103 protein-coding genes and 1 pseudogene (1 of these 104 cut by a window edge) are annotated in these 114,603 nt (G+C 66.5%); 42 read left to right on the top strand and 62 right to left on the bottom strand.

Annotation, left to right across the window (positions count from 1 at the left end; all coding sequences use genetic code 11):
• Positions 1-106 precede the first annotated feature (106 nt).
• The 5 genes from GXY47_02020 to GXY47_02000 form a co-directional block, all read right to left on the bottom strand.
• Complete coding sequence (locus GXY47_02020) at positions 107-520, bottom strand: hypothetical protein (protein NLV29906.1); 414 nt, start codon at positions 518-520, stop codon at positions 107-109.
• On the bottom strand, positions 517-1,386 hold the full coding sequence (locus GXY47_02015) for an RHS repeat-associated core domain-containing protein (GenBank protein NLV29905.1): 870 nt from the start codon (positions 1,384-1,386) through the stop codon (positions 517-519). The genes GXY47_02020 and GXY47_02015 overlap by 4 nt, the downstream gene beginning before the upstream one ends.
• 57 nt (positions 1,387-1,443) lie before the next feature.
• On the bottom strand, positions 1,444-1,902 hold the full coding sequence (locus tag GXY47_02010; GenBank protein NLV29904.1) for a barstar family protein: 459 nt from the start codon (positions 1,900-1,902) through the stop codon (positions 1,444-1,446).
• Between the two features lie 4 nt (positions 1,903-1,906).
• The gene (locus GXY47_02005; protein ID NLV29903.1) at positions 1,907-2,299 is read right to left on the bottom strand and encodes a ribonuclease N1; all 393 of its coding nucleotides are present in this window, start codon (positions 2,297-2,299) and stop codon (positions 1,907-1,909) included.
• A gap of 68 nt (positions 2,300-2,367) precedes the next feature.
• Positions 2,368-3,627 (bottom strand): HAMP domain-containing histidine kinase, encoded by a 1,260-nt coding sequence (locus GXY47_02000; GenBank protein ID NLV29902.1) that lies wholly within the window; start codon positions 3,625-3,627, stop codon positions 2,368-2,370.
• Positions 3,628-3,828: 201 nt separating this feature from the next.
• Between GXY47_02000 and GXY47_01995 the strand changes: the two genes are divergently transcribed.
• Positions 3,829-4,500, top strand: coding sequence for a hypothetical protein (locus GXY47_01995; GenBank protein ID NLV29901.1), 672 nt, complete (start codon positions 3,829-3,831; stop codon positions 4,498-4,500).
• 3 nt (positions 4,501-4,503) lie between these two features.
• Here the strand turns inward: GXY47_01995 and tsaA are convergent, their stop codons facing one another.
• The 3 genes from tsaA to GXY47_01980 all read right to left on the bottom strand — a co-directional run bounded on the left by tsaA (position 4,504) and on the right by GXY47_01980 (position 7,204).
• Positions 4,504-4,998, bottom strand: a complete 495-nt coding sequence (gene tsaA, locus GXY47_01990) for a tRNA (N6-threonylcarbamoyladenosine(37)-N6)-methyltransferase TrmO (protein NLV29900.1) — start codon at positions 4,996-4,998, stop codon at positions 4,504-4,506.
• A 35-nt stretch (positions 4,999-5,033) separates the two neighbouring features.
• Positions 5,034-6,395: a sigma 54-interacting transcriptional regulator gene (locus GXY47_01985; protein ID NLV29899.1), complete on the bottom strand. Its 1,362-nt coding sequence runs from the start codon at positions 6,393-6,395 to the stop codon at positions 5,034-5,036.
• A gap of 62 nt (positions 6,396-6,457) precedes the next feature.
• The gene (locus tag GXY47_01980) at positions 6,458-7,204 is read right to left on the bottom strand and encodes a DUF364 domain-containing protein (protein ID NLV29898.1); all 747 of its coding nucleotides are present in this window, start codon (positions 7,202-7,204) and stop codon (positions 6,458-6,460) included.
• Positions 7,205-7,403: 199 nt separating this feature from the next.
• Between GXY47_01980 and GXY47_01975 the strand changes: the two genes are divergently transcribed.
• The 4 genes from GXY47_01975 (at position 7,404) to GXY47_01960 (ending at position 9,940) form a co-directional block, all read left to right on the top strand.
• A complete protein-coding gene (locus GXY47_01975) occupies positions 7,404-7,778 on the top strand; it encodes a diguanylate cyclase (GenBank protein NLV29897.1) in 375 nt (124 codons plus the stop codon).
• Positions 7,779-7,811: 33 nt separating this feature from the next.
• The gene (locus GXY47_01970; GenBank protein ID NLV29896.1) at positions 7,812-8,240 is read left to right on the top strand and encodes a PaaI family thioesterase; all 429 of its coding nucleotides are present in this window, start codon (positions 7,812-7,814) and stop codon (positions 8,238-8,240) included.
• A 105-nt stretch (positions 8,241-8,345) separates the two neighbouring features.
• Complete coding sequence (locus tag GXY47_01965) at positions 8,346-8,774, top strand: iron-sulfur cluster assembly scaffold protein (GenBank protein ID NLV29895.1); 429 nt, start codon at positions 8,346-8,348, stop codon at positions 8,772-8,774.
• Entirely contained in the window at positions 8,771-9,940 is a 1,170-nt protein-coding gene (locus GXY47_01960; protein NLV29894.1) for a cysteine desulfurase, read from the top strand. The genes GXY47_01965 and GXY47_01960 overlap by 4 nt, the downstream gene beginning before the upstream one ends.
• On the opposite strand, the gene GXY47_01955 is transcribed toward GXY47_01960, so the two are convergent.
• Together GXY47_01955 and GXY47_01950 are read right to left on the bottom strand one after the other, a co-directional pair.
• Positions 9,921-10,769 carry a DUF169 domain-containing protein gene (locus tag GXY47_01955; protein ID NLV29893.1) on the bottom strand — a complete coding sequence of 283 codons (849 nt, stop codon included), beginning with the start codon at positions 10,767-10,769 and terminating at the stop codon, positions 9,921-9,923. The two genes, GXY47_01960 and GXY47_01955, sit on opposite strands and share 20 nt — an antisense overlap.
• Before the next feature lie 70 nt (positions 10,770-10,839).
• A complete protein-coding gene (locus tag GXY47_01950) occupies positions 10,840-11,790 on the bottom strand; it encodes an MBL fold metallo-hydrolase (GenBank protein NLV29892.1) in 951 nt (316 codons plus the stop codon).
• A 177-nt stretch (positions 11,791-11,967) separates the two neighbouring features.
• Between GXY47_01950 and GXY47_01945 the strand changes: the two genes are divergently transcribed.
• On the top strand, positions 11,968-13,335 hold the full coding sequence (locus GXY47_01945) for a metallophosphoesterase family protein (protein NLV29891.1): 1,368 nt from the start codon (positions 11,968-11,970) through the stop codon (positions 13,333-13,335).
• A gap of 50 nt (positions 13,336-13,385) precedes the next feature.
• Here the strand turns inward: GXY47_01945 and GXY47_01940 are convergent, their stop codons facing one another.
• From GXY47_01940 to GXY47_01930, 3 genes are read right to left on the bottom strand one after another with little or no spacing between them, the layout of a single operon-like run.
• Positions 13,386-15,074, bottom strand: coding sequence for an FAD-dependent oxidoreductase (locus GXY47_01940; protein NLV29890.1), 1,689 nt, complete (start codon positions 15,072-15,074; stop codon positions 13,386-13,388).
• A gap of 49 nt (positions 15,075-15,123) precedes the next feature.
• Complete coding sequence (locus tag GXY47_01935; protein ID NLV29889.1) at positions 15,124-16,092, bottom strand: radical SAM protein; 969 nt, start codon at positions 16,090-16,092, stop codon at positions 15,124-15,126.
• The gene (locus tag GXY47_01930) at positions 16,089-16,484 is read right to left on the bottom strand and encodes a hypothetical protein (protein ID NLV29888.1); all 396 of its coding nucleotides are present in this window, start codon (positions 16,482-16,484) and stop codon (positions 16,089-16,091) included. Before GXY47_01930 ends, GXY47_01935 begins: the two co-directional genes overlap by 4 nt.
• 280 nt (positions 16,485-16,764) lie before the next feature.
• Between GXY47_01930 and GXY47_01925 the strand changes: the two genes are divergently transcribed.
• The 4 genes from GXY47_01925 to GXY47_01910 are packed head-to-tail and all read left to right on the top strand — an operon-like array spanning position 16,765 to position 20,311.
• A complete protein-coding gene (locus GXY47_01925) occupies positions 16,765-17,130 on the top strand; it encodes a dinitrogenase iron-molybdenum cofactor biosynthesis protein (protein NLV29887.1) in 366 nt (121 codons plus the stop codon).
• A complete protein-coding gene (locus tag GXY47_01920) occupies positions 17,127-18,014 on the top strand; it encodes a P-loop NTPase (protein NLV29886.1) in 888 nt (295 codons plus the stop codon). Before GXY47_01925 ends, GXY47_01920 begins: the two co-directional genes overlap by 4 nt.
• Entirely contained in the window at positions 18,011-18,922 is a 912-nt protein-coding gene (locus GXY47_01915; GenBank protein ID NLV29885.1) for a 4Fe-4S dicluster domain-containing protein, read from the top strand. The genes GXY47_01920 and GXY47_01915 overlap by 4 nt, the downstream gene beginning before the upstream one ends.
• A 6-nt stretch (positions 18,923-18,928) precedes the next feature.
• Complete coding sequence (locus GXY47_01910) at positions 18,929-20,311, top strand: sigma 54-interacting transcriptional regulator (protein NLV29884.1); 1,383 nt, start codon at positions 18,929-18,931, stop codon at positions 20,309-20,311.
• A 19-nt stretch (positions 20,312-20,330) separates the two neighbouring features.
• Here the strand turns inward: GXY47_01910 and GXY47_01905 are convergent, their stop codons facing one another.
• Positions 20,331-20,969 carry a C_GCAxxG_C_C family protein gene (locus GXY47_01905; protein ID NLV29883.1) on the bottom strand — a complete coding sequence of 213 codons (639 nt, stop codon included), beginning with the start codon at positions 20,967-20,969 and terminating at the stop codon, positions 20,331-20,333.
• 205 nt (positions 20,970-21,174) lie between these two features.
• Between GXY47_01905 and GXY47_01900 the strand changes: the two genes are divergently transcribed.
• A complete protein-coding gene (locus tag GXY47_01900; GenBank protein NLV29882.1) occupies positions 21,175-22,893 on the top strand; it encodes a sulfatase-like hydrolase/transferase in 1,719 nt (572 codons plus the stop codon).
• A 144-nt stretch (positions 22,894-23,037) separates the two neighbouring features.
• Here GXY47_01900 and GXY47_01895 read toward each other — a convergent pair whose 3' ends face one another.
• Complete coding sequence (locus GXY47_01895) at positions 23,038-24,288, bottom strand: carboxypeptidase regulatory-like domain-containing protein (protein NLV29881.1); 1,251 nt, start codon at positions 24,286-24,288, stop codon at positions 23,038-23,040.
• 159 nt (positions 24,289-24,447) lie between these two features.
• The gene (locus GXY47_01890) at positions 24,448-26,895 is read right to left on the bottom strand and encodes a hypothetical protein (protein ID NLV29880.1); all 2,448 of its coding nucleotides are present in this window, start codon (positions 26,893-26,895) and stop codon (positions 24,448-24,450) included.
• 174 nt (positions 26,896-27,069) lie between these two features.
• Between GXY47_01890 and GXY47_01885 the strand changes: the two genes are divergently transcribed.
• From GXY47_01885 to GXY47_01875, 3 genes are all read left to right on the top strand, one after another.
• Positions 27,070-27,288, top strand: a complete 219-nt coding sequence (locus tag GXY47_01885; GenBank protein ID NLV29879.1) for a type II toxin-antitoxin system VapB family antitoxin — start codon at positions 27,070-27,072, stop codon at positions 27,286-27,288.
• A gap of 313 nt (positions 27,289-27,601) precedes the next feature.
• Positions 27,602-29,575 carry a prolyl oligopeptidase family serine peptidase gene (locus GXY47_01880; GenBank protein ID NLV29878.1) on the top strand — a complete coding sequence of 658 codons (1,974 nt, stop codon included), beginning with the start codon at positions 27,602-27,604 and terminating at the stop codon, positions 29,573-29,575.
• A 34-nt stretch (positions 29,576-29,609) separates the two neighbouring features.
• A complete protein-coding gene (locus GXY47_01875) occupies positions 29,610-30,857 on the top strand; it encodes a PLP-dependent transferase (protein ID NLV29877.1) in 1,248 nt (415 codons plus the stop codon).
• Between the two features lie 54 nt (positions 30,858-30,911).
• Here GXY47_01875 and GXY47_01870 read toward each other — a convergent pair whose 3' ends face one another.
• The 6 genes from GXY47_01870 to GXY47_01845 all read right to left on the bottom strand — a co-directional run bounded on the left by GXY47_01870 (position 30,912) and on the right by GXY47_01845 (position 37,575).
• Entirely contained in the window at positions 30,912-31,496 is a 585-nt protein-coding gene (locus GXY47_01870; protein NLV29876.1) for a nucleotidyltransferase family protein, read from the bottom strand.
• Positions 31,497-31,821: 325 nt separating this feature from the next.
• Positions 31,822-32,778: an NAD(P)H-binding protein gene (locus tag GXY47_01865; GenBank protein ID NLV29875.1), complete on the bottom strand. Its 957-nt coding sequence runs from the start codon at positions 32,776-32,778 to the stop codon at positions 31,822-31,824.
• A 116-nt stretch (positions 32,779-32,894) separates the two neighbouring features.
• Complete coding sequence (locus GXY47_01860; GenBank protein NLV29874.1) at positions 32,895-33,434, bottom strand: 2Fe-2S iron-sulfur cluster binding domain-containing protein; 540 nt, start codon at positions 33,432-33,434, stop codon at positions 32,895-32,897.
• A gap of 11 nt (positions 33,435-33,445) precedes the next feature.
• Complete coding sequence (locus GXY47_01855) at positions 33,446-35,365, bottom strand: 4Fe-4S binding protein (GenBank protein ID NLV29873.1); 1,920 nt, start codon at positions 35,363-35,365, stop codon at positions 33,446-33,448.
• Positions 35,362-36,438, bottom strand: a complete 1,077-nt coding sequence (locus GXY47_01850; protein ID NLV29872.1) for a response regulator — start codon at positions 36,436-36,438, stop codon at positions 35,362-35,364. Before GXY47_01850 ends, GXY47_01855 begins: the two co-directional genes overlap by 4 nt.
• A 639-nt stretch (positions 36,439-37,077) precedes the next feature.
• On the bottom strand, positions 37,078-37,575 hold the full coding sequence (locus GXY47_01845) for a hypothetical protein (GenBank protein NLV29871.1): 498 nt from the start codon (positions 37,573-37,575) through the stop codon (positions 37,078-37,080).
• A 197-nt stretch (positions 37,576-37,772) separates the two neighbouring features.
• Between GXY47_01845 and GXY47_01840 the strand changes: the two genes are divergently transcribed.
• Entirely contained in the window at positions 37,773-39,665 is a 1,893-nt protein-coding gene (locus GXY47_01840) for a prolyl oligopeptidase family serine peptidase (protein NLV29870.1), read from the top strand.
• A 93-nt stretch (positions 39,666-39,758) separates the two neighbouring features.
• Complete coding sequence (locus tag GXY47_01835) at positions 39,759-40,253, top strand: DUF3237 domain-containing protein (GenBank protein ID NLV29869.1); 495 nt, start codon at positions 39,759-39,761, stop codon at positions 40,251-40,253.
• Positions 40,254-40,284: 31 nt separating this feature from the next.
• Here GXY47_01835 and GXY47_01830 read toward each other — a convergent pair whose 3' ends face one another.
• Positions 40,285-42,060 (bottom strand): SLC13 family permease, encoded by a 1,776-nt coding sequence (locus GXY47_01830; protein NLV29868.1) that lies wholly within the window; start codon positions 42,058-42,060, stop codon positions 40,285-40,287.
• A 355-nt stretch (positions 42,061-42,415) separates the two neighbouring features.
• Between GXY47_01830 and GXY47_01825 the strand changes: the two genes are divergently transcribed.
• From GXY47_01825 to GXY47_01805, 5 genes are all read left to right on the top strand, one after another.
• Entirely contained in the window at positions 42,416-43,498 is a 1,083-nt protein-coding gene (locus tag GXY47_01825; protein ID NLV29867.1) for a hypothetical protein, read from the top strand.
• 28 nt (positions 43,499-43,526) lie between these two features.
• Positions 43,527-45,362: a LamG domain-containing protein gene (locus tag GXY47_01820; GenBank protein NLV29866.1), complete on the top strand. Its 1,836-nt coding sequence runs from the start codon at positions 43,527-43,529 to the stop codon at positions 45,360-45,362.
• A gap of 208 nt (positions 45,363-45,570) precedes the next feature.
• Complete coding sequence (locus tag GXY47_01815) at positions 45,571-46,113, top strand: hypothetical protein (protein NLV29865.1); 543 nt, start codon at positions 45,571-45,573, stop codon at positions 46,111-46,113.
• 83 nt (positions 46,114-46,196) lie between these two features.
• Positions 46,197-46,757, top strand: coding sequence for a hypothetical protein (locus GXY47_01810; protein NLV29864.1), 561 nt, complete (start codon positions 46,197-46,199; stop codon positions 46,755-46,757).
• A 312-nt stretch (positions 46,758-47,069) separates the two neighbouring features.
• A complete protein-coding gene (locus GXY47_01805) occupies positions 47,070-48,845 on the top strand; it encodes a CocE/NonD family hydrolase (GenBank protein ID NLV29863.1) in 1,776 nt (591 codons plus the stop codon).
• A gap of 86 nt (positions 48,846-48,931) precedes the next feature.
• Here the strand turns inward: GXY47_01805 and GXY47_01800 are convergent, their stop codons facing one another.
• Positions 48,932-50,095: a family 43 glycosylhydrolase gene (locus GXY47_01800; protein ID NLV29862.1), complete on the bottom strand. Its 1,164-nt coding sequence runs from the start codon at positions 50,093-50,095 to the stop codon at positions 48,932-48,934.
• A gap of 241 nt (positions 50,096-50,336) precedes the next feature.
• Between GXY47_01800 and GXY47_01795 the strand changes: the two genes are divergently transcribed.
• The 4 genes from GXY47_01795 to GXY47_01780 all read left to right on the top strand — a co-directional run bounded on the left by GXY47_01795 (position 50,337) and on the right by GXY47_01780 (position 55,539).
• On the top strand, positions 50,337-51,452 hold the full coding sequence (locus GXY47_01795; GenBank protein NLV29861.1) for a nuclear transport factor 2 family protein: 1,116 nt from the start codon (positions 50,337-50,339) through the stop codon (positions 51,450-51,452).
• Between the two features lie 97 nt (positions 51,453-51,549).
• Positions 51,550-52,374 (top strand): alpha/beta hydrolase, encoded by an 825-nt coding sequence (locus GXY47_01790; protein NLV29860.1) that lies wholly within the window; start codon positions 51,550-51,552, stop codon positions 52,372-52,374.
• A gap of 81 nt (positions 52,375-52,455) precedes the next feature.
• Positions 52,456-54,099, top strand: coding sequence for a tannase/feruloyl esterase family alpha/beta hydrolase (locus tag GXY47_01785; protein ID NLV29859.1), 1,644 nt, complete (start codon positions 52,456-52,458; stop codon positions 54,097-54,099).
• An 87-nt stretch (positions 54,100-54,186) separates the two neighbouring features.
• Positions 54,187-55,539, top strand: coding sequence for a hypothetical protein (locus tag GXY47_01780; protein ID NLV29858.1), 1,353 nt, complete (start codon positions 54,187-54,189; stop codon positions 55,537-55,539).
• A 34-nt stretch (positions 55,540-55,573) separates the two neighbouring features.
• On the opposite strand, the gene GXY47_01775 is transcribed toward GXY47_01780, so the two are convergent.
• On the bottom strand, positions 55,574-56,434 hold the full coding sequence (locus GXY47_01775; protein NLV29857.1) for a hypothetical protein: 861 nt from the start codon (positions 56,432-56,434) through the stop codon (positions 55,574-55,576).
• Between the two features lie 157 nt (positions 56,435-56,591).
• Complete coding sequence (locus GXY47_01770; protein NLV29856.1) at positions 56,592-58,187, bottom strand: carboxylesterase family protein; 1,596 nt, start codon at positions 58,185-58,187, stop codon at positions 56,592-56,594.
• Positions 58,188-58,508: 321 nt separating this feature from the next.
• Here GXY47_01770 and GXY47_01765 point away from each other — a divergent pair, with 321 nt between their 5' ends.
• The gene (locus GXY47_01765; protein NLV29855.1) at positions 58,509-58,979 is read left to right on the top strand and encodes an HAD family hydrolase; all 471 of its coding nucleotides are present in this window, start codon (positions 58,509-58,511) and stop codon (positions 58,977-58,979) included.
• A gap of 14 nt (positions 58,980-58,993) precedes the next feature.
• Here GXY47_01765 and GXY47_01760 read toward each other — a convergent pair whose 3' ends face one another.
• Positions 58,994-61,540 carry an HD domain-containing protein gene (locus tag GXY47_01760; protein NLV29854.1) on the bottom strand — a complete coding sequence of 849 codons (2,547 nt, stop codon included), beginning with the start codon at positions 61,538-61,540 and terminating at the stop codon, positions 58,994-58,996.
• Between the two features lie 15 nt (positions 61,541-61,555).
• A complete protein-coding gene (locus tag GXY47_01755; GenBank protein NLV29853.1) occupies positions 61,556-61,894 on the bottom strand; it encodes a P-II family nitrogen regulator in 339 nt (112 codons plus the stop codon).
• 235 nt (positions 61,895-62,129) lie between these two features.
• Here GXY47_01755 and GXY47_01750 point away from each other — a divergent pair, with 235 nt between their 5' ends.
• Entirely contained in the window at positions 62,130-63,101 is a 972-nt protein-coding gene (locus GXY47_01750; protein ID NLV29852.1) for a hypothetical protein, read from the top strand.
• 36 nt (positions 63,102-63,137) lie between these two features.
• Here GXY47_01750 and GXY47_01745 read toward each other — a convergent pair whose 3' ends face one another.
• A complete protein-coding gene (locus GXY47_01745; protein ID NLV29851.1) occupies positions 63,138-63,929 on the bottom strand; it encodes an FHA domain-containing protein in 792 nt (263 codons plus the stop codon).
• 183 nt (positions 63,930-64,112) lie between these two features.
• Between GXY47_01745 and GXY47_01740 the strand changes: the two genes are divergently transcribed.
• Complete coding sequence (locus GXY47_01740; GenBank protein ID NLV29850.1) at positions 64,113-64,454, top strand: aspartate 1-decarboxylase; 342 nt, start codon at positions 64,113-64,115, stop codon at positions 64,452-64,454.
• A gap of 6 nt (positions 64,455-64,460) precedes the next feature.
• Here the strand turns inward: GXY47_01740 and arfB are convergent, their stop codons facing one another.
• Both arfB and GXY47_01730 read right to left on the bottom strand, forming a co-directional pair.
• A complete protein-coding gene (arfB, locus tag GXY47_01735) occupies positions 64,461-64,871 on the bottom strand; it encodes an aminoacyl-tRNA hydrolase (GenBank protein ID NLV29849.1) in 411 nt (136 codons plus the stop codon).
• Positions 64,868-65,842, bottom strand: a complete 975-nt coding sequence (locus tag GXY47_01730) for a hypothetical protein (GenBank protein ID NLV29848.1) — start codon at positions 65,840-65,842, stop codon at positions 64,868-64,870. Before GXY47_01730 ends, arfB begins: the two co-directional genes overlap by 4 nt.
• 184 nt (positions 65,843-66,026) lie before the next feature.
• Here GXY47_01730 and GXY47_01725 point away from each other — a divergent pair, with 184 nt between their 5' ends.
• On the top strand, positions 66,027-66,470 hold the full coding sequence (locus GXY47_01725) for a hypothetical protein (protein NLV29847.1): 444 nt from the start codon (positions 66,027-66,029) through the stop codon (positions 66,468-66,470).
• On the opposite strand, the gene GXY47_01720 is transcribed toward GXY47_01725, so the two are convergent.
• On the bottom strand, positions 66,467-66,775 hold the full coding sequence (locus GXY47_01720) for a hypothetical protein (protein ID NLV29846.1): 309 nt from the start codon (positions 66,773-66,775) through the stop codon (positions 66,467-66,469). The genes GXY47_01725 and GXY47_01720 overlap by 4 nt on opposite strands.
• 141 nt (positions 66,776-66,916) lie before the next feature.
• Between GXY47_01720 and GXY47_01715 the strand changes: the two genes are divergently transcribed.
• Positions 66,917-67,507 carry a gamma carbonic anhydrase family protein gene (locus GXY47_01715; GenBank protein NLV29845.1) on the top strand — a complete coding sequence of 197 codons (591 nt, stop codon included), beginning with the start codon at positions 66,917-66,919 and terminating at the stop codon, positions 67,505-67,507.
• The gene (locus GXY47_01710; GenBank protein NLV29844.1) at positions 67,504-67,755 is read left to right on the top strand and encodes a GlsB/YeaQ/YmgE family stress response membrane protein; all 252 of its coding nucleotides are present in this window, start codon (positions 67,504-67,506) and stop codon (positions 67,753-67,755) included. The genes GXY47_01715 and GXY47_01710 overlap by 4 nt, the downstream gene beginning before the upstream one ends.
• Before the next feature lie 68 nt (positions 67,756-67,823).
• On the opposite strand, the gene GXY47_01705 is transcribed toward GXY47_01710, so the two are convergent.
• Positions 67,824-68,375 carry a DUF937 domain-containing protein gene (locus GXY47_01705; protein ID NLV29843.1) on the bottom strand — a complete coding sequence of 184 codons (552 nt, stop codon included), beginning with the start codon at positions 68,373-68,375 and terminating at the stop codon, positions 67,824-67,826.
• 146 nt (positions 68,376-68,521) lie between these two features.
• Here GXY47_01705 and GXY47_01700 point away from each other — a divergent pair.
• Positions 68,522-68,719: pseudogene (locus GXY47_01700) on the top strand (hypothetical protein).
• Positions 68,720-68,721: 2 nt separating this feature from the next.
• Here GXY47_01700 and GXY47_01695 read toward each other — a convergent pair.
• From GXY47_01695 to GXY47_01680, 4 genes are read right to left on the bottom strand one after another with little or no spacing between them, the layout of a single operon-like run.
• Positions 68,722-69,783, bottom strand: a complete 1,062-nt coding sequence (locus GXY47_01695; protein ID NLV29842.1) for a hypothetical protein — start codon at positions 69,781-69,783, stop codon at positions 68,722-68,724.
• A 6-nt stretch (positions 69,784-69,789) separates the two neighbouring features.
• Positions 69,790-70,338, bottom strand: coding sequence for a DUF4126 domain-containing protein (locus tag GXY47_01690; GenBank protein ID NLV29841.1), 549 nt, complete (start codon positions 70,336-70,338; stop codon positions 69,790-69,792).
• Between the two features lie 57 nt (positions 70,339-70,395).
• A complete protein-coding gene (locus GXY47_01685; protein NLV29840.1) occupies positions 70,396-71,082 on the bottom strand; it encodes a hypothetical protein in 687 nt (228 codons plus the stop codon).
• Positions 71,079-71,894: a class I SAM-dependent methyltransferase gene (locus GXY47_01680; protein ID NLV29839.1), complete on the bottom strand. Its 816-nt coding sequence runs from the start codon at positions 71,892-71,894 to the stop codon at positions 71,079-71,081. The genes GXY47_01685 and GXY47_01680 overlap by 4 nt, the downstream gene beginning before the upstream one ends.
• 233 nt (positions 71,895-72,127) lie before the next feature.
• On the opposite strand from GXY47_01680, the gene GXY47_01675 reads away from it, so the two are divergent.
• Entirely contained in the window at positions 72,128-73,594 is a 1,467-nt protein-coding gene (locus tag GXY47_01675; GenBank protein NLV29838.1) for a tannase/feruloyl esterase family alpha/beta hydrolase, read from the top strand.
• Positions 73,595-73,607: 13 nt separating this feature from the next.
• On the opposite strand, the gene GXY47_01670 is transcribed toward GXY47_01675, so the two are convergent.
• Positions 73,608-74,177: a flavodoxin family protein gene (locus GXY47_01670; GenBank protein NLV29837.1), complete on the bottom strand. Its 570-nt coding sequence runs from the start codon at positions 74,175-74,177 to the stop codon at positions 73,608-73,610.
• A gap of 120 nt (positions 74,178-74,297) precedes the next feature.
• On the opposite strand from GXY47_01670, the gene GXY47_01665 reads away from it, so the two are divergent.
• Positions 74,298-76,106: a DNA mismatch repair protein MutS gene (locus GXY47_01665; GenBank protein NLV29836.1), complete on the top strand. Its 1,809-nt coding sequence runs from the start codon at positions 74,298-74,300 to the stop codon at positions 76,104-76,106.
• Between the two features lie 49 nt (positions 76,107-76,155).
• On the opposite strand, the gene GXY47_01660 is transcribed toward GXY47_01665, so the two are convergent.
• Positions 76,156-77,247, bottom strand: a complete 1,092-nt coding sequence (locus GXY47_01660; GenBank protein NLV29835.1) for a nuclear transport factor 2 family protein — start codon at positions 77,245-77,247, stop codon at positions 76,156-76,158.
• A gap of 296 nt (positions 77,248-77,543) precedes the next feature.
• Between GXY47_01660 and GXY47_01655 the strand changes: the two genes are divergently transcribed.
• Positions 77,544-78,077: a peptidylprolyl isomerase gene (locus GXY47_01655; protein NLV29834.1), complete on the top strand. Its 534-nt coding sequence runs from the start codon at positions 77,544-77,546 to the stop codon at positions 78,075-78,077.
• Between the two features lie 82 nt (positions 78,078-78,159).
• Here GXY47_01655 and GXY47_01650 read toward each other — a convergent pair whose 3' ends face one another.
• Positions 78,160-78,603, bottom strand: a complete 444-nt coding sequence (locus GXY47_01650; protein ID NLV29833.1) for a hypothetical protein — start codon at positions 78,601-78,603, stop codon at positions 78,160-78,162.
• 208 nt (positions 78,604-78,811) lie between these two features.
• On the opposite strand from GXY47_01650, the gene GXY47_01645 reads away from it, so the two are divergent.
• The gene (locus tag GXY47_01645; GenBank protein NLV29832.1) at positions 78,812-80,236 is read left to right on the top strand and encodes a S1 RNA-binding domain-containing protein; all 1,425 of its coding nucleotides are present in this window, start codon (positions 78,812-78,814) and stop codon (positions 80,234-80,236) included.
• Positions 80,237-80,297: 61 nt separating this feature from the next.
• On the opposite strand, the gene GXY47_01640 is transcribed toward GXY47_01645, so the two are convergent.
• Genes GXY47_01640 through GXY47_01615 form a run of 6 tightly spaced genes read right to left on the bottom strand, consistent with a single transcriptional unit; the run spans position 80,298 to position 86,151 of the window.
• Positions 80,298-80,984 carry a glycosyltransferase family 2 protein gene (locus GXY47_01640; protein NLV29831.1) on the bottom strand — a complete coding sequence of 229 codons (687 nt, stop codon included), beginning with the start codon at positions 80,982-80,984 and terminating at the stop codon, positions 80,298-80,300.
• Positions 80,968-81,384: a PqqD family protein gene (locus GXY47_01635; protein NLV29830.1), complete on the bottom strand. Its 417-nt coding sequence runs from the start codon at positions 81,382-81,384 to the stop codon at positions 80,968-80,970. The genes GXY47_01640 and GXY47_01635 overlap by 17 nt, the downstream gene beginning before the upstream one ends.
• Positions 81,345-82,580 (bottom strand): nucleotidyltransferase family protein, encoded by a 1,236-nt coding sequence (locus GXY47_01630; GenBank protein NLV29829.1) that lies wholly within the window; start codon positions 82,578-82,580, stop codon positions 81,345-81,347. Before GXY47_01630 ends, GXY47_01635 begins: the two co-directional genes overlap by 40 nt.
• Positions 82,580-83,608: a hypothetical protein gene (locus GXY47_01625; GenBank protein NLV29828.1), complete on the bottom strand. Its 1,029-nt coding sequence runs from the start codon at positions 83,606-83,608 to the stop codon at positions 82,580-82,582. Before GXY47_01625 ends, GXY47_01630 begins: the two co-directional genes overlap by 1 nt.
• 18 nt (positions 83,609-83,626) lie before the next feature.
• Complete coding sequence (locus GXY47_01620; protein NLV29827.1) at positions 83,627-84,475, bottom strand: ATP-binding protein; 849 nt, start codon at positions 84,473-84,475, stop codon at positions 83,627-83,629.
• Between the two features lie 2 nt (positions 84,476-84,477).
• Entirely contained in the window at positions 84,478-86,151 is a 1,674-nt protein-coding gene (locus GXY47_01615) for a hypothetical protein (GenBank protein NLV29826.1), read from the bottom strand.
• Between the two features lie 186 nt (positions 86,152-86,337).
• Here GXY47_01615 and GXY47_01610 point away from each other — a divergent pair, with 186 nt between their 5' ends.
• Entirely contained in the window at positions 86,338-87,657 is a 1,320-nt protein-coding gene (locus GXY47_01610) for a hypothetical protein (GenBank protein ID NLV29825.1), read from the top strand.
• Here GXY47_01610 and GXY47_01605 read toward each other — a convergent pair.
• The 12 genes from GXY47_01605 to GXY47_01550 form a co-directional block, all read right to left on the bottom strand.
• Positions 87,654-88,322 carry a hypothetical protein gene (locus GXY47_01605; GenBank protein NLV29824.1) on the bottom strand — a complete coding sequence of 223 codons (669 nt, stop codon included), beginning with the start codon at positions 88,320-88,322 and terminating at the stop codon, positions 87,654-87,656. The two genes, GXY47_01610 and GXY47_01605, sit on opposite strands and share 4 nt — an antisense overlap.
• The gene (locus tag GXY47_01600) at positions 88,319-88,807 is read right to left on the bottom strand and encodes a hydrogenase iron-sulfur subunit (GenBank protein NLV29823.1); all 489 of its coding nucleotides are present in this window, start codon (positions 88,805-88,807) and stop codon (positions 88,319-88,321) included. The genes GXY47_01605 and GXY47_01600 overlap by 4 nt, the downstream gene beginning before the upstream one ends.
• A complete protein-coding gene (locus tag GXY47_01595; GenBank protein ID NLV29822.1) occupies positions 88,807-92,241 on the bottom strand; it encodes an FAD-dependent oxidoreductase in 3,435 nt (1,144 codons plus the stop codon). The genes GXY47_01600 and GXY47_01595 overlap by 1 nt, the downstream gene beginning before the upstream one ends.
• 29 nt (positions 92,242-92,270) lie before the next feature.
• Complete coding sequence (locus tag GXY47_01590; protein NLV29821.1) at positions 92,271-94,880, bottom strand: glutamate synthase; 2,610 nt, start codon at positions 94,878-94,880, stop codon at positions 92,271-92,273.
• Positions 94,881-94,930: 50 nt separating this feature from the next.
• The gene (locus tag GXY47_01585) at positions 94,931-96,523 is read right to left on the bottom strand and encodes an FMN-binding glutamate synthase family protein (GenBank protein ID NLV29820.1); all 1,593 of its coding nucleotides are present in this window, start codon (positions 96,521-96,523) and stop codon (positions 94,931-94,933) included.
• A 315-nt stretch (positions 96,524-96,838) separates the two neighbouring features.
• The gene (locus tag GXY47_01580; GenBank protein NLV29819.1) at positions 96,839-98,293 is read right to left on the bottom strand and encodes a hypothetical protein; all 1,455 of its coding nucleotides are present in this window, start codon (positions 98,291-98,293) and stop codon (positions 96,839-96,841) included.
• Positions 98,294-98,304: 11 nt separating this feature from the next.
• Positions 98,305-99,219: a methylenetetrahydrofolate reductase gene (locus GXY47_01575; GenBank protein NLV29818.1), complete on the bottom strand. Its 915-nt coding sequence runs from the start codon at positions 99,217-99,219 to the stop codon at positions 98,305-98,307.
• Positions 99,212-99,781, bottom strand: a complete 570-nt coding sequence (locus GXY47_01570) for a hydrogenase iron-sulfur subunit (protein ID NLV29817.1) — start codon at positions 99,779-99,781, stop codon at positions 99,212-99,214. Before GXY47_01570 ends, GXY47_01575 begins: the two co-directional genes overlap by 8 nt.
• Positions 99,782-99,803: 22 nt before the next feature.
• Positions 99,804-100,136 carry a hypothetical protein gene (locus tag GXY47_01565; GenBank protein ID NLV29816.1) on the bottom strand — a complete coding sequence of 111 codons (333 nt, stop codon included), beginning with the start codon at positions 100,134-100,136 and terminating at the stop codon, positions 99,804-99,806.
• A 290-nt stretch (positions 100,137-100,426) separates the two neighbouring features.
• Positions 100,427-101,788: a sigma-54-dependent Fis family transcriptional regulator gene (locus tag GXY47_01560; GenBank protein ID NLV29815.1), complete on the bottom strand. Its 1,362-nt coding sequence runs from the start codon at positions 101,786-101,788 to the stop codon at positions 100,427-100,429.
• A gap of 567 nt (positions 101,789-102,355) precedes the next feature.
• Positions 102,356-103,768 (bottom strand): ammonium transporter, encoded by a 1,413-nt coding sequence (locus tag GXY47_01555; GenBank protein ID NLV29814.1) that lies wholly within the window; start codon positions 103,766-103,768, stop codon positions 102,356-102,358.
• A 379-nt stretch (positions 103,769-104,147) separates the two neighbouring features.
• Positions 104,148-105,425, bottom strand: coding sequence for a tyrosine--tRNA ligase (locus tag GXY47_01550; protein NLV29813.1), 1,278 nt, complete (start codon positions 105,423-105,425; stop codon positions 104,148-104,150).
• 113 nt (positions 105,426-105,538) lie between these two features.
• On the opposite strand from GXY47_01550, the gene GXY47_01545 reads away from it, so the two are divergent.
• The gene (locus tag GXY47_01545) at positions 105,539-106,417 is read left to right on the top strand and encodes an MBL fold metallo-hydrolase (protein ID NLV29812.1); all 879 of its coding nucleotides are present in this window, start codon (positions 105,539-105,541) and stop codon (positions 106,415-106,417) included.
• Here the strand turns inward: GXY47_01545 and GXY47_01540 are convergent, their stop codons facing one another.
• A complete protein-coding gene (locus GXY47_01540; protein ID NLV29811.1) occupies positions 106,418-107,200 on the bottom strand; it encodes a hypothetical protein in 783 nt (260 codons plus the stop codon). It lies immediately after the preceding gene.
• 188 nt (positions 107,201-107,388) lie between these two features.
• Here GXY47_01540 and GXY47_01535 point away from each other — a divergent pair, with 188 nt between their 5' ends.
• Together GXY47_01535 and GXY47_01530 are read left to right on the top strand one after the other, a co-directional pair.
• Positions 107,389-108,405, top strand: coding sequence for a methyltransferase domain-containing protein (locus GXY47_01535; protein NLV29810.1), 1,017 nt, complete (start codon positions 107,389-107,391; stop codon positions 108,403-108,405).
• 23 nt (positions 108,406-108,428) lie between these two features.
• Complete coding sequence (locus GXY47_01530) at positions 108,429-110,525, top strand: S9 family peptidase (protein ID NLV29809.1); 2,097 nt, start codon at positions 108,429-108,431, stop codon at positions 110,523-110,525.
• Between the two features lie 25 nt (positions 110,526-110,550).
• Here GXY47_01530 and GXY47_01525 read toward each other — a convergent pair whose 3' ends face one another.
• Positions 110,551-111,108, bottom strand: a complete 558-nt coding sequence (locus GXY47_01525; protein ID NLV29808.1) for a C_GCAxxG_C_C family protein — start codon at positions 111,106-111,108, stop codon at positions 110,551-110,553.
• 196 nt (positions 111,109-111,304) lie between these two features.
• On the opposite strand from GXY47_01525, the gene GXY47_01520 reads away from it, so the two are divergent.
• Positions 111,305-112,624 carry a methyltransferase domain-containing protein gene (locus GXY47_01520; GenBank protein NLV29807.1) on the top strand — a complete coding sequence of 440 codons (1,320 nt, stop codon included), beginning with the start codon at positions 111,305-111,307 and terminating at the stop codon, positions 112,622-112,624.
• Between the two features lie 70 nt (positions 112,625-112,694).
• Positions 112,695-113,516: a zinc metalloprotease HtpX gene (gene htpX, locus GXY47_01515; GenBank protein NLV29806.1), complete on the top strand. Its 822-nt coding sequence runs from the start codon at positions 112,695-112,697 to the stop codon at positions 113,514-113,516.
• A 56-nt stretch (positions 113,517-113,572) separates the two neighbouring features.
• On the opposite strand, the gene GXY47_01510 is transcribed toward htpX, so the two are convergent.
• Positions 113,573-114,439: a DUF169 domain-containing protein gene (locus tag GXY47_01510; protein NLV29805.1), complete on the bottom strand. Its 867-nt coding sequence runs from the start codon at positions 114,437-114,439 to the stop codon at positions 113,573-113,575.
• A 147-nt stretch (positions 114,440-114,586) separates the two neighbouring features.
• Positions 114,587-114,603, bottom strand: the 3' portion of a protein-coding gene (locus GXY47_01505) for an aldehyde ferredoxin oxidoreductase (GenBank protein NLV29804.1). 1,696 nt of this gene lie beyond the right edge of the window; 17 of the gene's 1,713 nt are visible here — the last part of the coding sequence; its start codon lies beyond the right edge, outside the window — the gene reads right to left on this strand; the stop codon is at positions 114,587-114,589.

The following is a 114,603-nucleotide window of genomic DNA, read 5'->3' as shown; positions in this document are numbered from 1 at the left end:
CGCGGGATGATTCGGGAAAGAACCTCGCCCCGAAGTAATCCAACCCCGTTTCGGCATCCCGTTCTTTGCCGGTGAATATTTTGGCAACGTCATAAGCCTAGATGTACTATTTAAGCCTACTAGCAGCACTTCCCTTATGGAAACGATACTCAACTACAATACGCCCGCAACACCATGTTGGGATCCCGTTAATCTTAGCCGGTTTGAACCGCCACCTATCAATAGATTCCATCATCGCTGAAACGCCAATAGGATTTCCCGATAATATCCGAATACACTCGGCCTTACCTTGGGGATCATACCGCACCTCCATTTCAATTACCCCCGAGATGTTTAATTTTCTATCCAAGCCCGGTGGATAGAGTGGCTCAAAATATTCCACATGAGTGCGCATATCTTCGGCACTAAAAAAAATCATCGCAGAGGTTTTCTCAAGGTTCCGCTGATATTCACAGCAGGAGCCTCCGTTAGGCTGCATGAAAAGGAACGGCAAGAGAAGAAACAACAAAGCGCCCATCATTTCACCCTCTGATTTTTTATGGCTTCCTTTTCCGCCTCTTCCGTTTGTTGGTCAACAATCCCAGTCCCATGTCTGCCATGCGGAGCAATACGCCCAAAATCGCCAAGTAGCACATGCCGAAGTTCGTGATGTATCGTGACGGAAATGCCATCCAGGGACATAGAGTTTACTACAACGTTGGTAAAATTGCCCGTTGACCAAGGCCCCGGAACACCCTTTCCATATGGGAAAAACGTGTACCCCAGGAAACTGTTGCTGTTTGAGTCGTTAGGATTTCCGGGGGTCATGGTTGTAGGAGCAAGATCTGTATTGCCCGTCCTCGCATCCCAATGAGTAGCACTCAACACGCTAAATTGATCGTCAGGATTTAATACATCAATCTTTGCAGTTGCCGAATGATCGCCTGCCAACTTCTGTAGCGTTTGCATGTTGCCCGATTCGCTCGAATAATCGGTATCAACTTCAACTCCATATTCACCTTTTGCAAAACCATTCTTGCCGTCACCTTTGATCAGGCGTACATGCGATCTATCTTCCTTATTGAGCCCTGTGAGCATTTCATTGAAGCAGTCCTGAATTGATCCAATCCCGCATTGGCCCATGACAATATCCATTCCATCTGGATCTATGTACTTTAGAGGATTGTTTCGACCATATGCATAGAGATTAAGTCGCTGCGGGTCAGCGAGCCGTTCTTTTGTAATCCATATCGGATCGACGCTGGTGAATCGCCCCTGAGCTGCTGATAGGTACCTTGCCCCAAAGTAATCCAGTCCCGTCTCCGCATCCCGTTCTTTGCCGGTGAACCGGGGCACGAAAGCCGGACGCTGCGCTGTTGTGCAAAAACCGGAGTGCGTCATAACCATAGGCTGCCAATCGTAACCATATTGTCTCCGTCACTGGGGCAGCACAAAATGACCACGCTATTCATCATCCTCCTCCTGGCTTTCCTTGTCCTCGCAATCCTTTTTGTCCCGGGGTGCCGAAACTATGCCCACGAAGAAGCGGACCCCCTGCTCATTCCAGAATGCGGCGGCGGCATCGAGGATGTCGCGCGCGGTCGCCAACTCCTCCGGGGCGTTTTCCCGGAAGGAGTCGGGGTTTTCGACGAGCAGGACGTAGCCTTCCGTTTCGAGCCAGGAAAGGTCGGTGAGGCACTCCTCGAAGGCGTCCCAGTTGGAGCCGAAGTAGGGGGGGAAGCGGAGCAGATCGGCGGCGGCGCAAAGAAAGGCGGTCTTGTCGTCGATGCCGGCGAGGTCGAGGTGAAAGAGCTCGAGGCCGGAGCGGGCGGCGGCGCGGCGGAATTCGGGCACGGCCGCAGGCAGGAGGTCGTAGACGCCCGAACGGCGGGGGTCGGCGAATAGGTGGTCCCACTGTGTCATCGGTTCACTCCCGGATACGCCTGAAGCTGTCGTAATGGTCGTCGGTGTAATAGTACTCGCCGCCGGCGCCGGCGACGATGCGGCGCGCGCCCCGGTCGCGCGACCCCGGGGTGACGACGGTGTATTCGCGGTAGTAGCCGCGCGCTTTTGTCGGGAGCAGCCGCTCCCGGTTGCCGAAAACGGTCCCGTCCCTGCCGTAGGGGAAGGGGCCGCCCGTGCGGATCAGGTCCAGGGTGCGGCGCGCCTCGCGCGGGAGATCCCCGAGAGCGATTTCGGGGAGGCCCTCCTCCGCCGTTTGGACCGGGGGGGCGATTTCGAGCCGGGCGGCTTCGGGTGCGGTGGTCTGCCCGCAGGCCGAAAGCCCCAGGAGAGCGAGCGCGAGCAGGATTACGGCCATCAGGAGCGGCGGGGCGAAGGCTCGAAGGTTTCTCTTCTTGTTATTCATCCTGTCCCCTGGTTCCTGGTTCATGGGCGCGGGCCGGGGTCGGGGAGGCGCAGGGTGCAGCGGGCGCCGCCGCCGGGGTTCGGGCCCAGGGTGAGGGAGCCGCCGAGGCGCTCCATGATCTGGCTCGATACGGCCAGGCCGAGTCCCGTCCCGCGGGTTTTCCCGGTGACGAAGGGGCGCACGAGCTCCTCGGGGTCGCGGCCGCCGAAACCGGGGCCCGCGTCGTCGACCCCGATTTCGAGCAATCCCCCCTCCCGGGCGAGGGTCACCCCGATCGCGCCCCCGGGGGGAGAGGCCTCCAGGGCGTTCAGGAGGACGTTCAGGAGCACCTGGCGCATCCCGGCCGGGTCGGAACGGAGGGTGACGGGGCCGTCGGGGAGATCGAGGGTGATGCCCGCGGCGGCGAGCTTCGGCTGGAGCATCGACCGGAGGTCGCCCAGCAGCGGGACCAGGTCGAACTCGCGGATCTCGGGCTCGCGGGGGCGGGCGAAGTCGAGCAGGTCGCTGACCAGCCGCTCCAGCCGCTCCGCCTCCCCCACCACCGTCCGGAGCCGCTCCTGGGCCGGGTGCCCCGGAGCGAGATCCTCCTGGGCCAGCTGCGTCAGCCCCTTCATCGCCCCCAGCGGGTTGCGGATCTCGTGGGCCAGGGAGGCGGACATGACCCCGAGAGCCCGCAGCTGCGCCTCCTCCCCCTCCCGCGCCTTCAGTTTCAGGAAGCGGTCGAGGGTGCGCAGGAGGAAGAAGGTGAGCCCGAGGATGATGAGGACCGCCATCGCGGAGATTGCCAGCTGAAACAGGGCCAGGCGCCGGATGAAGTCGGCGGAGGAGGTGTAGAGCCCGATCCGCATCTTCCAGTCGTTCATCCCGGGGGACGCCTCCCGGCGCCCCCGGCGGGGATGCCCGAGCGCGTCCTCGAAGAGGAAGAGGTCGGGCCCGGGATCGGCTAGGGCGCCGGCGTCCCCGGCCGAAGCGAGGATGCGGCCTTCCGGACCGACGACGGCGAGGAAGGCGGCGCTGCCCGAGTAGACCTCGTAGTGCGTGTCGAGCAGCGATTGCCAGTACTCGGGGTTGTTCCGCCTGCCGGCCCCCCGCGCCTGGGTGTCGAGGGCCGCGGCGATTTCGTACCCGCGGTTGTCGAGATACTGCGAGCGCAGGCGCGTAAGCGTGAGGCAGGTGTAGACGGCGTTGGCCAGGAGCCCGAAACTGACCAGCATGGCGACGGCCAGGACCCAGCGCCGGGGGAAGGTGGCTTTTGCGCGCGTTCGGGTGGTGTCTTTCATCGGGAGCCCCTTTGGCGCCTATTATGCACAAATCGCGGGCGGGAGCGATACCGGAAAGGAGCGGGGGTCCGCCCGGCGGAACTTTTCACGCGCCCGGTTGTTTATAAGGGGTGTAGCCATCAGAATCGCCGATCGACCGACGGCGCGACGGGGACGCAAACGGAGCGGCATCGGCTTTGCCAGGAAAAAGGAGAAACGGTTATGTTGAAGAAAACTTTGATCATGGGTTCCATCCTGACGCTCGCGCTCGCAACCGGCTATGCCCAGGGGCGGGGCGGAGGCGGCGGTCAGCGGGGAGGGGGCGGCGGAATGAGCCAGGGATCCGGCCAGGGGGGTTTCGGCGCCGCCCGCGGACAGGGCCAGCCCCAGGGACAGAACCGCGGAGTGGGCCGTGACGAGAACCGGGGCCAGGGGCAGATGCAGCGCAGCCCCCGGGCCGACCAGGCCCAGGCCGAACACAAGCGGGTGAAAACGACCAGCCGGCAGCGCAAGCAGATCCGCGACTGCGACCAGGCGGCCGAAAATGTGGGGAAGCAGGCGCGCAAGATGGCCCAGAACAGCGGCGACAAGTACGACGCCCGGGAAGCGGCCAAACAGCGCAAGGCGCTGGGGGAACAGGTCCGGAAGATGGATCAGCAGCACGAGCGCCTGATGACGGGGCTCGACGACGCCCAGAAGGAAGCCTGGAGAAACCAGATCCGCAATATGGAGGAGACGCGGCAGCAGCTGCGCACCCATATCGCCGAGATGCAGGCGGAGCAGCGGGCCGATCCCGACGGGGCCCGGAACGCCGAGCGCGCGCGTGAGATCGAGCAGATCATGAACCGCTGGAGGACCGATTACGGGACGCTCGCGGCCGAGGCGGAGGAGTAGGCGTCATTCCTTCCGGCCGCCGTGGAACCGGCCGTCGGCCTGGCGCCGGTCCACGGCGGCCGAATCAAACCAGCCCGCCCGGGAAACCGGGCGGGCGTCGAATTCGGGGACATAGGGCTTGAGGTCGAGCAGGGGCGTGCGGTCGAGCACGTCGATATCGGCCACGTAAAGGGTGCACCCCTCCCTGGCCAGAAGCCGCACCAGGCTCATCCCGATCGGGTTCGGACGCGTGGGGGAGCGCGTGGCGAACAGCCCGTGCTCCCGGTTGTCCCGGTAGGGCGTCACCTTCGGCCGAAACGGCCCGACCCGGTCCATCCAGTAGAGGAGCCAGAGGCGCTCGAACTCCTCGATATCGTCCAGGGCCCGCTCGTAGGCAGGCTCCAGGACCACCCGCCCCTCGGCCCCCCCGGCATAGGCGCTCTGAATGGGGGTTCCCGCAGCCGTTTCGTATGGGGAATAGAGGGTCCCGATCGCCTTGATGTCCTGCAGCAAATGCATCCTTCCTCTCCGCTTCCGCCCCGTTCCAGGGGCTTTCAGAATTCGATTTTCAGGCTTTTCAGCTTCCGGTACAGGGTGCTGGGGTCGATCCCCAGCTGCGCCGCCGCCCGGCGCCGGTTCCCGCGGTGGCGCCGCAGCGCCTCGCCGATCAGCAGCTTCTCCATCGCCTCGAGCGACATGGGATTGCCGCCGGCCGGGGCCGCGGGCCGGAGTTCGGCCGGCAGGTGGTGCAGCTCGATCATGCGGCCGCGGCAGAGGACGAACGCCTGCTCGAGGATGTTCTCCAGCTCCCGCACGTTCCCCGGGTATTCGTACTCCATCAGCCGGGCCATGACCTCTTCGGACACCCCCTCGATCTCCCTCCCCTGGAGCCGGTTGAACTTCCCCAGCAGGTGATCCACGAGCAGGGGGATATCCTCGCGCCGCTGGCTGAGGCCGGGGAGACGCAGGCTGACCACGCGCACCCGGTAATAGAGGTCCTCGCGGAAGGCCCCCTCCCGGACCAGCCGGCCGAGGTCCCGGTTGGTGGCGGCCACCACGCGCACGTCGACCTTTACCGGTTCCACGGAGCCCAGGGGCTCGATCATGCGCTCCTGCAGCACGCGCAGCAGCCGCACCTGCATCGCCGGGGAAACGTCGCCGATCTCGTCCAGGAAGAGGGTGCCGCCGCTCGCCAGGGCGAAGCGTCCCGGCTTGTCGCGCCGGGCGTCGGTAAAGGCCCCCGCCTTGTGGCCGAACAGCTCGCTTTCGAGGAGCGTGTCGGGGAGCGCGCCGCAATTGACGGCGACAAAGGGCCGGTTCCTGCGCGGCGACAGGCCGTGAATCGCGCGGGCGAACAGCTCCTTCCCCGTCCCGCTGGGGCCCTCGATCAGCACGGTGCTGGAGCTCGCCGCGATCTGCGGCATGATTTCGAAAAGCTTCAGCATCGGCGCGCTGTGCCCGACGATGTCCTCGAAGGTGTAGCGCGCCTTGAGCTCCTTCTGGAGCTGCTCGATGGGACTGAGGTCCTGGAAGGTCTCCACCCCCCCGATCACCTCCCCGTCGTTGTCCCTGAGCAGGGCCGTGGAAATGCGGATGGGAATGCGCTCCCCGCTGCGGCTGATGATGTGGGCGGTGGCGTTCAGGACCGGCTTGCGGCTCGACATCGTCCTGCGGAGGGCGCAGGCGTTCTCGCAGATGCTGGCGCGGAAGACGTCCGAGCAGCGCCGCCCCAAAGCTTCGGCCCGGGGAACCTTCGTGATCTCCTCCGCCGCCCGGTTGAAGGCCGTGATGCGCCACTGCAGATCAACGGTGAAGACCCCCTCGTTGATGGAATCCAGGATGGTCTGTTCCCTTTCGTCCTGCTGCCGGCTCACAATTCCCCCAAAACAATGCAAAATGCAAGATAAACATACCATGTTGTTTGCATTATGCAACTCCCGAAGTGGGAAAAAGAGGCAGGCGGCGGAGCGACGGGGGGCTACTCCCGCAACCGCAGCGACAGTTTGCGGACCGCGCGGCCGAACTGGCGTGTCCCGCCCCCCTCGCTCACGATCTGGAGGATCCGGGCGGGGTCCACGACCTCGAGACCCGACAGGAGCGTGACCCCGCGCGGGCGGAAGACCTCGGGGACGAGGGGGGTGGAAGGTCCGAGCACCGCGATTTCGCGCGCGTTCCCGCACAGTTCCAGGAGCCGGTCCATCGTCCGATTCAGGAGCGCGGAAGCCGTGAGGATGACCACGTCGCAGTCCGGGAGATAGGCGCCCGCCTCCGTATCGGGCAGGATGTCGAGCGCGGGGTTCGTTTTCCGCTCGAAGATACGGAGCGAACCGGCGCGTTCCCTCATGGGGCCGACCAGGGGCCCGAAATACCCCACCATGCCGACCGCGTCCCCCGCCCGGACCGGGAGGACGTCGGCGATATCCGCGTCCACCGCCTCCGGAGGAGCGGGAACGAGGGCGTTGAGCGCCGCCAGGCCCACGGCCGCCGCCGTCACGTCCGGGTTCTGCAGCCACCCGACCAGTTCCGAAGCCGAGCGCCCGGCCACCCGGCCGGCCTCGGCCACCACGCAGCACGACTCGTACTCCCCCTCGTGAAGGGTGTAGGCGAGGCCGCAGCCCGCGTCCTCGACCCGGACGGCCGTATAGCCCAGCCCGATCCTGACATCGGCCGCCTTCCGGCCCGCGCCCCGTTCTTTCACGTAATCCACCAGTTGGTTCGCCAGCATCCGCATCCTCCCTTTCCTCTGTCGCGTTCGCCCGTCCGGGGCGCCGCCCCTTTCCGGAGCATGCAATCGGCATTCCCGCCGCGGCGCCGTCGCTTGCGGCCCCCAAATTGCATCGGTCCCGGGGTATGAAAGTATCACGGATGGGCCTATACTTTCGTGCCGGTTGATGAAAACCCGGTAACAGACAAGGAGAGAACAGATGAAGGTAGGTTTCCCCATAGAGGCAGACAACGGGCTGGACAGCCAGGTATGCGGACATTTCGGCTCCGCCCCGGCATTTCTCATCGTCGACACGGAGCTCGACCAGGTCGATGCCATCAGCGGCTCCGGCGAACACAAGGAACATGGCGCCTGTAACCCGGTCCGGACGCTCGGCGGCAACCTCCCCGACGCCCTGGTGGTCGGCGGGATCGGGATGGGGGCCATCATGCGCCTGGGCGAGATGGGCGTGAAGATCTACCGGGCGGCCGCGCCCACCGTGGGCGAAAACCTGGCCCTGCTCCGGGAAAACGGGCTGCGGGAATTCTCCTCCGACGACACCTGCCAGGGACACGGAGGGGGCTGCGCCCATTAGCCCGGGCTCCCCGCCCGATCCGGAAAACGTTATATGCCTACCCCCACGCAACAGCATCTCGAAAAGTGCAGGGAACGGGAGCACCCGGGCTGCGTCGCCTGCAGCCCGGGTAAAATCCCCGGCCTCGGGCTGGAGTTCGCCGTCTGCGACGACGGCGGGGTACAGGCGGCGTTTCAGTGCGCCCGCATCTACCAGGGCTATCCCGGCCTGCTCCACGGCGGCGTCAGCTCCATGCTCCTGGACGCGGCGATGGCCAACTGCCTTTTCGCCCACGATATCAGCGCCCTGACGGCCCGGATGATCCTCCGCTACCAGCTCCCGGTCGAAATCGATCAGGCGGCGACGGTCAGGGCGTGGCTGCGCGAATACGAACCCCCCCTCTATGTTCTCGAGGCGGAACTCGAGCAGAACGGCCGGGTGCTGGTACGGGCCTCCGGGAAGTTCATCGACCGGGAGCAATAGCGGTTTTTGCCCCGATCGCGGTTGCATTTTGCACGGATTCCCGCCAGAATTCCGAGTTCACAGGCGATCAAGGGAGACGATTTCATGGACAACCCTGACGAAGGGATGGAACAGCCCGATTTCGCGGGACCCATCCTTTTTTACAACGAAGAGGTGATCGAGCATTTCACCAACCCGCGCAACGTGGGGGAACTCCCCGAGGCGGAGACGGACGGCTACGGCCTGGTCGGAGACCCTTCCTGCGGGGACCAGATGAAGCTCTGGATCCAGGTCCGGGAGGGCCGGATCGAGAAGATCGCCTTCAAGTCCTTCGGCTGCCCCGGCGCCATCGCCACCAGCAGCATGCTGACCGAACTGGCCCGGGGAAAATCGATCGAGGAGGCGCGCCGGATCACCGACGACGACGTGGTGGAAGCCCTCGGCGGCATCCCCGAAAGGAAGAAGCACTGCTCCCTGCTGGGAGTGATGGCGCTGCAGGCGGCGATCCAGGACTGGGAAAGCCGGACACCGGAGAACGGGGGGGCGCGGCCGTGATTTACCTCGATCACAACGCCACCACCCCGCTCGACCGCCGGGTGTTCGAGATCATGACCCCCTACATGACCGAACGGTGGGGCAACAGCTCGAGCCCCTACCGCTTCGGCAACCAGGCGCGGATCGCCATGGAAAAGGGGCGGGCGCGGGTCGCAGAGTGCATCGGCGCCGAAACCGGCGAGATCGTCTTCTGCGCGAGCGGGACGGAAGCGGACAACCTCGCCGTCCGCGGGGCCGCGGCCGCGCTCCGCGCCCGCGGCAACCACATCGTCACCACCTCCGTGGAGCACCATGCCGTGCTCTACACCTGCCGCGCGCTCGAGGCCGAAGGGTATCGCGTCACCTATCTCCCGGTCGACGGCGACGGCCTGGTCCGGCTGGAGGAACTGGAGAAGAGCCTCACGGAGGAAACCATCCTCGTCACCGTCATGCACGCCAACAACGAAACGGGCGTGCTCCAGCCGGTCGGGGAGATCGCCCGGATCGCCCGGGAGCGGGGAATCGTGTTCCATTCCGACGCGGTCCAGACGGCGGGGAAACTGCCGGAAAAATTGTGCGGAACCGGCGCCGACCTCCTCTCCTTTTCGGCGCACAAGTTCTACGGCCCCAAGGGGGTCGGCGCGCTCTACGTCCGCAAGGGGACCCCGATCTCTCCCCGGATCACCGGCGGCCCCCATGAACACGGCCTGCGCGCCGGGACGGAAAACGTGCCCGGCATCGTCGGCCTGGCCACGGCCCTTTCCCTGGCCGTGGAATCGGCCGCGGCGGAAACCGAAAGGCTGGCCGGCATGAGGGACCGGTTCGAGATCCGGGTCCTCGAGACCATTCCGGGCTCGCGCGTCAACGGGCGCGGGGCGCCGCGCGTGCCCAACACTTCGAACCTGAGCTTCGACGCCGTCGACGGGGAGTCGATCGTGCTGGGACTCGACCTGGGCGGGATCTGCATCTCGACCGGCTCGGCCTGCTCCACCGGGGACCCGGAGCCCTCCCACGTCCTTCTGGCCATGGGGCTTTCCCCGAAGGAGGCGCAGGGCTCCGTCCGGGTTTCGCTCGGCCGGCATACGGAGGAGAAGGAGCTCGAAGCCGCCGTGGACGCCCTGGGCAGGACGGTCGCCCGCCTGCGCGCCATCTCGTCGATCCAGCGGCCTACAGCCCCCAGCTCTTGAACAGGTCCTTGTAAAACTGCGGCTGTTCGAAATCGGGGAGCATGACCATGTTGTGCCCCTTGTAGGAGAACATCCCCCCCGCTTCGAGCCCCGCGACGAGGCCCGGCATCCGGTCCCGGGGGACGGAGAAGATGATCTCGTCCTCGGCCGTCAGCGCCCGCTGGTACTCCCCCGGGTCGGGGAGCACCACCCACGATTTCCCGGTCTTGATCGGGTCCACGACCGAGTAGCCGCAGGAGGGGGGGAAGAAGTGGCCCCGGACCTCGGGCACCTCCTCGACCTTCATCGACAGGAGCAGCGCCCGGAGCTGGGCGTTGTTCATGTAGGCGACGACCAGGTCGGGCACGAAGGAGGCGCTCTTGAGCGGGGCGGAGAGGACCCCGATATACTTCCCCCGCTCGAAGGAGTCGTAGGGGTGGGTCCAGGCAGAGATCGAATCGGGTTTCTCCACCATCCCGTAAGCCATCAGCGCGGTCGGGCACCAGTGGTCCTCCTTGAGCATCGCCACGGTCTTCCCTTCACGCCGCGACAGGGCGAAAGCCTGGCACTGGGCGATGTGGCACTTGCCGTCCCTGGAGGGGCGGAAGGCGCCGGGCGGAATCTCCGATTCGGTCTCCAGCATTTTCAGGGCAATGGGGGATGTCCTCAGGATCAGGGTGTGTTCCAGTTTTTCCCCGTACGTATTGAAGTCCTTCACTGCGGGCATGCGCTCCTCCTTGGTAACGGTTTTCGGGGTTTGGGCCGCGGAAGTCAAAGTCGCGGAAGCTCCCAGCGCGACGGCGCCCAACCCCAGTTCCAGCGCCTCACGTCGAGTGTATCTGTTTTTCATGCGGTCTCCTCCGATGATCCGATGCGCGAGCCGGGGATTTCCGTGGATGTCCCCTTATAGGCCTCTCCATCTAGCGGGTCAAGGCGGAAAACCGGTACCGGGTCGCCGCCGTATTGAGTTCGAAAACTACGGGCATCTCCCGGCTGAAGGCGGCGAGAGCCTCGAAGCCGGTGCAGTGGGCCGGGACCAGGTGCCGGGGCTCCAGTTCCCGGATCGCCTCGAGCGTCCTCCGGATCCTGTCGGAGGGGGCGTTGATCAGGTGGAAACCGCCGATGACGGCATGGACCTCCCGGACGCCCGAAACCTTCTGCGCGTGCCGGACGGTGTTGACGATTCCCGCATGGGCGCAGCCGGAAACCACCACCAGCCCCTTCCCCTTCAACACGAAGAAGAGGGCCAGCTCCCCCCGGAAATCGTCCGGCTCCATCCGCCCCCCCCGCCGCACCAGCAGGGCGGGATTCGGAGTTTCGTAATCGGTCTCCCGCCCGATCTTTCCCGTCACCCCGATTCCGGGGAGGATCCAGGCCGGCTCCCGGACCTCGACCAGGCGCACCCCCAGGGCCTCGATCCCGCCTCTTTCCAGCTTGCCGATATCCTGCACCTCCGTGGTGCCGGGGCGCAACGACCCCCGGCGGAGAAACGCCTCCTCCCCGACATAAAAGGGGAGGCTCCCGGGGCTCCCGATCCGCCGGAGGATCTCCTCCGCCCCCGACCAGTGGTCGAAATGCCCGTGGCTCAGGACAAAAGCCTCGCTCTTCCCGAGGTCCAGGCCCAGGAGCCGCGCGTTGTCCAGGATCCTTTCCCCGTCGAGGCCGAAATCGAACATGCAGCGGCTCGTCCCCGCGCCCGTGGCCACCTCGATGTAGTAGGAAAGCCCATGCTCGGCGTGGACACATTCGCCCGCGCCCACGCGGTAGTGGGTCGACACCTCCGAATCGGGCCTCAGCGAGTCGTAGTAGTTGTCCGTGAGAACCCAGACGCGGACCTCGTCCGCTTCCACCATCCGGTCAGATTGCACCATAATTCCCCCTGGTTGTGAAACAAAGGAATCCAAGCAAGAATCCGGCCAGACGCCCGACCGCGCTCTTTATCGTTGACAGCGGCTCCCCGGTGGGCTCCAATCTCGTAACGCGGCGGCCCGAAAGGACGCCTGCGGCGGAGGATGTCCATGTTCCACCCTGAACGAAGAGGTTGTGCGATGAAGATTTCCGGCATCAGGATCCTGGCGGCGGCGGCCCTGGCGGTCGGCCTATCCCTGGCGGTGACGGCCCAGACCCCGGGGACGGGGGCCACGGCGACGCCCGAGGCCCCAACGACGGGGGCCACGGCGACGGCCGAGGCCCCGACTACAGGGGCCTCGGCGACGCCCGATCATGTCACCCTCACCTGGACGGGAGACCCGGCCACGACGATGACGGTCACCTGGAGAACGGACGGCACGGTCGGGGAGAGCTTCGTCGAGTACGGGCAGGGGCCCACCCTCACGGGCAAAGCGCTCCGGGCGCCGGGGACGGCGCATGACTTCACCTCCGACCTGGGAACGGCCCGCGTCTTTTCCGCCACCCTGACGGGGCTCACCCCGGGCAAGCGCTACGCCTACCGGGTCGGCGGCGGCGAACGGTGGAGCGATACCTCGAGTTTCGAGACCGCCCGGAAGAAGGTCGACCGGTTCAAATTCCTCCTTTTCGGCGACAGCCAGGCCCCGATCACCGGGGACGCCCCCTTCGGCCTCTGGCGCCGCACGGCGCTCCGGGCGATCGGCGAGAACCCGGACGCCCGCTTCATGGTCATCAACGGCGACCTGACCGACTGGGGGCTGATGCAGGCCCACTGGAACGCCTGGTTTGCCGCCTCCCGGGGCATCATCGACCGGCTCCCCCTCATGCCGGTATCGGGGAACCACGAGCATTACGGGTCCAGGAAGGTCTCGAGGCAGGATTACTACCTCGCGCAGTTCACCCTGCCCGGGAACGGGCCCGAGGGACTCCGGGGCCAGGCCTATTCCTACGATTACGGCCCGGTGCATTTCGTGGTGCTCGACAGCCAGCAGGTGGAGCAGCGCCAGCAGGGGGACATCCTCACGGCCCAGAAGGCGTGGCTCGAGCGGGACCTGGCGGCGAGTGCGGCCCCCTGGAAGATCGCCTTCTTCCACCGCCCCCCCTACGGAACCAAGATGAACCGGGACGAGGCCGAAATCCGGGACGCCTTCTGCCCCATCCTGGAGCGTCACGGCGTCGACCTGGTTTTCAGCGCCCACGACCACGGGATCGCCCGCACCCCCCCCATGAAGGGGGGCGTCGCGATGAAAAAGGCCTCGGAGGGGACGATCTACCTCGTCGTGGGGCAGAGCGGGGGCAAGACCTACAAGGACAACGTGAAGAAGGAGTTCCACGGCTTCTTCTACAACCCCCTCGACCAGCCCAACTACTGGGTGCTGGAGGTCTCGAAAAAGAAGCTCGCGGTGAGGGTGCTGAAACTGGACGGGACGACCATCGACTCCTTCGAGATCGACCGGAAGGGAAACTTCAAACAGAAAGAGCAGCTGCAGGAAAAGAAGGCGGCCTAGCCCGGCCGACCGGCGGGGGGGAGCGGGACACTCCGCACCCCCCCGCCGGCTCAGGAGCCCATTTCCTTCTCAAACGGCCACATGGCCAGCCCGCCGTCGAGAACCTTCACGTTGCCGAATCCCGCCCCGGCCAGGACGCGCGACGCTTCGTATCCCCGGAGCGAAATGGCGCAATAGCAGACGACCTCCTTGTCGCGCGGGATCTCCGCCAGCCTCCGGCGCAGGGCGCCGAGCGGGACCAGGGTGGATTTAGGGAGCCGCACCTCCGCGTACTCCTCCGGGGAGCGGGCATCGAGCAGGAAGAAGTCCTCGCTTGCCTGGAGTTTGCGCTGGAGTTCCTCGGCCGTGATCCCGACCATGAAACCGTCGCGCTTGTTGCGCACGACGTTGGCCGCCGTGATGAGGTTGTCCATCGCGGAGGCGTAGGGGGGGGCGTAGCTGAGATCCAGCCCGGCGACGTCGTCGATCGTCATCCCCGCCGTGACCGCGGTGGCCGCCACGTCGATCCGCTTGGCCCCTTCCCCGGGCCCCGTGATCTGCACCCCCAGCAGCCTCCCGGTCTTCCGGTCGGCCACCATCTTCACCAGGAGCGGTTTGGACTCGGACATGTAATGGGCCCTGTCTGAACCCGGGACCATCGCGCTGATCACCTCGTACCCCGCGCTTGCAGCCGCCCGTTCCGTCAACCCGGTCCGCCCGGCGCAATAATCGAAGACCTTGCAGATCGAGCTCCCGACGATGCCCGGAAAGGCCTCGTCGCCGCCGCAGATGTTGACGGCGACCACGCGCCCCTGCTTGTTGGCCGTGGAACCGAGCGGCACGAAGCACGCCTCCCCCGTGATCCGGTCGACGCACTCGACGCAATCCCCCGCGGCGTAGATGTCGGGGTCCGAGGTCTGGAGGTGGTCGTTGACGCGGATGGCGCGGGTCTTGTCCCCGATCTCGAGCCCCGCCTGCCGGGCGAGCGCCACGTTGGGCCGCACCCCGATGGCGAGGATGACCATGTCGGCGGGTATCTCCCCCTTGTCCGTCTTCACGTGGGTGACATTCCCCCCGCCGCCACGGTCCTCGAGCGCCATCGCCCGGGTGTCGGTCAGGACGCGTACCCCCTTCGATTCCATGTAGTTTTCGACCAGGCGCGCCATCTCCCAGTCGAGCATGCCGAGGATCTGCGGCATCATCTCCACGATGGTGACCCGGCAGCCGTGCGTCACCAGGGCTTCGGTGGCCTCCACCCCGATCAGGCCGCCGCCGACGACGACCACGTCCTTGGCCGTGCGCTCGGCGAGCACGCTCTTGATCCCCTCGGCGTCGTGGACGCCGTGAAGCGTGAAGACGTTCCCCTTGTCCACCCCGGGGATCGGGGGGATCACGGGGGTCGCCCCGGTGGCCAGCACCAGCTTGTCGTATTCGAGCGTCGACTCCTGCCGCGTGGCCAGGTCCTTGATGCGGACGCGCCGGGCGGCGCGGTCGATCTCGAGCGCCTCGGTGCCGCTCCGGACCTCGAGGTTTTTCACGTTCCGGAAGAACGCGGTGTCCCGGATCACGCCGGCCGAGGTCTCCATCAGTTCCCGCTGTTCCTTGATCTCGCCCGACACGTAATAGGGGAGGCCGCATCCCGCGTAGGAGAGGAACGACCCCTTTTCGATGATGGTGACATGGGCGTCCGGCACCATGCGGATGATCTTCGACGCGGCTTTGGGGCCCGCGGCCACCCCCCCGATGATGACGACTTTCACGCTCTCTCCTTTCCCGGCGGCGCGCCGGATCGACCGAAACCGGCCATGATTATAATCGCTTATGCCCCGGGACGGCGTAGAAAGTCCGTCCCCCGGTCGAAACGGTTTCGACCCTGCCGGCCGCCTTCAGGGCCTCGAGCAGCTTCAGCGCCTCCATCGGATGCATGCCGAGGCCGCGGGCGATGTCCCCGGGTGTCGCGGGGCGCCGCTCGAGCAGCGCCATTACCGCATCCCCGGAGGGGACGGAGCCGTACGGGGCCCCCGGGCCGGGAGGCCCGTCCTCATCCGCTGCGGGGGGGGCGATGATCTCGGACCTGCCCGCAAAGATTTCCTGCAGGCGGCTCAACTGCTCCCGGGTTACCGGCCGGGCGAACCCTTCGGCGGGAGGGCGCGCCACCGTGCTCAGCTGAATCCGGTCGACGCGGCAGCGAGAGAGATGGCGCGCGATCTTTTCGACCTCGCCCCGGATCCCGGTAACACCTCCGAGAAGCAGGACTTCCATCCATACCCGACCGCGGAATCCCCGGGTGAACGCCTCGAGCCCTTCGACCATCCGCTCGAAGGTGACCTCCTCGTGCGGGCGGTTCACGTAATGGAAGAGGTCCCCGTCCCCGGCGTCCAGCGACGGGAGCACGAGATCGGCCCCCGCGAGCGCCTCCCGGACTTCCGGCTTCCACAAAAGGGAACCATTGGTGAACACGGCCAGCGGGATATCGGACATTTCCTTGATCCTGCGGATCAACTCCCCCATTCCGCTGTGGAGCGTCGGCTCCCCCGACCCCGCAAGACTGACGTAATCGGCCTCCTTCCCCTCGGCCAGCTTTCGCCTCAACTCCTCGAGAAGATCGGCGACGGGGACATACTCCCTCCGCTCGACGGTCTTGTCGGTGGTCCTGCCCAGGTGGCAGTAGACACAGTCGTAGCTGCAGGTCTTGTAGGGCACGAGGTCGAGGCCCAGGGACCGCCCCAGGCGGCGCGACGGGACAGGCCCGTAGATGTAACGGCAACGCTCCATCATTCGACTCCGCGCGTCTTTTCCCGCGCCGAACGGCAGCGCCGGCGCCGGACGCGATCACCGCCGCACCCGGGCATCAGCAGGGCGCCGCTTTCGATTCTCCCGTCGAGGACCGCGCCGATCACCTCGTCCATCGAACCGCAGATGTGGGGAATGATCCGGATGCCGGCGGAGGAGAGGGCCGCCCGCTGGGTCTGGGATATCATGCCGCAGACCAGGACCTCCACCCCCAACCGGGGGAACAACTCGGCCCGCTCGAACGGGTTGTGCGCCACGAGCGCCTCTTCCCGCCGATGCCGCTCCCGCCCCTGCTCGACATCCACGAGCAGGATCCTGCTGGCCTCGTCGAAAACCGGGGAAACCCGTCCTTCCCACAGGGGGATTGCGACTCTCATGCCTTCGGCGTTGCAAATGGCGTGCCAGACCCTCCAGCCGTCTTTGCGGCCTTTTTCCCCATGGGGGCCCGATACCCATGCAATATAACCGAATCCAACCGCGCCACTGCGGGCATTTTGCAATGGCCGCCCCCCCCTCCGGCATCCGGCGGGTCGAAATCCCCCGTTTTTGGCCCCGGCGGGGGTCTCGGGCTTCTGGCACGACTCCTGCATTGACATTCGGGGTGGCGCCGGGGTACGGCGCCGCGCAACGGTCTTTATCCAAGGAGGTCTTAACCGAATGAAAATCACCATCAGCTCCCAGGGGAACACCCTCGATTCCATGGTGGACCCCCGCTTCGGACGGGCGGCGCAGTTCATTCTCTATGATACGGAAACGAAAAAGTTCGAGGTGGTCTCCAACGAGCAGAGCCTCAACGCGGCGCAGGGCGCGGGCATCAAGGCCGCCGAGACCCTCTCGAGCCTGGGGTCCGGGGCATTGATCACGGGCCACTGCGGCCCCAACGCCTTCCAGACCCTCTCCGCCGCCGGGATCGCGATCTACACCGGCGCCGACGGGCTCACGGTAGGTCAGGCCATCGAAAAGTTCCAGGCCGGCCAGCTCCGGACGGCCGCCGCCTCCGACGTCAGGGGCCACTGGAAATGATCATCGCCATCGCTTCCGGGAAAGGGGGGACCGGGAAAACGACCATTGCGGCCAATCTTGCCATGTGCCTGCAGAAGCCCGTGCGGCTGCTGGATTGCGATGTCGAGGAACCCAACTGCCACATCTTCCTGAAACCCGATGCTGACGGCGGCGAACGGGCCACGCTTCCGGTGCCCGTCATCAACGAAGAACTGTGCAACAACTGCGGCGAATGCGGCCGCATCTGCCAGTTCAACGCCATCGTTTCGCTGAAGACGAAACCCCTGGTGTTCCCCTCCCTCTGCCATGGGTGCGGCGGGTGCCTCAGGGTCTGCCCCACCGGGGCCATCACCGAGGCCGAGCGCGAGATCGGCACCGTCGAAACGGGGACGAGCGGCCACGTGCAGTTCGTCCAGGGCCGTCTCGACGTGGGGGAGGCGCAGAGTCCTCCCCTGATCCGGGCCGTCAAACAGCACATCGCGGAGGAAGGGGTGACCATCATCGACTGTCCCCCGGGGACCTCCTGCCCGGTGATCGCCGCGGTGAAGGGGTGCGATTACGCCGTCCTCGTCACCGAATCGACCCCTTTCGGGCTGCACGACCTGAAGCTGGCCGTGGCCACCATGCGCCTGCTCCACCTCGATTTCGGGGTCGTGATCAACCGGACGACCTCGCGCGACGCCATGGTCCGGGAGTTCTGCAGGAAGGAGCACATCCCGGTCCTGCTCGAAATCCCCGACGATCGCAGGGTGGCCGAGGCCTACTCCCGCGGCAGGCTGATCGTCGAGGCGGTGCCCGAACTCAGGGAATCCTTCGAGCGGCTCTGTTCCTCGGTCATCTCCAGGATCCAGAACCGCGCTGCGGCTCCGCCCCCCTGCGGCGGGTCCGCCCCGGGGGTGTCATGAAAGAACTGGTCGTGATCAGCGGCAAGGGGGGGACCGGCAAGACCAGCCTGACCGCCTCCTTCGCCGCCCTGGCCGGGGACGCCGTGATCGCCGACTGCGATGTCGACGCCTCGGACCTCCACCTGGTGTTGTCGCCCAAAGTCCTCGACACCCGGGAGTTCCGGAGCGGCCACGAAGCCTCCATCCGGTCCGGCGATTGCATCGCCTGCGGCATCTGCCGCGACGTGTGCCGCTACGACGCCGTCCGCCCGGTCTTCAAAAACGGGCGCAAGGCCCACTATGCCGTGGACGCCGTCGCCTGCGAGGGGTGCGGCGTCTGCGTCCGGTTCTGCCCCGAGCAGGCCATCGATTTCCCGCAGCGGGTGTGCGGGGAATACCGCACGGGCGAAACCCGCTTCGGCCCGATGATCTACGCGCAGCTGGGGATCGGGGCGGAAAATTCCGGGAAGCTGGTGTCGACCGTCCGCAAGGAGGCCCGCAGGATCGCCGAGGCCCGCGGGGCGCGATGGATCCTGGTGGACGGGCCGCCCGGGATCGCCTGTCCCGTCATCGCCTCCATCACCGGCAGTTCGCTCGCCCTCATCGCGGTGGAGCCCACCCTTTCGGGCATCCACGACATGCAAAGGGTGCTCGACCTGACCCGGCACTTCGCCGTCCCGGCCTTCGTCTGCGTCAATAAATGGGAGCTCAACCCGCAGATGACCGAACAGATCGAGGCCGCCGCGCAAGCGTCCGGCGTCTCGCTGGCAGGCAGGATCCGCTACGACCGGGCCGTCACCGACGCCCAGGTCCGGGGGATTACGGTCGTGGAGTACGGGGGGGGGGCGGCCGAGGACATCCGTGCCGTCTGGAGCACCCTGGCCGAAGTGCAGGACAGCCGTGCGGCCCCCGCAATCATGGAAGTCTGACAAGCCATGGCACCCGGAAAGCCGGATGGCGACGGGACGGCCTCGACCACCGAGGCGATCCTGGAAAGCATCTCCGACGGGGTATTCACCGTCGACGCCGGGTGGCGCGTCACCAGTTTCAACCGGGCGGCGGAGAAGATCACCGGGGTCCGCCGCGCCGACGCCGTCGGCCGCCGCTGCAGCGACGTCTTCCGCTCGAGCCTCTGCGGGCGGGAGTGCGCTCTCGGCAAGACGCTGAAAACGGGGAAACCCGTCATCAGCCGCTCCGCCTACATCATCAACGCCGCCGGCGACCGGATCCCCGTCAGCCTGTCGACGGCCGTGCTGCGGGACGCATCCGGCCGCGTCATCGGCGGGGCGGAGACCTTCCGCGACCTCTCCGAAATCGAGGCCCTGCGCCGGGAACTCGAGGGGAACGTCCATGTCGGCGACCTCTCGAGCCGCAGCCCCCTCATGCGGCGCGTTCTCGAGGTCCTGCCCGCCGTCGCCGCGAGCCCCAGCACCGTCCTCATCCTGGGGGAGACCGGGACCGGCAAGGAGGTGGTGGCCCGGACGATCCACTCGCATAGCGCCCGCTCGGGCGGCCCCTTCGTCGCGGTCAATTGCGGCGCCCTCCCCGAGACCCTGCTCGAATCGGAACTGTTCGGGTACCGCGCGGGGGCCTTCACCGGCGCGGCCAGGGACCGCCCGGGTCGCTTCGCCCTGGCGCGCGGGGGGACTTTGTTTCTCGACGAGATCGCCGAAATCCCCCCGGCGATGCAGGTCAAGCTGCTGCGCGTGCTCCAGGAGCGGACGTACGAGCCTCTGGGGTCGTCGCGGGAGGAAAGCACCGACGCCCGCATCGTCGCGGCTACCAACCGGGACCCCGCCCAGCAGGTACGCCGGGGACTGTTCCGCGAGGACCTCTACTACCGCATCAACGTGGTGCGCATCGAACTCCCCCCCCTGCGGCGGCGCAAGGAGGACATCCCGCTCCTGGCCGGGGAGTTCATCAGCCGCTTCAACCGGCTGCAGGGCAAGCAAGTGACCGGGATCGCGCCCGACTCCCTCCCCCTGCTCATGGCCCACGACTGGCCCGGCAACATCCGCGAATTGGAAAACGTGATCGAGAGGGCCTTCATCCTCTGCAGCGAGGGACCGATCGAGCGAAGGCATCTCCCGGAGGAGATCGCGGGGGGGGAGGCGCGGGCGGGCGCCGGGGGGCGCATGCGGTCGGCCCACGATATCCTGGAAGCCCAGACCATCCGCAGCGCCCTCGAGCAGGCCGGCTTCAACCGGCTGCGCGCCGCGCGGGAACTGGGCATCCACAAGACCACCCTCTTCCGGAAGATCAAAAAGCTGGGGATCGTGCTCCCCGACAGGGACGGCCGCGCCCGGGATGGGACGTAGCCCAGGGCGGTCCGGGCCGTCAGCCGTTTTCGACGACGTCCTCGAGAATGATCTCCGTCGCGATCCTCGCCCCGATCCCCGGGAGCAGGCCGCACTTTTCAAACCCCTTCTCCCGCTCGAACCTCGCCATGTTTTCCGGGCTGGCGCCCGGGTCCATGTACCGGCCGAAGACGACGTCCTCCTGGATCTTGGGGCAGGTGTAGGCGCCCACCGTCTCCCCGAACCGCTCCATGAACCGCTTCGCCAGCCTCATGGTAGCCCCCACGGCCTCCCGGTCCCCCAGGTCGTCGCTCCCCCGGTAGAGCCCGATGGCGACGAGGCCCCCCGTGACCCCCCCGCACATCCAGCCGGTGCTTCCGAAGCCGGGGAACGGGGAGAGGGCGCGCAGGACCTCGACGCTCCCCAGTCCGAATTCCTCCATCACGGCCAGCGCCGTGCTGCGCGCGCAGTTCCTTGCGAAGCAGTTGTACTCCTCGGCCCGCAGCTCGACCCGGGCTAGGATCCGCTCCCGCTCGCGCACGGCCTCATCCGGGCGGGGGAGCCTCCGGCGGAATCCCGCCGCGACGGCCTCCCGGCACCGGGCCTCGATCGCGGTCATGTCCCATTCCCGCCCGGCCAGCTCCCTCAGTTTCGCCTGCAGCGCCTCGTAATCCGCCATGAAATCTCACCCCCTCCGACCAGCCGTGGCGCCAGGGACCGTCCCCTCACGGCCACGGCGCCATTGTAGCCGAAGGCCTTGGGGATCCGTACCGGTTTTCGCTCCGCCCCGGAGGATGGCCAATCGGGGATTGACAACAAAACGGGTAGGATGCCACAGTATCCCAATACCCATAGGCTCACCACCATACGGAGGGAAGGACACGGTGACACTTCAAACCTTCAGTACGACCCTGCGCGGTCTGGCCCTGCTGGCGGCGCTGACGATGGCTTCCGCGCCCCCGGGCGCGGCGCAGAACCGGGACGGAGCGCGTCCGCGCCCCAACATCCTGCTCATCATCAGCGACGACATCGGCGTGGACGCGAGCAGCGACATGTATCCCGGGTTGATCGACGGCCTGGTCAGGCAGTACGGGCCCTCGGGACACAATCACGCCGACTACAAGATGATCCAGGGGCGCCCCGCGTCCACCCCGGCCCTCAACTCCCTGGCGCAGTCGGGCATGCGGTTCTCCCAGGCATGGGTGAACACCTTCTGCTCCCCCACGCGCACGTCGATGATCACCGGGCTCTATTCCGTCAAGACCGGCGTGCTGGATTACATGGGCTACCTGTCCAAGACCCATCACTCCTTCGTCCGGGACCTGAAGGAAAAGGGGGGCTACGCCACGGCCGCGTTCGGCAAGTGGCACATCGCCGGCCTGGGGCAATACCCCGGCATGAAACCGAAGGAAGCGGGTTTCGACCTCTACCGCGGCAACCTCCATGGCGGCGTCCAGACCTATCATGAATGGGACTACCACATCCAGGACGGCACCGACGCTCCCGACCAGTACCGGACGGAAAAGGCGCCGGTCCGGTCCCTGCCCGGGATCGCGCCGACCACCTTCGCCCCGGTCGTGAAGACGGCCGACGCCGTCGACTGGATCACGCGCCAGGAAAAAACGGATCCCGACAAGCCGTGGTTCGTCTGGTTCGCGTTCAACCTGTCGCATATCACGGGCCAGCAGATGCCCAATCCGATGGTCATCCCCAACGCCGACACCATGGATGAAATTTCGCGCAAGGAGATGGAGGGATGCATGGGCCCCGACGGGAAGTTCGGCACGGCCCAGGTCGGGTCCTGCTCCTCGGAAGCCCTCATGCGGGCGATGACCAACTCGATGGACTCCATGGTCCGCATCCTGCTCGACACCGTGGACCGGGTGGACAAGAACACCTACGTCATCTACATCGGCGACAACGGCACCTGGATGTTCGGCGAAAAGCGGGAGTTCATCGACAACATGTACATCACCCGGCGCGGGCGCAGCAAGGGGACGGCGTACGAGAGCGGCGTCCGCGTTTCGATGGCCGTGAGGGGACCCGGCATCAAGGCCGGCTCCCGGAGCGACGAATGGGTCAACGGGGTGGACCTGTTCTCCACCATCCTGGAACTGGGCGGCCTCGAGGTGCCCAAGGCGGTCCCCGACCGGACGGGCAGGGGAACGGTGCCGCTCGACTCGGTCTCGCTCACCCCGGTCCTGTTCAAGGGGGCCAAAGACCTGCGCGATCCCAATCGCGGCTACATGCTCGCGGAAACCGTGAACCCCGTGAGCACCGTGAAGCCGAACCTCAAGCAGGCGGCCGCCCGGAACAAGACCTACAAGGTCATCTGCGACGAGAACCCGGAGACCGCCAGCTGCACCTTCTACAACCTGGCGGACGACCCGCTCGAGGAATATCCCCTCGAGAAGCCGCAGAGCTGCGCCGATTACGCGAACGGGAAATGGACGACGGCCGACGCGTCGTGGCACTTCTGCCGCCTGCAGGACGTCATCGCCACCGAATCGTTCCTGGGGCAGCCCGACTACGAGAAGCAGACGGTACCCCAGCAGCCGATGGCCAAGAAGCCCTTCCCCAAGCGGCCGGCCCAGGCCCAGTAACCTTCCGACGGCCGAAGCGGCCGGGCTCCCGCCCGGCCGCTTCCTGCCGCCTTGACGCCTCTTCCCCCTGATCCAAACCTCACGATCCCCCCCGCCATCTCCCTCTCATCGTGTCTACCTCAACATGCAGGAGCTCGAAATCATTTATGGGCGAGGGGTCAGCTCCAATACCAAATGCGATATTTCGCCAGCCTTGAGGCTAACCTTCCTCCTTACACCGGTCCAGGAAGCAGAGTAGGATATGCTCCCGCTCGCATGAACTTCATATGTACCTTCGGGAACAAAAAACAAGACTCCGGCTCCATCGAGCTCCGTACGCGAATGTATCGAAGCCGAACTCCCCGGCAAATCAATGCGCCGTATGTCCACATGAGATTCAATGAATTTGCCCGTAACACCATCTCTTACTTGAACCTCCAATTTTGCGCCTTGCCTCCGTAATTGAATGGCCACGGGCTCCGGGTCGTTCGGCGGATCATATTTCACCGTGGTATTCACTGTTTCGTCTACAGGCACAAAAAGATGGTCGCTGGTTTTCAACCAGAACGTATCGCGCTTTTCAGCTGCGAACTCAAAGGAGTCACAACCCGGCCGGGTTTCTCTCATCCTTATCTGGAACCTGCCGTCCGCGTCTGTCTTTGATCGATAGGACATTCCATAGAATTCGCATTGTAATGTAGCGGTAACATCGGCGGCTTCCGCAGGAGCCCCATCGGGATAGGTCACCAATCCTCGTATGGTTGTATTCACCGGAATAGTGCGGTCCTTCACTGGACGCTTCAATCTGCATTGATCGGGATTTGCTTTGCGGCACAGGTCGGAAAGGTAATCCGTCATATGCGACCTGTGAACCCAGCGCGGATTCATCGGATGCAGGGTATCCACATCGTCACCGGGGTAAGTTTTTAGCTTTTTCGGGAGAAGTATCTGTTCGGGATACAGCCTGATGGCGTCATCGCAAGGAGTTCCCTTATTGTCTTCAAAGATGCATTCATAGCCCGATTCCATCTTGCCGTAGCCTTCATACATCACTAGATAATATGGAGCTTCCGGATTGAAAACGGGGCTGTCAGCGGGAACACCCTCGTTCCGGAGAGATTGAAGCTTTTCTCCTGTCCGTTTCATGAAAACAAGATATTCCCCCCCTATCTCGCTCCCCTGGTAGGGACCAAAATATATGAAACGCGATTCAACCATGCCTTTAAAGACCTGCAGCATTTCAGCTTTATATATCGTGGAGCTGTGATTCTGCGACTCGCCTGCAACCACCTTCACCATCCCGACAAGGTCTGCCTCTTTGAACAGATCGTCGAGTTTTGCCGGACGCAGCGAATTCGCATAATCGTAAACGGAAGTGCCCGCCAAAAAGAAAATAAGAACAGCCAGACGCTTCATGGATGGTCTCCCAAAATGTGCTTTTGTCTTAAATATCGGAATCGCACCATTTCGTCGCAACCGGCAGGGCACCCGGAGGACCGAGAAATTCGGGCTCACCCCCCCGCCAGGATTGACTGAACCGACACTTCCCGCAACACGGAGCCATCCGGCGCCGCCTCAGATCCGGTTCTCGTGCCGGGAGATGAGGTCGTTCTGGCAGTCGCGCGTCAGCTCCACGAAATAGGCGGAGTACCCGGCGATGCGCACCACCAGGTTGCGGTACTCGTCGGGCGTCTCCTGCGCCTTGTGCAGCGTCTCGGTCGACACCACGTTGAACTGGGCCTCCGCGCCGCCGCTGTGCATGTACGCCCTGACCATGTCGCGCAGCTTGGCGATCCCGTCGTCGCGGCCGAGCGCGGTGGGGTGCAGCCGGATGTTCAGGCAGACGCCGTCCATGAATTTGCCGTGGTCGTAGCAGAGGGAGGAGAGAAACACGGCGGTGGGGCCGTTGGCGTCGCGCCCCTGGACCGGGGAAGCGGCGTCGGCGATCGGGGTCCCCGCTTTCCGGCCGTCGGGCGTCGCCCAGGTGGTGTACCCCTGCCCCACGTGGTCCGCCGCCCCGTACAGCCCGGCCTTGAAGGTCCCGGTGCGGGTGCTGTAGCACTCCTTGCAGGTGTCGTAATAGGTGTCGACCACCCAGGCCATCTGCTCGTCGGCATAGGGGTCGGCATTCCCGAAATGGGGCGCCTCGTTGATGATCCGCTGCCTCAGGCCCTCGTACCCCTCCCAGTCGGCCATCACCGCGTCGTACAGCTCCCGGGCCGTGCAGAGCTTCCGGTCGAACACCATGTACCTGATGGCGGTCAGGGAGTCCGCCACCGTGGCCAGTCCGGTCGCGGTCCCGCCGTAGGAGTTGTACTTGGCCCCGCCCCAGGTGCAGTCCTTGCCCGACTCCATGCAGCCGTCGAGCGACAGGGACAGCATCGGGTGCGGCGTGTGGTACTGGACCAGGTACTCGAGGTAATTGTTGAGGCTCACCTGGGCCTTGAGGAAGTAGCGGGCCAGGGTGCGCCAGGCTTCCCGGACCTCCTCGAACGACTTCATGTCGTACAGGTAGCCGGTATGGATCGAGCACTGCTCGCCGTTTCGGGGATTCCGGCCGTCGTTGATCGCCATGGCCATCAACTTGCTGTAGTGGATGGAAGCGTGCGGGGGGGCCACGCCGTTGGCCGCGGCGTAATCGTTCCCCGAGCCGGTGATCTCCTGGCAGCCGATGATGGCGTAGTCCCGGGCGTCCTCGAGGGTAAAGCCGAGTTCCTTGACGATGCCGGGGATGATGATGTCGTCGTTCTGGAACAGCGGCAGCCCGCCCACCTTGGTCGAGGTCTCCAGGGCCAGGGCCCACAGCGCGTCCGGGGTGCCCTTGTGGACCCGCAAGGAGATCGTGGGGTCGTGGAGGCTCAACCGGGCCAGGCTCTCCAGCACCATGGAGGTGACGGGGTTGCTGGCGTCCCCGCCGGTCGCGGGATCCACCCCGCCGATGGTGGTGTGGAGATAGGTGTTGCCGATGCCGATGATCTTGACCAGTTCGCCGGTGCCCCCGCCGTACATGGAGTTGATCTTCATGAAGAAGCAGTCGACGATCTCCTGCGCCTCTTCAAAACCGAGCCGGCCCTCTTCCAGGTCTTTTTTCAGGTACGGCCAGGTGTACTGGTCGAAGCGACCGAAGGAGCCGACATCGCCGATGAAGCTCAGGCGCAGGATGTACTGGTAGGTGATCGCCGCCTGGCACGCCTCTCGGAAGGTGCGGCAGGGGTTTTCCGAGATCCACTCCAGGCTGTCCGCCATCGACTCCAGTTCGGCCTTCCGCTTCGGGTCGGTGCAGGAAGCGGCCTTTTCCAGGCACTTCTCCGCGTAGCGCCTCAGGAGAATCGACGCGGCGTCGCAGGAGATGACGACGCCGGTGTAGAACAGGCTGCGCTGGACATCCTCGCCCATGAGGTCGTTGACGTGGGCGTCCAGCCAGTCCTGGGCCTGCCGGCGGATGGCGCCGTAACCCGTGTCGATGATCTTCCGGAAGCCCGGGGTCAGGTGGCCGGAGGGCATCATCAGCAGGGGCGCGCCCCTGACCGTGGCGGAGACCTCCAGGCGGCAAAGCTCCTCGTACCCCTTCGGCTGCCAGGCGGCCGCGATATCGTTGTAGGTACGCCCCTTCCAGTAGTCGCGGATCGACGCCAGGTCCCGGTAATCCCCGGGAGCGATCGACATGCGCAGTTCCTCCCCGTCGGGGTTGTGATAGAGGCCGTCCTCCCTGAGGGTCCAGACCCCGTTTTCGATCATGGCCGGAATCCAGCCGCTGTTGCCCCAGTCGGGCGCGTACCCGGTGCCGCAGAAATTCCGGCCGCTGTTGCCGACGATCATTTCGAAGTCCTCGACGCGTACCGTCATCTGCTCGCAGATCGCCTTCAGCACCGTGGGCCGGCGCAGGCAGGGGATGAGATTCTCGTTCTCCTGGAAGCAACGCGTCGTGATCACGGCGCTTTCCGAGTCGCTCTGGATGACACGATCCCGGATCAACTGATGCATGAGCTGCATGCGCCCGCTCACGGGCTTGAATGCGTACATGTCGGCCTCCCCTTGTTTCCCCGTCCATTATAGCAGCGGGAGGGGGGAAAAGGTGACGGGGCTGCGCGGAATCGGCCGGCGCGTCGCTCCCCGGGTCCCTAGAGAGGCGTCTTCCGGTCCCCCGGTCCCCGCTTGACAGTAGCGTTCCCTGTTGATGAGTTGCATACTATGGAAATGAAACGTAGGCATCCTGTGCTGGATGAAGATCTGCTGGAAGAAGCCGTCCGGGTGTCCGGCTCGAAAACCTATTCCAAGGCCGTCGACAGGGCGCTCCGGGATTTTGTCCGCCGCGCCAGGGCCCGGCGCATCCTCGAACTTGCCGGTTCGGGCCTCTGGGAAGGGGATCTCGCCGCCATGCGGAAGGATCAGCCCCGTCGCGGGAGCGACCGGTGAGCGCGTTGATCCTGGTGGACACCTCTGTCTGGATTGAGGCCTTCCGCGCCCGCGACTACGCTCAATTGGCACAGGTATCGGCGCTTCAGCAGCGCGGGGTCTGAGCCCTATCAACGCGAGAGCCAGGGTTTCCCGGACCCTTGCATCGGGGGGCGGCACCGACCGGCATACCGCGGAAGTCGGCGGAGTGTTCCCGGGTTTGCTTCGGCCCGGAGAGGGATGATGCAAAAAACATGAACTTGAATATGAGGAGATCCCCGGCATGTTGATGAAGAATGCGCGTCTGTTTCCGTTGGTCTTGGCAGCCACGGCTATGGCAGCCATGACCATGGCCGCCGCGGCCTTTGCGCTCGATTACTCCGGCAGGCAAAAGAACCCGGCGACCTTCGAAACCCTCGAGGAGGCACGCGTAAGCGGTCCCGTCGCCGTCGCGTCCCTCGAGGGGAACGCCGGGGGGACCTTCAAATCCCACCCGGTCCTTGACGGTTACCCGGCCGACACCACCTACATCTACCGGTCGCCGAACCTGTACGGTGGACGCGCCGCGGCCCGGCTCAACACGGACATCCTCGTGTTCGCGGAGAAATCCTTTCCCGGCAAGGACGCGGCCCGGCGGTACCTCGAAGACCTCGGGTTGATACGCATCATCGACGAGGCGATCGGCAGCGTCATCCTGGTCACCCCGGCCGACGGAAAAGAGTTCGGCCCCAACGACCAGAAATACTACTACGCCCTCCAGACGGCCATCTTCGCCCAGAAGGCGGGGGAAAGCTCCGGGCCGCCCTTCGGCCGCGCTCCCGGAGCGGGAGCCAAACCCGCCCTGGGCGCCCCCCCCGCGCCCGCAGGCAAGCCCGGCCCCGGGGCCGGCCCGGGGCCCGGGATGTTCGGGGCGCGGGGACCCAGGTATTCCGACGCCGAATATTTCGGCGGCTTCGGCTATACCTACGTCATCGGGATCGACGGCGGAGCCGCCTACCTGAACAATCACGTCGCGGGGACGCTGGACTACGTCAGCAGGATCGCCGGGATGCTGCTGATCGGCGGGAGCATGGAAACCGGTCGCGATGTCGCCGCTCTCGTCCCCGTATACCTGGTGAACGCGCCCGACCGGGTGGTGGAAGCGTATAAAAAGGCCAACGACACGGACGCCTATGAAAAAAACGGGGATGTGGAGGCGTTCTTCGACCAGTCCCTCCCGCTGAAGAGGGTGGTTGTGGCCCGGGACCGGAATCCGGACCTCGCCCGGTATATCCGAAACGCCTACTATGACCTGTTCATCAAGGCGATGCGCGTGCCGGTGGGCCGGCCGGGTCTTCACAGCGCGTCCACCCCTTACCAGGGTTACAGCATGGACCAGGCCCCGTTATCCCTCTGCGAACGCAACGCCGTCATCGACGGCGCCACCCGGGACGGCATTCGCGTCATCGGCCGCAGCCAGGACAGGTTCAGCCACATCAAGACCCCAAGCGGCGAATACCTGCAGACCTGGTTCGAGTACCTGCCCGAAGAAGTGCTCCGAAACACCGCCCCGCCCGGAACGGTGCCCCTGGTCCTTGCCAACCACGGAGGCGGGGACGACCCCCGCCAGTTCATCGAAGAAATCGGCCTGCTGCCGCTGGCCGGCAGCGAGCGCTTCGCCATGGTCGCACCGGAACACCAGAGCATCGGCCAGATCCTTTCGGAATCCCTCCCCGCGCTGGTGGAGTACATGCTCGCCACCTATCCCGCGCTCGACCCGGCGCGCGTGTACGTCACGGGTTACTCCATGGGCGGGGCCGCGACTCTGAGGGCCGTCAACGGAAAACCGTCCCTGTTCGCCGCGGCGGTCCCGATGGCGGCGGCCCCGTACACCGGGACCCCGGAGGAGGTGGCGCAGTTCCAGAAGGCCCGCCTGCCGGTCCTGTTCACCACTTCCTCCTTCGACCTGGGGGGCGCGTTCGATCAGGCCCGGGGCACCATCGCCGGCGGATACCAGGCGCAACTCAACCTGTTCCTCGGCTACAACGGGATGGAGAAGATAGCGGCGTACGATTTCGAGGCGTACCCGGTGAACGGGTTCAAGGCCGACCGGATGGTGCGGGTGCGGCTCAACGGAGAATACGACAGCTGCCTCTGGTATCTCAACGACGCCGCCGGCGTCCCCATGGTCGCGCTCTCCTATACCACGAACCTCCAGCATGCGCTCTACCCGGAATACGGCAGGATCGCGTGGGAGTTCTTCAAGCGCTACTCCCGCGACCCGCAGACCGGCAAAATCCGCTACAACCCGCACGGCGGCGGATTTTAGGCGAAGGCCCGTGCGGGCTGAAGGGAGCCCAGCCATGAAAACCAGGAAACCGACGTATGTAGTCCGTCCACCCACGGCAGTGCTGACGCGCGGATTCGATCCGGCCCTTTCGGTCGGATCGGCGCGCCCGGCGGTGTTCCGCTCCTCCACCTATGTGTTCTCCTCCCCGGAATCGGCCGAAAGGGCGTTTGCCGTCGCCCTGGGCCAGGCGCAGCCGGAGGCGGGGGAGAACATCGACCTGATCTACGCCCGCCTGTCGCATCCCAACGCCGAGATCCTGGAAGACCAGGTGGTGCCGCTGGAACCCTCGGCCGGGGCGGCGGCGGTGTTCAATTCCGGCATGGCGGCCATATCGACCCTGTTCTTCACCTTCTGTCCGCAGGGGAGCAGCTTCCTCTATACGACGCCGTTGTACGGCGGCACGTACCACCTGATCCACCACATCCTGCAGCCGCTGGGCTTTCGCGGCATCCCGGTGCGTGCCGGGGACACCGCCGGCATGCGCCGGGCCATCCGCGGGGCCTCGGGGCTGAAGCTGATCTTCATCGAGACCCCGGCCAATCCCGTTCTGACCATGACCGACATCGCGGCCGCCTCCGGGGAGGCGAAACAGCATCCCGACGCCCCCCTCGTGGCGGTCGACAACACCTTTTTGGGTCCGGCGTTTCAGCATCCGCTCCTGCACGGCGCCGACCTGGTGGTGTACTCTGCCACCAAGTACCTGTCGGGTTTCAGCGATCTGCTCGGGGGCGTGGTGCTGGCGCGCGAACCCTATCTCGTCGCGCACCTGCACGGTGTCCGGGCCATCCTGGGCAATATCCTGCAGCCGGATGAATGCTGGATGCTCAACGGCCGGCTGCCGACCGTGGCGCTGCGCATGAACAAGCAGAGCAAGAGCGCGCAGAGGATCGCCGAAACGCTGGCCGCGCACGACAAGATTGCCGCGGTGCACTACCCCGCGCAGTTCGGCGACCCGGACCAGGTCCGCATCCGCGACGCCCAGTGCCGTTTCCCGGGCGCCATGGTCGCCTTCGAACTGAAGGGGGGCAAGCGGGCGGCCTTCGATTTCCTGCGCCGTCTCCGGATCGCGCGCAACGCCGTGAGCCTCGGGGGGGTGGAAACGCTGGTCTGCCATCCGGCCACGACGACCCATTCGGAGCTGAGCCCCGAAGACCGGCAGGCTTACGGCATCACCGATGCGCTGGTCCGGATCTCCGTCGGCATCGAAGACTGGCGCGACCTGCTGCACGACTTTCACCAGGCGCTGGACGAGGTTCCGTAGGGGCGGACGGGAGACCGCCGGGATTCGGGCCAAGCGCGTGCCATGGCGCAGGGACTAGTGCGGCCGCCTGTTGTCCGGAGAGTCAAGCGCCTGGATCACACGATCCCAGATTTCGATAACCCCCAGTTGGATGGCCCAATCATGGATGTAGGACCTGTCGATTTCGGCCCCGCTGATCTTCAATATGCCGGCGATATCCCGCAAGTGCTTGTCGGATCCTCCCTCCTTGTAGTAACGCATCTTCATGATGATGATATCTTCCGGAGAAGCGAAGTTCGCCTCATAGCCTTCTCCGGGTTTGATTCTGCGGATTCGACGGAATCGGCTCTCATTAAAAGGACACTGATCCCGAATCACGATGTCCATCTTCAGCCCTGACGCCGGGTGGATGATGTTAAACTGCGTCCGGCGCCGGATCGCGTCCCGAATCATGTCCTCACTGACATAGAACTGATCGCATGGAAGTTCCGCCAGAAATCCACAAATGTGGGCAGCCTCCATTCCGGTCACGATATCGATGTCGTTGGTGAGCCGGGGTTCGCCATAGGCCATCGCGGCGACGGACCCGGTTACAAAATAGGGGATCCGCAGCTTCTCGAAGATTCTCACCATCACTTCCAGTAATTCATAGGGTCCCATGGAGAAATCTCCTGGACACTTCCATTTCGGTTTGCCGCTGAGACCATTCCGGGTGAATATGACGAATGTGGGCGGAAAGCATCCGTCGCGCCGACAACCACATCTCAAAGCCAATGCGCAGCCTTTCGCCCGGGGTCTTCTTTCTCAGAATCTCCGCGACAAGATCGTCGACGGCTTCGATTTGCCTGATAGGCCTCATGTCTGCTCGTTTCATTCCAATGTCTCCGCCACGCCGATCGACCTCTTAACCCGCATTATGATCATACCGCAAGCCCGGAATTGTGGGAAATTGCAGTCGGACACTTCGGCGAGGGGGTAACCCGGATCATGGGGTCCGGAGGAGGTGGGAGCAGCTTTCCGGGCACCGCCGGAGGTATTCCGCCAGCGATTCCGCCGGGCGGCCCGTCAACCTGCGCACCGCGTCGCTGACGCGGGCCAGGTCCCCCGCCGCGATCTGCAGAAAGTGGGTGACGAACACCTCCACCTCGTAGGCGTCCAGGCCGCGCCCGGTCAGGCGTCTGCGTTCGGCCTCGAAGCCTTCCAACCGGCTGGTGCGGCGCGTGGCCCTGGCCTCTTCGGGGGTCTGCGCCTGGTAGGTGATCGCCCGTCCGACGGCGGCCGAAAGCCGCTGGGCGGTCTCACCGAGGGTCAGGGCTTCCGGGCCCGTCAGGTCGTAGCTCCGCCCCTCGTGGCCGGGCGAAGTCATCACCGCCGCCGCGGCCGCCGCGATGTCGTCCCGCGTCACCCAGGCGGCGCGCCCTTCCCCCGCCGGCGCCCGCACGACGTCGTCCGCGGAGACGCACAGCGGCACGTTGTCCGTGTACAGGCTCGCCCTCAGGAACGTATATTCCATGCCGGAGGCGCGTATCCGCTCCTCGGTGTGAAAATGATCGTGGGCGAGGATGAAAACGGCGTCCGGCGCTGCGCGAACGACGGAGAGGTAGACGATGCGCCGCACGCCGGCGGCCCCGGCCGCATCCACGGCCGCCCGCTGCTGCTCGAGCCGGTCGTAGCGGGGCGCGGGCACGCCGTTTCTGGCGCTCTGGTGCGCGACCCCGAACCGGTCCCGGGCGGAAACGAGGAAGAGGGTGTCGACGCCGTACAGGGCCCGGCGCATCGCCGGCGCATCGTCATAGGAGGAAGCCGCCGCAATTTCGGCGCCCGGCAGAAGCGGGGCCCGCGCAGGATCGCGCACGACGAGCCGCTGCGCCAACCCGAGCGCGGCTATCCGCGCCGCAACCCTGCGCCCGACCTGCCCGGTAGCTCCCGTTACCGCCAGCATTGGCTTGACCCCGTGGTGTTTCCGGACCCGGCAGCCGCCCCGACGGGCGGCAGGCCGATCTTACCGCAGAACCCGCGGGTGTCGACATTCTTTCTGCACCTTCGATCCGGCGCGCGTCAGCAGCGCGAGGCAATCCAGCCGCTGTTGCACAGGGTGAAGCATTCGCCGCACGACCGGCAGGAAAGCTCCGCCCCTTCGAGCAGCGCCGGCCGGCGATCGATGCCGCGGCCCTTGAAGTAGATCCTGTTCTCCTTTTTGATCTCCGCGCAGTAGCGGAGGCAGCGCCCGCAAAGGCTGCAGTCCGTCATGCCGGTCCTGAAGCGCGAGGCGGTGACCCCGTATTCCTCCGCGTACGTCTGCCAGGAAGGCCAGAGGAGTTCGATGATCATCTTGCGGATCTTGACCACCATCTCCGTCTTTGTCCGCACACGGAGACCTTCCTCTATGGGGTAGACGCAGGACGCCACCAGTTTTTTGCGGCCCCCGCCGGTTTCGATCTCGACCATGCACATCCGGCAGGCGCCGAAGGACTCCAGCCGGTCGTCATGACACAGGGTGGGTATTTCAATGCCGGCGGACCTCGCGGCCTGCAGAACGGTGGTTCCCGGCGCGCCCTCTACGGCACGACCATCAATTTCCAATCGGACAGTATCCATGGCGCTCCCCGCTACTCTCTAGTTCCGGCCAAAGCAAACTCCTCGGCGGCTTCGTGCCGGATCGCGTCCGCCGGGACCTTGACGACGGCGCCGAATTTCTCGGGGCATGCCCTGAAACAGGCGCCGCACTTGATGCACTTCTCCTGGACGATGGTAAAAACGTCCGTCTCCGATTTGTGGACGGCTCCAGCCGGGCAGCTGCGCTGGCAGGCGCCGCAGGACCGGCATTTTTCCTGGCTGATATCGTAGGCGATCAGCGCCGTGCAAACGCCGGCGCGGCATCGCCCCTGCCGGATATGCTCTTCGTATTCCCCGCGGAAATACTTCAGGGTGCTGACGACCGGGTTGGGCGCCGATTGGCCCAGCGCGCAGAGGGACGCGACCTGCATGAATTCCGCCAGTTCCTCCAGTATTTCGAGATCGCCTTCCCGGCCTTTCCCCGAAGCGATGTCGTCGAGGATGCGGAGCATCTGGCGCGTGCCTTCGCGGCAGGGAACGCACTTGCCGCACGATTCGTGCGCAAGGAAGTTCGTGTAGTACCGCGCGGTATCCACCATGCAGGTGTTTTCGTCCATGACGATCATGCCGCCCGAACCCATCATGGAACCCGCCCTGGTGAGCTCGTCAAAATCCACCGGGAGATCGAGCAGGGTTTCCGGGATGACCCCGCCGGAGGGTCCGCCGGTCTGCACCGCCTTGAAGGATTTCCCGTCGGGAACCCCGCCGCCGATTTTAAAGATGATGTCGCGGAGCGGGGTCCCCATCGGAACTTCGACCAGTCCCGTGTTTTTGACCTTGCCTACCAGCGAGAAGATCTTGGTGCCCTTGCTCCCCTCCGTTCCCAGGCCGCGGAACCAATCCGCGCCCTTTTGGATGATGCGGGGAACGGTGGCCCAGGTTTCGACGTTGTTCAGGCAGGAGGGTTTGCCCCAGACCCCCTTCTCGGAGGTATGCACGTATTTGGGTCGCGGTTCGCCGACGTGCCCTTCGATGGCGCTCATCAGGGCGCTGGATTCCCCGGAGACGAAGGCCCCGGCCCCGCGGTGGATGGTGACGTCGAAGGAGAACCCGGACCCGAGGATGTTCCTGCCGAGCAGCCCGTATTCGCGCGCCTGCTCGATGGCGATCCTGGCGCTCCTGAGCGCCAGCGGATATTCCTGGCGCACGTACAGGAACCCTTCCGCGGCTCCGATCGCATAGGCGCCCAGGATCAGTCCCTCCAGGACGCTGTGCGGATTTCCCTGGAGCAGGCTGCCGTCCATGAAGGCGCCCGGATCCCCTTCGTCGGCGTTGACAATGACGTATTTCGGCTCGCCGGGGGCGTTGCGCGTGGTTTCCCATTTCCGGCCGGCCGGAAAGCCGCCGCCCCCCCGGCCGCGCAGTTTGGCCGCTTTCACTTCCTGGAGCACGGATTCGGGCGTCATCCCGGAAAGAGCCTTTGCCAGCGCGCCGTAACCGCCGATGGCGATGTAGTCCATGATGCTGGTGGCATCGATCCGGACGTTGTCTTCCAGGAGGACGCGTTCCTGGTGCTTGTAGAAAGGTATCTCCTGCAGACGTGCGATGCGCCCGCCGGTTTCTTCGTCGAGATACAGGAGGTCGGTGACCGGCCCCTCCCCCGCGCCGAGCCTGTCGATGATGGCCGCCGCGTCCTTCGGCTGCACTTTGAGACAGCAGGCATCCGAAGGCTGGATCACCACCAGCGGGGCGCCTTCGCAGAAGCCGTGGCACCCGGTCCGGCGGACTCCGATGGTGTCTCCAAGTCGGCGCTTTTCGATCTCGCCATCCAGGGCGTCCGCCAACGCTTCGGCGCCGCAGGCACGACAGCCCGATCCCGTACACACCTCCAGCCAGGCCTCCCTGGCGTCGCGCCCGGCAACAGCCTGTGTTCTCAGGTTCTCAAGATCCGCAACGGTTTTCACGCGTTTCATGCCTGCGTCTCCTTCTGCATCGTTTTAATGATTGTGTCGAGCCGGCTCCGGTCAGGATCGCGATAATACTCGCTGTCGACCTGGATCACCGGCGCCAGGGCGCAGCATCCGAGGCAATGGACGGTCTCCAGCGTGTAGGTGAGGCGGCTGTCCGTCTGTCCCGGTTGAAGGCCCAGCGCGGCGGAGACCCGGGTCAGCAGTTCGGAGGCTCCCCGCACGTGGCAAGCCGTCCCCGTGCAGACCTGGAACGAATGCCGGCCCCGCGGTTCCAGGCTGAACGCTTCATAGAAGTTGGCGATTCCGTGGATCTCGCGGAGCGGGATGTGGAGTCTGCCGGATACCCAGCCGAGGATATGGCGTGGAAGCCAGTGAAACGTCTCCTGGATGTCCAGGAGCGTCTGAATGAGCGCATCCTTCCGAAAGCCGTACTTGCGCATGATGGCGTCGGCTTTGAGGAGATCCTCGCGGATGCCGGCGATAGCGCGTTCCTTCCCCCCGGTCCGGCCGAGGCCGTCCGCGCGGTGCTTCGCCTCTTTCTCGAGAGAGGCCAGTTCGTCGAGCAGCTGGCGCTTTTCCATGCCCAGGGAGTAGGCTTCACCAAGGAAATCAAGCCCCTGAAGCAACAGATCCTGTTTCGCCCTGGGCGCATCGGCCTGCCTGCGCAGCGTGCTGAGATCCACCCCGCGCCGCACCGAATCCAGGAGCTTTTCGGGATCGACGGGCTTCATCAGAAAATCGTGGGCGCCCAGCCGCATGCATTCCACCGCGCAGTCCACCGTCCCGTCTCCGGTCATGACAATCGGTATCGTCGCGGATCCGGGCTCGGCCAGCCGGGCCAGCGCCTCGAATCCTGTCACACCCGGAATCCCGAGATCCAGAAGTACGACGCTCGGGCCGTCCGACTCCGCCGCCTGAAGACCCTGCCGCCCGTCGCCGGCAACGGCGACGCAATACCCGTCCTCTTCCAGGGTCCGGCGACAAGCCGCTGCCGATGCAGCGTCGTCATCCATAATAAGCACGTCCAGCGGGGGCGACGCCCCCGGGCCGATGGTCGTCATCTTGCGGGTATCCATAGTCAACCTCTTTAATTGGTGACACTTACGATAATGCTGCATTCATCGCCCCCGGCGATGTTCCTCCGCCGTCGGAGATTTCCGGGCCTTGGCCCGAGGCCTCAATGAAGGTCTCCTGAGGGCCGAAAGGGTATCGTTCGCGGGGGTTGAACTGCCGGTATCCGGGAGGCTCGGGCTGTGCTTCTCGAGTATCTTATGCAGTGTTTACGGATGAATACGGTGTTTGCGGCAGATCCGGCGTTTATCCTCGCGTTCCACCAGAATCGGCCGATGCTATTTCCATGCAGTCCGGTTTCATTCGACGATTGGCGCTGCTTCCAGGCACGTTGCCAACCACTGGTGATTGTCCATCATGTGGTCGAGCAAACAAGGCATGCAGCGTTTCGGCGACGGCTTCCTCCTTTCCAGAACCGGGCATTGTATAGCCGCGCGAGGGAAAAACCAAGCAAGACTATGAAACGGCCGTCGGGAACGACCGCCGCCCCCGCCAGACAAGAGCGGGGTCCGGGACTATGGCAGGCGGTCGGGGGAGCTTCCATTTCGATAGGGGAGAAAGAACGCCGCCGGCGGAGAAGGGATTTTCTGCCCATCCCCGCCGGCGGCGCTGTTACATCGGCAACCGGGTGTTATTGCAGCCGGCTACTTGACTTTCTTGACGGTCAGTTCCATGGGAGGCATGCCGCCGCCGGGGCCGCCGCCGCCCGGAGGAGGTCCCCCCATTCCCCCGCCGCCGGGACCGCCGCCGGGACCGCCGCCCGGACCGCCGCCCATGGCGCTGAAATCGACTCCGCTCATGTCCATTTCCATCGTCAGCTTCATCTCATCGCCAGCGACGGCGCCCTTGTAATTGATCTTCAGTCCGGCCATCATGCCGCCTTCCATCACGACCGTGAAGGAAACGTCATTGCCGTCGATTTTCCCCTCGGTGATCTTGTTTTCGCCCCCCTGGCGGCCCGGACTCGTTCCGGTGAATTTGGTGGGATCGGCTTGATCGGGGACGAAGGTGAAGCTCACCTCCATGGATTGGCCCATCATCTCCCTGGTGCCTTTCCACGTTCCAGCAATATCCGCGCCCAAAGCCGACGAAAGCATCACGCTCAGGGCAAAGACAGTCAAAACAAGGATTTTGATCCGCATAGAATGTTCACCTCTCTGCAAAGTTGGCAAATTCGCGCAGGCCTTTATTCCTAAAGAGCTATGGTCATACATACGCCTGGACCAGGGCCGATGTTACCGATTCCTTTCCCCGCCCGCTCGCGCCTGTTGTATCATCGGAGGTGTTCCATCATGAACAATGGGGCCGACGATCACGTCGGAAAGAAAAGGAGGGACCCGTGCCGAAGAACCTGCCGCCCTTGCTTCTTACGCTCGCCCTCACCGCGGGCCTGACTTTCACCTCCGGCGCCCTCGCTCTCGACTACTCCAACCGACAGGGGAACCCGGCCACTTTCGAGACGCTGGAGGAAACCCGCGTGAGCAGCCCTGCTGCCGCCGCCTCGCAGGACTCCGGCAAGGGGGCCTTCAAGTCCCACCCCGTGCTCGACGGCTATCCTGAAGGAACCACGTACGTATACCGGTCGGCGAACCTCTGGGGCGGGCGCGCCCTCCGCTCCAACACCAACATCCTGGTCTTTGCCGAGAAGTCCTTCCCGAACAAGGATGCCGCGCTCACCTACCTGAAAAATCTCGGCATGACCGACATCATCGATGCGGCGATCGGGAGCGTGGTGCTCGTCACGCCGTCCGACCCCAAGGCCGGCTTCGCCGCCGCCGACCAGAAGCACTATTACGCCCTCCAGACGGCGATGCTGTCACTGGGCGGATCGGAAAGATCCGGCGACATCGTCACGACCTGGTCCGACGGCGCCTACTTCGGCGGCTTCGGCTTCCTTTATGCCATCGGGATCGACGGCGGTGCGACCTTCTTCAACAACTACATCGCCAGCACCTTCGACTACGCGAGCCGCATTGCCGGCGCCCTGCTGATCAACGGCAGGATGGAGGAGGTCCGCAAGGTGGCCGCCGTTCTGCCCGCCTATCTCGTGAACCCCACCGAGGCCGTCGCGGCCGGGTACAAGGCCGCGAACGAAACCGACGCCGCAAGGGGGGACGGCGGGACCACCACCTGCTTCAACCAGGCCCTGCCGCTTCAGCAGGTGACCGTCCACAGGGAACCCAAGCCGGACGCGGCCGCCATCATAAAGAGGGTGTACGACGAAATGTTCTCCCGGACGATGCGCGTCCCCGTCGTCAAACAGGGATTGCACAGCGCCGGCACGCCCTTCCAGGGATATACGTTCGATCAGGCGCCCTATTCCCTGGCCGCGCGGAACATCGTCACCAACGGCGTGACGCGCGACGGCGTTTCCGTGTTTCCGCACCAGGAAGACAGGTTCTCGGGCATCCGAACCCCGGCCGGCGAGTACCTGCAGACCTGGTACGAGTATGTACCCGGCGAGGTTCTCCAAAACGGGGTCGCGGCTGGCACCGTTCCGCTCGTCATCGCCCTCCATGGCGGCGGCGATGATCCGCAGGCCTTCGTGGAGGAGGTCGGCTGGCTGGAGATGGTGTGTCAGGAGCGGTTTATCCTGGTGGCCCCGGAGCACCAGGGTCTCTCTTCCGATCAGCCGGTTCTCGGGGAATCGCTGGCCGCGCTGGCCGCCTACATGATGAAGACCTATCCCGCGATCGATGCTTCACGCGTCTATGCGTCCGGCTATTCGATGGGCGGAGGGGCCACCCTCGCCATCGCGACCAGCCACCCGCGGATGCTGGCGGCCGTTGTCGACATGGCCGGCGCGATGTTCACGTTCACGGACGCCATGGAGGAGCGGTTTGAGGAAACGGACCTGCCGTTCATGTACCTGACCAGCGCCTATGACCTGTCGCCCAATATAAACCCCGAAGACGGAAGTCTTTCGGACAATTCCCAGGTGCTGTTGAATGCATTCCTGCTTTTCAACGGGATGGACCGGGTCCGCTATGACTTCGAAGCCCACCCGAAGTGCGGGTTTCAGGCCGACGCCTGGTCGGAAACCGTGTTGAACGGCGAACACAGGAACTTCATCTGGTATCTGAATGACAGGCAGGGCGTTCCCATGGTGGCCCTCAGCTATACGGCCGACCTGGTTCATGCTCTGTACCCGCAATACGCCGGAATCGCGTGGGACTACCTGGCCCGGTTCTCGCGCAATCGGAAGACGGGCGCCGTCCAATACCATCCTTGACCCGGAATCTTCATGAAGCGCATCGTCGCAATCGAAGGAGACTATCCCATGAGAAAGATCTGCCTGACACTCTTCACCCTGTCGCTGTTTGCCATGACCGCAGGGAACCCTCTCGCGGACGATCTGTTGCCCAGGCCGGAACTGGAGTTCCTGTTCGAACTGACGGCCACATTGGAGCCGCCGCAGGAACTGGGCAAGACCAAATACGGCACCCGTCGCATCATCAATATCTCGGGCGGGACCTTCTCGGGACCCAAAATCAAGGGGACCGTGCTGCGCGGCGGCGCGGACTGGCAGACCGTGCGCGAAGACGGCACCGCCGACCTGGTGGCCAGGTACAGCCTGAAGACCGATGACGGCCTGATCATCTTCGTCGAAAACACGGGCATCCGGACCGCACCCAGGGCGGTTCTCGACCGCCTCGCCAGGGGTGAAGAGGTGCCCCCTTCCGAGTACTACATGCGTACCGGCGCCAGGATGGAGGTCGAGGCCGGCAGCAAGTACGATTGGCTCAACAAATCGGTCATCATATCCACGGGAATGCGCAGGGCGAACAGCGTGGTCATCCATTTCTACAGGGTGTTGTAGCCGGGCCTCCGCCATGCGCATCCGGCGGGGGTCACAGGGGCCAGAGCCGGGGGGCCAGAAAGATCGCCACGAGATAGACGACCACCGTGAGAAGACCGCCCACCTTGAGAAAATCGCTGAAGCGGTAGCGGCCCGGCCCGTAGACCATCAGGCAGGCGGGCTCCAGGGGGGTCAAATACGAGGTGCTGGCCGCGATCGTTATCATCATGGCGAAGGTGCGCGGGTTCAGGCCCAGCTGCAGGGCGGTCTGCACCGCGACCGGGACGACGACGGCCGCAGCCGCCTGGTTGGACATCGGCTGGGTCAGGGCCACCGTGAGGAAGAAGAACCCGCTCAGCAGCCAGAGCGGGTTCCACCCCCCCACCAGCGCGGTCAGCCGGTCGGCCAGAAACGCCGCCGTGCCGGTGGACTGCATCGCCACCCCCAGGCCCAGCATGCTGCCGATCAGGATCAGCACCTTCCAATCCACCTGGCGATAGGCCTCTTCGGGTGAGATGCAGCGCGTCACGAAGACCAGCAGGGCGCCGGAAAGCATGGCGGCCGGCAGGGGGAGGAGGTTCATCGAGCCGGCGATGAACGCGCCGATGAAGATCGCCGTCACCAGCAACGCCTGCCTGGGACGGAACCGCCGGGTCTCCATGATGCCCAGTACGTCGAAAGCGTTCTCCGCCTCGAGCGCCGCGATCTGGTTGTGCTTTCCCTGCACGAGCAGCACATCCCCCAGCCCCAGGCGGGTGTCGGCGAGCCTCGACCGGATCACCCCCGTGCGGCGGTTGATGGCCAGGACCTGGATCCGGTAGCGCTCCCGCATCTTCAGGCCCTTGGCCGTGCGCCCGAGGAAGGGCGAGCCGGGCAGCAGCACCACCTCCGCCAGGCCCAGCCCCTCGGCCTCCAGGTCCGCGTCCGAGACCGTGGCATCCTCCTGCGCGTCGAGGCCCGGGACGTCCTTGACCTTCAGGATCGCCTCGGAGGACCCCTCCACCAGCAGGGTGTCTCCCGTCCGCAACAGGGTGTCGGCGGACGGGTCGAGCGTGCGCTTCCCGTCGCGGATGATGGCCAGTACCGTCAGGTCGTAATTCCGCCCCAGGCCGGAGTCCGCCAGCGTGTTGCCGTCAAGGGAGGATCGCTCCAGGATGCGCAGCTCGGCCAGGTAGGGGCGCAGGCCGAAGGTGTCGGTCAGGGTCGGCTCGGCCGGGCGCTCGGGGATCAGCCGCCTGCCGAAGAACCCCATGTAGAGCAGGCCGGCCGCCAGCACGGAAACCCCGACCGGCGTCAACTCCAGCATGCCGATCGCCGGCATGCCGAACTGGGTCATCAGGCCGCTCACCACCACGTTGGTCGAGGTACTCACCAGGGTCACCGAACTGGCCAGGATCGCCGCGAAAGCCATGGGCATCAGGAGACGCGAGGCGCTCATCCCCGTTCTCTGGCTGATGCCCAGGATCACCGGGAGGAAGAACGCCGCGGCGGCCGTGTTGTTGATGAAGGAACTGAACAACGCCACGGCCAGCATGGTCGCGGGCAGCAGGGCTCCGGGATGTTTGCCCGTAATTTCCAGTAAACGGCGGCTCACGACCTCCACCGCTCCCGTGCGCATCAGGGCCGCGGTCATGATCAAAAGGCCGAGGAGGAGCATGACCGTGTCGCTCCCGAAACCGGAGAACGCCCGGTCCAGGGGGATCAAATCCAGGACGATCAGGGCGAGCAGCACCCCCAGCGCGGTCACGTCCGGAGGCACCCACTCGAACCAGAAGAGGACGAGCGCTACGGCGAGGATGATCAACAGCGACAGGATCGAAAGGGTCATGGCGCGTGGCTCCAGGTTCACTCCCCCGCTGCCGGCGTCGGGGAGCCGCGCCCCCGGCGGCACCGACCAGCCGGCCGTACTCCACCTTCCATCATCAGGGCCCCGGTCTTCAAGCGAAATCCCGCCATGGCACGCTGGATTGTGCTCCTCGAACCAGGTGCCATGGTTTCGGGAAGAGCGGATTCTTCTTTTTGACTTTGACATTCGCCTTCATAGACGCCATATGTAAATAAGTACGGGGATTCGTCCCCAGGCTGTCATCCCCCCCCGAACGAGTAAAGAAGACCTGGACACTCGACCGTTTGCATCTGAATCCAGGGGTACCTGGATTCAATACCTTTGGGGGGTTGCCGTCATGCCGAGATTTCTCATCGTCGCGTCACTGTTTATGTTTTCCACCCTGCCTGGCCCTGCCCTGGCCGAAGACGCGCAGGCCATTCTGCAGAAAGTGGAGGAACTTCAACGCCAGCGCCTCGCCGGAATAACCCGTTATACCGTCGATGCGACCATCATGGGTCAGCGCCAGGTCACCACCTACGAGCGCGCGTCGCTCACGGTCGACGGCGGGACGGTCGAAGTGTTTCGCCCGGTCTCCCCGGGCAGGGACGGACAGGCCGCCGGCGGTCCGGGCCAGGCGATGACGCCCGATCAACTGGAGGCCTTTGCCGGCGCCCAGGCGATGACGGGGGACGCGCTGAGTGAAGAAATGGACCGCGGCATGCAGCAGGCGGGCCTGCCCAGGGGCCTGCTGGGGGCTTTGGGCGCCGGGTCGGCCGATCGGCCGTGGGCTTCGGCCGATCCGCGGGTCCTCATGGGGGGCAACGCCGGCTTCCTGCGGGCGGCCGCCGACGCCGGCCGTGCGAATGCCGCGGAAGCCGCCTCACCTGAAACCGACACGGGGCTTGCCGCGTTCGCGCAGCGGGCCAGGCTCGTCGGCACCGAAAAGATCGACGGCATCGCGGCCTTCCATCTCGCAGCCGACAACCTCGACCGGCGGCAACCTCTCGAGGACGGCGGCGAGCTGACGATCGACACCGTGAGCCTGTGGATTGACAAGAAGATGTACGTGCCGCTCAAACTGACCATGCAGGGGACGCTGTCGGCCCAGGGGCAGACACGCAGGATCGAGATCGAGAAGATTCATTCCGATTATCGCGCGGTCGCGGGGTCCCCGATGTACGAGTCCTATCGCCAGGTGGTGCGCATGGGAGGCGTCATGGCCGAAAAGGACCGGAAGGAAATGCAGAAAGCCCAGGGGGAGCTCGCCAGGCTCGAGAAACAGATCTCCGCGATGCCTCCATCACAGCGGGCAATGATGAAAAAAATGATGGGATCGCAGCTCGACACCGTCCGAAAACTGGCGGCGGACGGCGGCATGGAAGTCGTGACCGAGGTGAACGCCATACACGTCGACACCCGCCTGCCCGCCGCGGACTAGAATCCGGGCAGACGGAAAGGAGGGAAAAGTGATCGGGAAGCTGCTCCTCATCCTCGCCGCCGCGCTGTCCTGCCCGGCATCGGCGATCGCACTTGCGGCCCCCTGCGAGGCCCTATTCCACTTCGACGGGGATCTCTCCGATTCGAGCGGCAACGGCCACGACGGCCGGATGCTGGCGCCCGAAGGCATGGAGGCGACTCCTCAATTCGTCCCGGGACGGTCGGGACAGGCGCTGCGCCTGGACGGCGAGTCGGCCATGCGCGCATTCATCGACCTTCATCCGGACACCTGCCCCCAGGTGACCTTCAGCGCCTGGATCAACGTTGAATCGGTAGCCTCGAAACGGATCCAGAACGTGATTTCGACCGGCAATGGAATCAGTCCCGGCCTGCGCCTCTCCGGCAACCATCTGGTGATGGCCGGGAGGGCCAACGGGATTTACGCCCGTGACGTCAACCTGGCGGGCGCCGGCTGGACGTTCGTGAGCATGGTCTATGATTATACCAACGCGGAGTACCGATTGTACTGGCGCGCCCGGGAGGAGGTGAAGCCCCTGGGGGGCGGCCCGGTCACGCCGGGGGAGGCGGTCTGGATCGGAGCCTTCAACGACAGGATATCGGATACGGCCCGCGACATCCTGATCGACGATCTCCGCATCTTCGGCCGGGCCCTCGATGCCCGGGAAATTGCCGCGCTGCGCACCGCCCCCGCCGGATCGGACGGCGCGGTCGCCTCCTCCAAAGGAGCCGCGGGCGGCAGCTGTTCGGCCGGCGCCGCGTGCCCGGCGGGATCCTATTGTGCCATCGACGGCACCTGCCACCCGGAGAGCCACCGGCCGATGCCGGGCACCGGGACTGGACCGGGCGTAGCGGGCCTCCAGGAACGGCTCGCCGCACGGAACGCGGAGGGCGCCGGAGATCTCGATTTCGATTACGATTCACCGACGGGAATGCTCGACGGCGCAAGTTCGGGAGAAGGGACCCTCGACGGACTTCAGGAGCGGCTCGCCCGCCAGAGTGCAGGGCGAACCGGTGACATCGGCGGCGATTTCCGGGCCACCACCCCTCCCTCCCTCGACAGCGCCGATTCGAGCCCGGGCGCGACGGAAACCGGTGCCGTCCAGGAGGCCTCCGGTCCTGTCGGGGGCAAAGGATCGATGACCGCCGGGCAATTTCTGCGGCAAAGCAGCTACCGGAAAGAGGCCACGGGAAATGTCAGGGACTGCACGGCGTTTTCGGAGGTCATCGGCGACCTTGCCACCGGGTTCCGCGACGCGGTCCTGGAATTGTCCGTTGAGAGCGCCTGCGGATTTCTCACCACCCCCGTGCACCTGACCCGGGCGGCCGCGGATGTCCCGGACGCCTCGGGATACGAGACGATGGCGTTCCGCGAGGCCATTCTGGAGGAAGCCTACCGGAGCTGCGTTGCCTCGACTTCGGCCGTCGCCCGATTGCCCGACAAAATGGTGGCCTTCTGGAATTCCATCACCGGGAGCGACACCTGGGCCACCATCGGACCGAGAAAACTGGAGTTCGGAAGGGTTCAATCGGGCAACCTGATAGCACCGGGGGACCGGAAATTCATCTCCACCTCCCCGGCCATGAGCCGCAGTCGGGTCTTTCTGAACCTGCGGGAGCTTGAAGGGAAGGCGCGGGTGACGGCTCGCGTGTGCAGGGTCTCGCTCGGCAACCATTACGAGAAACTGCATACCCTGACCGTCAACGAGACGCCCGAAGAGCGCGCCGACGAGAAGCAGTGGATCCTCCAGGACCTTGGAGATCTTCACCGGCATTTCCTGATCGTCTACCTGGACGCCGCCGGGACCGTCACGCGCAATTTCAGATACGAGCTCAAGGCCGAATGACCGCCCGATAGCGTCATTCCGGCCTGTTGTCCCCGCGCCATTCGAGCATCATTTCCGCTTTCTCATCCTCCTGGATCCGCATATAATGGGTCCCAGGTTTCCTCCAATTTCTCAAGGCGTTACAGAGGAAGGATTTTCCGGGCAGCGCCCGCGGCCCTTTCGCGGCAGCGCTTTGGTTCCAATACGGATGCTTAAACAGGAGGGAGACATGACGGGGAAAAGGGAAACGAACCGGAGGGATTTTTTTCAGAGCGTATCCGCCGGAGCCGCCGGGATGGCCTTTGCCAGCGTACTGTCCACGCTGAATGCGGCCGCGGCGGCGCAGCAGCCGGACTATTACGGCAAAATGGACATGAGCAAGCTGGGGAATGTCGTCAGGGAACCGAATGTGGTCGAATTCAAGCCCTGGAAATCGATCCACTCGACGATCACGTCTCCCATGATCACGGCATGGGGTTCCGGGGACATTCCCGAGTCGAAACTGGCGATAGGATTTGCCTATATCACCAAGCCCGATACCCTGGGCGGCGCCACCCATTCCCACGCCCACGATCAGTGGATATTCCTGATCGGGGGGGACGGGAGAAATTTTCTCGAATTCGACGCCGATGCCGAAATGCTGCTGGGCGACAGGGTCCGGAAGGTCGACTATTCCTGCTATTTCTTCATTCCGGCCAACACGCCCCACTGTCCGCTGGTCATCAAACGGGTCGGAAAACCGATTGTCTTCATCGATGCGAGGATGGGCTGACGGGGGCCCTCATCCCGGCTCCGTCCGGACGCCCCCCAAGGGGGGCATCGAGAGGGCATGAACCTGACGGGGTGCAGGACGCCATGGTCTACCGTCACTGGTCCTCCCGGCCGGTACGACTGACCGGGCGGACCTACCCGCAGAGCGGGCATCCCAAGCCGAACGGCTTCTGGTTTGACGTGGACGACAGCTGGAAGGAGTGGTGCGAGGCCGCGCGCTTCCGCCCGGAAAGGCTCCGCTTCTTCCACGAGGTCACCCTTCTCGACCTTTCCCGGGTACTCTTCCTGAAAACGGCGGAGGATATCGACCGCTTCACCCGGGAATACGGGCATGACCTTTCCACCCATATCGAACCGCTGCAGGGGCCCGAAGCCAGGCGTGAGTTCGCGGACCGGTACGGGTGCGATCTTTTCGGCGATATCCGGAGACATTTTTCCAGCTATATCCTGTGGGGCGAAGTCGCCAAACGTCACGCCGGCATCGTCATCCATCCCTATATCCCCGAAAGAAGCGCGACCTACCTGTGGTACGCGGGGTGGAACTGCGCCGGCGGATGCGTCTGGGACCTTGCCGTCATGGGCGTGGGACGTGCGCGGCCGGCACCACCCGGTTTCGGGCGGAACCTGCCCGGTTCCGGGATATGATGGGTTTTTGCTTCTATGAGGGGGGGCATGCCACAACGGGGATTTCCCTGTCTCCCGGCCGGTTTTCCGGGCGCCGCGCTTTTCCTCCCTTTCCGCCCTGGTGAAGATGGAAGAGGTCGAGCGGGCTCAACGTGGTGATCACCGAATCGGACCCGCTCGATTACGCGGGCATGGACCTTGCCGCGGGCACGGAGCCCGACAGCCGGCCTAGGGGCCTGCGAGCACGGCGAAGCCATCCCGCACTATGGACCCCGCAAGTCCCGTTGACCTGACGCATCATCGGAGACATGAAGAATGAAAGGAAACCGCACCATGAAACGATACCCCTTGCTGACAATCCTGGTTTTCTGTGCCTTTACGCTCGCTTGCCGTGACGAGGGCGCATCCACGGACCATCGCATCTCCAGGCCGGGCGAATATTCCGGCTTCAGCGACGCCATGTACGGCGAGGATTACCAGAGGACATCCCGGTATGTCCCGGTGAGCGACGGCACCAGGCTCGCGATGGACCTGTATCGCCCGAAGGATGCAGCAACCGGCGATGTCGTCGAAACCCCGCTTCCGGTCCTGTGGATGCATACGCCCTATAATCGCAGGTATTCCAACAACGACGGGGCCCTGACGGTGGACAGTTACCCCGGAACGGCGGGAAGGCTGGTGAAATACGGCTACGTGGTCGCCACCGTGGACTTCCGCGGCCTCTATGCGTCCTTCGGGCATAACGAGGCGTTCAACCGCGGCGAATGGGTGACTGCGGCGCGCCGCGATGCGTACGACATCACGGAATGGCTGGCGCAGCAGCCGTGGAGCAACGGCAAGATCGGAATGTGGGGGTGTTCGGCCACCGGCGGCAGCCAGATGCAGGCCGTGACGACGGCGCCTCCCCATTTGAAGGCCGTATTCCCGATGAGTTGCGAATTCGATGTCTATCCCTTTCGCGTGCCCGGAGGCATGGCGAGTGCCCAGGGCGCTCCCGCGAGGCTCCTGTCCACGCAACAGGCCCGCGATGCGGCGGCGGCGCCGGTGGACGGCGATACGGACGGGTCGCAGTTGCGTGCAGCCATTGCCGGGCACGCCGGCACGGTTGAAGATCCCGGCTATGCGCCCTACCGGGACAGCATCGCCGGCGCCATCACGGACCCCGCATCCCGGCAGTGGTGGGTCCGGAGCAGCCCCCACACCTACCTGGAGGAGATCCGCTCTTCCGGAATCGCCATGTATCTGGCCGCGAACTGGGACGAAGGGCCCACCAAGCACGGCGCTTTCTTTACTTTCAACAACGTGACCAACCCGGCGAAACTGATCGTGGGACCCGCGGGCCACTGTGGCTGGCTAGCGGTCCAGAGCCAGACCGGATTCGACATCACCGTCGAGGAGCGCCGTTTCTTCGACTATTGGCTCAAGGGGATCGACAACGGCATCATGGATGAAGATCCCGTCTATTATTACACCTACAACGCTCCGGCCGGCACCGAGTGGCGTTCGGCCAAACGGTGGCCCCTGCCCGAGGAAACAAGGACCCGGTACTACCTGGGAGAGGGCTCGCTGGGCACGGAAGAGCCGGCGGGGGCGGATTCAAAAGATCAAACCGTCGTCGCCTACGATGTCACGCCCGGTAACCCGGCGGCCGGGGGACTGGTATATGAAACCGCCCCGCTCGGCGCGGACCTGCAGGTCACCGGGCATCCCGCCGTCAGCCTGTGGGTATCGTCCACCGCGACCGACGGAGATTTCATCGCCGCCATCGAGGATGTCGCGCCGGACGGTTCGGCCGCCTCGTATAACGTGCACGGCCGGCTCCGGGCCTCCCTGCGAAAGCTGCACGATGCGCCCTATAACAACCTCGGGTTGCCCTGGCACCGCTTCTACGGGGCGGACGCGGCGCCCCTGGAGCCCGGGCGGCCGGTGGAGCTGGAATTCGAACTGCTACCCATATCGACGGTCTTCAAGGCAGGCCATCGCATACGGCTGGCGATTACGTTCGCGGACAGGACGACCCCGAGGCTCGATCCCGCTCCGAAGGTGACGATCCATCGCGATTCCGCCCACAGATCCTATGTCACGTTGCCCGTAATCCACCCGGATTGAGCGCGGCCGATCACCTGATTGCGGACCTGGGAGCCGGTGGTCTCGAAACCCGGCCCCAAAAACGACCGGACTCTCCTGAGCATGGCTCAGAAGCGGTACCTGTCTTTCAGCACGAGTGTGTCGCCGGAATCGTCGACGTTCCAGAGCTGCGGCTTGCGCGGCCCGTTCCCTTCCGAGTGATGAAGGAGGAAAAGCAGCTTCCCCTCGAATGTCCGGAAGAGCATGCCGTGCCCGGAGTTGTCCCCCTTGAAGGCCTCCGGCTCCTGCATCCATGGCCCCCGGATGCTTCCCGACGCCGAATAGGCGATACCCTGCGCGTAGCGGTGCTCGCCCCAACTCGACCACAGCATTCCCAGCCTGCCCGTCCGGGTCCGGAACAGCTGGGGTCCGTCGGTCACCCACCCCGGCATCTTCAGGCCGAAGGTCGCTTCGCCCAGACTGTTCATCTCCTTCGCCCATGGCGCCTCGCTGGCGCGAAACAGGGTAGTGGGCTCGGCGGTGCGACGGGTGAGGTCCTCCGAGAGCGGCATGGAATCGATCGTGCCGTCGATGATCTGGGTCCACTCGTGGACGAAGACCATGTAGGTCGTACCCTCTTCCTGATAGAGCGTGCCGTCGATAATGTCCCAGTCCCCGGGACCGAGGCAGAACTCGAACTCGGGAACCAGAGGCTTGTAAGGCCCCGCGGGCGTGTCGGCCACCAGCAGCTGGGTCTGGTTGGTGGGAACGTTGTACCGGCGCGGAATGTTTTCGATCAGGTGCCCGTGATCGTTCCAGGTGCCCGCCAGGTAATACCTGTCCCCGATGTGATGGATCTCCGCCGCCGCCACGAAGTTCCCTTCCATCCACGTCCCCTCGAGATCGATGATGGAATAGGGGCCGGTCCACGTCTCGAGGTCCTTGCTCTCGTAGAGACGCCCGCCGGTGCCCGTCAGGTAATAGGTGCGCGACTTCCCGTCAGGGTAGATGAAGGGATCGCTCATCGAGAGGTCCTCGAGGGAAACGGTCCTGATTCGGGGTTCGGGGCGCGGCGCCCCGGCCGCCGGCTTCCGCCCGGCGGCGCCGGGCGCCGGAATCGGCCCGCCGAAGTTCTTCTGTCCCGGGGCGGCAGGGGGCGCCTGTTCCCCCGGGACGGCCGGATGCTTCACCCGCGTGTGCTCCTGGGCCGCGGCCGGCCTCCCACTTCCCCAGGTTACCAGCGTCATCATGAAACAAGCGGCCGCCAGAACGGATATCGATAATGTCTTCACGGTTCCTCCTGGCCCGAGGGGAATCCTCCCCGAGGATCGGGGCCATCATTGAGGGGAGAGCTGCAGGCTTTGATCCCGACACGGTAACATTTTATAGGCATTTCCGTCCGGCAGCGCAAGCGTGAAGGGAAAACCATAAAGCGAATGCTTTGGCAATATCCCGTATCCGTGCTAGGTTAGCCCTGTATAACCCCGATATATCCAAAACCTTGATCTTTTTGCCAGAAAAGAGGAGAAGCTCATGCGGACCAAGTTATTGGCGATCGCCATGATGGCGTTCCTGCTTTTGGTTGTCGCGGCCTGTCAATCCGGAGGCCCGGAAAAGGCCGCTCTCAAGAGCGCCGTGACCGATGGCGCCGAACCTTCGAGCGCGTGCGACCGTGCCTGCCTGGAAGGTTACGTCGACAGATATATGGACGCCATGCTCGCGCACGACCCGGCCAGGACCCTTTTTGACGCCGACTGCAGGTTCACCGAGAACGGCGTGCAACTGCCGCTCGGCAACGAGGGCCTTTGGTCCACCATGGTCGGCAAAGGCACCTATAAATTCTATGTCCCCGATGTGGAAACGCAGCAGGTCGCCTTTATCGGGACCGCCCGGGAAGAAACGGCCAAACCCGGGGAGGGCAACCCCGTCGCGGTCGCGCTTCGCCTGAAGATCCGGGGCGGCCTGATTACGCAAGCGGAGCAGATCGTCGTGCGGCCGGAGAGCAACCTGCTCGACCCCGGCCGCAAGCGACCGCCGTCGGCTGCCGAAAATATCGAAAAAATGGGCCGTCCGCATCCCGTCTACCTCGAGGTGATTCCGCCCGAAGAACGACCTTCGCGCGAGGAGATGATCCGGATCGCCAATATGTATTTCTCGGGATTACAGCGCAACGACGGGAAAGGCGAGTACCCCTTCTCCGACGACTGCGATCGCTATGAGAACGGGGGACGCGCCACCAACGTTCCGCTCAGACCGGGGCAGAAAAGGCCGGACCCGCTCACCGAGGTCTCCTATTCGAGCGCCTGGGGCTGCAAGGAACAGTTCCAATCGGGCCTCATGCATTTTGTTTCGCGCATACGCGATCGCCGCTTCGTGGCGGTGGACCGCGAACGCGGAATCGTTTTCACCTTCAATTTCTTCGATCATGCCGCGGGTAAAACCCGGCGATTCCAATCGCCCGACGGCCGCGACCTGGTCGCCGGGCCCACCGAACCATGGACCTGGCAGCAGGCGGAACTGTTCAAGATAGAGAAGGGGAACATCCGCCGGATCGAAGCGGTTCTGCAGCGATGCCCGTACGGGATGAACTCCGGATGGAGCACCTACGAGCAGGGTTTGTCGGAGGAGATCCAGGACATAAGGGAGTGAGCCTGGAGAAACTCCGCCCCCTCTCCCTGCGCCGTAGAAAGGGGATGGTCATGCCGCCATTTCCCGGGAATGACCGGAGAAAAGAGGGGAAAGCCCCATGAATCTCGGAAACGCCGCAGGGATCGTCATGATGGCGGGGGCCATCGTGTTATCGGCGGGATGCTCCGTGCAAAATCGTTTTCTCTACTATCCGGACCGGCGCCTGCCGACGACCGGGGAACTGGCCGCGCTGAATCTCCGTTTCTGGCCTGCCGGACCTGCGGCCTATCGCGGTTTCATCGGCGCTGCCGGGGTCGCGGATCCGAAGGGAACCGTCATCGTCTTCCACGGCAACGCGGGGACGGCCGCGGACCGGGGCTACTACGTCGATGCGTTGGCCCCGCTCGGCTATCGCGTCATCCTGGCCGAATATCCCGGGTACGGCAAACGGGAGGGGAAGTTGGGCGAAGCGTCGTTCGTCAGCGATGCGAAAGCGACCCTCCGGCTGGTGTCCGGGCGATATGGAAGCCCGGTCTTCCTGCTCGGGGAATCCCTGGGCTGCGGGGTGGCGGCGGGACTGGCCGGGGACGGATCCCTCCCGATCGACGGCGTGCTCCTGATCACGCCGTGGGATACGCTCCTGGCCGCGGCCAAACACCATTTCCCGTGGGCGCCGCTCGGGCTCCTTCTGAGAGACAAATACGACACCGTCCGAAATCTGAAAGCCTACCCGGGCAGGGTCGGCGTCGTCGGCGCGGAAAAGGACGACATCGTTCCGATCAGGCACGCAAGGGCTCTCTATGAGTCCCGCACCGGCGACAAACGGATGTGGATCGTTCAAGGCGCCGGACACAACGACTGGATGGAGCGGGTCGGCCCGCCGCAGTGGCGGGGGTGGATGGATTACGTCCGTGGAGTCCAGGCCGGGCGAGAGGACCCGTAGGCCGGCCGCAAAGCGGTGGATCGGGCAAAAGCCCTTAAAAGTACGAACCGGATGGCCGCAACCTGCAGGGAGGATATCCCCATGTTATTGAGAACCGAAGTCATCAAAAGAGTGTTCTGCCGGCCCCCCATGGTGGCCGGGTTGTTCCTCTCACTCCTGGCAACCGCGCCCTTCATTGAGAGGACCCGCGGATCCGACAAGGCTGCCAATCCTCGTGCCTGCAAAGCGATTGCGGAACTCGCGGGGCCCGATTTCCTGGTCCATAGGGCGGAGATGGTTCCGGCCGGGCCTTTGCCGGGGCAAACGGGCATCCGGGAGAATCTTCCCGAGCATTGTCTGGTTCAGGGTACGCTGAATCCCCGCATCGGTGCAGGGGGCCGCGAGTTCGGCATCGGTTTTGACCTGCGCATGCCCACGGATTGGAACCACCGCTTTGTTTTCCAGGGCGGCGGCGGAATGGACGGCGAATTACCCCCCGCTTTGGGTGATATTTTCGGATCGATCAAGCCCTCCGCGTTAGCGCGTGGTTTTGCCGTTGTCGGCACGGATGGCGGACATCGCGGCTCGATGATGGACGCCTCTTACGGCGTCGACCAGCAGGCCCGGATCGATTACGCCTACAACGCACTGGACAAGGTGACCCTGAAAGCCAAGGAACTGATCGAACGCTATTACGGCGCCGCGCCGGAGTACTCTTACCTGTTGGGCTGTTCAAACGGGGGGCGACAGGGGCTCATGGCTTCTCAACGCTTCCCGCTCTATTTTGATGGTATCGTCGCCGGCGATCCGTCCATCCGGTTCTCCAGGGTGGCCGTGGATCAGATGTGGAACCTCCAGGTGCCGGCCCGTATTGCACCCAGGGATGAAAAAGGGCGCCCCGTCATTTCCCGTTCCTTTTCGGACGGTGACTTGCGCCTGGTTGCAGAAGGGGTTCTTAAGCGTTGTGACGCCCTGGACGGCCTTGCAGACGGGATGATCCATGACTGGCAGAGGTGCGACTTTGACCCCGGCGTGCTGACCTGCCAGGGAGATAAAACGGACACCTGCCTCTCCGATGCGCAGGTGGGCGCCCTGCGGGACATGTACTCCGGCCCGCGCGCGAGTGACGGGACGCCGCTTTATAACTCCTATAATTATGACACCGGCATCGGCGGTCCTGCCTGGCGCGCCATGCACATCGGCTCGTCGGGTACCGGGGAATGGGACGCGGCGGATGCGACACTCGGTTTGAGCAACATCCGTTTCTATCAACTGACGCCCCCGGATCCGGACCTGGATCCCATGGATTTTGATTTTGACCGGGATGTGGAACGTACCCGCCATACCGCAGCGATGAGCGATGCCGACTCGCCGTTCCTGTCTACGTTCGCCCTTCACGGGAAAATGATTGTCTATAACGGTCTTTCCGATCAAGGCATGGCCTCCAGCGTGCTTGCCGACTGGTACGACGAGGTAGTAAAAGTCAACGGCGAATCGATCCGCGATTCCGTGCGGCTGTTTTTCATTCCCGGCATGTGCCATTGCGACGGCGGGCAGGCCACGGACCGGTTCGACAAGCTCGAAACGATCATGGCGTGGGTGGAGAAGGGAATGGCGCCGGATCGCATCATCGCGACAGGCGTCTCTTTTCCGGGCGTGTCCCGGCCGCTTTGCCCGTACCCTCTGGTGGCGCGCTACAAGGGGGGTGACGTGAACAGCGCCGACAGTTTCAGGTGCACCGAATAGCGCGGGCAATGTTGCGGGCCGGGCCGTTGCGATACAGAATGGCGGTATCTCCGGGGCGGCAAGACCGAGGAAAAGGAGTGTCCCCGAATGGATGGACGACTGGGCAGGCCGTTGCTTTACAGCTATGGAATCGCCGATCTGTTTTTCGTCATGCTGACCAGCGTGGAGGTCTATTTCTTCGCGGCGTTCCTGACCGACCACGCCGGTTTCTCGCTGGCCGTCTTCGGCAGGATCCTCACGATCACGAGCCTGGCCGACATCGTCTGCGCCCTGGCCGGAGGGGTCATCCTGCAGAGAGTCACCCTCAGGTTCGGGGGGAAATACCGCTCATGGTTCCTGATAGGGCCGCTCCTGTTTCTTCCCCTGTCGGTTCTGCAGTTCACGAAAATCGGCACCGATTTCACCGCATCCGCCTTCATCATTTTCGGCTTCGTAACCAGCCATCTCCTGTGGAACGTCGTTTCCGCCGCGAACGGGTCGATGGTGGGACGGCTGAGCACCCTTCCGGATGAGAGGACGATACTTTCGAGCAGCCGGGCGCAGGGGATGGCCGCGGCCGGACTGCTCTTTTCGTTCACCGGCATGCCCCTCATCGTCTACTTCGGCCGCCTGACCGATCCCATCAGCGGCTTCACACTCGCGACGGCCGTATTCGGGGCGGCGACCATCCTCGGCTACCTGTACATCTACCGCCTCACCGCCGGCAGGGACCCGTATGACGAAGCGGCCGCCGGCGCCCGAGGCGCCGGACAGCCGCTTCGTGAAATCGTCGGCCTGGTATTCAAAAACCCCCCCCTGCTCCACCTGATCATCGCCCAGACCTTCAACATCACCAGCCTGTTCATGGTGTCGGCGCTCGCGGTCTATTACTTCACCTATGTCCGCAGCGACCCGTCGTTCGTTTCCATGTTCATCCTCGTCACCAGCGTCGGACGGTTCGCCGGCACGCTCGTCGCGAGCTGGATCGGCGTCAGGATCGGCAAGCGCAAGTGCTACTGGATGTTTCTCCTGCTGGCGGGGCTCCTCTATTCCCTCGCCAGGCTGACCGGCGGCACTTCCTGGGGATTCACCCTCATGATCAGTCTGGCCATGATGGTGTACTCGATCGCCGTATCCATGCTCACGGCGATCTTTTCCGATACGGTCATCTACGGGGAGTGGAAAACGGGAAAAAACATCCGCGCGTTCACCATGGCCCTGATGAATGTCCCGATCAAGGTAGGCGTGTTTCTCCGCAGCGTCATCCTGAGCGTCGGCCTGGCCGCGATCGGTTTCGTGGCGAACACGGCCCCGACCCCGTTTGTGGTCAGCGGCATCAGTTCCATGATAACGCTGATCCCGGCGGCCGCGTGTATCCTCGCGGCCGCGATTTTCTACTTCGGGTACCGCCTGGACGACAGGCAGGTCCTTCGCATGCAGGAGGAAATCACTTCCCGCTAGAGGACGCCCGCCGGGAGCGGTTTTCATCTCCCGTTCACCGCGCCGGAAAATTCTTCCGTTCGATGGTCCAGTCCTCATCGGTGCACAGGCCGCATTGGTCACCCACGAAACGGGCAGCCGCCTTCGCATCACCCTGTAATTGCCAGTTCAGCCAGTCCACCGCCACCTGCGCGGCGGCACCGCCGTTTGGCTGGTGGTAGGTGCCGCCATGACCTACCGGCAGGTTTGCTACCGCCACGGGGACATGGTCGATCAACCGGAAGTCTTCCATGCCATTCTCATAGGCGACGTCGGTCGGTCCGCCCAGTATGTAGAGAACGGGCGTGTGATAGGTCTTGACCGTCGACTTGGGCACCTTGAAGCCGGGCATGGTGGCGCGCTCACCGTCATAGGTGCCCGTGTTCTGCATGATCAGGGTCTTCACGCGCGGGTCCCCGGCGACCAGGGCCGCCTGCAGGCCTCCACAACTGAATCCCGAGACGGCGACCTGCCGCGGATCGATGCGCCCGAAATACGCGCTCCCCTGACGGGTGTTCTCGGCCAGCGCCCAGTCGATGGCCTTGGTGAGATCCGATGTTTCGGTGCGCGGGAAGGGCTTTTGCCCCGCCGCGGGCGCATGGGCTCCCGGGCCGCTGAGTATGCGACCGGACGCGATCACCAGGTAACCATGGGACGCCAGCTCGAGCAGATGGAAGCGGGTGCTGGCCCCGTCGTCCGAACAGCCTCCGTTTCCCCACGCGACCACGCCCAGCTTTTGCGAACCCATCGCCGCCAGGTTGGCCGGTCGATACACCACGTGCCGTGGGAGCTCGGGAATCTCCTCCTTCATCGCCGGGTAGTCGCCGGTCCCCGGGGTGTCCGGTACGTTGTTCTGCCCCGATCCCGGCGGACCCATCGCCGCCCGATCGGGCCCACCGCCGCGGGACGCGGGCGGCTGCTGGGCGGTGACCGCCCGCGCGCCGAGCAGAGCGCCGGCCAGCACCATGAGGGTTATCAGGCGGTTTGCGGCACGCATAATCATGGACAGCCTCCCTTCTTCACATTTGCGCTCTTTACTGCTCTGGGCGGTTCTTCCCGGCCTGTTCCCTGCGCCATGTATAATACGCATCATAGGCCTTCAGCTTTTCCAGGTTCGGGACCGGTCTGGCGGCGGCGGCATCATCGAAATGCAGTACCTTCTGGTCTTCCTCGGTGAAGTTGGGCCAATCCGGCAGGCCGGGTCCGTTCGGGTCTCCCTTATCGGCAAAATGAATCCAGTAAGCCTGAATCATTTCGGAAAGAGCCAGATCTTCCGGTCGGGGCTCGCCGCCCAAGCCTCCAAAATTCCCGAACACATAGGGGACCTCGTCTGCATGATTGGCGCCGTCGGGGGATCTCGGCGTCCGATGGTCATAATAGTAGAGAAACACCTTGCCCTTCCCCATCCGGGATTGAAGCCGGGCCCAGGCCCAGGTAGGCCAGGAAAAGGCGAATTCGCGGAAGACATCGGCCGAGGCACGGGCCGCCTCGGCGTCGGTCGCATGGGGATAGGCTTCCAGGATGACATCCGCCCGTTCTCCATAACCGGATCGGATCTGTTGCTCGAACCGGTCAGGGGTAGCAGGACCCCGCATGAACAATCCGCCTTCATTGGAATTGGTGCCTGCCAGGATCGGGGTGTCGTTGAACTCCCCTCTTGTATACAGTTCGTAAGGGTCTCCCGGGATGACATATCCATCGGCCACGGGCCAGAAACTCGCGCCGCCGCCCATTCCTCCTCCGGCGGACTCCTGGATCCGTTCGGCCGGCAGAGCCCGCGCGGCCTCGATGCCGTCGACGCCGAGTTTCTTCAGAAAGCTCTCTCCATCCGATTCCGCCAGCTTCAGCGAGGGAACATTCATTCCCGCTCCCTCTACGACCCGCGGCGGAGCAAAAGAGCCGCCGCTTTCGGAAATGGCACGCTGGAACAGCCCTTTGGCGGGGGGCGCGGCGGCCAGCATGCCCACCGCGATTCCTCCCGCGGATTCGCCGAAAATCGTTACGCGCGACGGGTCACCTCCGAACCGGCCGATATTGTCCTTTACCCACTGGAGTCCGGCTATCATATCCTGAAGTCCATAGGTTCCGGATCCCCGGCCGCTTTCACCGCTGAGCTCCGGGTGCGCCATGAATCCGAAGACGCCGAGCCGATAGGCGAGGCTTACAAGAACCACCCCTTTTTGGGCGAATTTTGTTCCGTCGAACATCGGCGTGCCCGTCATTCCACCGACAAACGCGCCGCCGTGAATCCAAACCATTACCGGCCGCCTTTCATCGACCTTCCTGGCTCCGGTCCAGATGTTCAGGTACAGGCAGTCCTCGCTGAAATTCGCGGGAGCGCCCGTCATCGCGGCCATGCTCGCGTCCTGCATGCATCCGCAGGCGTATGCATCCGCATCTTTTACACCCGTCCATGCCTCCACCGGCTTCGGAGCCTTCCAGCGCAGATCGCCGACCGGAGGGGCTGCAAACGGAATTCCCTTGTACGCAAAAATTCCCTCCCGTTCGACACCTTCGATGGTGCCTCCGGTCACCTCAACGGTCGTTTTCAGGGGCGGCGAACTGCATGCGACGGCAAATAGAACAGCCACCATTAACGCAAAAAAACAGCCTGAACGCTTTGATAGCATCCCTCTTCTCCTTATGATGAAAAAGTGCCGGGCATGACCCTGCCGCATATCGGCTGCGAAAGCACCCTCTTGACTATGGTGGCATTGTAACCGAAGATCGCGGCGATCGGTTTGGATTTTTGACGCACCGGGATTTGTTGCAGGGCACGCGCACCCCCCCCGGCGGCGACCTTGCCGGACCTCCCGGCTCTCTGTCCAATGAGGCACGGGCTGGTCGGGGCGATGGATTCTGTAACGGGGCGCCGATTGTTTTCGGCGCCGGCATCGGTTACTCTGCCGCCCGCCGCATTTCGCCGGGGATTTTGCCCGAGGAGGACGCGCATGATCGAGATCGATATTCCGGGACTGGGCCCCCTGCGCCTGCGCCACCTGGTCCTGGACGTCAACGGGACCCTCGCCCTGGACGGGGGGCTGATCGAGGGGGTCGGGGAGCGGCTCCGGCGGCTGGCCGGGGGGGTCGAGGTCCACCTGGTGACGGCCGACACCTTCGGAACGACCGGCGCCATCGCCCGGGCGCTCGGGCTCCCCTCGACCCTCATCCCCCCGGGGGGGCAGGCGGAGGCGAAGCTGGCCTATGTCGAGCGGCTGGGGGCGGACGCCGTCGCCGCCGTCGGCAACGGGGCCAACGACGCGCTGATGCTCGAGCGCGCGGCCCTGGGGATCGCCGTCCTAGGGCCGGAAGGCGCGGCCACCGCCGCCCTGCTCGCGGCGCCCGTGGCGGTGCGCGACATCCGCTGCGGGCTGGACCTGCTGCTTCACCCCCGGAGGCTCGCGGCCACCCTGCGCCGCTGAGCCGCCCTCCGCCGCTATCCGGCCAGTTCGGCGCGGAGCCGGCCGGTCCACCGGTCGAGTTCGGCGTCGGGGATCGGGCCGGCGCCGGCGGTGACGTAGAAATTGTTTTCCGCGCGCCCGTTCCAGGTGGCCACCTTGGCCGAGTGAATGTGCAGACCGCAGCGTGACAGCGCGCGCGTCATGAGGTAGAGGAGCCCCTGGAGGTCGGGCGCCACGATGTGGACCACGGTGTGCTCTTCCGACAGGTCGTTGCGCAGGTCGATGGCGTCGATCATGACCCCGCCGGCCGGGCTTTTGCCCGACCGGGTGAGGAACGCCTCGACGTCCTCCCCCCCGGCGAGCACCCCCACGAGGGCCGACCGGATGCGGCGCGCGCGGCTTTCCGAGATCTGCATCCGGTGGGAGCGGACCCGGAGCGTATCCAGGAGGACCGGCCGCTCCCTCGGCATGGTAAAGGCCCGGGCCCGGTGGATGTCGACGCCGCACCCGTAGAGGACGCCCGTGATCCTCGCCAGCATCCCGGGCTGCGGGTCGTCGGGCGCGCAGATCGTGAGCTCGGAATAGTCGTCCCCGGGGCGGTTGTAGACGTCGAGCACCACCGTCTCGGCCTCGAGCCGCTCCAGGAGCTGGAGGTGGAACGCGATCTCCTCGAGCGGCGTGTTCAGGACGTAGCCCGACGGCATGGTCCCGCAGTGTTTCATGACGGAAGCTTCGTTCTTGGCTTGCAGAGCTTCCAGCTTGCGCCGCACCACCACCTTGTCGTCCCCCGTCCCCCCGTCCTCGCGGGTCTCGGCCTCGGCGCGGGCGTAATGCTCCTGCATCCTCCTGTGGAGGTCCTCGAGGTCCCGGAAATCCATGGAGGTCCAGTTGTTCTCCCCGACCGCCACGGTGTCGACATAGGTCAGGACCTCGAGGTGGCCGAGGGCCTCGGGATCGGGCACCCGCTCGGCCACCATCTGGATGACGTGGGGGGACTGGAGGTCGTGCAGGCGCGCCGTGCGCACCAGCAGCAGGTGGTGACGGACGAGGAGGTCGAGCAACTTCCGCTTTTCGGGGGCCAGCCTCAGGCGGCGGGCCACGCCGGCGGCCAGGACCGCTCCGGCCTCGGCGTGGTCCCCGGAAGGGGAGAGCTTGCCCGCGTCGTGCAGCAGGGCCGCGAGGCAGAGCAGGTCGAAGTGGGCGCACCGGCCGAGCAGGTCGGCGAACCATCCCCCCCTGGGGTCCTCCCCGGCGCGCAACCGCCCGAGATGGGCCACCATCCGGATCGAATGCTCCCCCACGGTGTAGCGGTGGGCGGGATCGGGCGGGACGAAGCGCATGACCTCGGAGAACCCAGGGAGGAACCGGTCGAGCAGGCCGCAGCGCAGCAGCTGCCTCAGGGCGGGTTCCACCCCGCGGCCTTCCCCGAGGATGTCCATGAAGGCGCGGATCTCCCCGTCGGACGGCTCCCCCTCCCCCGCCGGCGCGGGGGAAGCGTCCAGCCGCTCGAGTTCCCGCACTCCGACAGGGATCCCGTAGCGCTGGGAGGCCCGTAAGAGGTCGACGGCCGCCCCGGGGCCGGTGTCCCCCGGCCTCCGGGACAGGACCCCCTCCTCGAGGAGGGCGCCGTCGACGGCCCGGGGCCCGGCGAGGAGGGCGAGTGCCGCCGTCTCCCGGAACCGGTGGAGGGTCTCGGCGTGCCCGAGGTGCCGCGCGAGCCAGTCCTGGGCCGCCGTGCCCGCAAGTTCGCGCGCGATCCGGTCCTGGTAATTCGTCATCAGCACCTCCGCGCGCCTCCCGGCGGCCAGGTGCAGCCAGCTGCGCGCGCGCCAGAACCAGTCGGCGGCCGCGCGGATTTCGGCGAGCCGCGCCGGCGCGAGCAGCCCGCGCGCGGCAAGCTCCCTCTCCAGGTCCACGCCCCGGACCCCCAGCAGCAGCTGGAAGATCCAGCGGGCGCGATGCAGCTCGCGCAGCCCCCCCGGACCCTCCTTGAGGTTCGGCTCGATTTCGTAGAGGGAGCGCTCCCGCCCCACGGGAGTCCCCCCCGGCGGGGACTCGAGCATGATGTCGAGCGGGGAGAGGGTTTCCCTGACGCGGCGCTCCATCGCTGCAACCAGCTCAGGGGCGCCGCAGACGGGGCGCAGGTCGAGGAGCGCCGTCCGGGTGGGCACGTCCCACGAGCCCGCCTCGACCACGGGGCGGAAGGCGTACCCCACGTGGACCTCCCGGAGCGACAGGAAGACGTCCATCACCAGCCTGAAGGCCGTGTGGACCGCCGCCTCCACCCAGGGGTCCTCCTCCTCGGACGGGATGAAGGCGATGTCGATATCGGAAAAGGGGTGGAGTTCCCGGCGCCCGTAGCCCCCCGTGGCCACGACGGCCAGGCCGGAGCCGGGTGCGCGCGCCGCTTCCCGGTCCGCGGCCTCGCACGACACGGCGTAGATCTCTCCCAGCAACCCGTCTATCAGGTCGGAGTGCGCGGCGGGCAGATCCCGGCCGGGCGCGTCCCATCGGACGCGGCCGAAGAGCCCACTCCTCCCCTCACGCAGCTTTCGCCGCAGGCGCTCGATTTCGTCGTGCATGACCGGGTAACTCGCCTAGAGGGAATCCCCGCCCCGTTCGCCCGTGCGGATGCGCACCGCGTCCTCGAGCGGGAGGATGAAGATCTTGCCGTCGCCGATTTCACCGGTGGAGGCCCCCCTGGAGATCGCCCCGACCGCCTCTTCGCACAGCTCGTCGGGGACGGCGACCTCCAGCTTGCACTTGGCGAGCAGGTCGACGGTGTACTCCGAACCTCGGTAGCGCTCGACCTGGCCCTTCTGCCTCCCGGCGCCCCTGACCTCGGACACCGTCATCCCGCCGACACCGATTTCGTTCAGGGTCCGCCGGACCTCCTCGAGCCGATGGGGACGGATGATCGCAACAATGAGTTTCATGCATGGACTCCCGCAAACGTGGACCGCTTCCCCCTGCATTGTACCCGCATCGGGGAGTCCGCGCCCCGGGATATTTTGCTTTTTTGCGGGGGAGCGCCCCCTTCTGGGTATTGACCGCATGCCGGTTTGGGTATTTCTACGGATTGAACAACCCCCGGCCGGAAGATACAAATACCAAAAGGATTTTTGTTATCCTTTTTGTCATCATCTTCGATCCAGGGGAGGCGCACCGACCATGCTGAAGCGCGCGGGGGAGGAGGCCTGCAGGGCGGCCGCGGCGAGGGGCGCGGCCCCGGTTCCGCACATGGCGCTCCTGTTGGCGGGGGGGGACGGGACCCGGCTGAGGGACCTGACCCGGGAAGTCGCGGGGAGGCCGATCCCGAAACAGTACTGCCGCCTCCTGCGCGGCTCGTCCCTGCTCGAGGCCACCCTGGCCCGGGCCCGGCGCTTTTCCACCCGCGCGGACATCCGCGTCGTCATCAACCACGATCACCTGGAGCTGGCCCGGGAGCAGCTCAGGGACCTCCCGGAGGACAGCATCTTCATCCAGCCGCACAACCTGGACACGGGCCCGGGGCTCCTCTTTTCGCTCCTGCAGATCGAGCGCTCCACGCCCGACGCCGTCGTCGCCGCGTTCCCGACCGACCACTACGTGGAGGACGACGGGGCCTTCATCCGGTACGTCCGGCGGGCCGCCGCGGCGATCGCGCGCATGCCCGACCGGATCGCGGTCCTGGGCGCGGCCCCGGACCGGCCCGAGACCGGCTACGGCTACATCCTCCCCGCCGGGGCCGCGGGGATGGGGGAAGGGATCTTCAACGTCGAAGCGTTCACCGAAAAACCCGACCTGCCGGCGGCCGGCGCCATCATCGCCCGGGGGGGGGTATGGAATACCTTCGTCATGGTCTTCCGGCTGTCGCGGATGATGGAGTTGCTCGCCCGCTTCGCGCCCGAGGGGTTCGGCCCCATGCTCGCGCTGCGCGATGCGCCCGAAAAGGCGGCCGACATCTACGCCTCGCTGAGGGCCTGGAACTTTTCGACCCATTTCCTGGCCCGGATCCCCCGGCACCTGCTGGTAGTGGAGGTCACCGGCGTGGGGTGGAGCGACTGGGGAACGCGGGAATCGATCGAACGCACCTACCGCACGCTCAAGCTGGTCCCCTTCTGGAACCGGTCCCGTGCGGTTTCCCGCCAGGCCGCGGGCTGATCCGCCCAGGACCTCCCGGGTGCGCCCGGAACCGGGTCACGGCCCCGGCTCGAAGCGGAAGCGCGCCTGCCCGCAGATGACCTCGTCCCCGGACTGGAGGCGGATGCCGCAGGGGTTCCCCGAGGGCACCTCCAGGGACCTCCCCTCCCTCACGATGCTGGTCCCGTAGCGGCTGACCTCGTCCATGACCAGGTATTCCTGGCTTTCGCGGTCCCACCAGATCCTGGCGTGCGCGTAGCTCACGGTGGCATTGATCTCGCTTCCGTCGTCGAGGAAGACGAGATCGTTCTTGCGGATCACCCGCCCTTCTCGATCGGTCACCTCGGGGGAGCGCCCCACCAGGATCCGCTCCTTCTGAAGATGGTACGCGGGCGTCTGCGCGCCCCCCCTGGTCACGGTCAGCGTCAGCGCGGGCGCCTCCCTCCTCCCGGGCAGGCCGCGCTTGACGAACTCCATTTTATAGACCGCCAGCGGCAGGGGATCGGAGTCGGGGGTCGGTTCGGAGGCCACCGAGATCTCCACCGGTCCGGGGAGGCGGAGCTGTGCCTCCTCGAGCATCTGCAGGATGTCCCCCTTGAGCGACTCCCCCTCGAGAAAGGCGGCGCTGTAGGCCTCCCGCAGCTCGTCCGACCGGGGGCAGAGGAGGATCGAGATCTTCCCGTAGGGGAAGGATTTCCCGGAGGATTCGTCGACGAACCTGGAGTCCACCTGTTCCAGGACCTGGCGCCGGATTTCCGACAGCTTCTGCATCATCTCCTGGCTGAATCTGTTTTCGAACCGCGAGCAGAGCCGCCGCTCCGATTGCGCCAGGATTTCCCACATTCCCATAACCGCTCCCCGAACCGAACCCGCCCGGACCCGACACGCAACCGGACCCCGGGCACTCGACTCCCATCGAGTCTCCAGTGTATCACGTCCCGCGGGCCGGGGGGAGCGATGACGCCGAATCCGTTATGGGGTGGACGGGGGAAGGCGTTTGGTGCATTATTTCGATGGATTGGACGGAATACTATGCGCTGGGTATTGAAATCGAAGATTCACAAGGCGACGGTGACCGAGGCGGACGTGCACTACGTCGGCAGCATCACCATCGACGAGGACCTCATGGACCGGGTGGGGCTCTGGCCCGGGGAAAAGGTCCTGGTCGTCAGCAACACCAGCGGCCAGAGGCTGGAGACCTACGTGATCGAGGGCCAGCGGGGGTCCGGCGAAATCTGCATGAACGGGGCCGCCGCCCACACGATCAAGCGCGGGGAGGAGATCATCATCATGGGCTTCGAACTGGCGTCCGGCCCGATCACCCCCAGCATCATCCTCGTCGACGAGCGGAACCGTTTCCTGCGGCAGCTCTGATCCCCGTCAATCGTCATCCTTCACCCTAGACCGGAGCCTCTTGACCCCCGAGTGGCGCTTTTTCTCCTCCAGCCGCCGGCGGCGCGACGCCGCGGTCGGGCGCGACCGGCGCCGGGTTTTCGGAGGAATCGCCGCCTTTTCAATCAGCGCCGTGAGCCGTTCGATGGCGTCCTCGCGGTTGCGCTGCTGCGTGCGGTAGCGCCGGGCCTCGATGACGATCTCGCCCGCGGCGTTCACCCTCCGTCCCGCCAGCCGCAGGAGCCGCTCCCGCACCCCGGGCTCCAGGATGCGCGAACGGGCGGCGGCATAGCGGAGCTGCACCGCGGTGGCGACCTTGTTCACGTTCTGCCCCCCCGGGCCCGAGGCGCGGGTGAACTCGAACTCGATTTCGTCCGGGGGAATCTCGATCGGCGTCATCGGGCCTCCTTCTCCCGGCCTGCCGCCGGCTTTCGGATCAGGACCGGCTCCCCCCTGTCAGCCTCCCCCGGCCGCACCGCGGTGTTGGGGGGCGCCAGGGGGTCGACGGCGAAGTCCCAGACGAATTCGTTCGGCGCCCCCTCCCGGTCGAACTCGACGAGGGCGTATTCCCCCGGGTCGAGCGGCGCGGCGGGGGTGACCTTCACCCAGTAGTCGCTGACCGGCTCCACGTCGGTCTCCACGTACCGGGCGCGGACGCTCACGCGTCCGTACACGGCGATATTATAGCTGAACACCACCCGGTTCCCCTTCCGTTCCTCGCAGGAGACCAGCCGGAGCCGCGCCCCCCCTTCCGCGCCGTCGCCGCCCCCAATCCCCCCCCCGGCCTCGACCGGGAAATAGATCTCCGGAACCGGCGCATGGGCCCGGACGGCGGCGCGGCTGCCTTCGAGTTCGATCGTCTGCCGGGAACTGGCGACCGGGTTGAGGATGCCCCGAAGGATATTGCTTTTCGTGTTCTTGTGGAGCTGCCCGCCGCTCTGCCCGAGCGGCACCAGCACGGGTTCCCCCTCGTAGAGGTCGACCAGGCAGACCCGGCCGGGGGCGGGGAGGCGCATTCCGGGGGCGACCTGCGGGGCCCGTGCCTCATCCTCCTCCCGCTGCCGCCGGGCGCTCTCCCCCGCGGCGGCCGACCGTTCCGCCGCTTCATCCACCTCCCGCCGCGCCTGACGCTCCGTGGCCGGCCAGTCGACGAGGTCCGCGGGCATCTCCTCCCACTCGTTGCGCTCGGCGCTGTAGTAGCGGACGCGCTCCCCCTCGATGGAGTAGCCTCGGACCCGTTCCCGGGACCCGTCGGTCAGCACCAGGACCCGCCCCTTTTCCCCGTCCGCTTCCCCGCCGAGGGGGAGGGCGCAGGGGAGGCAGAGGAGCGCCAGGAGGAGGGTCCACAGCACCCAGCGGCCGGTGTTCACAGGCGTCCTCCCTTCCATGGCCCGAAAATTATCACAGAACCCCGCCGCGGGACAGGGTCCCTTTCATTGGACCGCCCCGGGGCGGACAAAGGTTCACTTTCGGCGGCCCGTGCCGGCGGCGGCGCGGGCTGCTATACTGGGACCGAAAGGTCCCGGCCGCAAACAGCGCGCGGGAAGGTGCCCCATGATCCGACTTGTGGACCACTTCAGCTTCACCGTCGCCGACATCGGCGCGGCGCTCGATTTCTTCTGCGGCGCACTCGGCCTCTCCGCGGGCCCGGTCATGGAGGTGCGGGACGACGATGTGCGCCGGATCGTGGGACTGCCCGACGCGGATCTGCGGATCGCGCTGGTGGACATCCCCGGCGGCTCCCGGATCGAGCTGATCCAGTACGTCCGGCCGGAGGGGAAGCCGGTCGACTCCCGGCCGTGCGATCCCGGGGCGGCCCACATCGCCTTCGAGGTGTCCGACGTGATGCGCCTCTACCGGGAGCTTACCGGCCGGGGGGTGACCTTCATCCACCCCCCCGTCTGGGCGCCGGGAAACGACGGGACGGGGACCTGGGGCGTCTGCTATCTGAGGGGGCCGGACGGCATCACGATCGAGCTGGTGGAGAAAAAGGCCTAGCGGACCCGGACCCGGTGCGCCCCCAGGGCCAGGGCGAGGGTGCGGCACGCGTCGATCTCCCCCGGGGCGAGGGCGTGACCGACGACGGTCGCCTGCACCTCCTCGAAGTGCGCGGGAGCGCGCGCGATGAAATCGAGGACCGAGTCCCACACCGCCTCCGCCGTGACCGGGGGGCCGCCTCGCTCTCCGAGCTGCTCCAGGCCGTCGGCTTCCCCGCGCACGCAGAAGGAGCACCGGTTGGAGCAGCGGTTGGTCACGTTGAGGTACAGCCGGCCCGGGTCCCCGTGATGATAAGCGTATTCCATGATTCCTGCGCCGCCCTTGATGGGAAGGTTCAAAACGGTGATTGTACACCCCGCCGTTTTGGGCTTCGAGTCTTCCCCGCTCCGGGGTTATAGTAGGGGCAGCCCGCCGCATCCGGCGGCGGGACATGCGGCGGGGAAGCCATGGCGTGCATCAGACCCTTCGGACGTTTCGCGCCCGACATCGACCCTTCGGCCTTCGTGGCCGAAACCGCGACCGTCATCGGGGAGGTCCGCATCGCGGCCGGGGCCAGCATCTGGTACGGGACGGTGCTGCGGGGGGACGTGGGGGCCATTGAAATAGGGGAGCGGAGCAACATCCAGGACCTCTGCATGGTCCACTGCACGACCGACCGTTCCCGGACCCTGGTGGGGCGGGAAGTGTCGGTGGGGCACGGCGCGGTGCTGCACGGGTGCATCCTCGGCGACGGCTGCCTCGTCGGGATGGGCTCCATCGTCATGGACAACGCCGAGGTGGGCCGGGACGCCGTCGTCGCCGCGGGCGCCGTGGTGCTGGAAGGGCAGGTGCTCGAAAGCGGCTGCCTGTACGCCGGGATGCCGGCGAGAAGGATCAAGGCGCTCTCCGCGGAGCAGGTCGCGGCCAACCGGCGGAACGCCGCCCACTATATCGAACTCTTCGGGATCCATCGCCAGGCCGATGGACTCGCCGCCCGGGACCGGACTCATCCGGGGGGGAGTTCCTCCCCTTTCATAGCAAAGGAGGACACATGCTGAACCTGTTGTGGATTATCGTCATCGGTCTGATTGCGGGTGCGGTCGCCAAATTCCTGATGCCGGGGAAGGATCCGGGCGGCATCCTGGTCACCATCGTCCTGGGGATTGCCGGAGCCCTGCTGTCCACCCTGCTCGGCAGGCTCGTCGGCTGGTACCAGCCCGGGGATTCCGCCGGCTTCATCGGCGCCGTCGTCGGCGCCGTCATCCTGCTCCTTCTCTACCGGCTGCTCAAAAGAAAAAGGGCGTGATCACTCCCGCCCGGTGCCGGCGCGCGCCGGCACCGGGCGGGTTCGTCCCCGCGGCAATCGTCCGGACCCTACCGGTTCCGGAGGAACCGGGCGGCCATCCCCAGCAGGTCGTCGGCGACCGACCCGTCGCGGTCCGCGTCCAGGAACTGCCCCAGCATCCCAGTGAGGCCGTCGGCGGGGGATGCCCCCCGCGTCTGCCGCGCCTGGGCCGTCTGCTGGCTGAGGGCCCCCATGGCCAGGCTGGCCACCATCGGGAGCATCTTTTTGAGGATGTCGGCCCCGATCCCCGTGCTCTCTGCGGTCCGGTCGGCCAGTTTGCGGCTGACTTCCTTGCTCCCCAGGATATGCCCCAGGATCCCGTTCCCGTCGTTGATCGACTCCTCCCGGGCAAGGATCGAGGGGTCCTCGAGGTAGCGGGCGTGATTTCCGCCGCCGAGGGCGCCGAGCAGGCTGTCGAGCCCGCCCGGGGTGGAGGCGTTCCGGGCCAGCCCCTTGGCGAGCACGGGCAGGAGGCCCGAAAGCGCCGACGTGGCCTGGTTTTCGTCGAGGCCGAAATTGCCGGCCAGCTCGCGCACGGCCCGGCCGTTCCCCTGGTTCAAGATCATGTTCAACAGATCCATACTCCCCCCCTTGGTTTTATGGTTACGGCCCGGGACGCGGCCCGGAGATTCCGGCGGTTTTGCCTGGCTTTCGCATCCCATGCTATGATGGGATCATAGCGCTGTTTCGAGCATCGAAACAACTGGATAACCGGAGAACCTGCCCTATGACCACGACCTCGGGAGTTTCGATCGCCGGCCGTCTTCTCGAGCGTTTCCATTTTCGCTTTCCCACGCTGGTCGCCATCCTGGCGGCGCTCACGCTGGCCGACCTCGCCATCCCCGACATCATCCCCTTCATCGACGAGATCGGCCTGGCCCTGCTGACCCTGCTGTTCGGGATGTGGCGCAATCGCAAGACCCCGGATCAGCCGGTGGACGCGGGGGGTTCGGCGTCGCCCGAGAGCGCGCGGATCGAGCCGCGGCTGTAGGCGGCGAACTCGCGGCGCTCCACCTCGGTCCAGCGGGTGGCCCGGTCCACGGCCCGGGCCGACCACACGAAGCACTCCGGGTACCCCTTGCGCTCGACGCACTCGAGGCGGTTCGTCAGCGTCTGCGCCTGGCGCCGCAGCCGCAGGTCGGGCCACGCCCGTTCCTCGGCGCTCGCGAACTCCCCGACCACGCGCGCACCCACGGCCTCGGGCAGGGGGCGCCCCCCCTGCGCGTAGTAATGGAACTGCGGCAGCGTGAGCCCCAGTCCCGCCGCGTCCCAGCGTTCGAGGGTATCCCAATGGGCGAACCCGACGGAGGACCTGAACGCCGGCCTCCCGTCCTCCAGCCGCCGGAGCGCGATGCGGCGCGCCCCTTCCGCGAGAAATCCCTTCATCCCGCCGAGCCCCGTCGTCCGGCGCCGCCCTCTTCTCCAGAATCCCCGGACGGCCCACTCCGGCTCGTTCATCACCTCCCAGGCGTAGATCGAGTCCCGGCGGCGCAGGGAAAGGTCGAGCAGCGGTTCCAGGACCCGGTCCAGGAAGGCCTCTCTCCGGGCGGGGTCCCGGATGACGCCCGACCTCCCCCCCTTGACGATTTCGGGGCGCGCGCCCACGGGAGTGCCCCGGAAACACCAGCTGCAGTCGAGGAGCACGGGAAAGAGCTTCAGTCCGCTCGAGCGGCAGAGGTCGAGCACGAAGGCGAAATCGTCCAGGAGGCGGGGGTGGAAGGGGTGTTCCGGCGGGAGGGGGTCGAAAATCCACTCCCCTCCCTCCAGGCGCGGCGCGCATTCCCCGGTCCCGTAGTTCAACCCGTCACCGAGCAGGAACCAGCGGACGGCGAAAAACCCCTGGGCGGCGAAGGCGCGGAAATCCTCCGCGACCCGTTCCCTCCGGGAGGCGCGCCAATCGGCCGCCCTTTCGGGTGGGACCCACGCCTCGGGCGGAGGGCCGAAATCCCAGCCATAATCGACCCAGGGGTAATTGATTCCGACCCGCATGCCGCCTCACGCCCGCCGGCGTCGGCCTTGAACCCCCCGCCAGGCCCAGAGCCCCAGAAACGCCAGGACCAGGGCGGCCATGGGCAGGGGGAGCAGGACCGCCAGCAGCGCCGCGACCCCGGAAGCGGCCGTCTCCGGAACGCCCGGGGCGGCGGTGCGGTTTGCCTTCCCCGCGCCGGGCGCGCGCCGGGCAGAGGCCCGGGCGGCCTGCACCCCCCCGGCCACCAGGATCCCGCAGATCATGGCGAGCACGGGACTCACCCCGCTGATGACGTGGCTGGCGGCGGCGAAGAGGATGGCGCCCGCGGCGGGACGGGCCAGGGTGCGGATCCGCTCGAGGACGGCGGCCGCCGCGGGCACCCGCCCCGCCGCCGTCTCGAGGAGCAGGAGCGCCGCCAGGAGCGCCAGCACCCAGCTGTTTTCCAGGGCGCTCCAGGGGGCGCTGAGGGTGATGAGGCCGGTGAACCGCGCCAGCAGCCCCACGACGAGGAGCGGGAGGTAGGCGTTGAGCCCCGTGGCCGCACTCAATCCGAATGCCGATAGGACATCGATCATCGTTTCCCCCGCCCGCAGCTTCGGTTGCGCCGCATTCTACCAGAATGGAAATCGGTTTTACACGGAATCCGGCTTCCGCTTCCCGATCCGGGAGTAGAACTCTTCGGGGATGTCGGCGGGGTCCTTGTAGAAGACGAAGCGGCACCCCCCCTCCCCCGGTGGTTCCGACACGATGCGGCAGGCGCCCAGGCGCCCGAGGGCCTCCACCTGCATCTGTTCGAGGACGGGGCAGTGAACGCAGTAGATGGGGAAATCGCGCATCCCCCAGGTGATGGGGTGGGGGCCCGGGATCCGGGCCAGGCCCACCTCGGGCGAGTACCCCCCCTTGCGGATGATGCGCTCCCCCGAGCCGCACGGCTGCATGGTCAGCGAGATCGTCCGGTCGTCCTCCGTGACGCGCACCGGCTGCAGGTGCCCCCGCAGGGTGGAGGCCAGGTGCTCCACCTGGGACTTCAGGTCGGTTTTTTCCGGCGGTTTGAAGACGGTCTTCGCTTCGGCCGCGTGCGCCTCCCGCTCCGCCTCCTCCAGCGCCCCGACCCCCAGCCTGCGATAGATGTAGGTCTGGAGCCCCGCGATCCAGAACATGGAGCCGTCGTGCAGCAGGCCGAACTCCCGGTACATCCGCCCCGCGAGCGTGCGGGCTTTCTCCTTGTCCCCCGCGTCGATGGCCTCGAGCAGCAGGTCGAGGGTCCGGGCTCCCATCTCCTCCAGTTCCCGGTCGGCAAACAGCCTCGTGGACGTCACCGCCTCACCGCCTTCCAGGGGGCGCTTTGGCCCGCCGATGTCCGGGTGCCCGACATCGCGTCCCCCTCGACCCGCCCGGTGTAGTGAACGCCCGCGGCGTCGAAATCGATCCGGTCGCCCGCGACCTTTCCCGAGACCAGGGTGTCGAGGTGCCCCGCGCGGAGCGACCCGGTGACCATCTGGAAGTCCTGCCCCAGTTCCAGCCGCCCCCCGTCCATCTCCCATATCCCCTGGACCGCGGCCGGGACGATCCAGAGATAGGCCGTGCACCAGGTGATGCAGCTCTCCGGGAGGCTGGCCGTCTGGTCCGCCTTCCACTCCTCCATGGTGAAGCTGTTGGAAACGATCCGGGTGCCGGGCCTGAGGCCCAGCAGCGTGGGGCGCAGCTTCAGGTTGATGCTGGGGAGGAGGAACATGGTGATGACCGTGGCCTCGGACAGGTCGGTTTCGAAGAGGTCCGCTTTCCTGAAGCTGGCCCTGCCGCTCACCCCCTCCTTTTCGGCGCTGCGGAGGGAGAGCGCGACCATGTCGGGGTTGTACTCGATCCCGAGCGCCCGCGCCCCGCGTTTCGCGGCCGTGATCACCGTACGGCCGTCCCCCGAACCCAGGTCGATCACGTAGTCCGCGGGGGTGACCTTCGCCAGGTCGAGCATGATGTCGACCAGCGCCTGGTCGGTCGGGACCCAGACCACGTCCTTCCCCGCCTGCCCCACCTGGGGCGCGTAGTCCTTTGTCTGGGCCAGCGCCCCGGTCACCGCGAGGCAGAGCCCGAACACCACGGTCCATCCATAACTGAAAGGCGATCGCTTCATCGTTGCGGCTCCTTGTCCATCGGCCCGCGACCTCCCGCGGTTCCCCGCTTCGGGACCCGATCGCCCCGATGGAACCCCGGGCGCCCTGCGGCTGCCGGAAGAGGCGATTATAATCCGACGCTTTCGAATCCCCTACAGAAACCGTCGGCCCCCGCCCGCCCCTTTTCACCTCGGAATTCGTGGATCCGGGACCGTTCCTTTGCTAAGCTCGAACCCCTCTGGAGGATTGCGCCATGATCGCCCATCTCGCCCTGCTGTTTGCGGCCGCCGCCGCCCCGGTCCCGTGCGAAAGCCTCGGGAACATCGATCTCCCCGGCGTCACCATCACCGCGGCGGAGCTCCGGCCGGCCGGCCCGCCGCCGGCCGGCGCCCCGGGGCAGGCCCCGGCTTCGCTCCCGGCCCACTGCCGCGTCGCGGCGGTCCTCGCGCCGTCGCCCGACTCCCATATCGAAATGGAGCTCTGGCTCCCCGCCGACGACTGGAACGGGAAGTTCCAGGCGGTGGGCAACGGCGGCTGGGCCGGGACGATCAGCACCCCGGCCATGGCCTCGGCCCTCCGCGAGGGATACGCCACCGCCTCCACCGACACGGGGCACCGGGGGGGAAACGCCCTCTTCGGGATCGGCCACCCGGAGAAGGTCGTCGACTACGCCTACCGCGCGGTCCACGAGATGACGGTCCGATCGAAAGCCCTGATCACGGCCCACTACGGACGCCCGCCCGCGCTTTCCTACTGGAACGGCTGCTCCACCGGCGGCCGGCAGGCTCTCATGTCGGCCCAGCGCTACCCCGAGGATTTCGACGGCATCGTCGCCGGGGCGCCCGCCAACGCCCACAGCCGGCTGCACGCCTCCGACATGGCCCTGACGGTCGAGCTGCTGCGCCATCCGGCCGGGAAAATCCCGGCGTCGAAACTCCCGATGCTCCACCGGGCGGTGCTCGCCGCCTGCGACGCTCTCGACGGGGTCCGGGACGGGCTCCTCGAGGACCCGCGGAAATGCCGTTTCGACCCCGCCGTGTTGCAGTGCCGGGGGGAAGAGGGGGACGCCTGCCTCACGGAGGCCCAGGTCGAGACGGTCCGGAAGATGTACGCCCCCGTCAGGACGCCGGGGGGCGGGACGGTCTTCCCCGGCAAGGCGCCCGGGAGCGAATCGGCCTGGTACATGGCGGGGGCCGAAGCCCCCTCGCCCATCTCAGTCGGCACCTTCCAGCTGACCTACCAGGACGGGGACTGGGACTGGCGCACCTTCGACGCCGGCCGGGACACGCGCCTGGCCGAGGAAAGGACGGGGTTCATCAACGCCGTCGACCCCGATCTCGGCAGGTTCAAGGCCCGCGGGGGGAAGCTGCTGCTTTACCACGGCTGGAACGACACCGGCATCGCCCCCGGCAACACGATCGAGTATTACGAAAGCGTAGTGTCCGCCCTGGGACCGGACCAGGGGGACTGGCTGCGTCTCTTCATGGTCCCGGGAATGGGGCACTGCAGCGGCGGCGACGGCCCCGATCAGGCCGGTTTCATGGCGGCGCTGGAACGCTGGCGCGAGGGGGGGGAGAGCCCGGAGCGGATCACGGCCTACCGCGTGACCGGCAACCGCGTCGAGATGTCGCGCCCCCTCTGCCCCTACCCCCGGACGGCGCACTACAAGGGGATCGGCAGCGTCAACGACGCGGAAAACTTCGAGTGCCGCCTGCCCTGACCCGGAAGGGGATTCAGGCGCGCAGCCTCCGCGAGAGCGCGGCGACGTCGGCCCCGAGCAGCCGGGCTTCGTCCAGGGCCGACAGGCCGATGCCCCCCCCGGTCCCGGTCCGCACGTCCCCCGGCTCCCGGCCGTAGCCGATCGCTCCGCCCGCCACCAGCATCCCCTGGGCGATCGAAAACGCGTAAATCAGGGAGCGCGCCTGGATCGCGCCCACCCTGCGGGTGACCACCAGCGCCCCGGCCACCTTCCCCTTGAGCGAACGCCGCTGCAACTGCGCGAAGGTCCGGTCCATCACCGCCTTCAGCTGGGCGCTGACGGAGCCGAAATAGACCGGGCTGCCGAACACGATTCCGTCCGCCCGCTCCATCATGGCGTAGAGCTCCTGCATGTCGTCCTCGACCACGCAGGCGCCCGTTTGGACGCATCCCCCGCAGGCGTCGCAAGGGGCCACCCGCCGTTCGGACATCAGGAAGCTTTCCGTCCCGCACCCCGTCCCCCGGGCCGTCTTCAGCACCTCCTCCATCAGGATCTCGGTGTTGCCCCCTCGGCGCGGGCTGCCCACAATGCCCAGTACTTTCATGCCGGCCTCCAAATTCCTATTTTCATTCCCGGTTCCGGTTGCATTCGCCCCTCCCCGCCGCTAACCTTGAAGAGGCCGCACGCGGAGGAATTATATCCGCCGCGCCGGCACAAGGAAACCATGGCGCTGGAGGAAAGAGTCCCCGAAACCATCCATCCCCGCGACGAATACGCGCGCCGGGGCGCCCGCAGGCGATCCGAGTCCGCCCGCTGCCGCCGCCTGCATCACCGCATCGGGAACGCGCGCCTGGCGCTGTTTTTGTCGGCCGCGGCCCTTGCCTGGCTGGCCTTCGGGCCCCGGGCCGTTTCCCCGTGGACGCTGCTCCTACCGGCGTTCGCCTTCGGGTTCCTGGTGCTCTGGCACGGGCGCGTGCTCCGGAACCTGGAACGTTTTCAAAGAGCCGCCGCGTTTTATGAAAGGGGCCTCGCCCGCATCGAGGAGCGCTGGGGGGACCAGGGGGAGCCGGGGGACCGCTACGACGACGATTCCCACCCCTACGCGCGCGACCTGGACCTGTTCGGCAGGAAGTCGCTGTTCCAGCTCCTGTCGGGCGCCCGCACCCTCGGCGGCGAGCGCACCCTCGCCGCCTGGCTCAAGACCCCCGCCCCGCTCGAGGAAATCCTGTCCCGGCAGGCGGCGGTGCGGGAACTGCGCGCCGGGGTGGACCTGCGGGAAGACCTGGCGCTGTTCGGCGCGGACACGGGCGCGGCCGTCCACCCGGATCTTCTGGTGGCATGGGCCCGCGCCGGGCGGCGGCTCGCACCGGGGCCGGCGCGGATCCTGGCCCCGGTGCTCGCAATCCTGACCGCCGTTTCGCTCGGGATCTGGGGGATCCGGGGAGAGGCCCTCTGGTTTTTCCTGATGCTGCTCTCGGAACTGGTGCTGGTCTACCGCCTGCGCCGTTCGGTCGGTCCCGTCATCATGGAAGCGGAGAAGGCCTGCAGGGATCTCGCCCTCCTGGCGCGCCTGCTGGGGCGGCTGGAGCGGGAGGAGTTCCATTCGCGGCGCCTCCGCCGGCTGCGCGCGGCCATGGACCGCAGGGGGGCGCCCCCCTCGAAAATCATCGCCCGGCTCGACCGGCTGGTCGTCCTGGTCGACTCGCGGCGCAACCAGCTCTTCGCTCCGTTCGCCTTCATCCTGCTGTGGGACATCCAGCTCGCCTACTTTATCGAAGACTGGCGCCGCCGATTCGGGCCCTCGATCCCCGGCTGGCTCGACGCGGTATCGGAGCTGGAGGCGCTGTCATCGCTGGCCGGATACGCCTACGAACACCCCGGCGACCCCTTCCCGGAGCTGTGCGACCGGGCTCCCTGTTTCGAAGCGGAGAACCTGGGACACCCGCTCCTCGGCGCGTCCCGCTGCGTGCCGAACGACATCAGGCTCGGCGCAGAGACCCGGGTGCTCCTGGTGAGCGGCTCCAACATGTCGGGAAAGAGCACCCTGCTCCGGACGGTGGGGGTCAACGCCGTGCTCGCCCTGGCCGGGGGGCCCGTGCGCGCTCGCCGTCTGTGCATCTCGCCCATGGCTCTGGGGGCGTCGATCCGGATCCACGACTCACTCGAGGAGGGGACTTCCCGCTTCTACGCCGAAATTACGCGGCTGAAGCAACTGGTCCTCCTGGCCGAAGGCCCGGTCCCGCTGCTCTTCCTGCTCGATGAGCTGCTGGGCGGGACCAACTCCCACGACCGGCGCATCGGGGCGGAGGCGATCGTGAGGGGGCTGGTCGGCCGGGGCGCCGTCGGCCTCGTCACCACGCACGATCTCGCCCTGGCCCGCATCGCCGAAAACATGCCCCCGCGCGCCTTGAACGTGCATTTCGAGGACCGCATCGTCAATGGCCGCATCACCTTCGACTACCGCCTGAAGCCGGGCGTCATCCGGAAAAGCAACGCCCTGGAGCTGATGCGCTCGGTCGGGCTTGAGGTCTGACCGGCCGGGGGCGTGCGCCCCCGGCCGGCGAAGCGGGCCGCATCCGCCGTCAGCGGATGACCTGGATCTCGTCCGACATCCCCTGCTCGTAGGTGCTCCAGCCGGAGTTCATCCCGTAGGGGGAGCGCTGCAGCACCGCCTCGATCCGGCGGATGAGGCCGTTCTCGACCTTGAAGAGCTCCGCGACCTGCCAGGTCCAGGGCTCCGTCGGGCCCTCGACGACGTCGCGGCCGTCGGGGGTCTTGAAATAGCGCGATTTGCCGGCCGCGTGATCGAAGAAGCAGAAGCTGAACACCACCCCGCGCTCCTGGTCCACGGCCACGAAGCGGCGGTCCCGGATCCGCGTCACGAAATAGATCAGCCCCGACTCGAACTGCTGCTTGCAGCCCCAGTGGCTCGAATACACCGTCGAGGTACGGGGGTCGGGCATCTCCTGCCCCGGCGCGAGCGGCACGTTGGTGGCCGGGTTGCCGTTTTCGATCCGGTGGCAGTCGTCGGTGAAGGGGTAGTACCCCTTGCCGTCGTTCTTCTGCATCCCGGTGAAGTAGGCGTTGGCCGTCTGGATCATCTCCTCCCGGGAGGGGCGTCCCGCCTCGGGAATCTCCTCGGCGTAGACCGGGTGGGGGGAGCCGAGCTTCTCGATCGCGTCGGCGGCCGAGGGGGAGGGGGGGCGGCCCGGGTCGAGCAGGTTGCTCTCCGGCCGGATCACCAGCTGTTCGGCCTCCGTGATCAGCCCGTCCCGGACCTTCAGCCGCAGGGCGAGGGCCACGGACGAGGGGGGCTGGTTGCGCGGGGCTTCCTCGCGGGCCGTGCCGATGAAGGCCACCTGCTGCGTCACCACGTCCGGAACGTAGAACTCGTAGGTCCCCTTCCCCACCATGCTGGCCCACAACCCCTCCCCGAGCGGCAGCTGGACCCCGTTCTCGGTGAAGCGGCAGCCGGGCGCGAACAGTTCCGGGGTCGCCTCATGCTCCAGCATCGCGTCCAGGTACCGGTTCACGTACCCTTCGAGGCAGGCCCGGTCGCACTCCGCCGCGACGGTTTCCGCCCCCGCCCCCGCCCCGGGGGCATCGGTCTTCCGGCAGGCGGCGGTAAAGAGCACAAGAACGACAAAAATCCCGCTGATGGTTTTCGATCGCATTTTTCCCCTCCATGGTTGTGAACAGGTGGGCTTCATCATACTCACGGGGCGGGCGGGGATCAACCGGGAAGGAAAGGGGGGGGCGCGGACGGGCCGGGGAACGGGGGGCGCCTCCATTTTCTCTTGAGTTTTGCCCCCCGAGGAAGGAAACTTTCAGGCGTGTCTTTTCAAGGAAAAGGAGAATGTCCATGCGCTTGACCGCTATCGCTTTTACCGTTGCCGCTTTGCTTCTGATGGTCCTGCCCGGAACGGCCGCCGCCCAGACCGATCGGGGGAAACTGTCGAAGCCCGCTTCCATGACCGAAACCGCGCCCGAGAAGTTCCGGGCCAGATTTACCACCTCCAGGGGGGACTTCGTCATCGAGGTCACCCGCGCATGGTCCCCCAACGGCGCCGACCGCTTCTATAACCTGGTGAAGAACGGCTACTACGACGACTGCCGCTTCTTCCGCGTGGTCAAACGCTTCATGGTCCAGTTCGGCATCAACGGCGACCCCGGGATCAACAAGGTCTGGAACCGGACCACCACCAAGGACGACCCGGTCAAGCAATCGAACAAGAAGGGGTACGTCACCTTCGCCATGTCCTCGGCCCCCAATTCGCGCACGACCCAGATCTTCATCAACTACGCCGACAACACCTTCCTCGACGGCCAGGGCTTCGCCCCCTTCGGGAAGGTGGTCGAGGGGATGGACATCGTCGACGCCATCAACGCCGAATACGGCGAAAAGCCGGACCAGGCGAAGATCCAGATGGTGGGGAACTCCTACCTGCAGAAGGAATTCCCCAACCTCGATTTCGTAAAGTCGGCCACCATCGTCGCCCCGTAACGCGCCATCGAGGCCGGCAGGCAAATGGGGGGCGGGACCCGCGGCGCGCGGAATCCCGCCCCCCGTTTCCGCCCGCGACCGTCTATCTCGAGCCGAGGCGCTTCAGCTCCGCCTGGCGGAGCGCGATCCGCGCCGCGGCCAGCCGCCGGTAGTATTTCTTCACCTTCTCCATGTTCCCCGCCGCCACCGCCTTCACGAGGTCCCCTTCCAGTTCCGCCACCTCCAGGAGCTTGTAGTAATCGAGCGATTCCTTGAAATGGGCGAGCGCGATCAGCCCCGTGAGGATCGGGTGGTTGTTGGTGACGTTGGCGTCCTTGAACCGCAGCCCGTGCTCGAGCTCCACTTCGAGCCCGGCCCGGAAGTCCTCCAGCGCGATCTTCATCTTGGAGGCATTCACACTGGCCAGGATCTTCTTCGCCTCCGCAGGGGGGATCTTGGCCTCCCGGAGTCTGGTCCAGTCGCGGATCTTGAGTTCCCTGCACACCCTCTTCACTTCCTCGGTCGTGACGTATTCAGGCAGCTTCATCTCTCCTCCTCGCATCGTGTGTTTGCCGGGGTCTGCCGGCATGGATTCCAGAATAGCACAGAAAAGGGGTCGATACGGAGCCCCGCCCCGAGCGGCCGCACTTAGCGCTTCCCGGGACCGGGGCCGGTTGATACAATCAGCCCGGCCCCGCGTCCGCGCCCGACCGGGACGGGCGCCGGGTACCGACCGATATGCGGAGGAGCGTACAGTGAGCGAAGAACCGGAGGAAGATTTTGCCGCGATGTTCGAAGCCTCGCTCGAGGTGAAGCGGCTCGAAAAGGGGGATCCCGTCCAGGGGAGCATCGTCGCCATCGGCCCCGAAGCGGCCCTGGTCGATGTCGGGGGGAAGGGGGAGGCCGTCATCGATGTCGACGAGCTGAAAAACCCCGAGGGGGAGCTGGAATTCGCCGTCGGGGACCGCATCGAGGCGACGGTGGTGTCCACCGCCGGGGGGGTGAAGCTCTCCCGGAAACTGCTGGCGACGGCCGCGAGCAACCGCCAGATCGAGGACGCCTTCCGTAGCGGCCTGCCCGTGGAGGGGAGGGTCGAGCGGGAGATCAAGGGGGGATACGAGGTGAAGGTCGGCCGCAGCCGCGCCTTCTGCCCCGGCTCCCAGATCGATGTCCGGGGCGCCGCCCCCGTCGACCACGCCGGGAACGTCTACGCCTTCCGCGTCATCGAATTCCGGGACGGGGGTTCGAACATTGTCCTCTCGCGCCGCGCGCTGCTCGAGGAGCAGCGGGAGGCCGAGGCCGCTGAGGTCCGGAAAACCGTGGTCCCCGGCGCCGTCCTCACCGGCCGCGTCGCCTCCATCCGCCACTTCGGAGCCTTCGTCGACCTGGGCGCGGGGGTCCAGGGTCTGCTGCACGTGTCCGAGATGTCGTGGGCCCGCGTGGGTTCCCCCGCCGAGGTCGTCTCGCCGGGGGAGGAGATCACCGTCAAGGTGCTCGGGGTGGACGAGGAAAAGGGGAGGATTTCGCTGGGGCTGAAACAGCTGTCGGGCGACCCCTGGCTGAGAGCGGGGGAGGCCTACGCCGTGGGGCAGCGCCGGCCCGGCCGGGTCACCCGCGTCGCCGAGTTCGGCGCCTTCGTGGAACTCGAGCCCGGGATCGAAGCCCTCGCCCATGCCTCCACCTTCCCCCCCTCCTCCCCGGGGGGGTGGTCGAGCGGCGTCACCCCGGGGATGACGGGGACGTTCGAGATCCTCTCCCTCGACCTCGAAAAGAAACGGATCGGGGTCGCTCTCCAGGGGGAGGGATCGGCGCCTGCGGCCGCCGGCGCCCCCGGCACGCCCGGCATCGTCGCGGGTGCGCGCCTGCGGGGAAAGGTCGAGAAGATCGAGAAGTTCGGGGTCTTCGTCTTCCTGGCGCCCGGCCGGACCGGGCTGATCCCGATCGGCGAAACGGGGGTCGCCCGGGAGGGCGATCTCGCGCGCGCCTTCCCCGTCGGCGGGGAGGTCGAGGTCATCGTCCTCGAAACGGATCCCTCCGGCCGGCGCATCCGCCTGAGCGCGAAGGCCGTGGCCGACGCGCTCGAGGCCGAGGAGGTGCGGGAGTGGAAGGAACGCCAGGCCCCCTCCCCCGAAGGCACCGGCTCGATGGCCGACAAGCTCCGCGCGGCCCTGAAAAAATAAGGGGACAGGCACCGGTGTCCCCAAGGGGACACCGATGCCTGTCCACCAATTCCTCATCCACTTAGGGACACCGGTGCCTGTCCCCCTTCAACCGCTCCGAGATCATGCGCAGGCAGGCCGCGCGGGCCTCGTCGCGACGGAGGACCATGGTGTTGCGCGCATGGATCCTCCGCAGCATGAGCACTTCGTCCACAACCTTTTCCCGGTATCCCCGTTTGCGCGCCCGTTCGAACCATTCCACGGTTTCGTAAAACTCGCGGTCCTCGCGGAATCCCCCGGTCTCCAGGAAATCGGTCCGGGCCAGGAAAACGCACCCGGCGTGGTAACCGGTCCGGATTTCCCCGTCCCCGCCGCTCCCACCCTGTCCCCCAACCAGTTCGGGGCTGAGAAAATTCCGCATCTTGCAGAGGATGACATGCGGGGCGTCGGCCACCGAGGCCTGCTCAAGCTGTTTCTCCAGCTTGGTGGGTTCCCACAGGTCGTCCGCGTCCAGGAAGGCCACGAAGACGCCGCTCGCGACCTCCGCTCCCCTGTTACGGGCCCGGGAAACACCGGACGGGGGCTGCCCGAGGACCCGGATCTCCGGAAGGGCCCCGACCGCGGCCTCGACCGTGTCGTCTGTCGAGCCGTCATCTACCAGGATCACCTCGTTTGGCTTCCGCGTCTGACGGCCCACGCTTGCCAGGGTTTCCCTGATCGTCCGCCCGGCGTTCCGGGCCGGGATAATCACGCTAATCGTTGCGTTCAACCGGCCACCCTTCCGAAATGTCAACCTGGTGGATCGGATCTATCAGCAGCAGCTCCTGCAGGTCTTCGAAGCAGGTAAGCGTGGGAGCTTCTCCCGCGACCCCGGACAGAAGGGCGGGATCGTATACCCCGTTCCCGCCTCCCCCCGGTCGCAGGATCTCCCGGCGAACCATCTCGGCCAGGAAACGCGCAACCTCCTCCCCCGCATCCCAACCACGCTCCTCGACCTCGCGGGAGAGCGCCTCCAGAACGGCGTCGGGGGACGCCCCCCCGGCGAAGGCGGAAAAGAGGCATGTGCCCACCGGATTCAGGGCGTAATACAGCCCCTTCTCTCCGTCGATGATGACGGCGTTCCCCTCGATCACTTCGTGGATGATGCGCGGTTCGTTGACCTCGTACATTTCCGTGTCTCCTTTTTCTTCAGCAACAGGCGCAGGGCGTGGCCGGGCAGCTGCCAGACATGCCCGAGCCCCCAGGCCAGCTTGAGATGCCCTGGAAAAGATAATAGGGAGCTGGCGAAGGACTCGTCGAGCCTTTCGATCCGGTGGCGGTCCCAGATGCGCCTCGGACTGAAGTCCCGGGGGCCGCCCGAGGCGATGCGCCGCTCGATCGCCCGTTTCCTGCGGTGGTACCTCGTGTGGACCCTCAGCGCGCGCTCCACGTAAAAGGACCCGTAGTCCAGGTTTTCCCGCAGCCCCTCCATGACGCCCGCGGGAACCAGTCCCCCATCGACCGACTGCAGGTAGCGCAGCGCGTAGCGGGCGTTGTAGGAAACGCCCCTGGACTCCGCGGTGGCGGCAAACAGCCCCCAGTCGATCGTGGCGCCGCGGATCAGGCTCGCGGCGTCCAGGATCCAGAGCAGGCCGTCCGGATAGGTCTCGTCGAAGACCAGGGGCGCGCGGACCCCGTTGACCAAGGCGAGGAGCAGCTGGTCCTCGGGGCAGGGGACCCGGACGGCGGCGCCCAGGAAACTCCCCGTCACTGCGCGGGCGCGCAGGCCGTCGTCGAAACCGGGGCCGATGTGCTCGTAGAGGGCGGCGATATGCAGGTCGATCCGGTGACGCCGCCCGTTCTCGCAATCGTAACTGTGGGGGCTCCGGTAGAGGCGCTGCGCCTCCGTCTTCCAGACGGGATGGAACCCGCGCGCCGACAGGATGCCCAGCGCCCGGCCCGCCTCCGTGTCCGCGACCAGCAGGTCCACGTCGTGCATCGGCCTCCGGCCCGGCGGCAGGCGGAGGGCGGCGCTGACCCCCGCACCCTTCATCAGGACGGCGTCGATCCCCTGCCGGTGGAGGTCTTCGAGCACGGGGGCGATGGCCGAGAGCAGGAGCGAGGTCTTGGTGAAAAAAAAGGTGTATAGGCTCTTGAGCCGGGGGCGCAGGGGGCCCTCGTACCCGGCCTCCCCGGCCGCCATGTACAGCGCCGGGGCCAGGGTCTGCGCCAGGTAGTCGATCTCGTCGAACTCGACCCCCTCCTCCCATTCCGAAAGCGCACGCCCCCCCTCCTCCCCGAGGCACACGATCGCCTTCAGCATCCGGAGGTGCCCCGCCTTCAGGGAGTGGTGCGCACCAAAGCGATAGGACGCCGGAATACCCATCAGCCCCTCGCTCCCGCCGAGTCGATGAACAGGCCGATACTGCGGGAAATCTCCCCGAAATCCCCGCCGAGCGCGAGATCGTAGCAGGGCACGCCGCGACAAAGGGCGGCGAGGCCCGACAGGATGTGCTGGCCGCCCCCCTGGGCCTGCAGCACCGTGCTCGTCGCCATCTCCATGAGGAGGGCCGAGGGCGCCGCCGGGGAAATCGTCGTCCGCCCGGGGCCCGCGATCCGGGGGCGGAGAACAGCCGCGACGGGGAGCGAGCGGACGATGGGCCCGTCCGATCCCGAGACTATGACCACGTTCTTGTTCTGCGTCCTGTTGGCCGGGTGGAGGCGGCGGGCGAGTTCCGGGAAACGCGGGAGAGTGTCGTCGGTGAGCTTGGCGCCGCGGTAGACATGAAACGCGCGCGCGGGGGAGTCAGGCGCGACCGCCACGTAATCGTCACCCAGGAACTCCAGCCCGTTCAGATGGCAGGCGAGGGCCGTGGTGGATTTTCCCGACCCGCTGCGCCCGACCAGGAGCACGCCCCTGCCGTTTCGGCCCACGCCCGCGGCGTGCGTGAAGATCAGGCCCCGCGCCGCGAGGATCCAGTGCATCAGGAACCGCATCGGGGTGCAGACCTCGTAATCGGGGAGGGTGGACCTGTCGGCGACGCAATACCAGGCGCGCCCGAGGTCCGTATCGACGAAGCAGAAGATCTCCCCCTCGGGATTGTAGAAGAGATGCCGGTTCCCCTGATGGGAAACCGAGACGCGGTCGCGGTGCCGCCGAAGGGCGCCGATCACCGGCGAGTGGGCAAAGAATCCCGCGTCCTCCCAGACGGCGACCGCGAAGTCGGCCTCCCCGGACGGCACGGGGATCCGGTTCTCCTGCAGGGAGGGGAGCAGGACCCCGGCGGGGCCTTCCCGGGCGCACTCGAGGCGGATGACGACTCCCGCCACGCGGAGATGGACGGCGCACACCTCGCAACGCTCCCGTTGCCTTTCGAAACTGTCCTCGAGCGCGTTCCCTGTTCCCGCCTGCAAAACATCACCGCCCGTCGTTCAATTCAGGATGTCGTCCAGTTCCCTCATCAGCGCCTGGTACCTGTTCTTGGCGAGTCTGAAAGGGGAGAGGACCCCCCGGTCCTCGAGGATCTGCCGGCAGACGACGATCCCGCGCCCGAGCAGGTCCTGCTTCTGCTGTTTCGTCAGGCTGTGCAGCACCGTGATCGGGTAGAGCCTTTCGCGGTCGATGATGTCCTTCAGCCCGTCGCCCGCCGGGTAGTCCCAGCTCAGCATGAAAAGGCCGCTGCAGGTCCCGTAGTCGATGGCGTCGCTCGTGAACCGGGTGTTGGTGGCCACCCCCCCGCCGAAGGTGGTCCCGGAATGCTCCCCCGATTCCTTCAGCCGGTCGATGATGTCGTTCACCCGCGAACGGACGTAGAGCGGCACCTGGACGTTCACCGTCTTCTCCGCGCTCAGGCCGTACTTGCATTCCACGAAGAGCCGGTGATGATCGCGCACGGCCACCACGTCCACCTCGTGGCTCACGCAGCGCCCCTGGACGATCTGTCCCACCTCCACCGCGTACCCCTGCCGCTCGATCACCTTCCCGACCAGGCGCTCGAAGGGATAGCCCGTGGGTCCCATCTCCATGATCGCCTGCTTCAGCTTGTAGCGCGAGGCCACCTGCTTCTTCTTTTTTCGCAGCAGGGAGAAGGCGCGGGCGTAGATCTTCCGGGTGGACACCCCTTCGACGAGCCAGGCCTCGATGTCCCCGGCCACCTGCTCGATGATGTCGCGCCCCGCGCCCGACCGGCGCAGCGATTCCTTGAGCTTTTCGATCCGGAACGGCTCCTGCTCCCCCGAAGCCTTCGTGATGAGGATGGCTGGTTTTCCCGCTTCGTGCATCGTCACTCCCCCGCAGGCGGATCCTCGCTCCGGATCCGCGCGATTTGCCACCCTGATTCTACACCGCTCCCGGACCTGCCGGGCCATAATTCCGCGCCCTCTCCGGCACTCCGCATCGGCCTGCAGCCGGAAGCCGTCAGGCTCTGAGCCATCCCGCCGCCTTCCGGATCCCCGTTTCTCATGTACACCAGAGCAAAACTGTTCCCACAGAACGCGGCATAGCCCCCCTCCGCCATGGCCGCCCGGATCGGCGCCGCCAGAAAGGGGATCCCCCGGTATTCCCTGTCGGCGATGTCCGTAACCACCAGGTCGAATTCTCCCTGACGCAAACGTGCACGCAGACGTGAATAGCGGCGGCCATCGTTTTTCAGCTGATAGGAAACCATGTACGGCTCGGTGATCGCCGGCTCCGGCGTCATCAGGGCGAGCCGCGGAATCGTGGTCATGACCGACGCGCCCTTCACCAGGCTTTGCATGCACCGCAGTTCCCGGTTGTAATCGCTGATTTCGGCCAGCCTTCCCGGAATCCGACCGGCGCTCCGAGCCGCCCCCCCCAGGAAAAACACCGCGATCGCCAGGCCAAGCCCCAGGTCGACGACTGGAAAACGGCGCAGGACTCTCAACGACAGCAGGACCGCCGTCGTGGCCAACGGCACCATGGCCCATAGCCCCTCGATGAAATAGTTCACATTGCCTCCCGCCTGGACGACGGTCACGGCGGCGGCGGCCCAGGAAAGGCCCGCATAAAGCGGCAGGAGGGCGCGGCGGCCCGACCCCTTCCTGAGGACAAAGGGAAACGCCGCGAGTCCGAGCAGGGCAACCGGCTGGGCGGAGGCCGTCTGCAGGGCTCCCAGGGCCCCCCTGAATTCAGGGATGATCTGCCGAAGGGCCGCCATCTGCCCGGGCATCCGCGGTTCAGACATCAGGAATCCGCCCAAAACAGCCCCGAGGGCGAGAATTGCCCCACAGGCAAAATGCGCCAGACCCCGGAAGTCGCGGCGCAGCAGGAGCCAGAGCGCGCCTGCGGCGAGGGCCGCGACCATCGTCACCTTGAAGGTCACCGTCACCCCGGCGCAACAGCCGGCCAGGAGAATCCCCGCCCGACCCCCGCGATGAAGGAGGACAATGGCCAGCAGGCCGAAAAGGGTCCCGAAGAAATCGGGCCGAAGCTGGAGGATCCAGGGGGCCACGGCCGGAATTCCGGCGGCCAGCATCATCCCCAGCAGACCGGCATGCCGAACCCGGACCCAGAGGGATGTGAGATAACCCACGAGCGCGATGCAGGCGCTCCAGCCCGCAAAAAGGGCGATCCGCGGTCCCGTAAAGGGATTTTCACCCCAATCCACGGTTCTGGCCAGCAACCAGTAGAGCGGGGGACCGTAGAGGGTCGCGTTATAGGGAGGCTCGGACAGATCCTTGTAGAGGACCCCGGTCGCGGCATACCTCCGGGCGTCATGAAGGATGTAACTGTCGGGAAATCCCGCCTCCCCGTAACTCATCGCCGTGACCATCGTGTCGGCCAGGGTCACGGCCATCATCAGCAGGGCGGCGGAGAAAACCGCCAGGCGCGTGACCCGGCCGGCGATTCGGCCGAAACGGCCCCGGAGCCTCGCGACAGCGGCCGAAACCCCATCCTTCTTTTTCGAAACTTTCCTGACATCGGGCTCCTGCGTCACGAAACCGATCCCTTTCCGATACCGGCCTAAGAGGACGACCGCCTCTCTCCGTCCCGCGTACCATAGCATATCGCCCGGGCCGGCGCACGGAGCCACCCGCCCCGAAACCGGTCCGGATCGGTTTCGCCCTGGTGTATCATCACAGACCGGAATCCAGGGGAGCGGCGACAGAGGAGGCGGAGGGCAGTGGAGACCCCGGCGACGGAAATATCCGAACCGAGCGCGGCAACAGCACCGGAAGCGAAACCGCGCTGGGGCGGCGGCAGGCCACTGCTGGTCGCATGGGCTCTCACGCGGACCGTGAGCCTGTTGCAGTGGCGGCTGCTCGGACTGGATATCCACGGCGACGTCTCTTATTACTGGGAAAGCATGACACGGATCGCCGTCACCGGCCCGGGCGGCTTGATGCCCGAGTACCCGGCTCCGATGCTCTGGTTTTTCGGTTTGCTGCACTCCGCATTGGGCGGGCACCGGATCGGCTTCCTCGCGGCCTTCGCCGGAACGATGCTCCTCCTCGACGGGCTGTTCACCTGGGGACTCCATCGCCTCGGCGGGCGGGACGGGAGGCGGGCATCGGGGTTCTGGATCCTCTTTCTCTGGCTCCTTGGACCCGTCGTCTGGTTCCGCTTCGACCTGATCCCCGCCGTGCTGTCGGGAGCGGGCCTGCTCCTGGCTCTCCAGCGTTTTCCGGCGGGTGCCGGGTCGACTCTGGCCGCGGGCGCAGCCAGCAAGCTCGTCCCGGCAATCCTCTGGCCGGCGCTGCTGGCCGACACCGGCGGGCTGACGCCCGCCGGACTCCGCCGGCGCCGTATCGGCATCACCGCGGAGTTCCTCTCCGCCGGTATTGTGCTTGCGGTTCTTTCGTGGCTGTATGCCGGATGGGACCGGCTCCTGTCACCGCTCGCATGGCAGTCGGACCGCGGCCTGCAGATCGAATCGATCTGGGCGACGCCCCTCATGCTCGGACGATGGCTCGAGCCCGGGCGCTTCATTGTGCGGCTATCGGAGTTCAACTCCTTTGAGATCTACGGTTCCGGCCGCCGGGAAGCCCTGGCGGCGGCGGACGCATCGATGATCGCCGGGTTCATCCTCGTCGCCCTGGCATACGGGCACTGGTTCCACCGGCGGCAAGCCTCCCCTTTCCCGGGTCAGCTCGCCGCGCTGCTCGCCGTCACGACCCTGATCGCGACGAACAAGACACTCTCTCCCCAGTATCTTCTCTGGCTCGGCGGCCCGATGGCCGCGCTGCTGATCGCCGGCGGCCTGCTCGAACCCGGCCGCGCGCGCCGTCGGAACCGCCGCCTCGCGCTCCAGCTCGCCGGCGCCCTCCTCCTGCTCGGTGCGCTCACGTCGCTCGTCTTTCCCTACGGGTACTCCGGCCTTTTCATGCGCAACGGCCTCACCCCCGCCGCCACCATGGTCCTCATCGCCCGCAACGCCGGCCTTATCGCGTGGCTGTTCTGGCTCGCGATCCTCGTGTTCCGTGGAAGACCGCGGATCAGCTAGACCTGGTGGTCGCGGCGCACGACCCTGCGCGCGCCGCCGTACCAGGCGGTGCTCCAGTCCTTGGGGGGAACGATCTCCTCGAGGCGGTCGAGCTGGCCGATGGCCTTGAGCCTTTTATAAATCAGCTGCCAGGCGCACGGCTTTTCCGGGTCGACCTCGCAGCGGTCCTCGAGCGAACCGCCGCAGGGGCCGTTGAGCAGCCGCTTGGCGCACCGGGTGATGGGGCAGATGCCGCCGAAATGCGCCAGCATGCAGCTGCCGCACCCGAGGCACTTCTCGGTCCAGACCGCCTGACCCTCCAGGATCCCGAGGAACTGGGTGTCGAGCCCGGCGTAGACCGGCTTGTCCGGAAACCGCTCCGCGATGGCCTGGACCCCGGCGCCGCAACCGAAGGAGACGATGGCCTCCACCCCGGATGCCGGTTCGGCCAGGTCCTTCAGGAACTCGTTGTCGCACTGGCGCTCGATGGTGACCTGGGAGATCTCGACCGGGTTCTTGTCGAGGCGGCGCGCCATGCGCATCGCGTAGGCGAGGATGCCGACCTCCCGTTCCCCCCCGGCCAGGCACACCGTCACGCAGGTGCCGCATCCCACGAAGAGGACCTTCCGGTGGCCGGCGAGGATGGTTTTGAGCTCCGTTATCGATTTGGGTGAAGCGACGATCATGATCTCCCTGCGCTTTCTTTTCTTGCGGGCTTCAGGGGATTCGGCCCCATCGCCCGGACTGTTTCGGTGATCTCCCGCATCTGCCCCGCGAACGCCGAGGCCATGGAATCGGAGAGTTGGGCCCTCCGCAGCCGCCCGCCGCCCAGGCCGATCTCGTCCAGCAGCTCCCGGACCCTTTCCAGCCGCCTGAGCGCCCGCCGGTTTCCTTCCACGAAATGGCACCCCCCCTCGGGACACCCGATGACCAGGACCCCGTCGGCCCCCTTCTCGAAAGCCTCGAGCAGATGCTCCATTTCGATCGCGCCGGTACAGGGGGTGGACAGGATGCGGGTGCCCGCCGGGTACCGCAGCCGGACGGCTCCCGCCTCCGCGGCCGCGGCCGAGGCGCAGTAACTGCAGCAGAAGGCGAGGATCTCCGGCTCCCAGCCTGGCGGCTGCACCGTCCGGGTTTCTCCGTCTCGACGCTCCAGCCGGTCCGGCGGCATCAATACCCCCCTCCCGCGGCCAGCAACTGGTCGAGCATCGCCGTCACCGTCCCGCTCTCCTCCCGCCGCAGGGTGATGGCGCGCCGGGGGCAGCAGGCCACGCAACTGCCGCACCCGGCGCATTTGACCCCCTGGACGGCGGCCTTGCGCCCTTCGCCGATAACGGGTGCGCCGTAGGGGCAGAGCTGGACACACGTGCCGCAGGCGACGCAGAAGACGGGATTCACCGAGGCCGCATGCCCGGCGATTTCCAGCTGCGGCTTCGACAGGATCGTGGCCGCGCGCGACGCCGCGGCCCGCGCCCGGAGCACCCTCTCCCGGACCGGGGACGGGTGCGGCGCGGTGCAGAAAAACTGTCCCTCGTTGACCAGGTCCACCGGCCGCAGCACCGGGTGCGCCGGCCGGAAACCGCCGTCTTCCCCGAGCGCCACGCGGAGCTTCGCGGCAAGGGCCCCGTTCTCCCCCCCCGGACCCGTGGCCACGATCACCGCCCCGGCCGCGAGCGTCACCCTCCCCCAGCCGGAAACGGTCAGGCGGCAGGTGAAATCCCCCGCCTGCCCCGCTATCGCCGCGAGCTCCGAGTCGAGGTGGAGGGTGATCCCGGGGTGCGCCGTCACCCGGTCGACCAGCCCGCTCACCCGGTCGCCGGCGGCCCCCTCTCCCGGGCCGGGGCGTCGCGCCCCCCCTCCCAGGGCGCCCGACCGCTCCACGAGGTGGACGCCGAATCCCTGGTCCGCGAGGCTCAGGGCCGCCGTCATCCCGGAGCGCCCTCCCCCGAGCACCAGGGCGGAGGCCGTCACCGGAAGTCCCACCGGCGGCAGGGGGTGCAGATGCCGGGCCCGGGCCGCCGCCATCGTCACCAGGTCGACCGCCTTCCGGGTGGCTCCGCCATCCCCCCCGTGGACCCAGGCGCATTCTTCCCGGATGTTGGCCGTCGCCAGGAGGCACCGGTTCAGCCCGCTCTCGCGGAGAACCTCCTGGAACAGGGCCTCGTAGGTCCGGGAGGAGCAGGAAGCCACCACCACCCGGTTCAGGCGGTGCTCGCCGATCCTGCGCTTGATCCTCCGCAGGCCGGAGTCGGAACAGGAATATTCGAGCGCCTCGACGCACCGCACCCCCTCGAGGGCGGAAACGGACCGGCACACTTCGGCCACATCGACCGCCCGGGCGACCTGGTGCCCGCACCGGCAGACAAAGACCCCGATGCGCGCCTCCTCGTCGGTCACGTCCCGCTCCCATGGGTAGGAGCGCGGCCGGGCCAGGGTGCCCCGCACGGAAGCCAGCTGCTCCATGGCGCAGGCGGCGGCCGCGGAGCCCCGGGTGACGGCCGCGGCGATCTCCCTCCCCCGGCCGACGGCCGCGTAGACTCCCGGCAGCCGGGTCCGCACGGGTTCGGCCGGGAGTCCGGGGATGTCGGGGTCCAGGCCGATCCGCGCGGCCAGTTCCTTCCACGCCGGCGCTTCGGTTTCTTCAGGGGCGACGATCACACCCCCCACCTCGATTTCCGATTCGGACGGCGCCTGGAAAAGGTCGATCGCCCCCGCCGAACAGGCGGCGATGCAAAGCCCGCATTCGCTGCAGGATCCGCAGTTCAAACAACGGCGCGCCTCCTCCGCCTCCCGGCTCCCGGCCCGCGGGCCGGCCGGCGCGGGGCCCGGCGCCATCGGAAGGGGATGCCGCTGGCCCGCTCCGGCAAGCCCCACGGCGTCGGCCTCCCGGATCGGGGCGTTCCGCCTCAGCCAGGCGTCCATGCTCTCGGCCGCGCGCCTCCCCTGGGCGATCGCTTCCGGCAGCGAAGCGGGTCCCAGGACCGCGTCCCCCCCGGCGAAGATCCCCTGGACAGGGGTGGCGCCCGTCACCGGGTCCGCCAGCAGGCGCCCCCCGGGACGCCGCTCGAGAGCGTATCCCGCGGCCTCCACCCCGCGCCCGGAAGCCAGGATGACGGTATCGGCGCCGAGGGTGCGCGTCGCGGCGTCGTCGTAAAGCGGGTCGTAACTCCCATGCTCGTCGAAGACGCTGGTGCAGGCCCGGAAGGAGACCGAGACCACCCTTCCCTCAAGGGTGTTCACCCGCGTCGGGCCGAGCCCGTACTCCACCCTCACCCCTTCCCCTGCCGCCAGCGCAAGCCTCCCGCCGTCGACCGGAACCTCCCCCCGCCCGTGCAGGCACGCCAGGGTGACGGTCCGCACCCCCGGCGCCCGCAGGGCGGTGCGGGCCGCGTCCAGGGCCAGGTCGGAAGCGCCGATCACCAGCACGCCGGGACCGATGGCGGCCGGGGATCCCGAATTCGAAGCCCGCAGGTAGTCCACCGCCTGCCACACCCCCTCCGCCCCCTCGCCCGGAATACCCATCCTGCGCCCGCCCCAGGCGCCGCAGGCCAGGAAGACGGCGCCGAAGGCCCCGCCCCGCGCGGCCAGCAGCCCGGCGGGTTTGTCGATCCGGGTGGAGGGACGCACCTCGAGCCCCGGCGGGAGGAGGGCGCCGATTTCCCGGTCGAGAACCTCCCGCGGCAACCGGAACGGGGGGACCCCGTAACGCAGCATCCCGCCCAGAAGGGGCTGCGCCTCGAACAGGGTCACCCGGTAGCCGGCGAGCGCAAGGTCCCGGGCGGCGACCAGGCCCGCCGGCCCGCCCCCGATGACGGCCACCCGCGCCCGGGTCCCGGCCGCCCCTTCCCCCACCGGCGAAGGCGCCGCCGGCGACGGTGCCCTCTCCGCGGAGGCCACGGCGTCGGCCACCGATCGCTCCAGGTCGCCGACGGTCACCGCGCCGTCCCCCCCGCCGCGGCGGCATGCTTTTTCACAGGGGCGCCGACAGATGCGGCCGCTCGTGCCCGGAAAGGGGCACCGGTCGAGCAGCAGCGCGTGCGCCGCCTCGAGCCTTCCGGCCCCGAAGAGCGAGAGGAATCCCGGGACATTGACCCCCGCCGGGCAGGCGGCCCTGCAGGGGGCGGCACCCTCGACCCGGGAGATCGAAAAGACGTTGGGGATCGCCTGAGGCCACGGGCGCCAAATCGCCTTGAGCGCCTCCTCCCCCGGCGCCGCGGGAAGGGTCACGGGGCAGACGGCGGCGCAGTTGCCGCAACCGTCGCATTTCTCCGAGTCCACGCAGCGGGGGTTCCGGCGGATCCTGACCCGGAAGCGCCCCGGCTCCCCCGAAACCTCCAGGACGTCGGCGAGGGTGAGGATCTCGATGTTCCGGTTCCGGGCGCATTCCGCCAGCCTGGGGGAAAGAAGGCACATGGCGCAATCGCCCCCCGACAGCGTGTCGTCGGACCGGGCCGCGCGGCCGCCGATGGCGGCGCCCGCTTCGACCAGAACCGTCCGGAAACCGCTTTCGGCCAGGTCGAGCGCCGCCTGGATCCCGGCGCCGCCCGAGCCCCAGACCAGCACCGCCCCCACGCCCCCGGGCCGCGCGCGACCGCTCCCCATCATCGATTCCTCCGTACGCATGCCGGGCCCGTTCACCTGGCTTTCGATCCGGCCAGGACCGAAAGCCGCACGGCGCTGACCTTGCGGTACACGTCCCGCGGGGCCCGCTCCCGGCCGTCCACCGTCAGCAGGTCCCGCACGCGAACTCCGAAAAGCGCCTCGTTTTCCTCCAGGAAGGGCAGGATCAGACTCCAGTCGCGGTCGTCGATCGGTGCGATCCCCCCCCCGTTGAGCTGCCGTTCGATGATCCGGCGTCCGGGGTCCCGGATGTAGATGGCGCCGCCGCTGGCGAGCGAAAAGAGGTTGCCCCCGGGATAAGGGGTCCTTTGCGGGACGAGACGCGCGCGGGCGTCGAACTCCATGCCGTTGAGAACGACGAAGCCCCCGCCGGTGAGGGGGTCCCCCGCCATGAAAGACTCGGCCAGGAAATCGAGGCAGGTCCCGTTGATGACCACGCGGGGGCTCCCCACGGCGTTGATCAGGGGCCTCCCGGCGGCGTTGCCGAGCACGAACACCTCCCCCCCCTTGGCGCCGTACATGAAGGTCTGCCCCACGTCGCCGTGGATCACCAGCCGCCCCCCCTTGGCGATCTGCGCCACCTGGTCCTGGGCGTTGCCGTGAATATGGATCTCCATCCCGTCCATCCCGCTCGAGGTGTAGTCGCCGGAGGACCCGTACAGGTCGATCCTCACCCCGTCCGTGCCCGGCCCGAAACCGGCGCCGTGAAAGCGCTGGCCGCGCAGGCGGTAGACGACAAAGCGCCTCCAGCCGGCCTGGTAGGCCTCGCGCAGCAGGAGGGCGTCGCAATCGTCCCCCTCGGGGGGGAAACCTTCACTGTCGACGACCAGGACCTCCTCCCCCGCCCTCGGGGGGGCAAGGAGGTGGCGCGTCGCCCGGTCGACGCGGCGCCAGTAGCGGCTGGCCGGACGGCCGAAAAGGGGGGCGGAATCGAACAGCGCCTCCAGCGACCGGTCCGCGACCTGGATCACGCCGGCGCGGCGCTTGTCACCCGTGTCGAACCGCCGGTCCCGCAGGAGGGTGAGGAGCCGGACGGCCGTCATGCGCGCCTTGGCCGTATCCGCCCCTTCGACGACGAGGCCGCAGAAGCGCTTGAGGTCCCCGGGCGACCAGGTGGGGAGGTCCAGGACGTGGGACCAGAGCGCCTCGACGTCCCCCTTCTGCAGGTACCGGGACACCAGTTCCCGCAGGGCTTCGGGGGCGGGCCGGGAGTCCTCTTCCGGGGTAAGGAGGTCACACCGCACCCGGCCGGTGCGGAGTTCGACCGGCCGGCCGAATTTGTCGGCGCAGGTGAGCCGCCGCCCCCCGTCGCCGTCCGAATCGACCGAGAAGATGAAGGCGCCGCCGTCGGTGCTCGACCCGCCCCGCGCGTTCCAGTACCTGTCCGCCACCGGGCAGAAGCGCGCGTCCTCCCGGGCAAGGCTCCGCAGTGTGGCGTCGATCGCCTGCTTCTCCGAGCAGATCAGGCCGATCTGGACGTCATCGTTGTCCGAGAGGGCGAACACCTGAGGCCGGAGCATCGCGGTGTCGGTGATGCCGAGCAGCTGGACCCTCTTCCGATCCGGCTGGCTGCGGGCGATGATGAAAAACCAGGGGCCGTCGGGCGATGCATGGATGTGCGCCGCCTGGATCTGCCGGTAGATGGCCTGCTTCTCGGGCGGCAGCTCGTCGAAGTCGAGCTCCGAGGTGGGCGCCAGGGCCTCGATGATGTATTCCAGCGGGTACTTGTAGACGCGGTCCCAGAGATCGAAGAGCTGCGCCGATACTTCGGTGTCGGTCAGAAACTGCTGGCGGATGTTGCGCTGGCGCAGGTATTCGCTGACGGACCAGTAATTGGCGAAGTCGCCGTTGTGGACCAGGGCCTCGTTGACCCCCACGAACGGGTGCGCGCCGCCGGGGTGCCATACCCGCCCTTTCGTGGGATAGCGCTGGTGTGCGATCCACGCGTGGGCCTTGAAATCCCGGAGCCGGTAATACTCGACATTCTGCTCGGCGTATCCGACCAGCTTGAAAACCAGCAGGTCCCTGCCGTGCGACAGCACGAAGGCGCGCTTCTCCCCGAGCGAGGCATAGTATTCATCGTTGATGCGGTAGGAGTTGCGCCAGACGAACTCGTCCTCGAGGTCGCGCGGTGCCAGCGCTTCCAGGCCGTTCTGCCGCGCGAACTCCGCGAGCAGGAGGGGTTTCGGGCGCACGACGTAGCGGTGCACGTCCGGCGGGCGCACCTCCAGTCCCGGGACGTCGCGGTAATCGTCCAGGTGCGGCTGCCGGACGGAGAGGAGGACGTCGAAATTCGGCAGGACGAAGCGCCGTTCGAGGTCCGCGTGGCAGCCGGGATCGATGAGCGCGAGCTGCAGCAGGTAGGCTTCGTCCAGCACCGCACGCGGGACCCCCATCTGTTCGGGGGTCAGGCCGACGGCGGCGATTCCCCCTCCCTTGCCGTTCCCCCGGTTCTGCATCTGGGCTGAAGGCTCGTAGATGAAGCGTCCCGCCAGCGGCTCGGTGCAGGCGAAACCGGTCACACCGCATCCCCCCTCTTCGGCCGATTTGACCGGACGGGGGGACCCGGGGCCGCGGTAGATCCTCGACCGTGTGGCCAGCAGCTGTCGGGCTGTATCTTTCACTGACGTTTCCTTCCCATAATCCGTTTTCCCGGCGCGGACCGGCCGCGCCGTCAATCCGAGAGAAGGCAGAGGAGGTCGCTCCGTCCGCGCAGGTCGCGGATCGAGGCCATGCCCAGCCGTCCCAGGACGGCCAGCATCTCTTCGTGCCATGCGTTCTGGAGGTTGACGAGCCTCTGCGTCGCCCAGTCGGGATCCACCAGCCCGACGAGTTCCGGGTCGGTGGGGGCGATCCCGCGCGGGCACCCGCGCCCGCTTTCGCAGCAGGCGCAGCGGACACAGCCGAGGGCCACCATTTCGGCGGTTCCGATCACCACCCCGTCGGCCCCCAGGGCGATGGCCTTCAGGCAGTCGTGGGCCGTGCGGATACCGCCGGAGGCGATGAGGGTCACCTTCTCCCGGATCCCCTCATCGACGAGGAACCTGTGGACCTTGGGGATCGCGTACTCGATCGGCATGGCGATGTTCTTCTTGGCGATGTCGGGCGCGGCGCCGGTCCCGCCGTAGCTGCCGTCGAGATGGATGATGTGGGCCCCGGCATAGTAGCTCCCCACCGCCACCATGTCCACGTCGGTGGGGGTGGACACCTTGACGCTGACCAGGCAGCAGGGATTCATCTCCTTGATCCAGTCCAGGTGCTTCTTGTGGTCCTCCACGCTGTAGACACTGTGAAACGGAAACGGGCTGAACAGGGCGTTTCCGGGGACCGCACCGCGCATGCGGGCCACGGCCGGGGTGTTCTTGTCCCCGAGGAGGTGGCCTCCCAGCCCCGGCTTGGCCCCCTGGGCGTACTTGAACTCCACTATGCGCACCCTCTGGATGGTCTCCTCGCGCACGCCGAAAAGACCCGTCGCCACCTGGGTGATCATGTGGTCGTCGTAGGGGTGGAGGCGGTCCGGGTACCCCCCCTCGCCGGTGCAGCTGAAGCTGTTCCAGGCCGCGGCCGCGCGCGCCTTGGCCAGGATCGTGTGGATGCTCACCGATCCGAAGCTCATCCCCCCGCCGTAGACGGGGATGTCGACGTGGACCTGCGGGCGGCCGTCGCCGCGGCGGTTCAGGTCCAGGCCGAGATCGATCCGGCGGCCCGCCGGCGCCGCGCCGTCGGAGTTCCCTTCGGCCGCACGGAGGGATCCGCCCGGGGCGGCCCCCGGCACCTCGAAGCGGAAGCGGATCCGGTCGAATCCCCCGCCCGAGTCGCCGTGGCGGTACTCGAGGTGGGCCGGGGGGCGGTGGCCGGTTTCCGCCTGGTGCCAGGTGGAAAGGATCAGGTCGGCGGTCCAGCGCGGATCTCCGAGGCACTCCACGTCAGGGTTCAGCCGAAGCGACAGCGCCTGCCTCGGGCAGCGGCTGATGCACGAATCCCCGCTCTCCGCACAGGAGGGCCCGATGCAGCGGTGGTCCTCCGGCCGCCAGACCAGGGCATACGCCTCCGGCTTGATGTGAACCCCGCGGGCACAGGCTTCCACGCACAGCCCGCAGGAGTCGCAGCCCGCCGAGCGCGTGATCCGGTATTTGCCGATGGCGTTGCGGTAGCGCTCGGGGGCGGGACGCACCTCGCGGGAGACCTTCTCCCGGGGATAACCGGCGGGAGATTCCGCGGGATACGGCTCGCGGGGTATCCTGGCTTCGGCAATGGTTGTCGTCATACCCTCACCTGTGCTAAACATTACTCTTGAAGGGCCCCGACGATCCGCACGCGCGGGATGCCGGGGCCCCCGGATCCTTACAGGGCATTTGGCCTGCCGCCCGCCAGCAGCGGCTCGCCGGCTCGCGCCCGGCTATTTTCCCCCGCCGGTTCAGGAAGGAGCTGACCCTGAACGGTCCGGGAAATAGCTCGAGCCGGCGAGGCATCTGATGTCGATTCCGGCAAAGCCATCCGCCCTGTAAGGATGCCCGATGATGCCGAAGGCCCCGCGAACCGCCCGGGACCGGGGGCATCCAACCGACGCAGGACCCTTCGGTCATGCGACGCCCTGCCCTCCGGTGACGCGCAGCAGGTCGCCGAAGGCCTCCTTTTCAATCTCCTCCATGAAGATGGCGCGCCCCATCTCCCCCCGCAGGCGGCGCACCTCCCGGATCCCCATGGCCCCCAGCACCTCGATCAGCTGGCTGTGCCAGGCGCCCATCAGGTTGACCATCCGCCGGGCGGCGTAGGCGGCATCCGCCCCGTCGATCCCCGCCGGGCACCGGCTGCAGGACGAAGCGGCACCGTCCCCCCCCGCCTCCCCCTGGAGCGGACCGTTTCCGCGGCAGACCCGGCAGCCGAGGGCAACGGAGAGCGCCGTATCCACGCCCACGAGATCCGCGCCGCACAGGATCGATTTGGCCATATGTTCGGCCAGCGCGATCCCCCCGGAAACGATCAGGGTGACCTCGTCGCGCACCCCCGCGCCGACCAGGTCCCCATGGATGACGCGGAGCGCGTCCTTGATATGCGGACCGGCGGAACCGTCCTCCCCCTGCATGCGCCCGTGCAGGTCCGCCGAGAGATGGAATACCCGGAACCCCGCGCGGAAAAGGGCCATGACCCGATCGCCGGTTCCGGGAGCCAGCCGGAGGCGGATCGAGAGAATCGCCCCGGGCGTCGCCGCGCGGACCGCCTCGGCCAGGGCTATGAGGCCCGGCCCGTCGACGAGTTCCGCCATCCTGTCCACGGCTTCGATCGCCCCGAGCTCCGGCGCGTCCCCGCCACGGAAGACGGGGACCACGAAGGGCCGGAGATCGGGACTCAGTCCCGCCGCTTCCGCGGCGGCGACCATCGCGACGGTCCTGAGATCCCTGGCGGCCATGGCGCGCGCGCGCGCCAGACGCGAATTCGAATCGATCCGGGGATCGAGGTCCAGGACGGCGGGGAGCTGCAGCTCCAGCAGCTCGGCGGGCGGCGAAAGCAGCCTGCCCTCGGGGGAGAAGCAGAGGCGCATCGGCTTCGGGCCGATGTCTACCGAGGTCGAGATATACTCCCGGCCGTGGATGCCGTCGCGCGTCGGGCGGACGATTTCGGACATGTCGGTCCAGATGGAATCGAACCCGGGACCGTGAAACCGCCCGCGATATCCCGCTCCGGAAACCGGGATCTTGCCGGAATCGGCCTGGTTCCAGGTGGAGAGGAGGATATCGGGCGTCCAGTAATCGTCTCCCATCTCCAGGAATTCCGGGTTGACCGAGAGGCTGAGCAGCCCTTTCGTACACCCCTGGACGCAGGAGAAACACGCCTTGCATTCGTTCAGGGTCCCGATGGGCGCCAGCGGATCCCGGTTATGGACCCCCTCGTGGGCGTACACGTCGAAGCAGCAGCGGAGCTTGACGCAGTTGGCGCAACGCGAGCAGTCCTCGCGCCAGTCGATGCCGCCGAACTTGCCGGTCCGGTAAAACCTTCCCGGGGTCGGAACAGTATGGATGTGGTAGCGATCGGGCATTCCGGCTCTCTTCAGTTCGCGGGGCTCGGGACCATCGGGAGCCCAGCCTGCCGCATGACCTCGGCCGCCCGGGACTCCGCTCCCCCCGAGAGGATGTGGATCCCCCGGATGCCGGGGAGTTCCTTCAGTTTCTTCGCCACCTCGGCGGCGATGAGGATTCCTTCCCTGACGGGGTCGGCCGAACGGGCGAGCCTTGCGATCACCCCTTCCCCGACCGGGCCGTAGATCCCGCTCCGGTCGAGCTCGCGCGCCCGCTCCACGCTTCCGAGCGGCAGCACGCTCGCGATGATGGCGGTGCGCTTGTCCAGGCCCAGGGAGCGCACGGCGTCCAGCCATTGCCCGAAGCCGTCCAGGTCGAAGACGGCGTGGGTAAAGAGGAAGTCCGCGCCGATGTGGACCTTCATCCTGACCCGAAGCAGGTTCAGGTCCAGGGGGCGCAGGTAGGGGTTCGCCGTCGCCCCGATCTGCAGCTTGATTTCGGGCTCCAGTTTCCGGCCGTTCATGCTGGAACCGTAGAGGGCCATTTTCTTCAGGGCCTGCGTCAGCTGGATCGAGTCGAGGTCGCGGGCCGCAGCGGCCTCGGGCGCGATTCCCGAGGACTGGTGCCGCCCTCCCAGGCACAGGATGGCCTCGATATCCAGGGCGGCGGCGCCGAGCGCGTCGCTTACCAGCCCGATGCGGTTCCGGTCGCGCGACGTCATCGCCATGATGACGCTCCTCCCCCTTTCCCTGGCCAGCAGGGCGCCGCAGGAAAGGGCCGATGCGCGCACCCGGTCGGGATTGTCCGGCACCACGATCCCGTCCAGTTCCCGGGGGAGCGAGGCGGAAAGCTCCCTCATGACGTCCGCGTCGGCTCCCCGGGGAGGGAGGCACTCGGCCGTCACCAGCGTCCGGCCCGAAAGGAGCGCCCTGCCGAACCTATTCATGCCGCACCCCCCCGCCGGGGGGGAGCGATTCCGCCCGCGCGGCGCCGGCCCCGCTGCCGGGCTCCGGCTCGGCGAGCGGATTCGGGGGGGAGTCGCCGAGCGCCTCGAGGATTGCCTTCCGGATCCCCTCGAGGCGGGCGGCCGGGCCGTCCGGGGATATCCCCGCCGCCGGCCTCCCTGCGGACACCTTCAGGTCCTCCAGGGCCGACCCGGGGAGATGCGCCAGGACCAGCCGCCCCTCCCCCAACCCGATTTCCTCCAGCAGCGACCGGACGTACTGCACACGCAGGCTGCAGCGGCGGCTTCCCTCGGCGTGATGGCAGTTCTGTTCTTCGCAGGCCACCACGCTGACGACGCGGCACCCGGCTTCGAACGCCTTCAGGACATGCTCGGGCTGGAGCCTCCCGGCGCAGGGGAGGACCACCCGATCCACGCGTCCCGGCAGGTTGAAACCCGGGATCACCGGCCGAGCCCGTTCAGCCGATGTGGGTTTCCTGCCGGGACGCGCGCAATTGGCGCACACAAACAATGCAATTCGATCGGTTTCCCGGGTGGTTGACAACCGCCCCTCCTCCATCCAGAACCTAGGCCGCCGACCTGGAATTTTCCGCCTTCGCCTGCGGGACCGCTCCGGCCTCATCCAGGATGTATTCCTCACACTGCAGGACTCCTTTGCACGCATTCGGAAATCCGCAGCCGGCCACATTCAGACAGTTGGCGCACAGCCCCATCCGGAAGGCGTCCATCGGGTCTTCGATCGCGCCGGTCTCAAGGGGGGAACGGGGGCGGCTTGCGGCCGGGCGGGTGGAAAACTCCTCGCACTGAATGATTTCCAGCCGAGAGCTTCTGTGCAGCATGCACGTGGCGTCATGCTCGCAGGTCTCGCAAAGCCCTCGATAGGCAAGCTTATCCGTCATTGCAGTTTCCTTTCGCCAGGGTGAACATACACCGCAAATTGCATTGCAATGGGCGTGCCAGAAACAGGAATCCCGTTGTTAATTTTTTTATCCGTTACAAGTCAACACATACATATTTTATGATAACGCCCTTCAATATCATTCGAGCCGACCCGGGAGAGATTTGGTATAGATTATGTCCCAATCAGGACAATTAATTTCCACCGATGCTTCGGCGGCCCAATCGGATTAAGTTGTTAAAAAAATGAGTTTTATCACTGGGGGGGGATGCGGGCTGTGGAGCGGTGGCTTCAGGAGATCCCGTAGTGAGCCAGTTTTTTTCGGAGCGTTACGCGGCTGAGGTCAAGCATCTGGGCCAGTTCACGCTGGCTGTAGAGATTCGATTCCACCAGGCGCCGAAGCAAAGCCTCTTCAACCGTTTCCAGCAGGAGGGCACGCACACCGGCGGGATCCTTGCGGGAGGCGAGGAACTGCAGAACCGCCCGGCGCAATTCGGATCGGGGATCCGGGGAGGATTCCGCCTCGCCCCCGGAACCCGGGGGCACGCTCTCCCTGATCTCCTCGGGGAGCAGGTCCAGGGATATCGTGTCATCCGGGCTCATGACCACCGCCCGCTCGATACAGTTCTCCAGTTCGCGGACATTCCCCGGCCAGGCATGGGCGAGCATGACGGCCAGGACCTCTCTGGGTATATGGCCGACCCGCCGGCCGGCCTCGCGGTTGTACTTTTCGAGAAAGTGGTCCGCAAGCAGCGGGATATCCTCGCGCCGCTCGCGCAGCGGGGGAATGCGGACGGGAATCACGTTCAGTCGATAGAACAGGTCCTGTCGGAAGCGCCCCGCCTTGATCTCGGCGCGCAGATCCATCCCGGTGGCCGCGACGATGCGGACATCTACCGCCAGGGTCCGGCTGGAACCGACCGGTTCCAGCTGCCGCTCCTGCAGCACGCGCAGCAGCTTCACCTGCAGCCGCGGGCTCATCTCGCTGACCTCGTCGAGGAAGAGGGTCCCCCCTTCGGCCGCGCGGAAGCGCCCCTCGTAATCCCTGACGGCTCCGGTAAAGGCCCCCTTCACGTGTCCGAAAAGCTCCGATTCCAGGAGGCTTTCGGGAAGCGCGCCGCAGTTGACCTTGACCAGGGGGCCGGCGGCGCGGTCGCTGTTGTAGTGGACCACGTTGGCGATCAGCTCCTTGCCGGTTCCGGTCTCGCCCGTAATCAGAACCGAGGAACGCGAACGAGCCGCGGTCGCCGCCAGTCCCAACAGCCGCCGGATCGCCGCGCTCCCGCCCACGATACTGTCGACGCGGTAAGTACGCCGCAGCGCCTCCCCGCGCCGCGTCATCCGGTCGACGTGGCGCCCTCCCCGGAATTCGCCGTCCTGGATGAAACGGCTCTCGTCGAAATCCAGGGGCTGGGGGATGCCGATCGCGGCGTTGCGGCCGGCGGCCTTGCGGACCGTGAGCGCCCGCTGACCGTTGAGCAGCGACACCTCCATGACCACCTGGGTGATGTGGCGCACCTTGGCGAGAAACGCCTCGGTATGGGCTTCCTTTTCAATGAGCCAGCAGGCGAGGGTGTTCAGGTCGTAGAGCCGCGGGCAGAGGTGCCCGAAAAGGCGGACTACCCGGTTTTCGTCCCCCCACAGATCGAGCATTCCCGTGAGGGAATCGAAAATGTAGTTGGCCGACTGCCCCCCGCGGGTGCCGACTTCGACGATCGCCTGTTCCAGGCGCGCGGGATCCGCAGGATCGGCGATGTGAACCGGGGCATGCACGGCATCCCGGGCGGGATCGTCAAAAAACTTCAGAAACACCTCGTCGGAGTTGCCCTTCCCGGAAGAAAAGCAATCGATGAGCGAGAATCGCCCCGAGGTCATCAATTTGGCATATTTGGAGGCGATCGTCTGGGGGGAGCGGTTGAAACTGACATAGACGACGGGAACCCCCCCCTCCTCGCAGGCTTCGACGAAATTGGAGATGAAATGATCCCCGGCGACGCCGGAATCGATCTCCCAGACCAGGTTGTCGCCGCTGATCACGCCGCCGATCGCCCTGTCCACCTCGGCGATACCGGTGGTGGGTCGGTATTCTCCCGTCATGGCCCCCATGTTAGCAGAATCATGGACATCCACCTATCGGTTCAAAAAATCATGGACATCCACCTATCGGTTCAAATGGTGGATGTCCATGATTCGTTCAAAGGGTGCCTGTCCATGAGTGGGCTAAAGGTTGTAACCCTCCTCGCCGTGCTGGCTCAGGTCCAGGCCGAGGATCTCCTCCTCGCGGGTGACCCGCAGGCCGATCACCTTGTCGACCAGCTTCAGGATCAGCCAGGTCCCGGCGCCGGCGATCACCCACGCAATCAGCGCCCCCGCGCCCTGGTTGAAGAACTGCTGGAAATTTCCGTCGATCAGCCCCACCGGAAGGGGGTTCCCGCCGGAGTCGCTGAAGACCGGGTTGACGGCGCTTGTGGCGAAGATCCCGGTCAGCAGCGCGCCGAGGGTGCCGCCGGCGCCGTGAATGCCGAAGGCGTCCAGAGAATCGTCGTAGCCGAGCACTCCCTTGACCCGGGAGACCATGTAATAACAGACGACGCCGGAGATCAGCCCGATGAGGAGGGCCGACATCGGACCGACGAACCCGGCGGCCGGGGTGATGGCGACCAGCCCGGCCACAGAGCCCGATATGGCGCCCAGCGCGCTCGCCTTCCCGTTGCGGATCCATTCCGCGGCGGCCCATGCCAGGGCGGCGGCGGCCGCGCTCAGGTGGGTGGTCACGAAAGCGCTGGTGGACAGGGCCCCGCTCGAAAGGGCGCTCCCCGCGTTGAACCCGAACCATCCCACCCAGAGCAGGCAGGCGCCGATCACGCTCAGGACCACGCTGTGCGGCGGCATCGGCTCCCGCGGGTACCCTAGCCGCTTCCCTACAAAGAGGGCGCATACCAGCGCGCTGACGCCCGAGGAGATGTGGACCACCGTGCCTCCCGCGAAATCGAGGGTCGGGATCCGTCCCCCCAGGAACGCGTTCAGCAGCCCCCCCTTCCCCCACACCATGTGCGCCAGGGGGGTGTAGATGATGAAAAACCAGAGGACCGTGAACGCGACCATGGCGCTGAATTTCATCCGTTCCGCGAAGGCGCCGGTGATCAGGGCGGGCGTGATGATGGCGAACATCATCTGGAAAATCATGAACGTCTGGAAGGGGACGGTGCCCGCGTACTCGGGGTCGGGCGCACCGCCGACCCCCTGCAGGAACAGGTGGTCGAAGCCGCCCCAGTACGCGTTCCCGGGCGCGAACGCCAGGCTGAACCCGACCAGGGCCCAGAGCACGCTCACCAGGGCCATCAGCCCGAAACTCTGCATCATGGTGGCCAGCACGTTCTTCTTGCGCACGAGCCCCCCGTAGAACAGGGCAAGGCCGGGGCCCGTCATCATGAGCACCAGCGCGGAACTCACCAGCAGCCAGCTGTTGTCGCCCGAAGTCCTGGCCTGCGCCACCTCGGCCTCGAGCGCGGCTATGCGCTCGTCCATGCCGCTCCCCGGCTCCGGCGCCGTGCCGGGCTGCGCCAGGGCCAGCCCTCCCAACAGCAGCAGGCCCGCGGCCACCCCTATCACCAACAGACGATTTCGAATCATGTGCAATACCCCTGTCCTGTAAGATTCGGCCTCAGGAGACCCGCTTCCGGATCGCCCCTCCCTTCGCCGGCAGGCCGGCACCGGGATCCGATACTGCACGCGGCATGCCAGAAAACGGGGGTGGACTCCGATAGCCCTATTTAATTGTCTTGTCTACACTTAATCTTCCCGTAGGGGGCACGGGCCCCAGGGGGGCGAAACTACATTATTGTTTCTACATTGGGGTTTTACTTACATATATGTAAGCCAAAAGGGGACACACCCGCCTGCGGGGAAAACCCCGGCCGCCGCGGCGGGGAGCGATCGCCCCCCATCGGGAGATGAAACTACATTATTGTATTATTGATAAATGGCCCTACGGAATTGCAGGGCCCTCGGATCAGGACACCCGCACCAGCCGGTAGTTCCTGCGCCCGTGGCGCACCACGAGAAAACGCCCGTCGAGCATGTCGGAGGCCGCCACCCGGCGCGCGGTGTCGGCCACGCGCCGGTTGTTCAGGTAGATCCCCCCGCCCTCCACGGCGCGCCGCGCCTCCCCCTTCGACGCGAGCGCCCCGCACTCCACCAGGAAATCGGCGACCGCCAGCCCGTCCCCCTCGAGGCGCGCCCCGGCGATTTCTCCCGAAGGCACCTCGGCGAAGATATCGGCCACCTCGCCTCCCGTGAGCCCCGAGACCTCGCCGCCGAAAAGCACCTGGGAGGCCTGCTCCGCCTTTGCCAGGGCCGTTTCGTCGTGCACCATCCGCGTCATCTCGCGCGCCAGCCGGCGCTGCGCTTCGCGCTGCTCGGGACTGCGGCCCACGGCATCCTCCAGCGCCCCGATCTCGCCGCGGTCGAGCCAGGTGAAAAAGCGCAGGTAGGGGATGACGTCGCGGTCGTCGGTATTCAGCCAGAACTGGTAGAAACGGTAGGGGGATGTCCGCCCGGGCGAGAGCCATACGGCGCCCGAAGCGGTCTTGCCGAACTTGGTCCCGTCCGCCTTGGTGATCAGGGGGTAGACCAGCGCGCCCGCGCTCTTGCCCCGCATCCGCCGGATCAGCTCCACGCCGGCGGTGATGTTGCCCCACTGGTCGCTCCCCCCGGTCTGCAGGGTGCAGCCGAAGTGGTCGTGCAGGTGGAGGAAATCGTACGACTGCAGCAGCATGTAGCTGAACTCGGTGAAGGAGATCCCGTCCTCGCGCTCCAGCCGCATCCGGACCGAGTCCTTGGCGATCATGTAATTGACGGTGAAGTGCTTGCCGACGTCACGCAGGAAGTCGACCAGGTTCAGCCCCAGGAGCCAGTCGGCGTTGTTGACGAGCAGCGCGGGGTTGCCCTTCACCTCGAAATCGAGGAAGTGGGCCAGCTGGCGCTTGATGGCCTCGATATTGGCCTCGATCGCCTCGCGCGACAGCAGCAGGCGCTCGTCGGAGCGGCCGCTCGGGTCGCCGATCATGCTCGTCCCCCCGCCGGCCACCGCGATCGGGACGTGGCCGAAGCGCTGCAGCCGGGCCAGGGCCATCAGCGGCACCAGGTGCCCGACGTGCAGGCTGTCGGCCGTCGCGTCGAACCCGTTGTAGGCCCGCACGGCGCCGCCGGAGAGCATCTCCGGCACGCTCTCGGTGTTCCCGTACACCAGGCCCCGCCACGACAGTTCCTCAAACGCGCTCTGCTTCATCGTCCGCCCCTCTCCATGATCCAAGCGGAAAACATACCCGATCCGCCCCGCGGCTGCTAGTATAACATCATGGCTGCCGCCGGTCCCGGTGCGCCGCCGCCAGGGAGGAACCGATGTCCAGAACATTCTTCGTTTGTCTTTGCGCCCTCTTCTGCGCCCCCGTCCCGCTCCGGGCCCAGGAGGCGGCCGCCGCGGTCCCGGTCGCCGGCCCGGTGCACATGATCGAGGGGCAGGGGGCGGGCAACATCGGCGTGATCGCCCACCCCGACGGCGCCGTCGTGATCGACGCCGGGATGGCGGCGTCGGCCGACGGGGTGCGCGCCGCCCTCGACGTGCTCCCGGGCGGAGGGAAGATCCGCTTTCTCGTCAACACCCACTGGCACAACGACCACACCGACGGCAACCGGGCGCTGGGCCCCGAAGCCGTCATCGTCGCCCACGACCGGGTCCGGCCGCTCCTCGGCCGGCCCCAGAACCTGATGGGACAGACGATCGCCGCGGCGCCGGCCGGGGCCCTCCCGTCGGTCACCTTTTCGGAGCGGCTGACGCTGTACGCCGGGGACATCCCGGTCCGCCTCGTGCATTACGCGGGAGCGCACACGAACGGGGACACGGTCGTCTTCGTCGACCGCTACAAGGCGGTGCACATGGGGGACCTGTTCTTCAACGGCCTCTTCCCCTTCCTCGACATCGACAACGGCGGCGACATCGAAAGCTGGGTGCGCCACCTGGACGACATCGTGTCCAAGCTGCCGGCCGACGCACGCATCATCCCCGGGCACGGACCCCTGGCCACGGTCGCGGACCTGGTCGCCTTCCGCAACATGCTGGCGGAGTCGGCCGAGATCGTGGGTCAGCGGATCCAGAAAGGGGCCACCCTGGACCAGGTCAAAAACGCCGGGCTGCCTCTCCGTTTCGAGCCCTGGACCCGCGGCTTTTTGAACACGGCCCAGTGGCTGGAGCTGGTCTACCGGAGCCTCGCGAAAAATTAGTCACCGCAGCGAGCCGATGGCGGCCGTGACCGCGATGATGACGGCGTAGGCGCCGCCGAGCCAGAGGGCGGCCGTGGAGGTCTTGAGCTTGCGCGAGACCGCCGCGGCGCCGATGGCCAGCAGCGCGATCATCCAGATGTTGAAGATGTCGACGCCCCGGGCCAGGCCCATGACGAACTCCGGCAGGACGCCCGGCTCGAGGACCCCCTCGAGCAGGGAACCGAGGTTGGAGGTGATCACCGACCGGAGGTCGGTCGCGGCCACTTCGCCCGGCTGCTTGAACTGCAGGACCACCGCCATCAGGATCGTCGTCACGATCGAGACCGCGATCGTGGCGTACAGGGAGACGGCCAGCAGCGGCCTGAACCGGTTCTCGGCGCCGACGAAGAGGCTGAACAGCTTCGTGAACCCGGCGATGACGAGGCAGAGGAGGATGGTCGACACCCCCCCCATCACGATGGTGCCCTTGCCCACCACGTTCGACATCAGCGCCAGCTGCTGCTCCATCTGCTCCGCGGTGATCCTCCCCTGCGCCACCGCGTCTTCGAGCTGCGCCTCCATGGCCGCCTGCAGGTCGACCTTCCGGGTGATATACCAGGTGCTGCCCAGGCCCAGGATCACCGCCACGATGATGGGCACGAGCAGCCGGGGGGCCCTCCCGATCTCGGCAAAGGCCTCCCCGGGTGCGGTGTACACCCCGCCGAGACGGCTGAAGAAATTCCGGGCCGGGGGGGGCGCCCCCCCTTCCGCGCCCAGGGGTTCACGGACGGATTCAGGTTCCACGGTCCCTCCTTAGCATTTTTGATTGGGGTCAAAAGAAACGAAGGCAGTATACAGAAAAACGGGGCCCCGCCGCATCAAGAATCGCCCGATTTTTCGCCCGCCCCGGGCGGCCATTGAAGTATGATAATCTTGGATTATATCCGGCGGAAGCCCGCCGCGGGACGGCCCGATCGGAACAGGAGGCGCTCATGACCGAAGAGTACAGTCCTGGAAAGCTGCTGCAGCTCGCGCGCGGGTTCATGGAAAGCCGGATCCTGCTCTCGGCCGCCGAACTGAACCTGTTCACCCTCCTCCGGGAGGCCCCGATGGAGGCCCGGGACATCGCGCAGAGGACGGGCACGGACCTCCGGGCCCTGACCGCGCTGGTCGACGCGCTGGCCGCCATGGGCCTCGTCGCGAAAACGGAGGCGGGCTATTTTTGCCCCCCCGGCGTCGCGCGCTGGCTGGGGGAGGATTCCCCCGAAACCGTGCTCCCGATGGTGCACCATATGGCGGGCCTCTGGCCCCGCTGGTCGCGCCTCACGGCCATCGTCAAGGGGCACCCCCCGGCCAAGGAAAAGCTCGACATGGCGCGCAACACCGCGGAACTGCGGGCCTTCATCGGCGCCATGCACTCGATCGGCACCCCCCTGGCCGCGCGCATCGTGGCCGCGGTCGATGCCGGGACGGCCCGGACGCTGCTGGATGTGGGGGGCGGCTCGGGCACCTACACGATCGCCTTCCTGCGCGCCGTCCCGGAAATGCGGTCGACCCTGTTCGACCTCCCCGCCGTGATCGAAATGGCCCGGGAACGCCTTTCGGAGGAGGGGGTGCTCGAGCGCACCACGCTGGTCGCCGGGAACTTTCACCACGACGATTTCCCGGGGGGGCATGACCTGGCCCTGATCTCCGCCATCATCCACTCCAACAGCCCCGAGGAAAACCTGAACCTCTACCGGAGGGTGTTCCGCGCGCTCAAACCGGGGGGGCGCATTCTGATCCGGGACCACGTCATGAGCCCCGACCGGACGCGGCCCCGGGACGGCGCGATTTTCGCGATCAACATGCTGGTGGGGACCTCCGGGGGGGGCACCTACACCTTCGGGGAGATCGAGGCCGGCCTCGAGAGTGCGGGGTTCGCCGGTATCCGCCTCCTGTGCGAGGGGGACCAGATGGACGCCGTCGTCGAGGCGCGCCGGCCCCAGTCCCGCAACGCCAAAGCCTGAAACCCGATACCTACGGAGGCCCCATGAAACCGCTCGTCGTCATCGCCATGCTGAGCCTGATCCTGACCTGGGTTTTCGCCGCCCGTACGGAGGAACCGTCCGGGACCGAAGACCCCTATCTCTGGCTCGAGGAGATCACGGGGGAGAAGGCGCTCGCATGGGTCCGGGCCCGCAACGCCGAGAGCGAGAAGGAGCTCGCCGGGGCGCCCGCGTTCGCCGGACTCGAGCGCGGCATCCTCGAGATCCTCGACTCGAAGGACCGCATCCCCTCGATCTCCAAGGCGGGCCGCTGGTTCTATAATTTCTGGCGCGACGAGAAGAACCCGCGCGGACTCTGGAGGCGCACCACCCTCGACGAATACCGGAAACCGGACCCGCAATGGGAGGTGGTGCTCGACCTGGACGCCCTGGGCAAGGCGGAGGGGCGCAACTGGGTCTGGGGCGGCGCCCAGATTCTCCGCGCGGGGGGGTGGCGCCGCGCCCTGGTGAGCCTGTCGCCCGGAGGGTCGGACGCGGTCGTGGTGCGGGAGTTCGACATCGAGGACCGCTCCTTCGTCAAGGGGGGGTTCGAACTGCCGGAAGCCAAGAGCGAGGTCTCATGGATCGATCGGGACCACATCTACGTCAACACCGATTTCGGCCCGGGCTCGATGACGACCTCGGGCTACCCCCGGATCGGCAAGCGCTGGCGGCGCGGCACCCCGCTCGCGAGCGCCTCCACGGTATTCGAGGGGAAGGAGACCGACGTCGCCGCGGGCGCGTTCTTCGACGATACTCCCGGGTTTGGGCGGCACTTCGCCTACCGTTCGCCCGGATTCTACGAGACCGAGGTCTACCTCCTCGAAAGGGGAAAACCGCGCAGGGTGGATGTGCCCCTGGACTCGAACGCCGGTTTCCACCGCGAGTGGCTCCTCATCGAACTGCGCACTCCCTGGACCGTGGGGTCGAAGACCTATCCGGCCGGGTCGCTCCTGGTTTCCCGGTTCGACGACTACATGAAGGGGAAGCGCGCGCTGACCCCGCTGTTCGAGCCGACGGACCGCACCTCGCTCGCGGGCGCCTCCTGGACGCGCAACCACCTCATCCTGAACGTCCTCGAGGACGTCAAGAACCGCCTCACGGTCCTCACCCCGTCGCGGGGGGAGTGGACGAGCCGCCCCCTGGCGGGGGCGCCCGGCTTCGCCACGGTGTCGGCCGGAGGGGTCGACCCGGACGAGAGCGACGACTTTCTCATGACGACCAGCGGGTATCTCACCCCCACGACCCTCCTGTACGGAACGATCGGCCGCGCGCCGGAAAAGCTGAAGGAGCTCCCCGCCTTCTTCGACGCCTCGGGGCTGGAGGTCAGCCAGCATTTCGCCGTCAGCCGGGACGGCACCCGGATCCCCTACTTCCAGGTGGCCCGCAAGGGGATCGCGCTCGACGGCCGGCGCCCCACCCTCCTCTATGGCTACGGCGGGTTCGAGATCTCCATGACCCCGGACTACAACCCGAGGGTCGGGCTGGCGTGGCTCCAGCGCGGTGGGGTCTACGTCGTGGCCAATATCCGCGGCGGGGGCGAATACGGCCCCCGGTGGCACCAGGCCGCGCTCAAGGAGAAGCGCCTCAGGGCTTACGAGGACTTCGCCGCGGTGGCCGAGGACCTTTTCGCGCGCAAGCTGACCTCCCCCGACCGGCTCGGCGCCATGGGGGGGAGCAACGGCGGCCTGCTGATGGGGAACATGATCACCCTCTACCCCCGCCTCTTCGGCGCCATCGTCTGCCAGGTCCCGCTGCTCGACATGAAGCGCTATTCGAAGCTGCTGGCGGGGGCCTCCTGGATGGCCGAATACGGCGACCCCGACAAGCCCGGGGAGTGGGACTTCATCAGAATGTTTTCCCCCTACCACAACGTGAAGCCGGACGGGAAATACCCCCCGGTGCTCTTCACCACCTCCACGAAGGACGATCGGGTGCACCCCGGGCACGCGCGCAAGATGATGGCAAAGATGAGGGATATGGGGTTCGACGTCCGCTATTACGAGAATATCGAGGGGGGGCACGGCGGCGCGGCCGACAACGCCCAGGCGGCGCATATGAACGCGCTGGCCTACACCTTCCTCTGGCAGGAGCTGCAATAGGGGAGGCGCGGGCCGGGGGCCGGTTTCACACGGCCACGGCCCCCTCGTCCAGGAGGATTTCCAGCGTCCAGCGGGCGCCGTTGCCGACGACGCTCATGCACTTGGCCGGGTCGCTGTGGGCCCCCGCCTGCATGAACGCCTCCCATTCGGCCGGGTCCTTCAGGTTGTAGGATCTCCCGTAGAGAGTCTCCTGGATCCCGGGGCAGAGGAGCGACCCGTAACGGCGGACAAACCGCTCGCAGAGCCTCGACGCCTTTTCGATGGCGCTCTCGAGCGCCTCGTGCCCCCCCGGGATCTCCCGCTCCGCGGAAAGAAGCCCCGCGGGCCGGCCGAAGTACCGGTCGAGCACCATCGTCCCGCCGACCACGGCGCCGCAGGTGCCCGCGGAAAAGCTGGCATGTCCGCCGCAGGAAGAGGAGGCGACCCTCACCACGGCCTCTTCGAAGTCGAGGATTTCGTGAAGCGCGGCCACCGTGCACTGCGAGCAGCTCCCCGACCGCGCCTCGAACGCGACCCCGAGCGCGTACGCTTTCCCCAGCAGCTCCTCCCTGGACAGCCTGCGGTATTTTTCCGAAACGCGCACGCGTCCTCCTTTCATCGAAAACCAAGCCCCCGGCAGGTTCCCCCAAAGGAGCGCCCCGCGCAAGTAAAATCGGGGCGGCCTCCGGCGGGGACGCTCGCACCCGGGCATATTCCGCGATTATTTGGGTTTTGGGATCCCTTTGAGGTACATTTTCCTCTTTCGCCGCTGCAGCCGGCCATAGCCGAAAGGGAACAAGATGAAGAGGCGCCTGACCGTCGTGACCGCCCTGTTACTGTATGCCGCCCTCGCCCAAGGAGGCCCGGGGCCGGACCCCCTCCGCCTGGAGGCGCCCGAGGACCTCGGGCCCGTCATCGGCGAGGTCGTGGAGCTGTTTTCCCGGGAGTCCGGGCTCCGGGTCGAAACGGTCCTCCGCGCCGAATCGGCGCCAGGCCCCTCCCGCGCGCCGGGAGGGCTGGTCCTTGCGTCCGGCGGCGACGCCGTGCGCGCCCTCCTGTACCGCGACCTGGTCCTGGCGGTCCCCGCGGGTAACCCGAAGCTGGTCTTCGCCCTCGGCGACCTCGCCCGCCCCGGCACGAGGATCGCCATTGCAGGTTCCGGGGCGGGCGAACTGGGCGCGGCGACCCGGGAACTGCTCGCGAAGGAGGACCCCGACGGCCGGCTGCGAGGAAACATCGTGATGAGGCTGGACGGCACCGTCGCACTGGCGGACGCCCTCGTGCGGGGGGATGCGGATGCCGCGATCGTGTGGGACACGGCGAAAACGCTCCGCCCCGGGAAGATCGGCGAGATCCGGCTGCGCGCCCCCCGCCGGCCCCTGGCGGTCGCCTTCCCCGGCGATGACGGCGGTTCCGCCTCCGCCCGGAAACTGGCCGCCTTCCTCGAGGGCGAGCGGGCACGCGCACTTTTCGCGAGCCACGCCCTCAGCCTCGAGCCGGTGAAGGAGCCCACGGACTCCGATCTCGATTTCTACCGGAATTCCCCCCGTCACAAGTTTCATTATATCTACCAGCTCCTGGCGCGGCAGATCGTCGACGACTACGGCATCACCCGGGGGACCGCACTCGACGTCGGATGCGGCGGGGCCCAGACCCTGATTCACCTGGCGCAGCTCACCGATCTCCAGTGCACGGGGCTGGACATCGACCCGGCCAGGCTCGCGGTGGCCTCGGAGAACGCGATCGCGGCCGGGGTCGGCGATCGCTTCCGTTTCGTCGCCGCGGACGCGCACGCCCTCCCCCTTCCGGACGCCTACGCGGACCTCGTCATCAGCAGGGGGTCGATCCCCTTCTGGCGCGACCGGGCCCGGGTTCTCCGGGAAATCGACCGGGTGCTCAAACCGGGCGGGGTGGCGTTCGTCGGAATCGGCGGCTCGCGCTACCTGACCCACGAATATTTCCTCGGCATCCAGGCGCCCTGGGTGCTGGCCGACCGGAGGGAGTGGCTCGACATCCCCGACGTCGAGAACCTTGGCGAAACCATGGCCGCCACCGGGATCCCGTCCGCCCGCTACCGCATCCTCCGCGAGGGCGGATACTGGGTGGAAATCCGGAAATAGTCGTATAATGGTCGTCAGCACGAAAGCCTCGATTGCGGTACCGTTCCATCCAAAACCGGGGGGGGCGTATATGAACACCACGCGTACGTTTTTCCTTATGTTTCTGCTGACGGTCCTTTTTGTCGTCATCGGGGGGGCGCTGGGGGGAAGAAGCGGGGCCCTGCTGGCCCTCGTCGTCGCCGCGGGGATGAATTTCTTCTCCTACTGGTTCAGCGACAAGCTGATCCTGAAGCGCTACTCGGCCGGCCGGGTCGGGCCGGAGAGCCGCCTCCACCGCATCGTCGCGGACCTGTCGCAAAAGGCCGGGCTGCCCATGCCGCAGGTCTACGTCATTCCCGAGGCCAACCCCAACGCCTTTGCGACCGGCCGCAACCCCGCCCACGCGGCGGTCGCGGCCACCGAGGGGATCCTGGGGATCCTGGACGACGACGAGCTGGCCGCCGTCATGGCGCACGAGCTGGCGCACGTGAAGCACCGGGACATCCTCACCGGGACCATCGCCGCCACCTTCGCGGGCGCCATCGCCATGCTCGGGCAGTTCGCGCGCTTCGGGGTAGGGAGTTCGGACCGGAGGAACAACCCCCTGGGGTCGCTCCTGGTAGTGGTCGGCGCGCCCCTGGGCGCCATGCTGATCCGCATGGCGGTATCACGGGTGAGGGAATATGCCGCGGACGAAGGGGGGGCGGAGATCAGCGGCAAGCCGCGGGCGCTGGCATCGGCGCTCGCCAAGCTCCATCAGGGGGTCCAGGTCCGCCCCCTGACGCACGGCAACCCCGCGCACTCCCACATGTTCATCATGAACCCCTTCTTCGGGGGGCTGCAGAAGCTCTTTTCCACCCACCCCCCCGTGGAGGAGCGGATCCGGCGCCTGCGCCTGCTCGCGGGAGCGTAACCGGGGAACGATCCGGGCGGACCGGGGCGTTGTCCGCCCGGATCGGGGAAAGCGGCTTATTCCTGGCCGAGCCCCCAGCTCTTGAACATGTCCTTGTAGAACTGCGGCTGCTCGAAGTCGGGCTGCATCGACATGTACTGGTCCCGGTGGGAGTAGAGCCGGCCGCCCGGCTTCAGGCTGGCCATGAGCGGCGCCACCTTCTCCCTCGGCGCGGCGAAGATGACCTCCTCCTCGGCCGTCAGGGCCCGCTGGTACTCTCCCGGGTCGGGGAGCACCACGCAGTATTTGCCCGTCACCATGGGATCGACGACCGCGTGCCCGCAGGAGGGGAGAAACAGGTGGGTATCGACCTCCGCCGAACCCGCCATCATCATCGGCAGGAGCAGCCCCCGCAGCTGTGCGGGATTGAGATAGACCATCACCACGTCGGGGACGAAGGACGCGCTCCTGAGGGGCGCGGTGAGCACGCCGACATACCGGCCGGTCTCGAAGCTCCGGTACGATTCCATCCAGGCCCCCTGGGACTTGGGTTGCGGCACCATCCCGTAGGCCATGAGGGCCGTCGGGCACCAGTGGTCTTCCTTGAGCATGGCCACCGTCTTCCCCTCCCGCCGCGACATCCCGAAGGCCTGGCACTGGGCGAGGTGAATCTTCCCGTCCCGGCTGGGGCGGAACGCTCCCTGGGGGATGTCGGCCTCTTTTTCCAGCATCTTGACGGCGATGGGGGACGTGCGGAGCAGGAGCGCCGTTTCCAGCTCCTCCCCGTACCGGTTGAACTCGCCGAGCCCGGGCGCCGCCTTTCCGGCCGCCGGCGCCTTCCTCGCCGGGGGCTGGACGGCGGCCACCGCCGTGCCGGACACACCCAGGGCCACGGCCCCCAATCCCAGTTCCAGAGCTTCCCTTCTCGTATACCTGTTTTTCACGCTGTTCCCTCCTATGCCCCCAATTATAGGCCAGCGGTGCCGGGGAATGCAAAATCGTTCCCGGCACGCGGGACACAAAAAAATGCCCGGGGCGCACATTCCCGCCGCCCCGGGCATTCCGGTTTTCCCCCTGCCCCGCCCGTACCCCTATTGCGGATGCACGG

The sequence above is a fragment of the Acidobacteriota bacterium genome, assembly GCA_012729555.1.
Classification (GTDB): Bacteria; Acidobacteriota; UBA6911; order UBA6911; family UBA6911; genus UBA6911.
This window is presented reverse-complemented; position numbering and strand designations above follow the sequence as displayed.

Bases quoted from the DNA above. Each gene is read 5' to 3' on its own strand.
- GXY47_02020 (NLV29906.1), bottom strand. From the start codon at position 520: ATGATGGGCGCTTTGTTGTTTCTTCTCTTGCCGTTCCTTTTCATGCAG.
- GXY47_02015 (NLV29905.1), bottom strand. From the start codon at position 1,386: ATGGTTATGACGCACTCCGGTTTTTGCACAACAGCGCAGCGTCCGGCT.
- GXY47_02010 (NLV29904.1), bottom strand. From the start codon at position 1,902: ATGACACAGTGGGACCACCTATTCGCCGACCCCCGCCGTTCGGGCGTC.
- GXY47_02005 (NLV29903.1), bottom strand. From the start codon at position 2,299: ATGGCCGTAATCCTGCTCGCGCTCGCTCTCCTGGGGCTTTCGGCCTGC.
- GXY47_02000 (NLV29902.1), bottom strand. From the start codon at position 3,627: ATGAAAGACACCACCCGAACGCGCGCAAAAGCCACCTTCCCCCGGCGC.
- GXY47_01995 (NLV29901.1), top strand. From the start codon at position 3,829: ATGTTGAAGAAAACTTTGATCATGGGTTCCATCCTGACGCTCGCGCTC.
- tsaA (NLV29900.1), bottom strand. From the start codon at position 4,998: ATGCATTTGCTGCAGGACATCAAGGCGATCGGGACCCTCTATTCCCCA.
- GXY47_01985 (NLV29899.1), bottom strand. From the start codon at position 6,395: ATGGTATGTTTATCTTGCATTTTGCATTGTTTTGGGGGAATTGTGAGC.
- GXY47_01980 (NLV29898.1), bottom strand. From the start codon at position 7,204: ATGCTGGCGAACCAACTGGTGGATTACGTGAAAGAACGGGGCGCGGGC.
- GXY47_01975 (NLV29897.1), top strand. From the start codon at position 7,404: ATGAAGGTAGGTTTCCCCATAGAGGCAGACAACGGGCTGGACAGCCAG.
- GXY47_01970 (NLV29896.1), top strand. From the start codon at position 7,812: ATGCCTACCCCCACGCAACAGCATCTCGAAAAGTGCAGGGAACGGGAG.
- GXY47_01965 (NLV29895.1), top strand. From the start codon at position 8,346: ATGGAACAGCCCGATTTCGCGGGACCCATCCTTTTTTACAACGAAGAG.
- GXY47_01955 (NLV29893.1), bottom strand. From the start codon at position 10,769: ATGAAAAACAGATACACTCGACGTGAGGCGCTGGAACTGGGGTTGGGC.
- GXY47_01950 (NLV29892.1), bottom strand. From the start codon at position 11,790: ATGGTGCAATCTGACCGGATGGTGGAAGCGGACGAGGTCCGCGTCTGG.
- GXY47_01945 (NLV29891.1), top strand. From the start codon at position 11,968: ATGAAGATTTCCGGCATCAGGATCCTGGCGGCGGCGGCCCTGGCGGTC.
- GXY47_01935 (NLV29889.1), bottom strand. From the start codon at position 16,092: ATGATGGAGCGTTGCCGTTACATCTACGGGCCTGTCCCGTCGCGCCGC.
- GXY47_01930 (NLV29888.1), bottom strand. From the start codon at position 16,484: ATGAGAGTCGCAATCCCCCTGTGGGAAGGACGGGTTTCCCCGGTTTTC.
- GXY47_01925 (NLV29887.1), top strand. From the start codon at position 16,765: ATGAAAATCACCATCAGCTCCCAGGGGAACACCCTCGATTCCATGGTG.
- GXY47_01920 (NLV29886.1), top strand. From the start codon at position 17,127: ATGATCATCGCCATCGCTTCCGGGAAAGGGGGGACCGGGAAAACGACC.
- GXY47_01915 (NLV29885.1), top strand. From the start codon at position 18,011: ATGAAAGAACTGGTCGTGATCAGCGGCAAGGGGGGGACCGGCAAGACC.
- GXY47_01910 (NLV29884.1), top strand. From the start codon at position 18,929: ATGGCACCCGGAAAGCCGGATGGCGACGGGACGGCCTCGACCACCGAG.
- GXY47_01905 (NLV29883.1), bottom strand. From the start codon at position 20,969: ATGGCGGATTACGAGGCGCTGCAGGCGAAACTGAGGGAGCTGGCCGGG.
- GXY47_01895 (NLV29881.1), bottom strand. From the start codon at position 24,288: ATGAAGCGTCTGGCTGTTCTTATTTTCTTTTTGGCGGGCACTTCCGTT.
- GXY47_01890 (NLV29880.1), bottom strand. From the start codon at position 26,895: ATGTACGCATTCAAGCCCGTGAGCGGGCGCATGCAGCTCATGCATCAG.
- GXY47_01885 (NLV29879.1), top strand. From the start codon at position 27,070: ATGAAACGTAGGCATCCTGTGCTGGATGAAGATCTGCTGGAAGAAGCC.
- GXY47_01880 (NLV29878.1), top strand. From the start codon at position 27,602: ATGGCAGCCATGACCATGGCCGCCGCGGCCTTTGCGCTCGATTACTCC.
- GXY47_01875 (NLV29877.1), top strand. From the start codon at position 29,610: ATGAAAACCAGGAAACCGACGTATGTAGTCCGTCCACCCACGGCAGTG.
- GXY47_01870 (NLV29876.1), bottom strand. From the start codon at position 31,496: ATGGGACCCTATGAATTACTGGAAGTGATGGTGAGAATCTTCGAGAAG.
- GXY47_01865 (NLV29875.1), bottom strand. From the start codon at position 32,778: ATGCTGGCGGTAACGGGAGCTACCGGGCAGGTCGGGCGCAGGGTTGCG.
- GXY47_01860 (NLV29874.1), bottom strand. From the start codon at position 33,434: ATGGATACTGTCCGATTGGAAATTGATGGTCGTGCCGTAGAGGGCGCG.
- GXY47_01855 (NLV29873.1), bottom strand. From the start codon at position 35,365: ATGAAACGCGTGAAAACCGTTGCGGATCTTGAGAACCTGAGAACACAG.
- GXY47_01850 (NLV29872.1), bottom strand. From the start codon at position 36,438: ATGGATACCCGCAAGATGACGACCATCGGCCCGGGGGCGTCGCCCCCG.
- GXY47_01845 (NLV29871.1), bottom strand. From the start codon at position 37,575: ATGCGGATCAAAATCCTTGTTTTGACTGTCTTTGCCCTGAGCGTGATG.
- GXY47_01835 (NLV29869.1), top strand. From the start codon at position 39,759: ATGACCGCAGGGAACCCTCTCGCGGACGATCTGTTGCCCAGGCCGGAA.
- GXY47_01830 (NLV29868.1), bottom strand. From the start codon at position 42,060: ATGACCCTTTCGATCCTGTCGCTGTTGATCATCCTCGCCGTAGCGCTC.
- GXY47_01825 (NLV29867.1), top strand. From the start codon at position 42,416: ATGCCGAGATTTCTCATCGTCGCGTCACTGTTTATGTTTTCCACCCTG.
- GXY47_01815 (NLV29865.1), top strand. From the start codon at position 45,571: ATGACGGGGAAAAGGGAAACGAACCGGAGGGATTTTTTTCAGAGCGTA.
- GXY47_01810 (NLV29864.1), top strand. From the start codon at position 46,197: ATGGTCTACCGTCACTGGTCCTCCCGGCCGGTACGACTGACCGGGCGG.
- GXY47_01805 (NLV29863.1), top strand. From the start codon at position 47,070: ATGAAACGATACCCCTTGCTGACAATCCTGGTTTTCTGTGCCTTTACG.
- GXY47_01795 (NLV29861.1), top strand. From the start codon at position 50,337: ATGCGGACCAAGTTATTGGCGATCGCCATGATGGCGTTCCTGCTTTTG.
- GXY47_01790 (NLV29860.1), top strand. From the start codon at position 51,550: ATGAATCTCGGAAACGCCGCAGGGATCGTCATGATGGCGGGGGCCATC.
- GXY47_01785 (NLV29859.1), top strand. From the start codon at position 52,456: ATGTTATTGAGAACCGAAGTCATCAAAAGAGTGTTCTGCCGGCCCCCC.
- GXY47_01780 (NLV29858.1), top strand. From the start codon at position 54,187: ATGGATGGACGACTGGGCAGGCCGTTGCTTTACAGCTATGGAATCGCC.
- GXY47_01775 (NLV29857.1), bottom strand. From the start codon at position 56,434: ATGGGTCCGCCGGGATCGGGGCAGAACAACGTACCGGACACCCCGGGG.
- GXY47_01770 (NLV29856.1), bottom strand. From the start codon at position 58,187: ATGCTATCAAAGCGTTCAGGCTGTTTTTTTGCGTTAATGGTGGCTGTT.
- GXY47_01765 (NLV29855.1), top strand. From the start codon at position 58,509: ATGATCGAGATCGATATTCCGGGACTGGGCCCCCTGCGCCTGCGCCAC.
- GXY47_01760 (NLV29854.1), bottom strand. From the start codon at position 61,540: ATGCACGACGAAATCGAGCGCCTGCGGCGAAAGCTGCGTGAGGGGAGG.
- GXY47_01755 (NLV29853.1), bottom strand. From the start codon at position 61,894: ATGAAACTCATTGTTGCGATCATCCGTCCCCATCGGCTCGAGGAGGTC.
- GXY47_01750 (NLV29852.1), top strand. From the start codon at position 62,130: ATGCTGAAGCGCGCGGGGGAGGAGGCCTGCAGGGCGGCCGCGGCGAGG.
- GXY47_01745 (NLV29851.1), bottom strand. From the start codon at position 63,929: ATGGGAATGTGGGAAATCCTGGCGCAATCGGAGCGGCGGCTCTGCTCG.
- GXY47_01740 (NLV29850.1), top strand. From the start codon at position 64,113: ATGCGCTGGGTATTGAAATCGAAGATTCACAAGGCGACGGTGACCGAG.
- arfB (NLV29849.1), bottom strand. From the start codon at position 64,871: ATGACGCCGATCGAGATTCCCCCGGACGAAATCGAGTTCGAGTTCACC.
- GXY47_01725 (NLV29847.1), top strand. From the start codon at position 66,027: ATGATCCGACTTGTGGACCACTTCAGCTTCACCGTCGCCGACATCGGC.
- GXY47_01720 (NLV29846.1), bottom strand. From the start codon at position 66,775: ATGGAATACGCTTATCATCACGGGGACCCGGGCCGGCTGTACCTCAAC.
- GXY47_01715 (NLV29845.1), top strand. From the start codon at position 66,917: ATGGCGTGCATCAGACCCTTCGGACGTTTCGCGCCCGACATCGACCCT.
- GXY47_01705 (NLV29843.1), bottom strand. From the start codon at position 68,375: ATGGATCTGTTGAACATGATCTTGAACCAGGGGAACGGCCGGGCCGTG.
- GXY47_01695 (NLV29842.1), bottom strand. From the start codon at position 69,783: ATGCGGGTCGGAATCAATTACCCCTGGGTCGATTATGGCTGGGATTTC.
- GXY47_01690 (NLV29841.1), bottom strand. From the start codon at position 70,338: ATGATCGATGTCCTATCGGCATTCGGATTGAGTGCGGCCACGGGGCTC.
- GXY47_01680 (NLV29839.1), bottom strand. From the start codon at position 71,894: ATGAAGCGATCGCCTTTCAGTTATGGATGGACCGTGGTGTTCGGGCTC.
- GXY47_01675 (NLV29838.1), top strand. From the start codon at position 72,128: ATGATCGCCCATCTCGCCCTGCTGTTTGCGGCCGCCGCCGCCCCGGTC.
- GXY47_01670 (NLV29837.1), bottom strand. From the start codon at position 74,177: ATGAAAGTACTGGGCATTGTGGGCAGCCCGCGCCGAGGGGGCAACACC.
- GXY47_01665 (NLV29836.1), top strand. From the start codon at position 74,298: ATGGCGCTGGAGGAAAGAGTCCCCGAAACCATCCATCCCCGCGACGAA.
- GXY47_01660 (NLV29835.1), bottom strand. From the start codon at position 77,247: ATGCGATCGAAAACCATCAGCGGGATTTTTGTCGTTCTTGTGCTCTTT.
- GXY47_01655 (NLV29834.1), top strand. From the start codon at position 77,544: ATGACCGAAACCGCGCCCGAGAAGTTCCGGGCCAGATTTACCACCTCC.
- GXY47_01650 (NLV29833.1), bottom strand. From the start codon at position 78,603: ATGAAGCTGCCTGAATACGTCACGACCGAGGAAGTGAAGAGGGTGTGC.
- GXY47_01635 (NLV29830.1), bottom strand. From the start codon at position 81,384: ATGTACGAGGTCAACGAACCGCGCATCATCCACGAAGTGATCGAGGGG.
- GXY47_01630 (NLV29829.1), bottom strand. From the start codon at position 82,580: ATGGGTATTCCGGCGTCCTATCGCTTTGGTGCGCACCACTCCCTGAAG.
- GXY47_01620 (NLV29827.1), bottom strand. From the start codon at position 84,475: ATGCACGAAGCGGGAAAACCAGCCATCCTCATCACGAAGGCTTCGGGG.
- GXY47_01605 (NLV29824.1), bottom strand. From the start codon at position 88,322: ATGATCGTCGCTTCACCCAAATCGATAACGGAGCTCAAAACCATCCTC.
- GXY47_01600 (NLV29823.1), bottom strand. From the start codon at position 88,807: ATGCCGCCGGACCGGCTGGAGCGTCGAGACGGAGAAACCCGGACGGTG.
- GXY47_01595 (NLV29822.1), bottom strand. From the start codon at position 92,241: ATGATGGGGAGCGGTCGCGCGCGGCCCGGGGGCGTGGGGGCGGTGCTG.
- GXY47_01585 (NLV29820.1), bottom strand. From the start codon at position 96,523: ATGACGACAACCATTGCCGAAGCCAGGATACCCCGCGAGCCGTATCCC.
- GXY47_01580 (NLV29819.1), bottom strand. From the start codon at position 98,293: ATGCCCGATCGCTACCACATCCATACTGTTCCGACCCCGGGAAGGTTT.
- GXY47_01575 (NLV29818.1), bottom strand. From the start codon at position 99,219: ATGAATAGGTTCGGCAGGGCGCTCCTTTCGGGCCGGACGCTGGTGACG.
- GXY47_01565 (NLV29816.1), bottom strand. From the start codon at position 100,136: ATGACGGATAAGCTTGCCTATCGAGGGCTTTGCGAGACCTGCGAGCAT.
- GXY47_01560 (NLV29815.1), bottom strand. From the start codon at position 101,788: ATGCTCGATCTGTGGGGGGACGAAAACCGGGTAGTCCGCCTTTTCGGG.
- GXY47_01555 (NLV29814.1), bottom strand. From the start codon at position 103,768: ATGATTCGAAATCGTCTGTTGGTGATAGGGGTGGCCGCGGGCCTGCTG.
- GXY47_01550 (NLV29813.1), bottom strand. From the start codon at position 105,425: ATGAAGCAGAGCGCGTTTGAGGAACTGTCGTGGCGGGGCCTGGTGTAC.
- GXY47_01545 (NLV29812.1), top strand. From the start codon at position 105,539: ATGTCCAGAACATTCTTCGTTTGTCTTTGCGCCCTCTTCTGCGCCCCC.
- GXY47_01535 (NLV29810.1), top strand. From the start codon at position 107,389: ATGACCGAAGAGTACAGTCCTGGAAAGCTGCTGCAGCTCGCGCGCGGG.
- GXY47_01530 (NLV29809.1), top strand. From the start codon at position 108,429: ATGAAACCGCTCGTCGTCATCGCCATGCTGAGCCTGATCCTGACCTGG.
- GXY47_01520 (NLV29807.1), top strand. From the start codon at position 111,305: ATGAAGAGGCGCCTGACCGTCGTGACCGCCCTGTTACTGTATGCCGCC.
- htpX (NLV29806.1), top strand. From the start codon at position 112,695: ATGAACACCACGCGTACGTTTTTCCTTATGTTTCTGCTGACGGTCCTT.